This is a genomic window from Pseudomonas sp. QS1027, from assembly GCF_002814235.1.
Taxonomy (GTDB): domain Bacteria; phylum Pseudomonadota; class Gammaproteobacteria; order Pseudomonadales; family Pseudomonadaceae; genus Aquipseudomonas.
The window spans coordinates 1-115,343 of the sequence record NZ_PHSU01000023.1 but is presented as its reverse complement, the minus strand read 5'-3'; the positions used below and the strand labels follow the sequence as shown (position 1 = coordinate 115,343).

80 protein-coding genes and 8 pseudogenes (1 of these 88 running past the window's edge) are annotated in these 115,343 nt (G+C 60.2%); 44 read left to right on the top strand and 44 right to left on the bottom strand.

The features are described 5' to 3' along the window. From CWE01_RS21185 to CWE01_RS21155, 6 genes are all read left to right on the top strand, one after another. Window positions 1-5,605: the 3' portion of a non-ribosomal peptide synthetase gene (locus tag CWE01_RS21185; protein WP_256579395.1), read on the top strand. Its footprint begins 2,348 nt before the window's first position; 5,605 of the gene's 7,953 nt are visible here — the last part of the coding sequence; its start codon lies beyond the left edge, outside the window; the stop codon is at window positions 5,603-5,605. A 12-nt stretch (window positions 5,606-5,617) separates the two neighbouring features. Further along, window positions 5,618-12,202 (top strand): non-ribosomal peptide synthetase, encoded by a 6,585-nt coding sequence (locus tag CWE01_RS21175; RefSeq protein WP_100942494.1) that lies wholly within the window; start codon window positions 5,618-5,620, stop codon window positions 12,200-12,202. Between the two features lies 1 nt (window position 12,203). Beyond that, a complete protein-coding gene (locus CWE01_RS21170; RefSeq protein WP_100942493.1) occupies window positions 12,204-20,897 on the top strand; it encodes a non-ribosomal peptide synthetase in 8,694 nt (2,897 codons plus the stop codon). Between the two features lie 67 nt (window positions 20,898-20,964). Further along, the gene (locus tag CWE01_RS21165; protein ID WP_157815253.1) at window positions 20,965-21,291 is read left to right on the top strand and encodes a hypothetical protein; all 327 of its coding nucleotides are present in this window, start codon (window positions 20,965-20,967) and stop codon (window positions 21,289-21,291) included. Between the two features lie 3 nt (window positions 21,292-21,294). Continuing rightward, complete coding sequence (locus CWE01_RS21160) at window positions 21,295-23,406, top strand: YwqJ-related putative deaminase (protein WP_100942491.1); 2,112 nt, start codon at window positions 21,295-21,297, stop codon at window positions 23,404-23,406. After that, window positions 23,403-24,221, top strand: a complete 819-nt coding sequence (locus CWE01_RS21155) for a hypothetical protein (RefSeq protein WP_100942490.1) — start codon at window positions 23,403-23,405, stop codon at window positions 24,219-24,221. Before CWE01_RS21160 ends, CWE01_RS21155 begins: the two co-directional genes overlap by 4 nt. Window positions 24,222-24,267: 46 nt before the next feature. Here the strand turns inward: CWE01_RS21155 and CWE01_RS21150 are convergent, their stop codons facing one another. The 5 genes from CWE01_RS21150 to pvdM all read right to left on the bottom strand — a co-directional run bounded on the left by CWE01_RS21150 (window position 24,268) and on the right by pvdM (window position 32,328). Next, window positions 24,268-26,712 carry a TonB-dependent receptor gene (locus CWE01_RS21150; RefSeq protein ID WP_100942489.1) on the bottom strand — a complete coding sequence of 815 codons (2,445 nt, stop codon included), beginning with the start codon at window positions 26,710-26,712 and terminating at the stop codon, window positions 24,268-24,270. Between the two features lie 231 nt (window positions 26,713-26,943). Continuing rightward, window positions 26,944-28,623 (bottom strand): cyclic peptide export ABC transporter, encoded by a 1,680-nt coding sequence (locus CWE01_RS21145; RefSeq protein WP_100942488.1) that lies wholly within the window; start codon window positions 28,621-28,623, stop codon window positions 26,944-26,946. A gap of 83 nt (window positions 28,624-28,706) precedes the next feature. After that, window positions 28,707-29,606 (bottom strand): formylglycine-generating enzyme family protein, encoded by a 900-nt coding sequence (locus CWE01_RS21140; protein ID WP_100942487.1) that lies wholly within the window; start codon window positions 29,604-29,606, stop codon window positions 28,707-28,709. A 45-nt stretch (window positions 29,607-29,651) separates the two neighbouring features. Continuing rightward, the gene (locus CWE01_RS21135; protein ID WP_100942486.1) at window positions 29,652-30,953 is read right to left on the bottom strand and encodes an aminotransferase class V-fold PLP-dependent enzyme; all 1,302 of its coding nucleotides are present in this window, start codon (window positions 30,951-30,953) and stop codon (window positions 29,652-29,654) included. 7 nt (window positions 30,954-30,960) lie between these two features. After that, window positions 30,961-32,328 (bottom strand): pyoverdine-tailoring dipeptidase-like protein PvdM, encoded by a 1,368-nt coding sequence (gene pvdM / locus CWE01_RS21130; protein WP_100942485.1) that lies wholly within the window; start codon window positions 32,326-32,328, stop codon window positions 30,961-30,963. Between the two features lie 150 nt (window positions 32,329-32,478). Between pvdM and CWE01_RS21125 the strand changes: the two genes are divergently transcribed. Beyond that, the gene (locus CWE01_RS21125) at window positions 32,479-34,098 is read left to right on the top strand and encodes a PvdJ/PvdD/PvdP-like protein (protein WP_100942484.1); all 1,620 of its coding nucleotides are present in this window, start codon (window positions 32,479-32,481) and stop codon (window positions 34,096-34,098) included. A 162-nt stretch (window positions 34,099-34,260) separates the two neighbouring features. Here CWE01_RS21125 and CWE01_RS21120 read toward each other — a convergent pair whose 3' ends face one another. Genes CWE01_RS21120 through CWE01_RS21110 form a run of 3 tightly spaced genes read right to left on the bottom strand, consistent with a single transcriptional unit; the run spans window position 34,261 to window position 38,795 of the window. Further along, window positions 34,261-35,640, bottom strand: coding sequence for an efflux transporter outer membrane subunit (locus CWE01_RS21120; protein WP_100942483.1), 1,380 nt, complete (start codon window positions 35,638-35,640; stop codon window positions 34,261-34,263). A gap of 8 nt (window positions 35,641-35,648) precedes the next feature. Then, entirely contained in the window at window positions 35,649-37,622 is a 1,974-nt protein-coding gene (locus CWE01_RS21115; RefSeq protein ID WP_100942482.1) for a MacB family efflux pump subunit, read from the bottom strand. Beyond that, entirely contained in the window at window positions 37,623-38,795 is a 1,173-nt protein-coding gene (locus CWE01_RS21110; RefSeq protein WP_100942481.1) for an efflux RND transporter periplasmic adaptor subunit, read from the bottom strand. Between the two features lie 310 nt (window positions 38,796-39,105). On the opposite strand from CWE01_RS21110, the gene CWE01_RS21105 reads away from it, so the two are divergent. From CWE01_RS21105 to CWE01_RS21095, 3 genes are all read left to right on the top strand, one after another. Continuing rightward, entirely contained in the window at window positions 39,106-39,585 is a 480-nt protein-coding gene (locus CWE01_RS21105) for a sigma-70 family RNA polymerase sigma factor (RefSeq protein ID WP_218177064.1), read from the top strand. Between the two features lie 76 nt (window positions 39,586-39,661). After that, entirely contained in the window at window positions 39,662-40,378 is a 717-nt protein-coding gene (locus CWE01_RS21100) for an MgtC/SapB family protein (protein ID WP_100942479.1), read from the top strand. Window positions 40,379-40,689: 311 nt separating this feature from the next. Further along, entirely contained in the window at window positions 40,690-41,313 is a 624-nt protein-coding gene (locus CWE01_RS21095) for a response regulator transcription factor (protein ID WP_100942478.1), read from the top strand. A gap of 10 nt (window positions 41,314-41,323) precedes the next feature. Here CWE01_RS21095 and dkgB read toward each other — a convergent pair whose 3' ends face one another. The 3 genes from dkgB to CWE01_RS21080 all read right to left on the bottom strand — a co-directional run bounded on the left by dkgB (window position 41,324) and on the right by CWE01_RS21080 (window position 43,966). Further along, a complete protein-coding gene (dkgB, locus tag CWE01_RS21090; RefSeq protein WP_100942477.1) occupies window positions 41,324-42,127 on the bottom strand; it encodes a 2,5-didehydrogluconate reductase DkgB in 804 nt (267 codons plus the stop codon). Between the two features lie 120 nt (window positions 42,128-42,247). Next, window positions 42,248-43,384: a thiolase family protein gene (locus CWE01_RS21085; RefSeq protein ID WP_100942476.1), complete on the bottom strand. Its 1,137-nt coding sequence runs from the start codon at window positions 43,382-43,384 to the stop codon at window positions 42,248-42,250. A 42-nt stretch (window positions 43,385-43,426) separates the two neighbouring features. Beyond that, a complete protein-coding gene (locus CWE01_RS21080; RefSeq protein ID WP_100942475.1) occupies window positions 43,427-43,966 on the bottom strand; it encodes a PaaI family thioesterase in 540 nt (179 codons plus the stop codon). A 195-nt stretch (window positions 43,967-44,161) separates the two neighbouring features. On the opposite strand from CWE01_RS21080, the gene CWE01_RS21075 reads away from it, so the two are divergent. Together CWE01_RS21075 and CWE01_RS21070 are read left to right on the top strand one after the other, a co-directional pair. After that, window positions 44,162-45,028 carry a pirin family protein gene (locus tag CWE01_RS21075; RefSeq protein ID WP_100942474.1) on the top strand — a complete coding sequence of 289 codons (867 nt, stop codon included), beginning with the start codon at window positions 44,162-44,164 and terminating at the stop codon, window positions 45,026-45,028. 123 nt (window positions 45,029-45,151) lie between these two features. Continuing rightward, window positions 45,152-46,594 carry a mechanosensitive ion channel domain-containing protein gene (locus CWE01_RS21070; protein ID WP_100942473.1) on the top strand — a complete coding sequence of 481 codons (1,443 nt, stop codon included), beginning with the start codon at window positions 45,152-45,154 and terminating at the stop codon, window positions 46,592-46,594. Window positions 46,595-46,717: 123 nt separating this feature from the next. Here CWE01_RS21070 and CWE01_RS21065 read toward each other — a convergent pair. Continuing rightward, window positions 46,718-47,846, bottom strand: a pseudogene (locus tag CWE01_RS21065) (PLP-dependent aminotransferase family protein). 177 nt (window positions 47,847-48,023) lie between these two features. Here CWE01_RS21065 and CWE01_RS21060 point away from each other — a divergent pair. Next, window positions 48,024-48,464, top strand: a complete 441-nt coding sequence (locus tag CWE01_RS21060; RefSeq protein ID WP_100942472.1) for a carboxymuconolactone decarboxylase family protein — start codon at window positions 48,024-48,026, stop codon at window positions 48,462-48,464. A 35-nt stretch (window positions 48,465-48,499) separates the two neighbouring features. Here CWE01_RS21060 and CWE01_RS21055 read toward each other — a convergent pair whose 3' ends face one another. Genes CWE01_RS21055 through CWE01_RS21045 form a run of 3 tightly spaced genes read right to left on the bottom strand, consistent with a single transcriptional unit; the run spans window position 48,500 to window position 51,481 of the window. Further along, on the bottom strand, window positions 48,500-49,324 hold the full coding sequence (locus tag CWE01_RS21055; RefSeq protein WP_100942471.1) for a sulfite exporter TauE/SafE family protein: 825 nt from the start codon (window positions 49,322-49,324) through the stop codon (window positions 48,500-48,502). Next, a complete protein-coding gene (locus CWE01_RS21050; RefSeq protein WP_100942470.1) occupies window positions 49,321-50,580 on the bottom strand; it encodes an FAD/NAD(P)-binding oxidoreductase in 1,260 nt (419 codons plus the stop codon). Before CWE01_RS21050 ends, CWE01_RS21055 begins: the two co-directional genes overlap by 4 nt. Before the next feature lie 16 nt (window positions 50,581-50,596). Then, window positions 50,597-51,481 (bottom strand): MBL fold metallo-hydrolase, encoded by an 885-nt coding sequence (locus CWE01_RS21045; protein WP_100942469.1) that lies wholly within the window; start codon window positions 51,479-51,481, stop codon window positions 50,597-50,599. A gap of 354 nt (window positions 51,482-51,835) precedes the next feature. On the opposite strand from CWE01_RS21045, the gene CWE01_RS21035 reads away from it, so the two are divergent. Further along, window positions 51,836-53,155: a sigma-54-dependent Fis family transcriptional regulator gene (locus tag CWE01_RS21035; protein WP_100942467.1), complete on the top strand. Its 1,320-nt coding sequence runs from the start codon at window positions 51,836-51,838 to the stop codon at window positions 53,153-53,155. A 44-nt stretch (window positions 53,156-53,199) separates the two neighbouring features. On the opposite strand, the gene CWE01_RS21030 is transcribed toward CWE01_RS21035, so the two are convergent. Beyond that, entirely contained in the window at window positions 53,200-54,186 is a 987-nt protein-coding gene (locus CWE01_RS21030; protein WP_100942466.1) for a threonine/serine dehydratase, read from the bottom strand. A gap of 94 nt (window positions 54,187-54,280) precedes the next feature. Between CWE01_RS21030 and CWE01_RS21025 the strand changes: the two genes are divergently transcribed. Further along, the gene (locus CWE01_RS21025) at window positions 54,281-55,153 is read left to right on the top strand and encodes a LysR family transcriptional regulator (protein WP_100942465.1); all 873 of its coding nucleotides are present in this window, start codon (window positions 54,281-54,283) and stop codon (window positions 55,151-55,153) included. A 141-nt stretch (window positions 55,154-55,294) separates the two neighbouring features. Here CWE01_RS21025 and CWE01_RS21020 read toward each other — a convergent pair whose 3' ends face one another. Both CWE01_RS21020 and CWE01_RS21015 read right to left on the bottom strand, forming a co-directional pair. Beyond that, on the bottom strand, window positions 55,295-56,695 hold the full coding sequence (locus CWE01_RS21020; RefSeq protein ID WP_100942464.1) for a VOC family protein: 1,401 nt from the start codon (window positions 56,693-56,695) through the stop codon (window positions 55,295-55,297). 140 nt (window positions 56,696-56,835) lie between these two features. Beyond that, complete coding sequence (locus CWE01_RS21015) at window positions 56,836-57,600, bottom strand: helix-turn-helix domain-containing protein (protein ID WP_100942463.1); 765 nt, start codon at window positions 57,598-57,600, stop codon at window positions 56,836-56,838. A 139-nt stretch (window positions 57,601-57,739) separates the two neighbouring features. On the opposite strand from CWE01_RS21015, the gene CWE01_RS21010 reads away from it, so the two are divergent. The 4 genes and pseudogenes from CWE01_RS21010 (at window position 57,740) to CWE01_RS20995 (ending at window position 62,089) form a co-directional block, all read left to right on the top strand. After that, the gene (locus CWE01_RS21010) at window positions 57,740-59,878 is read left to right on the top strand and encodes a TonB-dependent siderophore receptor (protein WP_100942462.1); all 2,139 of its coding nucleotides are present in this window, start codon (window positions 57,740-57,742) and stop codon (window positions 59,876-59,878) included. A gap of 157 nt (window positions 59,879-60,035) precedes the next feature. Continuing rightward, on the top strand, window positions 60,036-60,467 hold the full coding sequence (locus tag CWE01_RS21005; RefSeq protein WP_100942461.1) for an organic hydroperoxide resistance protein: 432 nt from the start codon (window positions 60,036-60,038) through the stop codon (window positions 60,465-60,467). Window positions 60,468-60,470: 3 nt separating this feature from the next. Continuing rightward, a pseudogene (locus tag CWE01_RS21000) lies at window positions 60,471-61,112 on the top strand (thioredoxin family protein); the annotation flags it as partial. 77 nt (window positions 61,113-61,189) lie between these two features. Then, on the top strand, window positions 61,190-62,089 hold the full coding sequence (locus CWE01_RS20995; protein WP_100942459.1) for a LysR family transcriptional regulator: 900 nt from the start codon (window positions 61,190-61,192) through the stop codon (window positions 62,087-62,089). Between the two features lie 1,354 nt (window positions 62,090-63,443). Here CWE01_RS20995 and CWE01_RS33945 read toward each other — a convergent pair. Further along, complete coding sequence (locus tag CWE01_RS33945) at window positions 63,444-63,803, bottom strand: hypothetical protein (protein WP_100942457.1); 360 nt, start codon at window positions 63,801-63,803, stop codon at window positions 63,444-63,446. 117 nt (window positions 63,804-63,920) lie between these two features. On the opposite strand from CWE01_RS33945, the gene CWE01_RS20980 reads away from it, so the two are divergent. From CWE01_RS20980 to CWE01_RS20970, 3 genes are read left to right on the top strand one after another with little or no spacing between them, the layout of a single operon-like run. Beyond that, window positions 63,921-65,486 (top strand): recombinase family protein, encoded by a 1,566-nt coding sequence (locus tag CWE01_RS20980; protein WP_100942456.1) that lies wholly within the window; start codon window positions 63,921-63,923, stop codon window positions 65,484-65,486. Further along, complete coding sequence (locus CWE01_RS20975) at window positions 65,483-66,397, top strand: plasmid partitioning protein RepB C-terminal domain-containing protein (RefSeq protein ID WP_100942455.1); 915 nt, start codon at window positions 65,483-65,485, stop codon at window positions 66,395-66,397. The genes CWE01_RS20980 and CWE01_RS20975 overlap by 4 nt, the downstream gene beginning before the upstream one ends. A 2-nt stretch (window positions 66,398-66,399) precedes the next feature. After that, window positions 66,400-67,305, top strand: coding sequence for a plasmid partitioning protein RepB C-terminal domain-containing protein (locus tag CWE01_RS20970; RefSeq protein WP_100942454.1), 906 nt, complete (start codon window positions 66,400-66,402; stop codon window positions 67,303-67,305). 95 nt (window positions 67,306-67,400) lie between these two features. On the opposite strand, the gene CWE01_RS20965 is transcribed toward CWE01_RS20970, so the two are convergent. Beyond that, window positions 67,401-67,694 carry a hypothetical protein gene (locus tag CWE01_RS20965; protein WP_100942453.1) on the bottom strand — a complete coding sequence of 98 codons (294 nt, stop codon included), beginning with the start codon at window positions 67,692-67,694 and terminating at the stop codon, window positions 67,401-67,403. Window positions 67,695-67,879: 185 nt separating this feature from the next. Between CWE01_RS20965 and CWE01_RS33605 the strand changes: the two are divergent. Further along, window positions 67,880-67,996, top strand: a pseudogene (locus tag CWE01_RS33605) (transposase domain-containing protein); the annotation flags it as partial. 51 nt (window positions 67,997-68,047) lie between these two features. Here the strand turns inward: CWE01_RS33605 and CWE01_RS20960 are convergent. Together CWE01_RS20960 and CWE01_RS20955 are read right to left on the bottom strand one after the other, a co-directional pair. Beyond that, complete coding sequence (locus tag CWE01_RS20960; protein ID WP_100942452.1) at window positions 68,048-69,040, bottom strand: amidohydrolase family protein; 993 nt, start codon at window positions 69,038-69,040, stop codon at window positions 68,048-68,050. A 70-nt stretch (window positions 69,041-69,110) separates the two neighbouring features. After that, window positions 69,111-69,827, bottom strand: coding sequence for an SDR family oxidoreductase (locus tag CWE01_RS20955; protein WP_100942451.1), 717 nt, complete (start codon window positions 69,825-69,827; stop codon window positions 69,111-69,113). Window positions 69,828-69,960: 133 nt separating this feature from the next. Between CWE01_RS20955 and CWE01_RS20950 the strand changes: the two genes are divergently transcribed. Further along, the gene (locus CWE01_RS20950) at window positions 69,961-70,905 is read left to right on the top strand and encodes a LysR family transcriptional regulator (RefSeq protein ID WP_100942450.1); all 945 of its coding nucleotides are present in this window, start codon (window positions 69,961-69,963) and stop codon (window positions 70,903-70,905) included. Window positions 70,906-71,112: 207 nt separating this feature from the next. On the opposite strand, the pseudogene CWE01_RS20945 reads toward CWE01_RS20950, so the two are convergent. Then, window positions 71,113-72,486: pseudogene (locus CWE01_RS20945) on the bottom strand (transposase). Between the two features lie 170 nt (window positions 72,487-72,656). On the opposite strand from CWE01_RS20945, the pseudogene CWE01_RS20940 reads away from it, so the two are divergent. Together CWE01_RS20940 and CWE01_RS33335 are read left to right on the top strand one after the other, a co-directional pair. Continuing rightward, window positions 72,657-72,842, top strand: a pseudogene (locus tag CWE01_RS20940) (DUF4113 domain-containing protein); the annotation flags it as partial. A gap of 232 nt (window positions 72,843-73,074) precedes the next feature. After that, complete coding sequence (locus CWE01_RS33335; protein WP_157815251.1) at window positions 73,075-73,359, top strand: hypothetical protein; 285 nt, start codon at window positions 73,075-73,077, stop codon at window positions 73,357-73,359. Window positions 73,360-73,860: 501 nt separating this feature from the next. Here the strand turns inward: CWE01_RS33335 and CWE01_RS20930 are convergent. Beyond that, on the bottom strand, window positions 73,861-75,258 hold the full coding sequence (locus CWE01_RS20930) for an amino acid permease (protein WP_100942448.1): 1,398 nt from the start codon (window positions 75,256-75,258) through the stop codon (window positions 73,861-73,863). A gap of 281 nt (window positions 75,259-75,539) precedes the next feature. Further along, entirely contained in the window at window positions 75,540-76,445 is a 906-nt protein-coding gene (locus CWE01_RS20925) for a LysR family transcriptional regulator (protein ID WP_100942447.1), read from the bottom strand. A 105-nt stretch (window positions 76,446-76,550) separates the two neighbouring features. Here CWE01_RS20925 and epsC point away from each other — a divergent pair, with 105 nt between their 5' ends. The 8 genes from epsC (at window position 76,551) to CWE01_RS20885 (ending at window position 84,952) form a co-directional block, all read left to right on the top strand. Next, window positions 76,551-77,312 carry a serine O-acetyltransferase EpsC gene (gene epsC / locus CWE01_RS20920; RefSeq protein WP_100942446.1) on the top strand — a complete coding sequence of 254 codons (762 nt, stop codon included), beginning with the start codon at window positions 76,551-76,553 and terminating at the stop codon, window positions 77,310-77,312. A 24-nt stretch (window positions 77,313-77,336) separates the two neighbouring features. Then, window positions 77,337-78,227 carry a VOC family protein gene (locus CWE01_RS20915; RefSeq protein ID WP_100942445.1) on the top strand — a complete coding sequence of 297 codons (891 nt, stop codon included), beginning with the start codon at window positions 77,337-77,339 and terminating at the stop codon, window positions 78,225-78,227. Window positions 78,228-78,241: 14 nt separating this feature from the next. Continuing rightward, window positions 78,242-79,132 (top strand): NAD(P)-dependent oxidoreductase, encoded by an 891-nt coding sequence (locus CWE01_RS20910; RefSeq protein ID WP_100942444.1) that lies wholly within the window; start codon window positions 78,242-78,244, stop codon window positions 79,130-79,132. A 3-nt stretch (window positions 79,133-79,135) separates the two neighbouring features. After that, on the top strand, window positions 79,136-80,653 hold the full coding sequence (locus tag CWE01_RS20905; protein ID WP_100942443.1) for an aldehyde dehydrogenase family protein: 1,518 nt from the start codon (window positions 79,136-79,138) through the stop codon (window positions 80,651-80,653). A 5-nt stretch (window positions 80,654-80,658) separates the two neighbouring features. Further along, a complete protein-coding gene (locus CWE01_RS20900) occupies window positions 80,659-81,819 on the top strand; it encodes a M20 aminoacylase family protein (RefSeq protein ID WP_100942442.1) in 1,161 nt (386 codons plus the stop codon). Between the two features lie 216 nt (window positions 81,820-82,035). Further along, on the top strand, window positions 82,036-83,076 hold the full coding sequence (locus tag CWE01_RS20895) for an amino acid ABC transporter substrate-binding protein (protein ID WP_100942441.1): 1,041 nt from the start codon (window positions 82,036-82,038) through the stop codon (window positions 83,074-83,076). Between the two features lie 838 nt (window positions 83,077-83,914). After that, complete coding sequence (locus CWE01_RS20890; protein WP_371917153.1) at window positions 83,915-84,046, top strand: hypothetical protein; 132 nt, start codon at window positions 83,915-83,917, stop codon at window positions 84,044-84,046. Window positions 84,047-84,130: 84 nt separating this feature from the next. Next, entirely contained in the window at window positions 84,131-84,952 is an 822-nt protein-coding gene (locus CWE01_RS20885) for a DeoR/GlpR family DNA-binding transcription regulator (RefSeq protein WP_100942440.1), read from the top strand. Here the strand turns inward: CWE01_RS20885 and CWE01_RS20880 are convergent. The 9 genes from CWE01_RS20880 to CWE01_RS20840 form a co-directional block, all read right to left on the bottom strand. Then, a complete protein-coding gene (locus CWE01_RS20880; protein ID WP_100942439.1) occupies window positions 84,949-86,019 on the bottom strand; it encodes an alpha/beta fold hydrolase in 1,071 nt (356 codons plus the stop codon). The two genes, CWE01_RS20885 and CWE01_RS20880, sit on opposite strands and share 4 nt — an antisense overlap. A gap of 68 nt (window positions 86,020-86,087) precedes the next feature. Further along, entirely contained in the window at window positions 86,088-86,870 is a 783-nt protein-coding gene (gene otnI / locus CWE01_RS20875) for a 2-oxo-tetronate isomerase (protein WP_100942438.1), read from the bottom strand. Between the two features lie 22 nt (window positions 86,871-86,892). After that, a complete protein-coding gene (locus tag CWE01_RS20870; protein WP_100942437.1) occupies window positions 86,893-88,353 on the bottom strand; it encodes an SLC13 family permease in 1,461 nt (486 codons plus the stop codon). 184 nt (window positions 88,354-88,537) lie between these two features. Next, on the bottom strand, window positions 88,538-89,176 hold the full coding sequence (locus CWE01_RS20865) for an aldolase (protein ID WP_100942436.1): 639 nt from the start codon (window positions 89,174-89,176) through the stop codon (window positions 88,538-88,540). Continuing rightward, window positions 89,173-90,465 (bottom strand): 3-oxo-tetronate kinase, encoded by a 1,293-nt coding sequence (gene otnK, locus CWE01_RS20860; protein WP_100942435.1) that lies wholly within the window; start codon window positions 90,463-90,465, stop codon window positions 89,173-89,175. The genes CWE01_RS20865 and otnK overlap by 4 nt, the downstream gene beginning before the upstream one ends. A gap of 10 nt (window positions 90,466-90,475) precedes the next feature. Beyond that, window positions 90,476-91,489, bottom strand: coding sequence for an L-threonate dehydrogenase (gene ltnD, locus CWE01_RS20855; RefSeq protein WP_256579394.1), 1,014 nt, complete (start codon window positions 91,487-91,489; stop codon window positions 90,476-90,478). Window positions 91,490-91,794: 305 nt separating this feature from the next. Continuing rightward, on the bottom strand, window positions 91,795-92,454 hold the full coding sequence (locus CWE01_RS20850) for a pirin family protein (protein WP_256579393.1): 660 nt from the start codon (window positions 92,452-92,454) through the stop codon (window positions 91,795-91,797). Window positions 92,455-92,467: 13 nt separating this feature from the next. Further along, window positions 92,468-93,061, bottom strand: a complete 594-nt coding sequence (locus CWE01_RS20845; RefSeq protein ID WP_100942433.1) for an NADPH-dependent F420 reductase — start codon at window positions 93,059-93,061, stop codon at window positions 92,468-92,470. Between the two features lie 36 nt (window positions 93,062-93,097). Continuing rightward, window positions 93,098-93,706 carry an FMN-dependent NADH-azoreductase gene (locus CWE01_RS20840; RefSeq protein WP_100942432.1) on the bottom strand — a complete coding sequence of 203 codons (609 nt, stop codon included), beginning with the start codon at window positions 93,704-93,706 and terminating at the stop codon, window positions 93,098-93,100. A gap of 116 nt (window positions 93,707-93,822) precedes the next feature. Here CWE01_RS20840 and CWE01_RS20835 point away from each other — a divergent pair, with 116 nt between their 5' ends. Beyond that, window positions 93,823-94,722, top strand: a complete 900-nt coding sequence (locus CWE01_RS20835; protein WP_100942431.1) for a LysR family transcriptional regulator — start codon at window positions 93,823-93,825, stop codon at window positions 94,720-94,722. A gap of 316 nt (window positions 94,723-95,038) precedes the next feature. Here the strand turns inward: CWE01_RS20835 and CWE01_RS20830 are convergent. From CWE01_RS20830 to CWE01_RS20820, 3 pseudogenes are all read right to left on the bottom strand, one after another. Further along, window positions 95,039-95,302, bottom strand: a pseudogene (locus tag CWE01_RS20830) (transposase); the annotation flags it as partial. Between the two features lie 187 nt (window positions 95,303-95,489). Beyond that, window positions 95,490-96,029: pseudogene (locus CWE01_RS20825) on the bottom strand (IS21 family transposase); the annotation flags it as partial. A 325-nt stretch (window positions 96,030-96,354) separates the two neighbouring features. Next, window positions 96,355-96,714 (bottom strand): annotated as a pseudogene (locus CWE01_RS20820) (DDE-type integrase/transposase/recombinase); the annotation flags it as partial. Window positions 96,715-97,394: 680 nt separating this feature from the next. Here CWE01_RS20820 and CWE01_RS20810 point away from each other — a divergent pair. Further along, the gene (locus CWE01_RS20810; protein WP_100942429.1) at window positions 97,395-99,215 is read left to right on the top strand and encodes a hypothetical protein; all 1,821 of its coding nucleotides are present in this window, start codon (window positions 97,395-97,397) and stop codon (window positions 99,213-99,215) included. A gap of 279 nt (window positions 99,216-99,494) precedes the next feature. Here the strand turns inward: CWE01_RS20810 and CWE01_RS20805 are convergent, their stop codons facing one another. From CWE01_RS20805 to CWE01_RS20785, 5 genes are all read right to left on the bottom strand, one after another. Beyond that, on the bottom strand, window positions 99,495-99,704 hold the full coding sequence (locus tag CWE01_RS20805) for a hypothetical protein (RefSeq protein WP_100942428.1): 210 nt from the start codon (window positions 99,702-99,704) through the stop codon (window positions 99,495-99,497). A 130-nt stretch (window positions 99,705-99,834) separates the two neighbouring features. Next, window positions 99,835-100,296: a hypothetical protein gene (locus CWE01_RS20800; RefSeq protein ID WP_177410501.1), complete on the bottom strand. Its 462-nt coding sequence runs from the start codon at window positions 100,294-100,296 to the stop codon at window positions 99,835-99,837. A 61-nt stretch (window positions 100,297-100,357) separates the two neighbouring features. Further along, window positions 100,358-100,690, bottom strand: coding sequence for a hypothetical protein (locus CWE01_RS33700; protein ID WP_218274293.1), 333 nt, complete (start codon window positions 100,688-100,690; stop codon window positions 100,358-100,360). A 116-nt stretch (window positions 100,691-100,806) separates the two neighbouring features. Then, a complete protein-coding gene (locus tag CWE01_RS20790; protein WP_305884383.1) occupies window positions 100,807-101,682 on the bottom strand; it encodes a sigma 54-interacting transcriptional regulator in 876 nt (291 codons plus the stop codon). Window positions 101,683-102,610: 928 nt separating this feature from the next. Further along, window positions 102,611-103,273, bottom strand: a complete 663-nt coding sequence (locus CWE01_RS20785; RefSeq protein WP_100942426.1) for a TetR/AcrR family transcriptional regulator — start codon at window positions 103,271-103,273, stop codon at window positions 102,611-102,613. A gap of 272 nt (window positions 103,274-103,545) precedes the next feature. On the opposite strand from CWE01_RS20785, the gene CWE01_RS20780 reads away from it, so the two are divergent. From CWE01_RS20780 to CWE01_RS20760, 5 genes are all read left to right on the top strand, one after another. Continuing rightward, window positions 103,546-104,772, top strand: coding sequence for an MFS transporter (locus CWE01_RS20780; RefSeq protein ID WP_100942425.1), 1,227 nt, complete (start codon window positions 103,546-103,548; stop codon window positions 104,770-104,772). Beyond that, the gene (locus CWE01_RS20775) at window positions 104,769-105,752 is read left to right on the top strand and encodes a zinc-binding dehydrogenase (protein ID WP_100942424.1); all 984 of its coding nucleotides are present in this window, start codon (window positions 104,769-104,771) and stop codon (window positions 105,750-105,752) included. Before CWE01_RS20780 ends, CWE01_RS20775 begins: the two co-directional genes overlap by 4 nt. Before the next feature lie 45 nt (window positions 105,753-105,797). Next, entirely contained in the window at window positions 105,798-106,748 is a 951-nt protein-coding gene (locus tag CWE01_RS20770) for an alpha/beta fold hydrolase (RefSeq protein WP_100942423.1), read from the top strand. 669 nt (window positions 106,749-107,417) lie between these two features. Further along, window positions 107,418-108,059: a nuclear transport factor 2 family protein gene (locus tag CWE01_RS20765; RefSeq protein ID WP_256579392.1), complete on the top strand. Its 642-nt coding sequence runs from the start codon at window positions 107,418-107,420 to the stop codon at window positions 108,057-108,059. Window positions 108,060-108,568: 509 nt separating this feature from the next. Next, window positions 108,569-109,015, top strand: a complete 447-nt coding sequence (locus tag CWE01_RS20760; RefSeq protein WP_100942422.1) for a hypothetical protein — start codon at window positions 108,569-108,571, stop codon at window positions 109,013-109,015. A gap of 466 nt (window positions 109,016-109,481) precedes the next feature. Here CWE01_RS20760 and CWE01_RS33940 read toward each other — a convergent pair whose 3' ends face one another. Beyond that, complete coding sequence (locus CWE01_RS33940; RefSeq protein ID WP_256579391.1) at window positions 109,482-109,784, bottom strand: GNAT family N-acetyltransferase; 303 nt, start codon at window positions 109,782-109,784, stop codon at window positions 109,482-109,484. Window positions 109,785-110,467: 683 nt separating this feature from the next. Continuing rightward, on the bottom strand, window positions 110,468-111,370 hold the full coding sequence (locus CWE01_RS20750; protein ID WP_218274292.1) for a LysR family transcriptional regulator: 903 nt from the start codon (window positions 111,368-111,370) through the stop codon (window positions 110,468-110,470). A 246-nt stretch (window positions 111,371-111,616) separates the two neighbouring features. Between CWE01_RS20750 and CWE01_RS20745 the strand changes: the two genes are divergently transcribed. From CWE01_RS20745 to CWE01_RS20735, 3 genes are all read left to right on the top strand, one after another. Next, window positions 111,617-112,654: an NAD(P)-dependent alcohol dehydrogenase gene (locus CWE01_RS20745; RefSeq protein ID WP_100942421.1), complete on the top strand. Its 1,038-nt coding sequence runs from the start codon at window positions 111,617-111,619 to the stop codon at window positions 112,652-112,654. Window positions 112,655-112,931: 277 nt separating this feature from the next. Then, window positions 112,932-113,843, top strand: a complete 912-nt coding sequence (locus tag CWE01_RS20740) for a DMT family transporter (RefSeq protein WP_100942420.1) — start codon at window positions 112,932-112,934, stop codon at window positions 113,841-113,843. Window positions 113,844-114,498: 655 nt separating this feature from the next. Further along, window positions 114,499-115,343, top strand: an 845-nt coding sequence (locus tag CWE01_RS20735; RefSeq protein ID WP_256579396.1) for an ATPase domain-containing protein, incomplete at its 3' end; no start/stop codon positions are given.

Below are 115,343 nucleotides of genomic sequence, written 5' to 3'. Positions count from 1 at the left end.
GGACTGCCGTTTTATCAATCACTACGGTCCCAGCGAAACCACCGTGGGCGTGTTGGCGAATGAAGTCTCAGCGCTGCATCCGCATGCCCGGGGTGTCGCGGTGGGGCGCGCCTTGCCGGGTGCCCACGGCTATGTGCTGGACGATGTACTCAATAGCGTCGCCGAGCAGGTGCCGGGCGAGCTGTATATCGGTGGCGCCAGTGTCGCCCTGGGTTATCTCGGGCAACCGGGGCTGACCGCCGAACGTTTCCTGCCCGATCCTTTCGGTGCGCCGGGAGCGCGGGTCTATCGCAGCGGCGACCGCATGCGTCGCACGCGCCAGGGGCTGCTGGAATTTCTCGGGCGCAATGACGATCAGGTGAAGATCCGCGGTTACCGGGTGGAACCGGCGGAAGTCACGCGGGTGCTCCAGGGTCTCGACGGCGTGGCCCAGGCGGCGGTCCTGGCATTGCCGGTGGATGAGGACGCCGGGCGTCTGCAACTGGTTGCCTACTGTGTCACGACAGCGGCTGCGCAGTGCTCGGTGGATGACCTGCGCCGCCAGTTGCAGGCCTGCCTGGCCGATTACCTGGTGCCGGCGCAGATCGTGCTGCTGGAGCAATTGCCGCTGACCGCCAACGGCAAGCTGGACAAGCGTGCGCTGCCGCAGCCGGGGGCGGTGCAGCAGGGCTACGTTGCCCCGGTCGGCGAGATCGAAGAACAACTGGCGGCGGTCTGGGCCGATGTGCTCAAGCTGGAGCGGGTCGGCACCCGCGACAACTTCTTCGAACTGGGTGGCGACTCGATCCTCAGCCTGCAGATCATCGCCCGGGCCAAGCGCCTGGGCATCCGCCTCAGTCCCAAGCAACTGTTCGAGAAGCAGACCATCAGCCAATTGGCCACGGTGGCGAAGCGGATCGAGAAGAAGCCGGCGAGTGAGCTCGTGGTCCAGGCCAGCGGTCGGCAGTTGCTGCTGCCGATCCAGGCACGTTTTTTCGAGATGGAGATTGTTCAGCGTCAGCACTGGAACCAGTCGCTGATGCTCAAGCCCCGTGAAACCCTGGAGGCCGTGCCTCTGCAAGCGGCGCTCGCGGCGCTGGTGGCGCAGCACGATGCCTTGCGCCTGAGCTTCGACCGACAGGAGGGTCAATGGCAGGCGCACTACGCCTCGGCAGCGCCGGCCGATCTGCTGTGGGTCCGTGAACTCGCCGACCCGACGCAACTGACGGCGCTGGCCGATCAGGCCCAGCGCAGCCTGGACCTGAAGAACGGTCCGTTGTTGCGTGGGGTGCTGGTCAATCTGGCCGACGGCGAGCAGCGCCTGTTGCTGGTGATCCATCACCTGGCGGTGGACGGCGTGTCCTGGCGGATCCTGCTGGAAGACCTGCAGCAGGCTTATGTTGCACAAGTCTCCGGGCAGTCGCCGGTGGCGGCCGTGCGCAGCAGTTCGCTGCAGACCTGGGCCGAGCAGTTGCACGGCTATGCTCGCAGCGAACGCCTGCTGGCCGAGCGTGATTACTGGTTGGGTACCCTGGCGGGTGATCTCCAGGAGCTGCCGTTTGAATTTGCTCCCGGGCAGGTGCCTGTCGGCGAGGTCGGTCATGCCAGCTCACGCCTGGACAAGACGCTGACCCAGCAACTCCTGAAAGTCGCGCCGACGGCCTATCGCACCCAGGTCAACGACCTGCTGCTGACCGCCCTGGCGCGGGTGCTGTGCGATTGGAGCGGGCAACCGTCGGTATTGGTCCAGCTCGAAGGGCACGGTCGCGAAGACCTGTTCGACGACCTCGATCTGAGTCGCACGGTGGGCTGGTTCAGCAGCCTGTTTCCGCTGCGGCTCACACCCCAGGCGGAGCCGGGCGCTTCCCTGTGCGGCATCAAGGAGCAATTGCGGGCGGTGCCGAACAAAGGCATCGGCTATGGCGTGCTGCGTTACCTGGGCGATGCCGGTTTTGCCCGGCAACTGGCGGCCTTGCCCCAGGCGCGGGTGACCTTCAACTACCTGGGCCAGTTCGACGGCAGTTTCACCGAAGCCGACGGCGCGCTGTTCGTGCCCAGCGGCGAGTCCACCGGGCGCAACCAGCCCGAGGATGCACCGCCGGGCGACGGCCTGAGCCTCAACGGCCAGGTGTTCGACGGTGAGCTGCAACTGGATTGGGCGTTCAGTCGCCAGCAGTATCGGCCTGAAACCATCGAAGCCCTGGCCCGCGCCTATGAACAGGCACTGAGTGAGCTGATCGGGCATTGCTGCCAGGGCGGGCAACTGGGCGTGACCCCGTCGGACTTCCCGCTGGTGACTCTCAGTGCCGGGCAGCTGCGGCGCCTGCCGGTGGCGGCGGGGGAGATCGAGGATCTCTATCCGCTGTCGCCGATGCAGCAGGGGATCCTCTTCCATCATCTGGACGATCCGGAGGGTGCGGCCTATATCAACCAGCTGCGACTGAATGTGCGGCACCTGGACGTCGAGGGTTTCCGCCAGGCCTGGCAGCAAACCGTGCAGGCCCATGAAATGCTGCGCACGGTATTTGCCTGGCCCCAGGAACTGGCGGCGCCGGTGCAGATCGTCCTGCGCACGTTGCAGATGCCGATGCAGGTCCACGACTGGCGCACGCGCGGCGAGCATGAGGCGGCCTTCGAGCAGTTGGCGCAAGCCGACCTCGCCGCCGGTTTCGAGCCCCATCGCGGGCCTTTGCTGCGGGTGACGCTGGTGCGAACCGGCGAGACCGAATACCGGATGATCTACACCAGCCACCATCTCCTGATGGACGGCTGGAGCACCTCGCAGCTGTTCGGCGAAGTGCTGCAACGTTATGCCGGGGTGAGCATTGCCCGGGGCACAGGACGTTATCGCGACTATATCGAGTGGTTGGGCCAGCGCGATGCCCGCGCCAGCCAGGACTTCTGGAGCGCGGCCGTGGCCGGTCTGCAGGAGCCGACCCGCCTGGTCGGGACCTTGGGCAGCCATGAACGGGGGCAGGGCTATGGGGAACATCGGCATGTGTTCAATGAGGCGTTGACGACTGGGTTGAACCGTTTTGCCCGCGAACGCAAAGTCACCCTCAACACCCTGATGCAGGCCGCCTGGCTGCTGCTGTTGCAGCGTTATACCGGCCAGGATTGCGTGGCCTTCGGTGCCACCGTGGCCGGGCGTCCGACCGACCTGCCCGGGGTCGAGCAGCAGATCGGCCTGTTTATCAACACCCTGCCGGTGGTGGCGAGCCCTGATGCACAACTGACGGTGGGTGAGTGGTTGCAACAGGTGCAGGACCTCAACCTGGCATTGCGCGAGCATGAGCAGACGCCGCTGTACGAGATCCAGCGCTGGGCGGGTCTGGGCGCGGGCGGGTTGTTCGACAGCCTGCTGGTGTTCGAGAACTACCCGATGGCCGAAGCGCTGGGCCAGGCTTCGGAGGCGGGCCCTGAGTTCGCGGCGATCGAACGTTCGGAGCAGACCAACTATCCGCTGACCCTGGTGGCGGTGACCGGGCGCGAACTGATCGTGGATTGCGGTTACGACCGGGCCAGTTTCGACGCCTCGGGTGTGGCGCGACTGGGCCGGCAGCTGGAATACCTGATGAGCCAGTTCATGGTCGACGCGCGCCAGCCGTTGGGTACGCTGGAACTGCTCGACCCGGCCGAACGTCAGGTCGCCCTCGACTGGAGCCGGCGCTCTTCTGTAGGAGCGAGCTTGCTCGCGATGGACGTCAACGATAACGCGGGGTACCTGGAGAGTCACGGTGCCCTTGCGCTCATCGCGAGCAAGCTCGCTCCTACAGGGGCAGCGTTCAATCCGCGGATCCGGGGTCATGTGCTTGAGCATCTTGCGGATCAGGTCGCCGGTCAGCCCGCGGCCCCGGCGATCCTCTTCGCCGACTGGCAACTGGACTACCAGACCCTGGACCAGCGCGCCAATCGCCTGGCCCACCTCCTGCGCGAGCGCGGCATCGGCCCCGAAGTGCGGGTCGGCGTGTGCCTGCGCCGCACCCCGGACCTGATCGTTGCCCTGCTGGCAATCCTCAAGGCCGGCGGCGCCTATGTGCCGCTGGACCCCGAGTACCCGCGCGAGCGCTTGTTGCATATGCTCGATGACAGCCACGCGGGCCTGTTGCTGAGCGAGGCCATCCTCCTCGAACGCTTGCCGCAAGCGCTGCCCGCTCCGGTGCTGCTGATGGAGGCGGGCGATGACTGGCTGGCGAGCTACCCGAGCAGCGCGCCGTCCGTGGACACCTGCGGCCAGAACCTGGCCTATGTCATCTACACCTCCGGTTCCACCGGCAAGCCCAAGGGCGTGGCGATCACCCACGACAACCTCACGGCGTTGATCCACTGGTCGCTGCAGACCTACGACCGCGAGCAACTGCGCGGGGTGCTGGCCTCGACCTCGATCTGCTTCGACCTGTCGGTCTGGGAGATCTTCGTCACCCTGGCCGGCGGCGGTTGCCTGGTGCTGGCGGACAATGCCCTGGCCCTGGCGGAGCTGCCGGCCCGCGAGCGGGTCACGCTGATCAACACCGTGCCCTCGGCCATTGCCGCGCTGCTGCGGGCCGGGCAGATCCCGGCCTCGGTCGGCACCCTCAACCTGGCCGGCGAGCCACTCAAGCAGACGCTGGTGGATGCGCTCTACGCCGGCACCCGGGTGCGCCAGGTGTTCGACCTGTACGGTCCTTCGGAAGACACCACCTACTCGACCTTCACTCTGCGCACCGCCCAGGGCTCGGCGAATATCGGGCGTCCATTGGCGAACACCCAGGCCTATCTGCTCGATCCCGGTTTGCAACTGCTGCCCGCCGGGGTGGCGGCCGAGCTGTACCTGGGCGGTGCCGGGGTTTCCCGGGGCTACCTGGGCCGGCCCGGCCTGACCGCCGAGCGTTATGTACCGAATCCGTTCGCCGCTGACGGCGAGCGCCTGTACCGCAGCGGTGACCTGGTGCGCCAGGGCGAGGGCGAGCGGATCGAGTACATCGGTCGCGCCGACCATCAGGTGAAGATTCGCGGTTTCCGCGTCGAGTTGAGCGAAGTCGAAGCCTGTCTGCTCGAGCAGCCGTCGGTGCGCGAAGCGGTGGTGCTGGCCCAGGAGGATGCGGCGGGCAAGCACTTGCAGGGCTATGTGGTGACGCCAGCGGGGACTGTCGATGCCCAGGCGTTTGTCGCCGGTCTCAGGACGGCCCTGGCCGCGCGCTTGCCGGCACATATGGTGCCCGGCCAGTTGCACCTGGTCGAGGCCTTGCCGCTGACCCCCAATGGCAAGCTCGACCGCAAGGCCCTGATCGCCCTGGGCAGCGGCCCTCGGCAGCAGCACTACGAGGCGCCGCGCAGCGAGTTGCAGGTTCAGGTCGCGGCGCTCTGGCAGGAGGTGCTGGGGATCGAGCAGGTGGGCCTGGGCGACAACTTCTTCCAGCTGGGCGGCCATTCGTTGCTGGCGACCCTGGTGGTGAGTCGGATCGGCGAACGCCTGGGCGACAAGATCCCCCTCAAGGAACTGTTCCAGGCCGACAGCTTGCTGGCGTTCTGCGAACGGATCGAAGCGTTGCGCAGCGCTTCGTCGCCCGTTCAGGATGAATTGGCTAAATCCCTGGAGGCCCTCAAACGTCTATCCCTCGAAGATCTGGAAAAACTGATTTCTTGAGGGGAAGCACGAGTGCAAGGGTTAATCGAGTCGGTGGGGCAACTCTCGTCCAAGCAGCGCAAAGGCTTGGCGGCGCTGCTCAAGCAGAAGGGCATCAATCTGTTCGAGGTCGCGCCGGTGTTTCGCCGCGCGGCCGAGGAGCCCCTGCTGCTGTCCTACGCCCAACAGCGCCAGTGGTTCCTCTGGCAATGGGCGCCGCAGAGTTCCGCCTACAACATTGCCACGGCCTTGCGGGTGCACGGTCAGCTCGATGTAAACGCCTTGCAGGGCAGCTTCCAGGCCCTGGTGGAGCGGCACGAAAGCCTGCGCACGGTGTTCACCCAGACCGACGGGCAGCCGCTGCAGGTGGTGTTGCCCGCCGCTCGCTTCAGCCTGGATCTGCACACCCTCGACCCGGCCTCTGCGGCGAAGCATGAGGCGCAGGTCCAGGGCTTTGTCCAGGCGCAGAGCCAGCAGCCTTTCGATCTGGCCAGCGGCCCGCTGTTGCGGGCGGCCTTGTTGCAGGTAACGGCCGATGAACAGGTGCTGGTGCTGACTCAGCACCATATCGTGTCGGACGGCTGGTCCTTGCAGGTGATGACCGAGGAGCTGTTGGTGCTGTATGCCGACCTGAGCCAGGGCCGTACGCCGCAGTTGCCGGCGCTGCCGATCCAGTACGCCGACTATGCGTTGTGGCAGCGGCACTGGATGGAAGCCGGTGAGCAGGAGCGGCAACTGGAATATTGGCTGGGCAAACTCGCTGGCGAGCAGCCGGTGCTGGAGTTGCCGGTCGATCATCCGCGTCCGTTGTCCCCCAGTTTTGCCGGTGCCAGTCAGGCCCTGGTGCTCGACCCCGGGTTGAGCGAAGGGCTCAAGGCCTTGGCCCGGCAACAGGGAGTCAGTCTGTTTGCCTTGCTGTTGGCGTCGTTCCAGGCGCTGCTGCATCGCTACAGCGGGCAGGGCGATATCCGCGTCGGCGTGCCGGTGGCCAACCGCGAGCGGGCCGAGGTGGAGCGGCTGATCGGCTTCTTCGTCAACACCCAGGTGCTCAAGGCCGAGGTGGACGGGCAGGACACTTTTGTCGAGCTGCTGCGCCAGGTCTGGCAGACGGCACAAGAGGCCCAGGCCCATCAGGACCTGCCGTTCGAACAACTGGTCGAGGCGCTGGAGCCGGGGCGCAGTCTGAGCCACAGCCCGTTGTTCCAGGTGATGTTCAATCACCAGGCGCAGGCTCCGGCCAGCCCTGTAAGTCCAGTCTCGCCGTCCCAGGCATTGCGCCTCGAACCGCTGCACTGGCAAAGCCGGACGGCACAGTTCGACCTGGTGCTCAATACCACCGACCAACCCCAGGGTATCGAGGCCGTCTTCAAGTACGCCACCGACCTGTTCGACGCGAGCACCATCGAGCGCTTGGCCCGACACTGGCTGAACCTGCTGCGTTCGATCAGCGCCAATCCCCAGCAACGCATCGCCGATATCGCCCTGTTGGAGCCAAGCGAGCAGCGACAAATCCTGTCCCAGTACAACCCGGCATCCCGCCAATACCCGCTCGACGCTTGTCTGCAACAGCGGATTGAAGCCCAGGCCGCGTTGCGTCCGGACGCGGTGGCGGTGGTGTTCGCCGACCAGCAGCTGACCTACGGCGAACTCAACGCCCGCGCCAACCAGTGGGCCCATCACCTGATCGCCCAGGGCGTCGGCGCGGATGTGCTGGTGGGCGTATCTTGCGAACGTTCGCTGGAGATGCTCGTGGCGATTGTCGCCGTACTCAAGGCCGGGGGCGCCTACGTCCCGCTGGACCCCGGCTACCCGGACGAGCGCCTGCGCTACATGATCGAGGACAGCGGCCTCAAGCTGCTCCTGGCACAAGGGCACCTGCTGGGACGCCTGCCAGTACCGGCGGACGTCGAATGCCTCGATCTGGATCAGCCACCCCAAGACAGCTTGCGAGACAATCCGCCCTGCGTCACCGGCGTCGATCATCTCGCCTATGTCATCTACACCTCGGGCTCCACCGGCAAGCCCAAGGGCGCGCTGTTGCCCCACGGCAATGTGCTGCGTCTGTTCAGTGCCACCGAGGGCGAATTCGGCTTCGGCGCCGACGATATCTGGACGCTTTTTCACTCCTACGCCTTCGATTTCTCGGTCTGGGAAATCTTTGGTGCCTTGCTCCATGGTGGCAAGCTGGTGGTGGTGCCCCAGGAGGTCAGTCGTTCGCCCCGGGACTTCCATCGCCTGCTCTGCGATGAGCGGGTGACGGTCCTGAACCAGACGCCATCGGCGTTCAAGTCACTGTTGTCGGTGGCCGTCGAGTCACCGCGCGGGCTGGCGCTGCGTTACGTCGTGTTCGGCGGCGAGGCCCTGGAAGTGCAAGGCCTGCGGCCCTGGTTCGAGCGCTTCGGCGATCAGGCCCCGCAGCTGGTCAATATGTACGGCATCACCGAAACCACCGTGCACGTGACCTACCGGCCGCTGTCCCTGGCCGACCTTGAGCAGGCCGCCGGCAGCCCCATCGGCGAGCCGATCAGCGACCTGTCCCTGTACCTGCTGGACGATGCGCTGAACCTGGTGCCAGCGGGCTGCGTCGGCGAGCTGTATGTCGCCGGTGCCGGGCTGGCGCGGGGTTACCTGAAGCGGCCGGACCTGACGGCCACGCGTTTTGTCCCCGATCCTTTCGATCCCCAGGGCAGCCGACGCCTCTACCGCAGCGGCGACCTGGCGCGCCTGCGTGCCGACGGCACGATCGAATACATCGGTCGGCGCGACCAGCAGGTGAAGATTCGTGGCTTCCGCATCGAACTGGGGGAAATCGAAGCGCGCCTGCAAGGCCATGCGCGGGTGACCGAAGCTGCCGTACTGGCGGTGGACGGCGTGACCGGCACCCAGTTGGTGGCCTACCTGGTCCCGGCCGACCCGGCGCTGCTGCAGGATGAATCCCGGGCAACGGCCCTGCAGGGCGAACTGCGGGACTACCTCAAGGCCCATCTGGCCGACTACATGGTGCCGACACACCTGGTGCTGCTCGACACACTGCCGCTGACCGCCAACGGCAAGCTCGACCGCAAGGCCTTGCCCGCGCCGGACAGCCATGTGCTGCAGCAGGCTTACGTCGCTCCGCAGCGGGAAATCGAACAGCAACTGGCGGCGATCTGGGCCCAGGTGCTGAAGGTCGAACAGGTCGGCCTGCGGGACAACTTCTTCGAACTGGGCGGCCACTCGCTGCTGGCGACCCAGGTGATCGCCCGGGCCCGCCAGGAGCTGGGCCTGGAGCTGTCCCTGCGCAGTCTGTTCGAAACCGCGGACCTGGGCGGCTTTGCCGCCAGTGCCGAAACGGATCAGGCCCGGAATGCACCGGCCTTCAGCCTGGCCGACCGTGGCCAGCCGCTGCGTCTTTCCTATGCCCAGCAACGCCAGTGGCTGCTCTGGCAACTGGAGCCGGACAACAGCGCCTATCACATCCCGGCCGCCCTGCAACTGGACGGCGCCCTGGATCGCGAAGCCTTGCGGCGCAGTTTCGAAGCCTTGATCGCTCGTCACGAGAGCCTGCGCACCACCTTCGGCCAGTTGGACGGGCAGGGCGTGCAGCAGGTGCAAGCGGCGACGGTCTTTGCCCTGGCGCTGGATGAGTTCAATCCGGGTGCGGGCCTTGATCCCGAGTCGTGGGTCAAGGCCCTGGTGGCGCGGGAGGTAGAGGCGCCGTTCGACCTGCAACAGGGACCGTTGCTGCGGGCCCGCTTGCTGAGCCTTGGCCAGACCCGCCATGTGCTGGTGGTGACCCTGCACCATATCGTCTCGGATGGCTGGTCGATGCCGATCATGGTCGACGAACTGATCGAGTACTACGCCGCCTTCAGCCAGGGACATGCGCCCGTGCTCAAGGACTTGCCGTTCCAGTACGCCGACTATGCCCACTGGCAGCGCGACTGGATGGCGGCGGGCGAGGACGCCCGGCAACTGGACTACTGGCGCGGTCAGCTGGGCGACCAGCAACCCGTGCTGGAATTGCCCACCGACCGGCCGCGCCCGGCGTTGCAGAGCAGTGCCGGTGCGCGCCTCGAGGTCGCGTTCGAGCCGGCCTTGCTGGTACCGCTCAAGGCGATTGCCCGGGAACAGGGCGTGACCCTGTTCATGTTATTGCTGGCCTCGTTCCAGACCCTGCTGCATCGTTACTCGGGCCAGGCCGATATCCGCGTCGGTGTGCCGATCGCCAACCGCACCCGCGTGGAAACCGAGGGCCTGATCGGCTTCTTCGTCAACACCCAGGTGCTCAAGGCCGAGTTCGAACTGCACAGCACCTTTGGCCAGTTGCTGGCCCAGGTCAAGCAGGCGGCGCTGGGCGCCCAGGCGCATCAGGACCTGCCGTTCGAGCATCTGGTGCAGGCCCTGCAACCCGAGCGCAGCCTCAGCCACAGCCCATTGTTCCAGGTGCTCTACAACCACCAGACCGAACGCAAGGGCGCGGTGCGCCAGCTACCGGGCTTGCACATCGAAGGACTGGACAGCGGTGGCCATAGCGCCCAGTTCGACCTGGCGCTGGACACCTTTGAAGGTGAAGATGGCCTGCGGGCTGCCCTGACCTATGCCACGGCACTGTTCGATGCCGCTACCGTCGGGCGCATGGCCGAGCACTGGCGCAATCTGCTGCGGGCTGTCGCCGAGCAGGGCGTGACACAACGCATTGCCGAGCTGCCGCTGCTGGACGACGAAGAGCGCCAGTGCATCCTGCAACGCTGGAGCCGTATCGACGGTGTCTACCCGGACGCGCCCTGTGTCCATGAGCGGATCGCCGCCCAGGCCCGGGCGACCCCCGAGGCCACGGCGCTGATCTTCGGCGCCGAGCAGTTGACCTATGCCGAGCTGGAGCGCCGGGCCAACCGCCTGGCCCACACGCTGCGGGCACTGGGCGTCGGCCCGGAAGTGCCGGTGGGCATCGCGGTGGATCGTGGGTTGGAGATGGTGGTCGGCTTGCTGGCGATCCTCAAGGCCGGCGGCGCCTATGTGCCGCTGGACCCGGAATTCCCCCGCGAGCGCCTGGACTACATGATGCGGGACAGCGGCATCGAGCTGTTGCTCTGCCACGCTCATCTGCTGGCGCAATTGCCGGTAGCGGCGTCGTTGCGCACGCTGTGCCTGGACCGGCTCGAAGCGCCATTGCCGGGGTCTGGCGACGAAGCGCCGAGCAGCCTCGTGCAGCCGCACAACCTGGCCTACATCATCTATACCTCCGGCTCCACCGGCCAGCCCAAGGGCGTGGCCATCGAGCATGCCGCCCTGAGCGCCCATAGCCACGTCGCCATCGAGTATTTCCGCCTGCAACCCGAGGACCGCGTGCTGCTGTTCTCCACCCTCAATTTCGATGGTTTCGTCGAACAGCTGTTCCCGGCCCTGTGCCACGGCGCGGCGGTGGTGGTACGCGGCAACGAGGTCTGGGACAGCAACACCTTCCACCAGGAAGTGCTGCGTTCGGGCATCACCGTGGCGGATTTGAGCACGGCCTACTGGTATCTGCTGGTGCAGGAATTCAGTCGCCAGGCGCCCAGGGATTTCGGTCCGCTGCGCCAGGTCAGCGCCACCGGCGAGGCCATGCCCCCGGAAGGCCTCGAACTGTGGAAACAGGCGGGGCTGGGCCATGTGCGCCTGCTCAATACCTACGGCCCGACGGAAACCACCATCACTGCCAGCTACCTCGAGTGTGACGCTTATGTTCGCGGCGAACTGCCCAAGCCGTCGTCGATGCCGATCGGTCGGCCGCTGGGGGGGCGGCGCATGTATATCCTCGACAGCGATTTCACCCCGGCGGTCCAGGGCGCCACTGGCGAACTGCTGATCGGCGGCGCCTTGCTGGCCCGGGGTTATCACGGCCGTGCGGCGCTGACGGCCGAGCGTTTTATCCCCGATCCGTTCGACGGGCAGGGCGGCGGTCGGCTGTACCGTACCGGCGACCTGACCCGCTACCGCGACGCGGGGCTGATCGAATACGCCGGGCGCCTCGACCATCAGGTCAAGATCCGTGGTTTCCGTATCGAACTGGGCGAGATCGAAGCGCGCCTGCAACAGCATCCGCAGGTGCGCGAAGCGCTGGTGGTGGCCATCGACGGCCCGTCCGGCAAGCAACTGGCGGCCTATCTGGTGCCCGCCGATCCGGCCGCCACCCCACAGCTTTTGCGCGATGCCCTGCGCGACGATCTCAAGGCCAACCTGCCGGACTATATGGTCCCGGCGCACTGGGTGGTGCTCGACGCCCTGCCGATGACCCCCGGCGGCAAGCTCGACCGCAAGGCCCTGCCCAAGCCCGACCCGAGTGCCTGGCAGCAGGCCTATGTGGCTCCGCGTAGCGAACGCGAGCAGCAACTGGCGGCGATCTGGGCGCAGGTGCTGCAGGTCGAGCGGGTCGGCCTGGATGACAACTTCTTCGAACTGGGCGGGCACTCGTTGCTGGCCGCCCAGGTGATCTCCCGGATTCATTCGGGCCTGGGGATCGACATACCGCTTCGGATGATTTTCGAGAAACCTCAATTGAACGAGTTTGCACAGGCACTTGAAGGCACTGGCCTTTCCCTGACCGATGACGGGCTGTCCGACATTGAACGCATGATGAACGACATGGCGGAGGCTTGAGATGGATACCACCACGGCACAACGGATTGCCCGGCGCTTCGTCGGCCTGCCCCTGGACCAGCGCCGCCAGATCCTGGAGAAGATGCAGGCCACCGGGCAGAGCTTCAGGCTGCTGCCGATCGCCGTCACCCGTCATGAGGTCCCGCGCATTCCGCTGTCCTATGCCCAGCAGCAGATGCTGATTCTCTGGCAACTGGAACCGGCTAACAGCGCCTATAACGTACCGATGGCCGTGCGCTTGAGCGGCAGCCTGGATGAAGCGGCGCTGGGTCGGGCCCTGGAACAGCTGGTGCGGCGGCATGAAAGCCTGCGCACGCGCTTTGTCTCGGATGAGGGCGCGTTTCATCAGGAGATTCTTGAGCAGTCCGCGGTGAGCCTGGTGCGGGTCGACGTCCTGGCGACTGCCGCCGACAGCGCCGAGGAGCACCTCAAGGGTTTGGTCGCCGCCGAGTTGAGCGCGCCGTTCGACCTGCTGGAAGGACCGCTGCTGCGGGTCAGGCTGTTCCGCCTGGGCGAAGCCGAACACGTGCTGACCCTGTGCATGCACCACATCATCTCCGACGGTTGGTCGGGGGAGGTGTTGGTCCGTGAATTCATCCGCTTCTACCTCGGCGAACTCGAAAGCGCCGCCAACCCTGTGGGGGGCGGCTTGCCGGCACTGCCGATCCAGTACGCCGACTTCGCCATCTGGCAACGGGCCTGGCTCGAAGCCGGCGAGGGCGAGCGCCAGTTGGCCTATTGGAAAGAACAACTGGGCGACGAACATCCGTTGCTGGAGCTGCCCCTGGACCGCGAGCGTCCGGCGCAACCGAGTTACCGCGGCGCCATCGTCCACAGCGACCTGACGCCCGCTCTCTCGGCGCAACTCAAGAACCTGGCCCGGCAGAACGGCCAGACTCTCTTCATGCTCAGTCTGGCGGCGCTGGCCGTGGTGCTTTCGCGCTACAGCGGCCAGGCCGATATCCGCATCGGCGCGCCGAATGCCGGACGCAGCCGCGAGGAACTGGAAGGCCTGATCGGCTTCTTTATCAACACCCAGGTCCTGCGGGTGCAGGTGGACGAACGCGCCAGCTTCGAGCAACTACTGGAACAGGTGAAACAGGTGGTGACCGGCGCCCAGTCCCATCAGGAGCTGCCTTTCGAACAACTGGTGGAAGCCCTGGCCCCGGAGCGCCACCTTGGTCACAACCCGCTGTTCCAGGTCAAGATCAACCAGAACGTGCTGGCCGCTGCCGGCGCTGGAGACAAGGCCCAGGACCTGAGCGTCGAAGCCTTTGCCATCGATGTCGCCGACGCCCGTTTCGACCTGGCCCTGGATTTCACCGACACTCCACAGGGCGTCGAGGCCAGCTTCACCTATGCCACGGACCTGTTCGAGGCCGCGACCATCGAGCGCATGGCCGCGTCCTGGCGTCAGGTGCTGGAGCAACTGGCGCACGCCGTTGAGCAACCGCTGCTGGAACAACCCGGCAATGCCGCCCAGCCCATCGAGCACCAGGCCGCGCCATGGCCCTTTACGGATTTCCTCGCCCTCTGGGAACAGGGGCGGCGGATCGGGCAGGGTCAGGCGGCATTACATGCCACGGGGCAATCGATCGACTACGACGAACTGGAGCGTCGCTCCAACCGACTGGCGCATTACCTGCGCGCCCAGGGCATTGGTCGCGGGGACGTGATTGCCCTGTGCCAGGAGCGTTCCTTCGAGTGGGTGATCGGGCTGCTCGCCGTGCTGAAAACCGGCGCGGTCTACCTGCCGCTGGATACGGCGCAGCCGAGGGAACGTTTGCAGCAACTGCTCAAGGACAGTGCCGCCACGCTGCTGATGCATGCGCCGGGCGATGACAAGTCCGCCGGCCTGGGTGTTTGCCCGGTGCTGGCCCATGACCCGGGACAATGGGCCGAGTGCAGCGCCGAATCCCTGGCGATCCAGGTCCTGCCGGAACAGCCGGCCTATATCATCTACACCTCCGGTTCCACCGGGCAGCCCAAGGGCGTGCTGATCAGCCATCAGGCCCTGGCGAACTATGTGCAGGCGTTGTTGCAACGCCTGGACCTGGCGCCCGGGGCGAGCATGGCGCTGGTCTCGACCATTGCCGCCGACCTCGGTCATACCCAGCTGTTCGGCGCCCTGGCATCCGGGCGCCCACTGCACCTGATGGCCGCCGAACATGCCTTCGACCCCGACGGTTTCGCCGCCTATATGGCCGAGCACCGGGTGGATGTGCTGAAAATCGTCCCGAGCCATTTGCAGGGCCTGCTGCAGGCCGCGCGGCCGGCGGACGTGCTGCCCCGGCAGTTGCTGGTCCTCGGTGGCGAAGCCAGCCCCTGGGCGCTGATCGAGCAGATCCGGCGCCTGGCGCCGGAGTGCCGCATCGTCAATCACTACGGGCCGACGGAAACCACCGTGGGCATCCTGACCCACGAAGTCCGGGAGCGCCTGGCGGGTTGTCGCACGGTGCCGGTGGGGCGACCCCTGGCCAACGATCAGGCGCGGGTGCTGGACGCCTGGCTCAATCCGGTGGCGGAACGCGTCGCCGGCGAGCTGTACCTCGGTGGTGCCGGCCTGGCCCAGGGTTATCTGGGACGGGCGGCAATGACCGCCGAACGTTTTGTACCCGATCCCGAGTCCCGGCACGGCGAGCGTCTGTACCGCGCTGGCGACCGTGCGCGGGCGATTGACGGCCGGGTGGAATACCTCGGTCGGGCCGACGACCAGGTGAAGATTCGTGGCTACCGGGTCGAGCCCGGCGAAGTCGCGCAGGTGCTGCAAGGCCTGGACGGTGTGCGTGAGGCGGTGGTCCTGGCCTTGCCGCTGGAAAGCGATGCCTCGCGCCTGCAACTGGTCGCCTATTGTGTGCCTGTCTCCGGAACCGAACTGGCAGTCGAGACCTTGCGCCAGTCCTTGTTGGCCGAACTGCCGGAGTATCTGGTGCCGGCGCATATCGTCGCCCTCGAACGCCTGCCGTTGACCGCCAACGGCAAGCTCGACAAGCGTGCGCTGCCCAAACCTGGCGTCGCCGGCAAGCGTTACACCGCGCCGGTCGGCGAGATCGAAGAGAAGCTCGCGGCGGTCTGGGCCGATGTGCTCAAGCTGGAGCGGGTCGGCAGCACCGATAACTTCTTCGAGCTGGGCGGCGACTCGATCCTCAGCTTGCAGATCATCGCCCGGGCCAAGCGCCAGGGCATCAAGTTGATCCCCCGGCAGTTGTTCGAGAAGCAGACCATCGGCCAACTGGCGACGGTGGCCCGGTTGATCGAGAAGAAGGCCGAGGTGGTCGAGATGGTGCAGGGCAGCCTGCCGCTGCTGCCGATCCAGGCGCGCTTTTTCGAGCTGGAAATCCCCCAGCGTCAGCACTGGAACCAGGCGCTGATGCTGGAACCGTCGACAACCCTGGACCCGGCGCATCTGCGCAATGCCCTGCACATGCTGATCGAACGGCACGAGGCCCTGCGCCTGAGCTTCGATCTGAGGGACGGCGTCTGGCAGGCGAGCTTCCGCGCGGGCCCCGCGATGGATCCGTTGTGGGTGCACACACTCGACGATCCGGCACGCCTGACCGAGTTGGCCGACGAAGCCCAGCGTAGCCTCGATTTGAAACAGGGGCCGTTGCTGCGGGCAGTGCTGGTCAACCTGCCGCAAGGGCAACAGCGTTTGCTGCTGGTGATTCACCATCTGGCGGTGGACGGGGTGTCCTGGCGTGTGTTGTTTGAGGACCTGCAACAGGCCTATACCGCCCTGGCAGCGGGACGTTCGCCGGTCCTGGCAGCCCGCAGCAGTTCGCTCAAGGCCTGGGCCGAGCACCTGCAAGGTTATGCCCATGGCCCGCTGCTCAAGGCTGAGCGCGACTACTGGTTGCAGAGCCTCGGGCACATGGAAGGCGAGTTGCCCCGGGACAATCCGCTGGGGACCAATACCCGGCGCCAGGTTCGTTATGCCCGTTCGTGCCTGAGCCAAGACCTTACCCAACAGCTGTTGAAAGTCGCCCCGGCGGCCTATCGTACCCAGGTCAACGACCTGCTGCTGACTGCCCTGGCCCAGGTGTTGTGCACCTGGAGCGGGCAGGCCTCGGCACTGATCCAGCTGGAAGGCCACGGTCGCGAGGACCTGTTCGAGGACCTCGACCTGAGCCGCACCGTGGGTTGGTTCAGCAGCCTGTTTCCGCTGCGGCTCACGCCCGAGGGCGAGCCGGGTGCGAGTATCCGCAGCATCAAGGAACAATTGCGCGCGGTGCCGAACAAGGGCATCGGCTACGGCATCCTGCGTTACCTCGGCGATGCCGAGACCGTCGCGGCCTTGCAGGCGTTGCCCGAAGCCCGGGTGACCTTCAACTACCTGGGGCAGTTCGATACCGACGCCGCTCCTGGCGAGCGCGCGCTGTTGACCCCGAGCGCCGATGACAGCGGTGTGAGCCAGAGTGAAGAGGCACCGCTGGGTAACTGGCTGAGCCTCAATGGCCAGGTCTACAACGGCCAGTTGCAACTGGACTGGAGTTTCAGTGGCGAGGTCTATCGCGGCGAAACCATCGAGGGCCTGGCGGCGGCGTACGAGCAGGCGTTGGCCGAGGTGATCGCGCACTGTGTCCGCGAGGAGCACCACGGCGTGACCCCCTCGGACTTCCCGCTGGCGGGCCTGAACCAGGCCCAGCTGGATCGTCTGCCGGTGGCGGCGCGGGACATCGAGGATGTCTATCCGTTGTCGCCGATGCAGCAGGGCATGCTGTTCCACAGCCTGTCGGCACCGGCCTCGGGCAACTACCTGAACCAGATGCGGGTCGATGTGACGGGGCTCGATGTGCCGCGTTTCCGCGCCGCCTGGCAGGCCGCCATCGATCGTCACGAGGCGCTGCGGGCGCGTTTTGCCGACGGCAGCGGACAGCCGGTGCAGGTGATTCGCAAAACCGAGGCCCTGGCGTTTGTCGAGCAGGATCTGCGTGGCCGCGATGGCCTTGAAGCGTTGTTGGCCGAGCTGGCCGACGCGGATCTGCAACGCGGCTTCGACCTGGCTGGTGACCCGCTGTTGCGCCTGACGGTATTGCGCACCGCCGAACAGCGTCACCACCTGATCTACACCAACCACCATATCCTGCTGGACGGCTGGAGCAGTGCGCGGCTGTTGGGCGAGGTGCTGGAACATTACAACGGGCAAGGGGTGACGCCGCCCGGCAGTCGCCTGCGCGATTACATCCAGTGGCTGCAACGCCAGGACAGCGGCGCCGATCAGCGTTTCTGGACCGAGCAGATGGCCGCTTTCGCCGAACCGACCCGCCTGGTGCAGGCGTTCAAGGCCGGTGGCGTGGTCGACGCCCGTGGTTATGGCGAATATCGCCAGACCCTCGACGCGGCGCGGACCCTGCACCTGGGCGAGTTCGCCCGCGAGCAGCGGGTGACCCTCAACACCCTGGTGCAGGCGGCCTGGCTGTTGCTGCTGCAACGCTACACCGGCCAGCGCAGTGTCACTTTCGGCGCCACGGTGTCCGGGCGTCCGGCGGACCTGCCTGGTGTCGAGGAACAACTGGGCCTGTTTATCAACACCCTGCCGGTGCTGGGCAGCCCGGGACCGGAGCTACAGGTCGGCGACTGGGTGCAGCAGGTGCAGGCACGCAACCTGGCCTTGCGTGAACACGAGCACACCCCGCTGTACGACATCCAGCGCTGGGCCGGCTGGAGCGGCGAAGCGCTGTTCGACACCCTGCTGGTGTTCGAGAACTATCCGACTTCGCAGGTCCTGGCGCAGGGCGCTGACAACGGGCTGGCCTTCAGTGGCTTGCAGAGCCGGGAGCAGACCCACTATCCGCTGACCCTGGTGGTGGAGGTGGGCGAGGTCATGTCGGTGGACTACCGTTACGCCCGGCAACAGCTCTCGGACGCGGCGGTGGTGCAATTGGCCGGGCATTTCGAGCACCTGCTGCTGGCCCTGGCCGAGTCGGCCGGGCAACGCCTGGGCGAGCTGCCGATGCTTGCTGAGGCCGAGGCGCGGCAGACGCTGGAACAGTGGAACCAGACCCATGCCGACTATCCGGGTCCCTGGTGCCTGCACAGCCTGATCGAGGCCCAGGTGCAGCGCTCGCCGGACGCACCGGCGTTGCTGTTCGACGGACAGCAGTTGAGTTATCGCCAGCTCAATAGCCGGGCCAACCAACTGGCTCACCGCCTGCGCGAGCGCGGAGTGGGCCCGGATGTGCTGGTGGGCATCGCCGCCGAGCGCAGCCTGGAGATGGTGGTCGGCCTGGTGGCGATCCTCAAGGCCGGTGGCGCCTATGTGCCGCTGGACCCCGAGTATCCCCGCGAACGTCTGGCCTACATGATCGAAGACAGCGGCATCGACCTGCTGCTGACCCAGCGTCATCTGCTGGAGACCCTGCCGATCCCGGCCCACGTGCGCAGCCTGTGCCTGGATGTTCCCGAGGCGGTTGCCGCCAGCGAGGAGAACCCACGCAACCTGACCTTGCCGGACCATCTGGCCTATGTGATCTACACCTCCGGTTCCACCGGGCGACCGAAGGGTGCCGGCAACAGTCATCGGGCGCTGTACAACCGTCTGGCCTGGATGCAGAAGGCCTATGGCCTGAAGGCCGATGACACGGTCCTGCAAAAGACTCCGTTCAGCTTCGACGTGTCGGTCTGGGAATTTTTCTGGCCGCTGCTGACCGGCGCCCGCCTGGCCATCGCCAAGCCGGGCGAGCACCGCGATCCGCAACAGTTGATGGAAAGCATCGAGCGTTATCAGGTCAGCACCCTGCATTTCGTGCCGTCCATGTTGCAGGTGTTCATGGTCGGGGTTGATGGGCAGCGCTGCCGCAGCATCCGACGCCTGGTGTGCAGTGGCGAGGCGCTGCCGGCCGAGTTGTCCCAGGAGGTGCTGAAGCGTCTGCCCGAGACGGCGCTGTACAACCTCTATGGTCCGACCGAAGCCGCCATCGACGTCACCCACTGGACCTGCACGATCGACGACAAGCTGAGCGTGCCGATTGGTCGACCGATCGACAACCTCAAGGGCCATGTGCTGGACAACGGCCTGCTGCCGGCCGCGTTCAGTGCCGCTGGCGAGTTGTACCTCGGTGGTGTCGGCCTGGCGCGCGGTTATCACCGGCGTCCGGCGCTGACCGCCGAGCGATTTGTCCCGGACCCGTTCGACGAGCACGGTGGCCGCCTGTATCGCACCGGCGACCTGGCCCGTTATCGCGACGAGGGAGTGATCGAATACGCCGGGCGCCTCGACCATCAGATCAAGATTCGCGGCTTGCGCGTGGAACTGGGTGAGATCGAGGCGCGGTTGCAGGAGCATCCGGGGGTGCGCGAAGCCAATGTCATCGATATCGACGGGCCTTTGGGCAAGCAGTTGGTGGCGTACCTGGTGCCGGTCGAACGTGACCTGGTTGACGCCGGACCGGTGGCGCAAGCCCCGTTGCGTGACGCGCTCAAGGCCCATCTCAAGGCGCAATTACCGGAGCATATGGTGCCGGCTCATCTGGTGCTGCTGGAAGGCATGCCGCTGAGCCCGAACGGCAAGCTGGATCGCCGCGGGTTGCCGGCGCCGGATGTGAATGCCTCGGGGCCGGTCTACCGGGCTCCGCGTACCGAACTGGAGCAACGCCTGGCGGCTATCTGGACGCAGGTGCTGGAGGTCGAGCGGGTCGGGCTGGATGACAATTTCTTCGAGCGTGGCGGTCACTCGCTGCTGGTGATTGCCCTGGTCGGGCGCCTGCGTGAAGCATTTGATGTGACGATCAAGCTGCATGACTTCCTGTTGCTGCCGAACCTGGAGGCGCTGGCGGATTTCCTGCGGGAAGGGGAGGCGCGGGTCAAGTCGCCGGTGATCGCCATGAATGCCTGCCGCAATGACCGCAGCCCACTGTTCTGCCTGCCGCCGGGCGGCGGCGGGGCCTACGCCTACTATCCGTTGGCCGGGACCCTGGGCAACCAGCGTCGGGTCTATGGGCTGGTCAACAAGAGTTATGTGGTGCCGGGCTGGTTCGACGAGTCCTGGGACGGCATGGTCGCTTACTACCTGGAGCAGATCCGCGCCACCCAGCCACACGGGCCTTACAACCTGTTGGGCTGGTCATTGGGTGGGGCGTTGGCCATCGAGGTCGCCCATCGTCTTGAGCAGGCGGGTGAGCGGGTGAGTTTTGTCGGGCTGGTGGATTCGCTGATGCCCCGGGGTGTCGAGGAGCGTGCCGCCGAGCCTGGAGCGGACGTTGATCCACAAGTCGAGGAGCCCGGGTTGTATGGCCCGTTGTTGAGCAGCCTGCTGGCCTTTGTGCCGGGGCTCGATGAAGCGACGGTGCTGGGCTTCCTGGAGCAGGCGCGTGCCAGCTTGAGTGACGAGCAGGCGGTGGTCGAGCGGGTGATCGAACAGGTGGCCGAGGCAGGTGGAGTGAGTGTCGAACGCCTGCGCGAGATCCACCGCGATATCGCGCTGCAGGATGAGATCGAGACCGGGTATCGCCTGTTGCATGCCAATGCTCTGTTGAGCGAGGCTTTCAGCCTGAAACCCTTGTCGGTGAAGGTCGATTGCTGGTGGGCGACGGGCAGCCGCAGTGCCGCGCAGATTCACGAGGCCGAGGCACGGTTGCAGGGTGAGTGTTCGGTCAACGGCCTGGCGGGATCCAGGGTGCTGGAGGAAAGCCATGACAGTGTCATCCTCAGTCCTGCGTTGTTGAATGCAGTGCTGGAGTGCCTGGCCGAGCAATAGCACGATCCATGAAGGGATGCCGCTGCCCTTGACTTCCCCGTCGGGGGGCAGCGACACTCGAAAAATCATGATCGTTATCCGACAAGCTCAACTCGATTCATTTACACGGGCCGAATGGCAGCGATTTCTCGATTCGATCGCGGCTGAAGTGCGGGCGATACTGGCCTTGCGCAACGATCCGCGCGTGGTCGAGCCTCTTGATCGTGTCGTTCATGATGCCGTCAAGCTGGCGCAGGATTACGGCCTGCGGACGCGGCCTGAGTTGCTGCGCTTCGCCCGCGCCGTTGTCGTCGCGGGCTCGGGCTGGCAGCCGCCGGCCGAATCCCTTCTCAGTGATGAAGACTTACCGCCGGAGGACCTGCTGGCGTTCGTCGAGGCGAATGCGAGAGTCTGATCCATGGCGTACAGCAGATACTTTCTTGGCACTGTCGATCCGATCGAGGCTTGTCCTCAACCGCGCTACTACCTGACGGTTTGTCCAGTGCACAAGGCCTCGACGAACAAGGGGCCGTTGCTGGGCATCCAGTTTTCCGTGACAGTCGACGGTCTGGCAATCAGCCCCGTGACACTGCCCGCGGAGCTGTGCTTCACCCTGGTGTTCGATGATCAGGAGACGCACGCTGTCAGCGTGACGCATACGTCGACCGGTTTCACCGGCACAAACAGCGCCAAGCCCGTCGCCAAGGGGACCAGGACGACTGTCTCCCTGGCCAAACCTTGGGAACTGATCGTACAGGTCAATGAGCAATGGCCCGGTGAGGTGGTAAAGCCGTTGGCCAAGGCCAAAGTCAGCATTGCCGGTGTTGTCACGGCAGCCAGTCCCGAGGGGCTTATCGCGCGGGCTGCTCGTGCCTTGGGCGATCCATGCAGGCTGGAGCTGGGCGTGCAGGGGCTGCCGGCCGACTTGTGCCGGGTGACGACCAGCACGGTGTTCCCCAGAAGCGCCGATGGATTCCTGGTCGACAAGGATGTTGAAACGACAGAAGTCGCCGACAAAGCGATCAACGTTCGGGCCAATCGCGCTGGAACGATCACCACCGTAACCTTTGTCATGACCGTGGCGGTCATAAAACCTGAAATGACGTGCGATCCCATCGTCTTGCTTGATCGCGGGTACAAGGACTTCAACACCACGGCTTCGAAACTGACGTTGAAAGCGACAAGTACAGCGCTGCCGAAGGCAGCCGAGTTGGCCGATCTCAAGGCGGTATTGACCTATGATGGGAAGATCAAGTGCCTCAAGGGCGCAGAGGCTTATGGTTCCGGTACCGAAATGGAGTTCGCAAAGCCACCCGTCGAGCTATGGGTCAAAGGGCTGGCGGCAGGCACTTCGAAGCCCGTCTTCAAACTCTCCAGCGCGCGGGAGGAAGTGGACCGCTACTGGCGGTTCGAGTCGGCTGAAATAGAAGGGGAACTCCTGGTCGAGCCATTGGAGTTTGTCCTGTGGCAGTATCGTGAAGGTCAGGACAGCGACGCCCTGGCCCCCGGCCCCAAGCCACTGACACGGCAGCTTCACAACCAGAACGGGAGCGGCTCATTTACCTCGGCGCGACTGGACATCAAGGCGCCGAGCGAGGAATTCTGGACGAAAGGGGGAGTGTTGACACTGACGCCTTCCGCCAAGATGAGCGTATTCAAGGACGATACGCTCACTACCGCTGTCGCTGAGCTCAAGAAGGAGGACTTCATTGCCGCCAGTTTGCGAGTCTGGGTCAAGGGCGGCGGTGTTGCCGGCTTGGGAGCGGTACCGGCTTTCGACTGGACGAACTGGACGTCCGAGCCGGAGAAGGTTCTCGACAAGACCCAGAGCGTCACTTGTGGTGCAAGGATCGCGGGTGGGAAGCTTCTGCTCAATGGGGACGCAGTGAAGCTGGAGACGTTCTCATTGGACGACTATCTGGATCGCAAGACCCGCAACGATTGCCGGAAACCGATCGCGGCCTGCTTCGATGGCAAAGATCTTGTTGACGAGCCCACATACGAGCGTTTGCGCGATACCGATGTCGCCGTGGCCTATGCCGCCGCGCACAAGTACTACACGAAGGAAAGCCAGCGTCGGGTCAACTTGAACTACAGCGCCAACGGCCGTGCCATTTTCAAACCCTTCCTGAAGGCGATCCGTAAAGACAAGAATGCGGGGGCGAACCTGGCGAATCAGTCCGTCACGGGGGCGAATTGGGTGGCGACGCATTTGTCGACCCAGCATCAGATCGCTCTGCACGCGGCCACCAAGGAGATGATCCGTGAATATATCGAGCGGGTGTTGACGAGGGGAGATGCCGTTGACTTGGGATTTGACCTCACGCGTGGTGTACCGGGTGTACATGCCGAAGTGCTGGCAGTCAACGATATTTTCAACGGTGTCGTCGGTATCGAACCGAAAGACATTACGGTGGCTACCTACAAGCTTCAGGAGGCAGGCGAGCAGGGCAATCGTTTCGTCGCCTGCATCAACTGCCGTGGCATTCTGCTGGGCGGAGCGAGAAAAGTCAGGGTGATCACGGGATGACATTTCGAATAAGAGCGGATTTTCTGACCCGGGACGAGGCTGGCAAATTTCTCTTTGAAGGGACGGCGTTTTCGGGCCTGGCCTACCGGGTCGGCGAGGACAGCGTTCTGACGGAGATCGTCAGCGTGGATGCCGGCCTGGTGGAAGGTCCATCCGCTGACTGGCTGACCCTTCCCGCAGGCGGCAAGCGGGTCGAGAGAAGGTCACTGAAAATGGACGAGGACTACGGTCCTGAGCTTTATCAGGGCCTGGCGTTCACAGGCATCGCGTATTCGTTCACCGCGAGCGGCCGCTGCTTTGCCGAACTCGAATACCTGAATGGCTTCGTTTCCGACGAAAACCGCCGGGAGTGGTACGCGTCGGGTGAACCGAAGGCGCTCGCTGCAGGTGACGAGACGACGACCTGGTTCGAGAATGGACGCTTGATGAGCAAGCAGATCGGAGACGATGAAACCTACGGCGTGCGGATCGGGCGTGATGGCTGTTGGTGGGGATTGGTGCTGCTCGACGGGGCGCTTCTCGATCTGGACCAGTTGGGTGGACTGACCTCTGCTGAAGAGATGCTGTTAGCGGGAGCGGCGATCACTTCGCAGGTTCTTGTGAAGCTCAAGGCCCTGACCACGATCAGTACCTGCCGCCGCTTGCGATTGTTCGAGACGGGGATCGATGCCACTGCTGTCGACGTGCTGGTTTCGTTCGGACAGTTGGAGGAGATCTGGCTGGACCGCAACCCGGGCCTGGGACCGGAAGCCGCGCGGCAGCTCGAATTGCGCAAGCCCGGGTGCGTGGTGCATGTCGAGGTTGATCCCGAGTAACTGCCGACGTGGGAGGCGACCGCCGTGCAGGCGGTCGCTGTGAGCGTCAGAAGTCCGTGCGGATGGTCAGCATGTAGGTACGTGGATCGCCGTAGTAGTTACCACGTCCCAGTTCACCCACGGATTTGTAGTAGACCTTGTCGAAGACGTTCTTCACGTCCAGGCCGACTTTCCAGTTCTTGTCGATCTTGTACGACGCCAGGGCATCCCAGACGGCCCGCCCGCCGTTGGATACGTTTGGCCCATAGACATTCGTCGAATAACCGCTCTGTGCCGAGACCCCGCCGCCCACGGTCAGGCGGTTCCAGTCGCCTTGCAGGTTGTAGGTGGTCGAGGCCCGCAACATATGCTTGGGCGTCTGGTAGTCGGTCGGGCCACCGGTGCTCGAGTCGGTGACGTTGAAGGTGTAACCGCCAGCCACTTGCCAACCCGGCAGCACCTCGCCGCTGGCTTCCAGCTCGTAGCCCTTGCTGCGCTGAACGGTGCCACCGATGTAGCAGGTCTGGCTGAAGCTGCTTGGGCAAGTGATGTCTTGAGCATTCGGATCCTGCACCGCAACGTTTTTCTGCTTGATGTAGAACACCGCCGCCGAGACGTTCAGACGACCGTCGTACAGCTCGCCCTTGACGCCGGTTTCATAGTTGGTACCGATGGCCGGGTCCAGCAGGCTGCCGCTGACGGTACGGTACTGGCTTTGCGGTAGGAAAATATCCGCGTAGCTGGCGTACCAGGACCATTTATCGTTGAAGTCATAGATCAAGCCGGCAAAGGGGGTGAACTGATTCTTCTGGTTGTTCGATTGTATTCCGCCGTGAAGCGCGTCCTTGGTCTGGTACTCGTACCAGGACAGCCGGCCACCCAACACCAGGCTCAGATCTTGCGTCAGATGCAGGCGGGTGTTGCCATAGACGCCGTAGCGCCGGGTGTCGTCATCGGTGATCTGGTCCCAGCCGGTGCGCAATGGCTCGGCAACGGCATTGTGGTCGGGGTCGAATACATCGATCGGGGTGTCCAGATCGATGTCGGTTTCCTTGGTGCGCAGCTTTTGATCCGACCAGTTGGCGCCGATCATCACCGAGTGCTCCAGGCCAAAGGCGTTGAAGTTGCCGGTGACGTTGGTATCCAGACCGGTGCTGACTACGGAGTCTTGGCGAAACAGCGCGTCGATCAGATTTGATCCGGTGCCTGTGACCGGATTGATACTACCGCGTGGCAACGCCGCCTGTTGATCGAAGGAGCCCTGGCTGCGGGTCACCGAGGTCTTGCTCTTCCAGTCTTCGTTGAAGCGGTGTTCCAGCTCGGCGAAGACTTCGGTCTGCTGGTTTTCATGGCGGTTCCAGTTCTGCGCCAGCGAGGTGGCGCGGGAGATCCCCAGGGCCTGGCCATTGCTGTAGCGCGGCAAACCGAAGATCGAGTAACCGTTGGTCACGCTGGTCTGGTTGCGCAGGCCCACGGACAGGGTGTTGTCATCGTTCAGGTCGGCTTCGACGATGCCATAGAACACCGGTTTGCGACTGCTGGCGGCGTCATAGAAGTAGTGCCGGTCTTCGTAGGCGACCACCATGCGCCCGCGCACCGAACCCGAGTCGTTGAGGCGACCGGTGGCGTCGAGGTCCGTGCGGTAGAAGTCGTTGGAGCCGATGCGGGTGGTGATGGAGTAGTGCGGGTCGGCGCTCGGCCGTTTGCGCACCAGGTTCACCGCGCCGCCGGGGTTGCCGTTGCCCACCAGCAGGCCGGCGGCGCCACGGAGGATTTCCACGCGGTCGAACACCGCGGTGTCCGGAGTGATCCAGCCGGTAGGGCTGTAGCTCAGGCCGGGGACACCATCGATCATGTAGGAGTCGGCACCCAGCTCGAAGCCGCGGGAGTTGTACTGGTTGTCGCCGAAGTTGCGACTCGACAAGGTGATGCCGGTGGCCTGGTCCATCACCTGGTCGAGGGAGGTGAGGTTCTTGTCGTCCATCTGCTGGCGGGTGATCACGGTGACCGACTGCGGGGTTTCACGCAGGCTCTGGGCCGTCTTGCCGATGGTCACCGCGCCGGTGGTGTAGGAACCGGTGCCGTCGGTATTGGTACCCAGGGCCTGGCCGCTGACGTTGGTGGCAGCCAGGGTCAGGCCCGCGCCCTTGGCGGCGGCCGTGTCGCTCAGGGTCAGGGTGTCGCCCTGCAGGTTGTAGTCGACGCCGGTGTTTTTCAGCAACTCACTGGCGGCCTGGCCGGGGGTGAACACGCCTTTGACCGGTGCACCGTGAAGGCCCTGGACCCGCTCCGGGTTGTACAGAATCTGGATATTGCCCTGGCGACCCAGTTCCTGCAGGGCGGCGCCCAACGGCTGGGCGCCGATGTTGAATTCAAACTCCTGGGCCTGGACCTGTGCCGCCAGAGGCAGTGCCAGCGCCATCCCCATGACGGCCAGCGACGGTGGCGAGCAGAACAGCTGGCGAACCAGCAACGCTTTGCTCAGGGGCGTGAGTCGGTGTTGTTTTGGCATTGTGTCTGCTCTTATCAAAATTGCTGGGGAAGCGAGTGAGAATTTTTTGCATTTGAAATAAAGACGTATGAGGTCGACAAAGACGGAAAAGAAAAGTGAAAAAAGTTGCGACGGGAGGATGCTGCGGTCTCTATGTGTAGGAGCCGGCTTGCCGGCGATTGGCCCTCAAGCCTTACATCGCTCTCAAGGTCGCCATCGCCGGCAAGCCGGCTCCTACACGGGATGTTGGTGTTACGAGAAGGCGTTTTCAGCGAAGGCGTGCTGTTCTTCGCGGCGCTCGACCTTGATCTGTCCGGCCTGCATCCGCACCAACTGGTCGGCCACCGGGAAATAACGGTCGTCGTGGGAAATCACGATGATCGTCTTGCCCTGCTGGCGCAGCTCGGGCAGCAGTTCGGTGTAGAACACCCGGCGGAAGGCCGGGTCCTGGTCGGCGGCCCATTCGTCGAACACCAGCACCGGGCGCTGGTCCAGCCAGGCATTGATCAGCGCCAGGCGCTTGCGCTGGCCGGTGGACAGGTCGGTGGTGGTGAAGCGGCCGTCGCGGATGCTGACCTTGTGGGCGATGTCCAGGCGCTCCAGGTACTTGATCGATTCCGGGGGCAGCAGGTCGTCGCCCTGGAGCACTTCGTCGAACAGGTAGTAGTCGGCGAAGATGGTGGTGAACAACTGCCGGTAATCATCCAGGCCCTCGGCGGTCACTGCCTTGCCGTTGAGGCGCACTTCGCCCTGTTGCGGGCTGTAGAGCCCCAGCAGCAGCTTGATCAGGGTGGTCTTGCCGCAGCCGTTCTCGCCGACGATAAAGAGGATCTCGCCCTGCTTGATGGTCAGGTTCACCGGCCCCAGGTGGAAGGCCTGGCTGCCTTCGACCTGCGGGTAGTCATAACGCAGTTGGTGCAGCTCGATACTTTGCAGCGGCGCCGGGACGGCCTGGCGGTCCTGGATCAGCAGGTGCGGTTCCGGCGAGGAGAATTGCCAGGACAGTTCGGCGATCCGGCGCAAGGCGATTTCCGCGCGGCTGATGATCGGCAGGGTGTTGATCAGGCGTTCCAGCGGGCCTTTCATGTACAGCATGACCAGCACGAAACCACCGAGCACGGTGCGGTCGGTGCCGGGCCAGAGGGCCTGGAAGGTGATGGCGATACCGATCACGGCGAAAAACAGCATCGAGCCGAAAGTCTCCGCGCTGACGAAGATATTCGCCGCACGGATGTTGGCGCGGCAGATCCGTTCGGTGGTGCCGTGGATCTGTTCGTCGTGCATGTGCTGGCGACGCTTGCGCTGGATTCGCAGTTCCTTGGCCCCGGCCGAGATTGCCTGGTAGTGCTTCTGCAATTCGTCTTCGCCGTCGCGGGCGCTGAGGATGCTGCGCATGCCGTAGCGGTGGGCCAGCCATTGGGCGCCGGAGCCGATGACCACGGTGACCACGGTCAGCAGCAGGATCTGCCAGGAGAGCATCGCCAGGTAGGACAGGCAGCCCAGGGTCACGGTAAAGGCGATCACCATCGGCGCCACCGAGAGGGCGAAGGTACTCAGGGTGCTGACGTCGCCGAGCAGTACCGGAATCAGGCGGTGGGCGCGGTAGCGTTCGAGTTGCTCGATGGGTGCCACCAGCACCTGGGCGGCCAGTTCGCGGCGCAGGCGTGCAACCACCTGTTGACCGACATAGTTGGTCAGTAGGTTGGACACGGTGGAGCAGGCCAGGGTCAGCAGGCACAGGCCGCCGAACAGCAGGGCGGTGTGGCTGTCGGGCCCGGCGGCGGCGTTCATGGCGTTGTTGACGGTGGCCAGCAGGCCGGTGACGCTGAGGCCGCTGACGATCCCCAATACGGCCGAAAGTACGACCAGCAGCCAGAACGGCTTGAGGATCCTGAAGGTTTCCCGGGCGAGACTTGGGGCTGGGACAGGCATGGGGGCTACTCGTGAAGGGGCTGTAGAAGCGGGCGCCCCGGAAGGCGCCTTGAACTCTGTAGACGAGTCGATGGGGTCGGGATTTAGAGCTCGCGGGCGACCCGCAAGCCCAGCCAGTCGCCACGGGTGATGGCGCTGCGTTCATTGCGATTGCCCGAACGTGAGAACACCGGGGCTTCGGTCCAGTCATTGCCGCGAATCACCCGGCGGTCCTCGCATTCCTTGCTGTCCAGGCGCGGGCTGCCGTCGGCGGGTGCGCCGACATAGCTGTCGACATAGCAATCGGCGGTCCATTCGTAGACATTGCCGTGGCCGTCATACACGCCATAGGCGTTCGGCGGGAAGCTGCCGCCCGGCGAGGTGTAGCTGAAGCCGTCGGCCGGGCCGTAGGTGTTGGCGTGTTCGGCGATGCTGTAGCCCTTGTCCTTGTCGAACGGGAAGGGGAACGGCCCGCTGGTGCCGCCACGCACGGCGTATTCGCGTTGCGACTCGCTGAGCAGGTGATATTTTTTCCCGGTCTTTTTCGACAGCCAGTCGGCATAGGCCTGGGCCTCGTGGGCGTCCATGCACACCGCCGGTTGCCGGTCACCCTGGGGGTAGCGCGGCTGGCCGGCCAGGCATTCGCGTCCGGGACGGGTATCGCCGTCCGGCATCTTGTAGCCGGTGTCATGGATGTAGGCCTTCCACTCACCGCTGAGCACCTGGAAGCGGCTGACGGCGAAGGCCTTCTTGAAGGTCACCGGGTGCATCGGACCTTCATCCGCTTCGCGTCCGACTTCGTCCTCGGGGGTGCCCATGGTGAAGGTGCCGGCGGGCAGCACGACCATTTCCGGGCAATCCTTGCAGTCCTTGAACACCTTGCCCGGCAGCGGCGGCGAAGCGGCCAGGGCGACGCCGGGCAGCCAGGCGCCGAGCAGGGCGCTGAGGATCAGGGCGGGCCAGAGGCCGACGCGAGACCGGGAAGCAAACAGGTGGAATTTCATGAAGTTTCTCGCAGGCAAGGAATGGAAATCAGAAAGCGTTGGCGGTCACAACTGTTTACCCAGCAGGGCCATGAAACGGTCGATCTCGGCTTCGTTGTTGAGCAGGCCCGGCGCTGTCCGTACCACCGGACCGACATCGCGATCCACCGCATCGACCACCACCTTGTTGCGCATCAGGTAGGCGGCGACCTTGTCGCTGTCCTGGCCCTTGACCCGGAAGAAGCTGAAGCCGGCGGACAGTTCGGGGTTGATCGGCGTGACCAGTTCGATCCGTGGGTCGGCCCGCAGGCGTTGCTTGATCAGGCTGTTCAACTGCTGGATACGCGCCTGGACCTCGGCCTTGCCCAGTTGCAGGTGCAGTTCGAAGGCCTTGTCCAGCGCCCAGCGATGCTCGAAGGCGTGGTAGCCGCCGGGGCTCATGGAGGTGGCGAAGTTGGTGTCTTCGGAAAAGGTCGGCAGCAGCGGGCTGACGTCCCTGACCTGTTGCGAACGGGCGCAGACGATGCCGGTGCCGCGGGGGCCGAACATCCACTTGTGGGTGCCGGCGATAAAGAAGTCGCAGTGCATGTCCGGGAAATCGAGGTTGTCCACGCCAAAGCCATGCACGCCGTCGACGACATAGAGGATCCGGTCCTTGTCGTCGCGCTGTTGATTGTGTTCGGCGACCAACTGGCCGATCTGGCCGATCGGCAGTTTCACCCCGCTGCCCGATTGCACCCAGGTCATGCCGAGCACCCGGGTTTCGGGTTTGATCGCCCGGTCGATATTGCCGATCACCTCGTCGGCGGAAACCAGCGCCGGGTCCTTGAACAGGCTGATCTTGCGCACCCGGGTGCCTTCGCGCTCGCTGCGCAGGCGCAAGAGATTGCGGGTCGAATAATGTTCGTGTTCGGTGGTGAGGATTTCCTGGTCGGGGCGCACATGGATGCCGCCGTAGATCATCGCCAGGCCCTCGGTGGTGCTGCCGGTCAGGGCGATCTGCCCGGGCTCGGCCTTGAGGTAGCGCCCGGCCCACAGGCGGACCTGGGCTTCGCGTTTCCAGGTTTCCTCCAGGTCCCAGTCCATGGCCAGGCCCGGGTTGCGGTCGATGGCGGCGCGGTGCTGCTCGATGGCTTCACGCACGGGCCTGGGGTGAGAGGTCACCAGGAAGTTGGAGAAGTGCAGGTAGTCGGGGTCCTGGTCGAACAACTGGCGCAACCCGGTCCACTTGTCCGTGGACAACGCCGGGTTCGCGGCCGTGGCGGGAGTCGTGACCGGGCTGGCGGCCAGGGCGTCCAGGATGGCACCCAGGGGCAGGCCGGCGGCAAGTACGCCGGCCTGCTTGAGGAAGGTTCTGCGATCGGTCATGGGCAATTCACTGGCGCGAGAGCGTGGCGGTGGGTGGCGGGGTGCCGGGGCGGGCGGCTTTCTGCACCTGGTCCCAGACCCGCAGGAAGTTGCCGCCCCAGAGCTTGGCGATATCGGCTTCGGAGTAGCCACGCTCAAGCAGTTCGGCGGTGACGTTGCGCGCCTCGCTGACATCCTTGAAACCGTCGATGCCGCCGCCGTCGTTGAAGTCGGAACTGATGCCGACGTGATCGATGCCGATCTTCTTCACCGCATAGTCGATGGCGTTGCCGAAGTCCTTGAGGTCGGCCTTGGGCTCCTCGTCGAGAATCCCGTAGAGGGCGCTGGCGTATTGGCCGAAGCGTTGTTCCGGCCAGACGGTGATGATCGGGTCGCCGGGCATCAGGGCCATGGCCAGGTTGGGCAGCGGCGGCAGGTCGAAACGTTTGCGCAGGGTGTTGAGCTTGTCCTGGGTGTGCTGGCTCAACGGCCGCAGATAGGCCGGGAACGCGACGATCTGGACCACGCCGCCGCTGTTCTTGATCAGCTGCATTTCCTTGTCGCTGAGGTTGCGCGGGATATCCACCAGGGCGCGGGGCGCCGAGTGCGAGGCGACCATCGGCGTGCGGCTCAGCTGGCTGACCTGCTCCAGGGCCTTGGTCGACATCTGCGAGACGTCGATGATCACCCCCAGGTCGTTGAGGCGGTGCACGGCCTGCTTGCCGATCTCGGAGAGGCCGTCGAGGGCATCCGGCGTGTCGTTGAGGAACGGTAACGGGCGCGAGGAGTCGGCCCAGTCGTTGTTGCCCACGTAGCTGAAGCCGAACATGCGCATGCCGCGCGCGGCCCACAGGTCCAGGCGATCGAGGTCGTGGCCCAGGGGGTAGGCGTTGAGCATGCTGATGAAGATCGCGAACTTGCCTTCGCCATGCAGGCGGCGCATATCGTCGGGGCTGTAGGCGATGCCGACGCGGTTGGGGAAATCACGGGCCAGGCCGCTGATGATCTGGTAGCGCACTTCCTGCTGTTTGCGTGCTTCCTCGACAAAGCCGGCGGTGGGGCGGTGCGGGGCGTTCGGCCCGTTCCAGATTTCCGGCCAGCCGAACACCGTCAGCGCGGCGGCGGAAAGCCGTCCGCGGCCGGTCTTGGCCAGGTCGAACTGGCCGCTGCCATCCTTGTCGGCTTCGCGGCCTTCGGTGCCGAAGGTCAGGGGCACGGTGATATGGCTGTCGAAGCTGATGATCCGGTCCTGAAGCTCGTCGGCCTGCTTCATGATCTTCAGCGAGTAACCGGGGTTGGGCCACAGGTCCCAGGTCAGCCAGGCTGCGGCGGCGCAGAGCCCCAGGGCCAGCGGCAGGCCGATGTAGAGAGCCTTTTTCGAACGCGGTTTTATCATTGCCATCTCATTGTGGTTTGCCGATGTTGCTATCTGGGAAGAACGGATGGCGTACGTTCTAATTTAGGCGCCGCGCCCGGCTAAATTTCCTACGCAGTGCAACGTTCTAGCTTGGATAAAGCCTGCTTCAGGGCTGACACAGGTAGGGCGATGACGATTTCTCGACGAGGCTTCATGGCGGGCCTGGCGCTCACGGGCGTGGCTGTTCCCGCGGCTTATTACGCGCACCGCGAACTGACCCGGGACAAGGAGCCCGTCACGCCGGGCGAGGCCACGGTCGATCTGCTCGACACGGCCGGCCAGCGCCTGGCCAACAACCTGCGCGGGATCTGGAGCCTGCGTTTTGAAGGGCGCGACGCGGGCCTGGAAGGCCTGCCGCTGGACGGCCTGGAACTGTTCATCGATATCGCCCCACGGGGGCGTGGCCTGCGCGGTTTCATTGATACCGCCCAGGCACTGCGGGCCGATGCCGAACCCCGTTGGCGGCTGGTCGGCGATCTTGCCGCGAGCGACGGTGCCCGTTTGTTCTGGCGTCTGAGCCAGGGCGACGCCGGGATGCCGCTGTATGAATTGAGTCTGGTCCTGGACGAAGTCTGGGACACCTTCGGCAACGCCGGCAGTGGCACCTTGAGCGGTCATGTCGAGCGCCTGGACCGGCCGCTGGCCCTGGCGCAACTGGATAACCGCTTTGTCGCGGTCAAGCAGGTGTTTCCCGAGGCCCGTGAGCGTATCGGCCTGGACGCCTCCCTGCTGGCCAGGTTGGTGTCGCCCGAGCATCGTTTGTTCCACCAGCTCTGGCATGCCTCCCGGGACAAATGGCACACCCTCTCCGAAGACAAGCGCAACGGTTTGCGCGGTATCGGCTGGCAGCCCGGCCCCCGGGACAAGGAGCGTGATGCCCGTGGGCCGCGCAAGGATCGCAACGGTTCGGGCATCGACTTTTTCTTCATGCACCGGCATATGTTGCAAATGGCCCGCTCGATGCAGCCCTTGCCGTCCTGGCGCCGGTTCCCGTTGCCGCAGCCGGAGCTGGAACGTGATCGCCAGGGCTTTGCCCGTTATTTCGATAACCAGGATGGCTGCGCCGTGCCGCCGACCTGGCTGGCCAGCAGTGACGACGACTACAGCCAATGGGTCAGCGATATCAAGAGTGCCGAGACCTGGCACAGCAACTTCCAGGCCTGGGAATCGCGCTACAGCGATCCGCGTTATCTGTCCCGCCTGACCCTGGGCCAGTTCGGTTCCGAGGTCGAGTTGGGGCTGCATGACTGGTTGCATATGCGCTGGGCTTCGGTGGCGCGCGATCCTTCCAACGGTGCGCCGGTGCCCATGGCGCGGGAGTTCACCGACTTTGCCCCACGCTGGTTTACGCCACAGAACGACTTTCTCGGCGACCCGTTTTCCTCCCATGTGAACCCGGTGTTCTGGATGTTCCATGGCTGGATCGATGATCGGCTGGAGGACTGGTTCCGCGCGCACGAGCGTTTTCACCCGGGGGCGGTCACGCGCCTGGAGGTCAATGGCGTGCCCTGGTTTGCCCCGGGGCGTTGGGTGGAAGTGGACGATCCCTGGCTCGGGCCGACCACCCATGGTTGCAGCACCACGCCGGGATTGAACATGGGCAAGACGGTGGAGATGGACCCGGAGACCATGAAGCTGGCCTTGCGGATTACCTTTACCCCCGAGAAGGACCTGGCCAGTTTGTTGCGCCGGGTACCGCGTCGGCCGTGGTATGCGCGGCATCTGTCGATCAAGGATCGGTTGCTGTAGGTGTGTCTTTGAAGGTGATGGTGGATTGAATGACGCCATCGCCAGCAAGCCGGCTCCTACAAGGGCCGGGCGATCATTTATGTTGAAATACGGACCTGTAGGAGCCGGCTTGCTGGCGATGGCGATAGCCGGCTCACCGTTGTCAAACGGTTTGCCAGGCCGTCACTGTGCCTGCCAGCCGCCACCAAGGGCCTTGTACAGCGCAATACTGGCCTGTACCCGCGACAGCCGCAGTTGCACATTCTGGTCCTGGGCCGCATACAGCGTGCGCTGGGTTTCCAGCACCGTGAGCAGATCCTCCGCCCCGGCCTGATAACGGCTCTGGGCAATCTCGAAGGCCCGTTGCGCCTGCTTCAGCTCTTCATCCTGCCAACGTCGTTGCTGATCAAGGCCGCTGATACTGTTAAGGGCCTTCTCGACATCGGCGAAACCGTTGACGATCGCGCCCCGATAGCTTTCCAGCAACTCTTCCTGGCGCGCCGTGGCCCGGTCGCGCTCGGCCCGCAGGCGGCCGTTGTTGAAGACCGGTGCGAGCAGGCCGGCACTCAGGGTGTAGAAGGGGGTGCGCAGGGCATCGGCGGCCTGGGTGGATTCCGAGCCGAGGCCGACACCCAGGGTCAGCTTCGGCAACAAGGCCGCTCGCGCCACCTCGACATCCGCCTGCGCCGCCGCCAGTTGCGCTTCGGCCCGGGCAATGTCCGGACGTCGGCGCAGCAGTTCACTCGGCACGCCGGCATCAATCGACGGCCAGCTCAGGCTGCTGAACGGCTGGGCACCGATGCGCAAGCTCTGGACCGGCTGGCCGAGCAATGCCGCGAGGGTAATCAGCGACTCCCCGGCCTGCTGGCGCACCAGCGGCAATTGTCGTTCCTGGCTGGCCACCAGGCTCTTTTGCTGGGCCAGTTCCAGCGCCGTGGCCGAGCCCGAGTCATAGCGGGTCTGGACCAGCGCCAATACCCGCCGGGCGTTGCTCAGGTTCAGGCCGGCGATGGCTTCCTGCTCGCGGGCGGACAGGGTGCGGGCATATTGGTCGGCAACGCCGCCGAGCAGCGTCAGTTCCACCGTCGCCCGGTCATATTCACTGGCCCGCAGGCTCTGCACGGCGCTGTCGCGGGCGGCGGCCACGCCACCCCAGAAGTCCACCTCGTAGCTGGCGCTGAGGTTGGCGCCATAACTTTTGCTGTCGTTGTCACTGTCGGCGTTGTCCCGGTTGTTCAGCAACTGGCTGCGACTGCCATTCAGGCCCAGGGTCACTTGCGGCAGCAGCGGGGCGCCGGCGATCACCGCCGTGGCCCGGGCCTGGCGCACCCGGGCGAGGGCGGCGGCGAGGTCATGGCTGTCGACGCGGGCCTGTTCGATCAATCGATCCAGCTCCGCACTGCCAAAGCGTTGCCACCAGAGGACGCTGGTCTGTTGGGCGCTGTATTGTGTTTCGAACTGCCAGTGGGCCGGCGCTGGCGTTGCGTTGTCGGAACGCGGTGCGGGCCCGCCGCAGGCATTGAGCAGCAGGCAAATCGTCAACAGGGAAAAGCGCGGTTTCATGGATTCGATCATTCACTGGTAAGCGCTGTGACCGGGTCGAGCCGGGCAGCTTTGCGGGCCGGCATGAAGCCGAAGAGAACGCCGGTGACCAGCGCGCAGGCAAAGGCGCCGATCACGGCGCTCAGGGAAAACGCGACGGCGACCTTGGCCAGCAGCAGGACGCCGCCGACCGCCAGGGCCAGGACCACGCCGGTCAGGCCGCCGACCACCGAAAGCATCACCGCCTCGGTGAGAAACTGGCGCAGGATGTCGCGCTGGCGGGCCCCGGTGGCCATGCGGATGCCGATTTCCCGGGTGCGTTCGCGCACGGTCATGAGCATGATGTTCATCACGCCGATGCCCCCCACCAGCAGGGAGATGGCGGCAATCGAGCCGAGCATCAGCGACAGGGTGTTCTGGGTGCGGGCCTCGGCCTGGATCATCGCGGCGTTGTTGGTCAGGCGAAAGTCCCGGCGGCCGTCGTGCATGCGCAGCATCACCTGGTCGATGGCCTTCTCGGCGTCGCGGACATTGCGCCCGTCGCTGGTGGCGATGGCGACATATTCCGGATTGTGCGTACCGAACAGCCGGACACTGGCGGCCGAGTAGGGGATCGCCACGCGGTCGTCGCTGTCGGTCTCGCCGGAGGTGGCGCCTTTTTCCTGGAGCACGCCGACCACCTGGAAGGGCACGTTTTCGATCAGGACGTACTGGCCGATGGGGTCGGCCACGTCCTTGAGCAGTTTGTCGCGAATCTTGTGGCCGATCACCGCCACGGCGGCCCCGGCGTCGGCATCGGCCTGGGTGAAGTAACTGCCCTCGACCACCGGCCAGTTGAAGATCGCCGGAAACTGCGTGTCGTTGCCGCCGACATAGGCGGTGTGGTCGAGGTTGCCGAAGCGCACCACGGCGTCGGCACCGTTGACCGGCATGATCATTTTCACCTGGGGCAGCTCCGCCAGCGCCGCCACGTCATCGAGGCTGATGATCCCCAGCGGAGCCCGCGGCGCGGCCGGCGCGCCGCTCAGGTAGATAATGTTCGAGCCGAAGGCGCCCATCTGTGCGATCACCTGGCGCTTGCTGCCTTCGCCGACCGCGAGCATCACCACCACCGAGGCGACCCCGATGACGATGCCAAGCAAGGTCAGGGCGGTACGAAAGCGGTTGATCCACATCACCCGCCAGGCCGCCTGCACAGCGTCCACCAGCTCGCTTTTCCAGGCGCCGCGGTAGGCGCTGCCGTCACTCAGGCGTTGCCGCAGGTCGATCGCCTGGAGGGCGACGGGGTCGTTGCCGCGTTGCAGCCCGGGGGTGTCGCGGGCACTGTCGCTGATGATCAGGCCGTCGCGGATTTCGATGACCCGTTTGGCCCGGGCGGCGACTTCACGGTCGTGGGTGATAAGGATGATCACATGGCCCTGGCTGGCCAGTTCGTCGAGCAGGGCCATGACTTCGGCGCCGCTGTGGCTGTCGAGGGCGCCGGTGGGTTCGTCGGCGAGAATGATATGGCCGCCGTTCATCAGTGCCCGGGCAATCGATACCCGTTGTTGCTGGCCGCCGGACAACTGGTGCGGGCGGTTGCCGCTGCGAGTGGCCAGGCCCAGGCGATCGAGCAGGGCGCTGGCGCGGGCCTGGCGCTCGGCGGCCGGGGTGCCGGCGTAGATCGCCGGCATTTCGACGTTTTCCCGGGCCGAGCCGGAAGGAATCAGGTGATAGCCCTGGAACACGAAGCCGAAGGCCTCTCGGCGTAGCCAGGCGAGGGCATCGCTGTCGAGTTCGGCGACGTTTTCACCGGCGAACAGGTAGCGCCCGGAGGTCGGCCGGTCGAGGCAGCCGAGGATATTCATCAGGGTCGATTTACCCGAGCCGGAGGCACCGACGATGGCGACGAATTCGCCGGCATGGATCCTCAGGTCGATACCGCGCAGCACCTGCACTTCGGGACTGTCGCCGCCGCCGTAGGCCTTGCGGATGTCCTGCAGGTCGATCAGTGGCGTTTGCATTCAACCTCCACTGCCGGTCGCGGGACCGATCAGCAGATGGTCGCCCTCGGCCAGCCCGTCGAGGATCTGCACCCGTAGCCGGTCACTCATGCCGGTGCGTACCTGACGTGTCTGGATCTCGCCGTTGCTGCTGACCACCCGGGCGGTCTGCAACTGTGCCCGCGAGTCGCCTTGCAGGGCGGCGATCGGCGCGGTGAGGACGTTCTGCGCCTGGCCGGCGACGAAGAACACCTGGGTGGTCATGTCCGCCATCAGCGCCTGGTCGGCGTTGTCGACATCCAGCAGCACGGTATAGAGCACCACCCGCGAGCTGCCGCTTTTGCTACTGCTGCTGGCACTGCCGCTGCTCTGGCTCCCGGCTTCCAGGGGCTTGGGCGGTACCGGGAGAATCTGCCGGACCGTGCTGGTCCAGCGCCGGCTGCCACCGCTCAAGGTGGTGAAATAGGCGTGCATGCCGGCTTTGACGTGGCCGATATCGGCTTCCGAGACTTCCGCCCAGACCGTCATCGGTGACAGCCGGGCGATGCGCAGGATCAGCGGCGTCTGTTGCTGGGCGTTGAGGGTCTGGCCTTCACGGGCATCGAGGGCGACCACGGTACCGCTCATGGGTGCATAGATGCGCGTATAGCCCAGCTCCGCTTCGTCGCTGCGCAGGCTGGCCTGGGCCTGGAGAATCTGCGCGCGGAACATGTCGATACGCGCCTGGGTGGTGCGCAGCTCGGCCTCGGCCGCCTGCACATCCTCGCTGCGGGTGGCACCGCCGGCGCTGAGTTGCTGCTGGCGCTGGTACTTCTGCCGCGCCAGGTCGTGGAGCGCGCGTTGTTCCTGCAACTGGGCCTTGAGGTTTTCAATCGAGTAGCGCCCGGCATCGAGCTTGGCCTGCTGGGTGGACGGATCGATCTCCACCAGCAACTGGCCTTCCTTGACCTGGTCGCCGATTTCGACGTGGATCTTGTGGATCTGCCCGGAGGCCTGGGCCCCGACGTCGACGTAACGACGCGGATGCAGGGTGCCGAGGGCGGTGACGCTGCTTTCGATGTCGCCGCGGGTGACCGTGACCGTGGCGAAGCGATCAAGCCCCGGTGGCAGGATCTGCCAGGCGGCCAGGGCGACGACGGGGATCAGGCAAAGCGTGACAAGCAGGGCGCGGCGGGTGCGTCGGGGACGGTTCATGCAGGGTTCCAGCCGATGGAAAGTCGATCCGTGACGACGCGGCGGGCACAGGGGGGCGCCGCGGCGCTCGTTGTCGCCGGGCGACAAACACGGGAGCTGCAAGATAGACGAGAGGTCGGCGCGCGAATTTAAGTCCGGACCGTGGACTTTTCGAGGTATTTGCGTCGGGTGGCTAATGGAGGATTGGAATCTATATGAGAATTATTATAAATTACGCCTGCTTCAAACAGCCATTATCATGAGGTCCCGAGCCGGACGCTGCCGATCATGCTCAAGGACAGTCCCGCCGGGTGTGCGGACAGGAGTCAGGTTGGAAAGCTACTACCGCGAGCTGGTGTGTTTCCTCAATGCCCGGCTGGGCAATCGCCAGGCGGCCGAAGACGTTGTGCACGATGCCTACCTGCGGGTGCTCGAGCGTTCGAGCGAGACCCCGATAGGGCAGCCGCGAGCCTTCCTCTATCGCACGGCGATGAACCTGGTGATCGATGAGCACCGGCGCAATACCGTACGCCAGAACGAATCCCTGGACGTGCTCGACAACGATGAGCGGTTTTTCAGCCCGTCGCCGCAAATCTCCCTGGACCATGGCCTGCGCCTGGACATGTTGCAGCGGGCCCTGGCGGAGCTGCCGGAGCCGTGTCGCGACAGCTTCACCTTGCGCAAGATCGAGGGCCTGTCCCACCCGGAGATCGCCGAACGCCTGGGAATCTCCCGCAGCCTGGTGGAAAAGCACATCGTCAATGCGATGAAGCACTGCCGCGTGCGGATGCGTCAGTGGGAAGCGAGCTGAGGCCTGCGCGCTGACATCATTCCGTTCGCCTGGATGTGCTATGCCTGCGCCACCCCGTGCAGACACGAGAGCTTTCATGCAAGCCCTGAACAACATCAATCTCGATTCCCTGGTCGATACCTTCGTCAGCCTCAGCGCCGCCTTTATCCTCGGTGGCCTGATCGGTTTTGAACGCCAGTACCGCCAACGCACCGCCGGCTTGCGCACCAACGTACTGGTGGCGGTGGGGGCGGCGATCTTTGTCGATATGGCCAACCGCCTGGGGGGCGCCGAAGGGGCGGTGCGGGTGGTCGCCTACGTGGTCTCCGGCATCGGTTTTCTCGGCGCCGGGGTGATCATGCGCGAGGAGGGCAATGTCCGTGGCCTGAACACCGCCGCGACCCTCTGGGCCTCGGCGGCGGTCGGCGCCTGCGCCGGTGCCGACCTGATCCTCGAAGCCCTGCTGGGGACCTTGTTCGTCCTCGCGGCGAACACCTTGCTGCGGCCGATCGTCAACTATATCAACCGCCAGCCGCTGGACGTGGTCTCGGCGGAGGTCACTTATATCCTCTACCTGATTGTCCGGCGGGCCCAGCAGAAGACCGTCCTGTCGTTGCTGGAAAAGGAACTGGAGCGCAGCAACTACCCGGCTAGCGACGTCGAGGTAAGGCCTTTCGGCGACGAAGAAGTGGAAATCGAAGCGACCCTGGCAATCACCTCGGTGGACGGCGACGAACTCGATGCGCTGGTGGCGCGGCTGTCGACCTCAAGCATGGTCCAGCAGGCGTTCTGGAGCCCGAGTACCACCGACTGAGAACCTCCTCGCGGGCAGCGCCCAGTCGCTGCCTGCCGCGGCCGGATCCGTGCAAGCTTCCTGGAAGTGACGGGTATCTTGGGATTTTCCCTACAGATGCTCCCGAGACCTCTCGCTAAAGTGGCCGACCTTGTTCAGCCCTCATGTTCTGAACCTGACATCCATGGGCCGGAATGGCCGCACCTGCATCTTTCAGCCACAGCAAAAATTGAGATTTTTCCTATACTGTATTTCGCTATTTCCCTGTCTTTTTTCGATACAAGCACGTTCCCGTCTCAAGCAGTGGCTGGCGTACTTCTTGAGGATTTGTAATGCGCACAGCCCTGATAGTTGACGATCACCCGTTCATTCGCATGGCCATCAAGGTCTTGCTGGAAAAGGAGGGGTTCAAGGTCGTCGCCGAGGCCGATAACGGCGTCGATGCGGTGCAGTTGGCGCGGGAGCTGTCGCCGGACCTGATTGTGATGGACCTCAATATCCCCCGGCTCGATGGCCTGGAAGCGATCAAGCGGCTGACCGACCTGCACCTGCCGAGCAAGCTGGTGGTGCTCACCGAACAGGCGCCGGAGTTCTATTCCGAGCGCTGCATGCGGGCCGGGGCCATGGGTTATATCTCCAAGACCGCCGAATTGATCGAGCTGCGCCTGGCGATCCAGGCGGTGATGCTCAACAAGAGCTTCTTTCCGCGCCTGGAAGGGCACACCCAAGGGCAAGGCGCCAGCGTGTCGGAGCCGGTGCTGATCGACAGCCTGAGCAACCGCGAGCTGAGTATCCTGCGCTACCTCGCCCGGGGGATGAAGAACAAGGACATCAGCGAACTGATGCTGCTCAGCGACAAGACGGTCAGCACCTACAAGACCCGTTTGATCGACAAGCTCAATCTGAAGTCGGTGGTGGCGCTGGCAGAGTTCGCCAAACGCAACCAGTTGATCTAGTGATTTGCCGTCAATCCCACTGCGGCGCCAGGCCCGCCGGGCTGGTCAGGCGGTGGGCGCGTTCGAGTCCGGCGATCTTCGCCATCTCTTCATCACTCAAACGCAGGTCCCGGGCCTTGAGGTTGCTCGCCAGGTTCTCGCGCCTGGTCGACGACGGAATCACCGCATAACCCAACTGCATGGCCCAGGCCAGGGTCACCTGTGCCGGGGTCGCCTGATGCTGCTCGGCGATCTGGCGGATGACCGGGTCCTTCAACACTTCCCCATAGGCCAGGGTCATGTAGGAAGTGATCTGGATGCCCTGGTCCTGGGCCGCTGCCACCACCTTGCGGTTCTGCAGGTAAGGGTGCAATTCGATCTGGTGGGTGGCGATCTGATCGGCGCCGACGGCGGCAATCGCCTGCTGCATCAGCTCGACGGTGAAGTTGGACACGCCGATCTCACGGGTCAGGCCCAGTTGCTTGGCCTCCAGCAACGCGCCCATGAATTCGGCGACCGGTACCTGGTCTTCTGGTGATGGCCAGTGGATCAGGGTCAGGTCCAGGTAGTCGGTCTGCAGTTTGCGCAGGCTTTCCTTGAGGCTGGGGATCAAGGCGTCCTTGCCGAGGTTGGCGATCCAGATCTTGCTGGTAATGAACAGCTCGTCACGGGGGATGCCGCTGGCGGCAATGGCCTGGCCGACCTCGGCCTCGTTTTCGTAGATCTGCGCGGTATCGACGGCCCGGTAGCCCAGCTCGAGGCCAGTGCTGACCGAGTCGATGACAACCTGGCCTTGCAGGCGGAAGGTACCAAGGCCGAAGGCGGGAACAGACATGGGTGACTCCTGAAGTGACAGTGGGAATGAGCAGGAGTATCCCCATCCCGATCTTTGAGAAAAAGTAGGGGTGGGGAAAAGGACTCTTTACCAATGCGCACGAATGGGCGGAGTGTCAGGTCAGTCCTCGATGGCCTCCAGCAACGTCGCGATGCCCTGGCCGCCAGCGATGCATTGCGTGGCAATGGCGTAGCGCCCGCCGGTGCGTTGCAGCAGGGCGGCGGCCTTGCCGGTGATGCGCGCGCCGGTGGCTCCCAGGGGATGACCGATGGCCAGGGCGCCGCCGTCGAGGTTGATCCGGCCGCGATCCAGGTCAAGTTCCCGCAGGCAGGCCAGGGACTGGCTGGCAAAGGCTTCGTTGATTTCCACCAGGTCGATATCGCCGATCTGCAAACCGGCTCGTTGCAGCACCTTGCGGGTCGCGTGGACCGGGCCCATGCCCATGATTTCCGGCGGGCAGCCGGCCACCGCGACTGCCCTGATTCGCGCCAGGATCGACAAGCCGCGCTCGCGGGCGAAGGTTTCGCTGCACACCAGCACGGCGGCGCTACCGTCGGTCAGGGGCGAGGCGGTGCCGGCGGTGACGCTGCCGTCGAACGCCGGTTTCAACCCGCCCAGACCTTCCAGGCTGGTGCCCGGGCGAATGCAACCATCCTCCCTGACCCAGCCGTTCTCGGTCTGGATGGCAATGATTTCGTCTGCCAGGCGCCCCAGCTCGCGAGCCTTGCTGGCCTTGGCATGGGACTCGACGGCCAGGCTTTCCTGCTCGGCACGACCGATATCGTAGCGCCGTGCGACTTCTTCGGCGGTGTAGCCCATGGGCATGTACACCTCGGGGTGGTCGCGCATCAGCGTCGGGTTCGGCGAGATATTGAAACCGCCCATGGGCACCCGGGTCATGGATTCCACCCCGGCGCAGAGGAAGGCGTCGCCGGCCCCCAGGAGGATCTGCCCGGCGGCGTAGTGCACGGCGCTCATGGACGAGCCGCAGAAGCGGTTGATCGTCGCGCCGCCGAGGCTGTTGGGGAAACCGGCGCGGAAACTGGCGATGCGGGCGATATTCATGCCTTGCTCGGCTTCCGGGTAGGCGCAGCCCATGACCAGGTCTTCGAGTTCGGCGGGATCGAGGCCGAGCTTGTCCACCAGGCCGCGCAGCACCTGGGCGGCGAGGTCGTCGGGACGGATATCGATCAGCGCGCCTTTTTTCGCGAAATGAAAGGGGGAACGGGCGTAACCGGCGATCACGATGGAGGTCATGGCGAAACTCCTGGGGCTGGGAACAAGGGACGCGGCGGTTGCTCAGCCGCGGGGTTGGAGAATCATGCAAGTGGTGGAACCGGTGGCATAAAGCCGGCCGTCGACGTCATAGATCCGCCCTTCGGCCAGGGCAGTGGAGCGCCCGAGGTGGACGATCTTGCCCTCGGCACGGATCGGCCCGCTGCTGCCGGTCAGGGCGCGTACATAGCTGATGCGCAGGTCCAGGGTGGTGTAGCCCTGGCCCTTTTGCAGGCGGGTGTGAATGGCGCAGCCCATGCACGAGTCGAGCAGGGTCGCGGCATAACCGCCATGGACGCTGCCCAGCGGGTTGTAATGACGGGTGTCCGGGGTGCCCTGGAACACGAAGTGGCCCTCGGACCATTCGATGGGAATAAAGTCCAGCAAGCTGCCGATGGGGGGCGAGGGCAGTTCGCCGTTGCCGATGCCATTGAAGAATTCGGCCGGCGTCAGTTGGCTGACCTCGGCCAGGGTCAGGCTGCCGGGGCCTTGCAGGCGTTCGCGCATGGCCTGTTCCTCGGCGATCCATTGGGCGAGCGTGACGTCGCGGTTCGGGGTCTGCATGGGCGGCTCCTGATCAATACAAAAAATTACGTGTGTAATATTTTGTTCCATATTATGTCCGAAATATAAATTAATCCAGCACCCTCCGACCCCGTGAATGATCGTTCCAATGGTGGAACGATGAAGCTGTTTTTTACCGTCTAGCGCCAAAAAACAGTTGAATCTAAGCTGTGCCCCATATTGATGGAGGTACCCATGAAAAAGATTCTTGGTCTCTACACCAGCCCCAGGGGCCATTGGGTCGGCGACGGCTTCCCGGTGCGCACGCTGTTTTCCTATGACAACCTGGGCCAGCACATCAGCCCGTTCCTGATGCTGGACCACGCCGGCCCTGCCGATTTCACCCCGACCACCCAGCGTCGCGGCGTCGGCCAGCATCCCCATCGCGGTTTTGAAACCGTGACCATCGTCTATGACGGTGAAGTGGAGCACCGCGACTCCACCGGTGCCGGCGGCGTGATCGGCCCGGGCGACGTGCAATGGATGACCGCCGCCGCGGGGATCATCCACGAGGAGTTTCATTCCGAAGCCTTCGCCAAACGTGGCGGCCGGCTGGAAATGGTCCAGCTGTGGGTCAACCTGCCGGCCCGGGACAAGTCGGCTCCGGCCGGTTACCAGGGCATTCTCGACAGCGATATTCCGAGGATTGCCCTCAAGGACCAGGCCGGCAGCCTGCGCCTGATCGCCGGTGAGTTCGATGGCCAGCGCGGGCCGGCGCGGACCTTCACGCCGATGGATGTCTGGGATATCCGCCTGAACGGCGGGAAAACCCTGGCGCTGGACCTGCATGAAGGTCGCAGCACGGTGCTGGTGGTCCTGCGTGGCAGCGTGCAGGTCAATGGCGAGCAACTGGCGCAACCGGGGCAGTTGGTGATCTTCGAGCGGGCCGGTCGCGAAGTGTCGTTGCACGCCGATAGCGGTGCCGTGGTGCTGTTGCTCAGCGGCGAGCCGATCGACGAGCCGATTGTCGGCCACGGCCCCTTTGTGATGAACAGCGAAGCCGAGATCCACCAGGCCTTTGCCGACTTCCAGGCCGGGCGCTTCGGGCAGATGCACGACTGACGACGCCAGGCGGTCCTCGTTCGCCGAGGGCCGCCCGCCACCGCGAATATAAAGCTATAACTCCATGAAGCCGTTCTGTGCGATCTTCGCGTCGCCGACGGTTTCTTTTCATGGAGTGGCTCGATGCTTGACCTGTTGTCTGAACATCCCCTGTCCTGCGCTTTTCTGCTGATCGTGATCGATCTGGTGTTGTGGCACCTGATGGGCAGCAAGAGCGATACCTGGAAACTGGCGGTGCGCTTGACGGTGTTCTCGCTGTTCAGCCTGCTGCTGTTCAACGAAGGCATGAACCCGTTGCAGACCGCGCCCTGGCCGGATGACATTCCCCGGCACCTGGCGGCCACCGGCCTGCAGATCGGCTGGTGGCTGTTCGGCGCGCGGACCCTGACGGTGCTGCTCGGCACGGTGATGATGCAGCGGGTCGGGCATGCCGGACGGCTGGTCCAGGATGTGCTCGGGGCGATCATTTTCCTGATCGCCATTGTCGCGGCGGCGGCCTATGTCCTCGACCTGCCGGTCAAGGGCGTGCTGGCGACGTCCGGGGCCCTGGCGATCATTGTCGGCCTGGCCTTGCAGAGCACCCTCAGCGACGTGTTTTCCGGGATTGTCCTGAACGCCACCAAGCCTTATCAGGTCGACGACTGGGTGGCCATCGACGGTACCGAAGGCCGGGTCGTCGATATCGACTGGCGTGCCACGCGCTTGCAGACCTCCCAGGGCAGCATGGCGGTGGTGCCCAACTCCCTGGCGGCCAGGGCCAAGATCGTCAACTTCAGCCGGCCCAGCGATATGCATGGCCTGTCCATCAGTGTCCAGGTCAGCCCGCATTCCCGGCCCCAGGTGGTGATCGATGCCCTGGAGCGCGCGATGCTCGGCTGTCGCGCCTTGCTGGCGACCCCGGCGCCCTGCGTGACGTTGAAAAGCTCCAGCGCCGAGGGCGCCGAATACGAAATCAACGGTTTTGTGGTGTCCATGGGCGAGAAGCGCGAGGTGCGCAATCAGCTCTACGACCTGGCGTTCCGACACTTGCGCGCTTCGGGGGTGAGCCTGCTGTCGAGTGGCGAGAGTGCCGCGCCGGTGAATTTATCGCGGCCGCGAAGGTTGTTGGAAAGCTCTTCGATTTTCTCCACCTTGCGTTCGGAGGAGAAGGACACGTTCAGCGAGAACATGCAGGCGCAGATGTTCCGTGCCGGCAGCGAGATCATGGCCCGCGGCGAGGTCAGCGATCACCTGTTCATCATCGAGTCCGGTGTGGTCTCGGTGACGCTGTTGCGCGGCGGGGTGCCGCTGGAGGCCGGGCGCATGGGGCCGGGCGAGGTGATCGGCGAGGCCGGGGTGCTGGCCGACATGGCGGTGGTGGCGGACTTCACCGCCAAGACCGACTGCGTGCTGTATCGCATTGAAAACGAGTACCTCAAGCCGTGCCTGGAAGCCCGGCACGATATCGGCGAGGCGATGAAAAGCCTGCTCGACCGACGCTTGAGCGCGGTGCAGAACTTCACCCGCGAAGTGCCCAAACCGGCGGAGAAGCGCGGGTTTATGCAGTGGTTGCGTAGTCGGACTTGAGGGGGTGATCAGTCGCGGAGTTTGAGGTGTCCTTCAGGATGCCTTCGCGGCGATCCGACAAGCCCTGCTCCTACAGGTTTGTGTCGTAGGCAAAATATATGGCGCGAGCCCGGGCCGGTCGGTTCAGGCCATCTGTTTGAGCAGTTCCCGTAGCCGGTCCAGCGATGGCTGGATATCCAGGGTCTCGATGCAGCCGTAGCCCATCAGCAGGCCGTTGCGGGGCGCGGCGGTGTAGTAGAAGGGGGCCAGCGGGTACAGGCCGATTTCGGCCTGTTTCGCCAGTTCGATCAGCAGCGGGATGTCCTGCGGGCCCTTGGCGAGGATCGCCAGATGGAAGCCGGCGGTCGAGACTTTGCAGGCAGTCGGTGGGACGGCCTTCGTAGCGGAACTCGCAGTCGTCCTCGATGATGATCGCCCCGAGTTCCCGCGCCCGTTCCAGCAGGGCCAGGCGGCGCGCCGGGCTCATGGGCATGCCGAGGGGGAACTGGTGCGCCGGGGTGACATAGATCAGTCGTGTGCCTTCGGGAATCAGGTCCACCCGCAGGCCCTGGTCGTCCACCGCAACCCCCACCACCCGTGCGCCCTGGGCGGCAAACAGCAGGCGCGCCGGCGGGTAGCCGGGGTCTTCCACCACCACCGTGCAACCCGGTTCCACCAGCACCCGGGCGACCAGGTCGAGGGCCTGTTGCGCGCCATTGGTCACCAGCAGGTCGTCACTGTTGCAGCGCACGCCACGGGAGAAACCGATATGCCGGGCAATGGCTTCACGGAGCATCGGCAAGCCTTCCGGCTGGCCGTACAAACCTCGGGACTGCGCGCCCTGGCGCAAGGCGAACAGCATGCAGCGGCGCCATTCTTCCTCGGGAAACTGATGCTTGCCGGTGGCTCCGCCGAGGTAGTCGTAGCGCAGGGTATGGGTCGGGTGATGCATCGGCATGGCTGCGTCGCGCCAATGCTGGATCACCGCGGCCCCGGCCAGTTCATTGGCCTGGATCGGCTGTGTGGCGTGGGGCACGTGGCGGTTGACGAAGGTGCCGGCGCCGACCCGTCCGACCAGCAGGTTGTCGTAGGTGAGGTGGCTGTAGGCATCGGCGACGGTCTTGCGCGACACCCCCAGCTGTTCGGCGAGCAGCCGGGTCGGCGGCAGGCGTGTGCCGGCGGCCAGGGTGCCCAGGGTAATGGCCTCGCGCAGTTGTTCGGTGATCTGTTTGGCCAGATCGCGGCTGCCGCTGAGGGTGATGTGCAATTCCATGTCGCGGCTCGGCTGGAGAGGGCGGGGCGGATTCGCGCCGATGGGCGCAGTCTAGCCTGCCGGCGGGGGCTTCGACACGTCGGGATTGGCATCCCGATCTTTGCCGGAATTGGCTATTTGTCCTGCGGCCGACGGGGCTTACCTTAGCGTCATTCCCCACTTGCCAGGAGCAACACCATGCAACCTCGTGTCGATTTCTACAGCGCTTCGCCCGATGCCATCAAAGCCATGCTGGCCCTTGAAAGCGCGGTGAGCAAACTGCCTTTGGAGCCGTCGCTGGTCGAACTGGTCAAACTGCGTTCTTCGCAGATCAATGGCTGTGCCTTTTGCGTCGACATGCACACCACCGATGCGCGCAAGCTGGGTGAGACCGAACGGCGCTTGCACTGTCTGTCGGTCTGGCGTGAAACGCCGTTCTTCACCGCGCGTGAACGGGCTGCGATCGCCTGGACCGAGGCGCTGACGCAGATTTCCCAGACCCATGCGCCGGATGAGGATTATGCGTTGCTGAGCGCCGAGTTCAGTCCGAAGGAAATGGTCGATTTGACCCTGGCGATCAACACTATCAACAGCTGGAACCGTTTGGCGGTGGGGTTCCGCAAGTTGCCGGCGGAATAAAAATACCGTTTGTGTTGACCCTGGAGGTTGTCTGCTCAGAACGAAAGACCCAGTGCCCCCACTGCCAGCAGCGCCGCCGCGATCACCCCGACCAGCGCGAACAGTTGCTGCAATCGGGGTCCGGCCAGATGCCCGGCAACCTGGCGCCCCAGCACCAACCCGAGCACCGCCCCCGCCGCAAACGGTCCGCCCAGCGACCAGTGCATTACCCCGGACAACGTGGCCGTGACCACACTGCCCAGCGACACCAGCGCAATCACCGCCAGGGACGTGGCGACGATGCTCTTGCTGTCCAGATTGGTATAACGGGTCAACGCCGGAATGATGACAAAACCGCCACCGACCCCGAGCAGCCCCGACAGCAATCCCGAGAGCATCCCGGTAACGGTCAGCGCCCGGGCGCAGGGCAGGGTCCAGCGTAACCGGCCTTGCAACGGATTCAGCACGCACGGCTGGAAGCCCGGTCGCGGCGCCGGATGCCCGTGCTGCAATTCCTTGCGCGCCTTGAGAAAGATCCGCCCGCAGGCATAGACCATCACCACGGCAAACCCCAGTGCCAGCGGCTCGTTGGGCAGATGATGGGCGAGCCACAAGCCCAGGGGCGTCAGCAGCACGCCGACTCCGGCGATATAGGCCGCTGCCCGATAACGCACGATACCCTGGCGCAAACCGAGCAAGGCACCGACGCCCGCCGCCAGACCCACTGCGAGCAAGCCGATGGGCGCTGCCTCGACCATCGACAAACCCAGCCCGAATACCAGCAACGGCACCGCGAGAATGCCGCCGCCGGCCCCGGTCAGGGCCAGGATCGCGCCAATCAGCGTACCCAGTCCCGCCCCCAGAAAAAGATGTTCGTTCATGGTTGGGTTTTGGCCGCCATCAATGTCGGCCGCGCCAGCCATTCACGGCCCTTGAGCATGCCGCGCCAGTACAGCGGCGGCAGGATCCGCTCCTTCAGCCACCAGGCCAGCCGCGTCGGTTTGCGCCCATCGAGCAACCAGGGCGCGAAGGTCGGCGCCAGCTTGCCGCCGTAGGTGAATTCGGCAAGAACGATCTTGCCGCGCTCCACCGTCAGCGGGCACGAACCATAACCGTCGTAGCTGGCCTGCCGGGTCAGTCGGCCGAGGGCCACCAGCACGTTGTTGGCCACCACCGGCGCCTGCTTGCGCGCGGCGGCGGCGGTCTTGGCATTGCTGGTATTGGTCACGTCGCCCAGGCCGTGGATATTGGCGAACTGGCGGTGTTGCAGGGTGGCCGGATCGACATCGACCCAACCGGCGGCATCGGCCAAGGGGCTTGAGCGGATAAAGTCCGGGGCCACTTGCGGCGGCACCACATGCAGCATGTCGAACGAGCGGACCAGGGTTTCCCGAGTGCCATCGGCCAGGGTGCGGGCAAAGGTCGCCTGCTTCGCCGGGCCGTTGACCGCCACCAGGCTGTGGCCGAATTGCAGGTCAATGGCGTACTTGTGGATGTATTCCATCAGCGCCGGCACATAGTCGGCCACGCCGAACAGCACGGCGCCGGCGTTGAAGAAGCGGGCGTTGATTCGCTCCAGTTGTCCGCTCTTGAGCCAGTGATCGCAGGACAGGTACAGGGCCTTCTGCGGCGCGCCGGCACATTTGATCGGCATCGGCGGCTGGCTGAACAGGGCTTCACCCTCGTTGAGTTCCTGCACCAGTTTCCAGGTGTAGGGCGCGAGGTCGTAGCGATAGTTGGAGGTCACGCCATTGCGCCCGAGGGTCTCTTCGAGCCCGTCGATGGCCGCCCAGTCGAGTTTCAGGCCGGGGCAGACGATCAACTGTTCGTAGCCGACCCGGCTCTGGTCGGTGAGCACCACTTCGTGGCCGTGGGGGCCGAAGGCGCTGACCGCCGCCTTGATCCAGCGTACGCCACGGGGAATCAGCGAGGCCATGGGCCGGGCGGTCGACTCGGGACGAAACACCCCGGCGCCGACCAGGGTCCAGCCGGGTTGGTAATAGTGGGTGTCGGCCGGGTCGATGATCGCGATATCCAGGTCCGGCGCCCGGGCCAGCAGGCTGGCGGCCACGGCAATGCCGGCCGCGCCGGCGCCGACGATCAGGATCTGGTGATGGGAAACGGCAGTCGAAGACATGGTGTCGGGTCCTGGTTCAGAGGGCATTGAGCGGGATCTTCAGGTAGCGCACGCCGTTGGCTTCCGGCTCGGGCAGTTGGCCGCTGCGCATGTTCACCTGCACCGCCGGCAGCATCAGCACCGGCATGTCGAGGGTGGCGTCGCGGGCCTCGCGCATACTGACGAAAGCGTCCTCGTCGATGCCCTCATGGATATGGATATTGTTCGCGCGCTGTTCGGCGACGGTGGTCATGTAGCGCAGTTCGCGGCCGCCCGGCAGGTAGTCGTGGCACATGAACAGCCGGGTCTGCGGTGGCAGCGCCAGCAGTTGGCGGATCGAGCGATAGAGGGTGCGCGCATCGGCGCCGGGGAAGTCGCAGCGGGCGGTGCCGTAGTCGGGCATGAACAGGGTGTCGCCGATAAAGGCGACGAGTTCGCCGCCGGATTCGATCAGGTAACTCATGCACGCCGGGGTATGTCCCGGGGTGTGCAGGGCGCGAGCTTTCAGGGTGCCGATGCTGAATTCGGCGTTGTCCCCCAGCAGCACGTCGAACTGGCTGCCGTCGCGCTGGAAGTCGCTGCCGGCGTGGAAGAGTTCGCCGAACACCTGCTGGACCACGGTGATATGACTGCCGATGGCGACCTTGGCGCCGAGTTGTTCCTTCAGGTAGGCCGCCGCCGAGAGGTGGTCGGCGTGCACGTGGGTTTCCAGGATCCACTCCACCCGGGCATCCAGTTCCTGGACCCTGGCGACCAGGCGGTCGGCCGACGCGGTGCGGGTCCGTCCGGACTTGGGGTCGTAGTCGAGCACGCTGTCGATCAGCGCGCAGCGGCGGGTGCTGGTGTCCAGCACCAGGTAGCTGATGGTCCAGGTGTCAGGGTCGAAAAAGGCTTCTACGGCTAGCTTGTCGCCAAAGGTCATTGCGTACTCCGGATGTCGTCGGCGGGTATGGGGTTCACGCGGTCCCTGCAGGAGCAGAGCTTGCTCGCGAAGGGGTCCTTGAGAACGCCAAAAGCTTCGCGGGCAAGCCCTGCTCCTACAGGTTAGGCGGTGTCTTCAATATCCCGGTCCTGTCTGTCAGAGAGTTCAATAAGCATGCCAAGCTTGATTTTTGATTTTAGGCCGTGACTACTGATTTATATCAACTCGTTCGCCGACGTTTTCTGATTTACAGGGCACTGCCAGATAAAATGGCAGTCATTTTGGCAGTCGGTGGCAGCGAATGGCAGAAAGCCCGGGCATGCATTAAGCTCCTGCCTCCACCCGGGAGTTGCCATGACCATCCTTGCCACCGACCTTGCCCGACCCGATATGCGAGCCCTGGTGTCCTACCTGGAGCACGACCTCCAGCCCACCATCGTCCTCGACACCGACTACAACATCGTCGCGGCCAACACCGCCTACCAGCGCCAGTTCGGGGTAGAGGGGCGTCCCCATGTCGGCGCGAAATGCTTTCGGGTCTCCCATCAGTTCGCGGTGCCCTGCGACCAGGCCGGCGAACACTGCCCCATGCGCAAGGCCCACGAAAGCCGCTTGCCCGAGCGGGTCCTGCATATTCACCACACGCCACGTGGCCCCGAGCACGTCGATGTGGAACTGCGCCCCTTGCTGGACGAGCAGGGCGAGGTGGTCGGTTATGTCGAACGCTTGAATACCGTCACCGTGGCGTCGGCCCAGCCGCAGCACCAGGGCCTGGTGGGGCGCTCGGCACCGTTCAAGGAGGCCTTGAGTGCCTTGCAACGGGCGGCGCCGTCGCCGATTCCGGTGTTGCTGCAAGGTGAGTCGGGCACCGGCAAGGAACTCTTTGCCCGCGCCCTGCACGAGGGCAGTCCACGGGCCGGCGGGCCGCTGGTGGTGGTCGACTGCACCGGCCTGACCGAAACCCTGCTGGAGAGCGAACTCTTCGGTTACGAAAAGGGCGCCTTCACCGGCGCCTTGCAGCGCAAGATCGGCCTGGCCGAGGCGGCCCATGGCGGCACGTTGTTTCTCGACGAGATCGGCGAGGTGCCGCTGGCCATGCAGGTCAAGCTGCTGCGCCTGATCGAGTCCGGCAGCTTTCGGCCGGTGGGCAGCCTGCGCACCGTGCACTCGGACTTCCGCCTGGTGTGCGCGACCCACAAGCCGCTCAAGGACATGGTCAGCGCCGGGAGTTTTCGCCAGGACCTGTTCTACCGCATCAGCGCCTTTCCGATTCGCCTGCCGGCCCTGCGCGAACGCAGCGACGACCTGCCGTTGCTGATCGACAGCCTGTTGCAACGCCTGGCCCCGACGGCGGTGCCGCGTATCGATCCGCTGGCGATGAAGGCCCTGGGGCTGCATGACTGGCCGGGCAATATCCGCGAACTGCGCAATGTGCTGGAGCGGGCCCGACTGTTTACCGACGATGGAGTGATCCGGGTGGTCGACCTGCCCGCCGAGCTGCGTCGTGAAACGGCGGCGGCGACACCACAGCGGCGGCGTGGGCGCAACGAGTTGGAGCAATTGGCCCACGCCCTGGCGATGTTCGACGGCTCGCGCAGCGAACTGGCGAAAACCCTGGGGATGAGCGAACGCACGCTGTACCGGCGCTTGCAGGCACTGGAAGGGAAGGCCTGACGAATCCCGTCGGGTGCAGAAGCGTCACTTCTGCACCGCGTCGCTCAATCGTTCGTCAGCAGTGCGTTGGCGAACAGTGCCGGGTCGGCATTGCCCCCGGACAAGACGATCACTGCGCAACGGCCCTCCAGCGCGATACGTCCGGCCAGCAACGCCGCGAGGCCGACCACGCCCCCCGGTTCGACCACCAGCTTGAGGTTCTCGAATGCCCATCTCAGGGCGAAGCGGACCTCGGCATCGGTCACCGTCAGCGCGCCGCGCAGCAACTGGCGATTGATCTCGAAGGTCAATTCGCCAGGCGCCGGGGTCAGGATCGCATCGCAGATCGAATGGCCGCCCGGCGCGATACTTTGCCGGCTGCCCGCCACCAGGGAGCGCCCGGTGTCATCGAAGCCCTCCGGCTCCACCGCATACAGCGCGATCTCGGGAAACTGACTGTGCAGGGCCACGCTCACCCCGGCAATCAGGCCGCCACCGCCGCAGGGCACCAGGGCCATGTCGGGACGCAGGCCCAGCGCCTCGGCCTGGCGGGCGATCTCCAGTCCGAGGGTGCCCTGGCCGGCCATGACCCGCGGATCGTCGTAGGGCTTGACCAGCACCGCGCCGCTTTCGGCGGTCAGCGTCGCGGCGATGGCCTCGCGGTCTTCGGTCTCGCGATCGAACAGCACCACCTGGGCGCCATATTCGCGGGTGCGGCGGATCTTCAGTGCAGGGGCATCCTTGGGCATCAGGATCGTCGCCCGGATACCCAACAGCTTGGCCGCGCAGGCCACGCCCTGGGCGTGATTGCCGGAGGAGAAGGCCAGCACGCCACGGGCGCGTTCCTCGGGACTGAGGCTGGCCAGGGTGTTGTAGGCGCCGCGGAACTTGAACGAGCCGGTTCTTTGCAGCACTTCCGGCTTGACCAGCACCCGGCCCTGGCAGTGTTCATTCAGGCTGTGGAATTCCAGCAGTGGCGTTTCCACGGCGTGCCCCTGGATACGCAGGGCGGCCTGTTCGATATCGGCCAGTTGAAGGGGGTGTGAGGTCATGTCGCGCTCCTGAGTGTGCAAAGGGCTAATCTGCGGTTTTTCACGACCCTTGAAAAGCGCTTGTTCGCGCGATTGAACAACGTAAAATCCGTGGATGGACACACTATTTCTCGAAACCTTCCTGGCGGTGATCGACTGCGGCTCCATCGCCGCGGCGGCGCGTCAGCTGGACCTGGCGCCGACCACCGTGGCCCAGCAGATCAAGGCCCTGGAAAAACAGCTCGACAATGCCTTGCTCAGACGCAGCGGGCATACCGTGAAACCGACCGCGGCGGCCCATCGGATTATCGAGCGGGCGCGGCTGATTGTCCGCGAAGCCCGCGACCTGCGGGCCAGTGCCTCCAGCGGCGTGCTGCCGGTCGGGCCCTTGCGGCTGGGGGCGACCCAATATGCCTTGATGCAATTGCTGCCGCCGGCGCTGCATGAGTGGCGTCGGCGTTATCCCGAGATCGAAATCTATATCGAGCCCGGCAACTCCCAGGAGTTGATGGAGCAGGTCGTGAGTGGCGACCTGGATGCGGCGTTGATCGTGCATCCGTTGTTCGCCTTGCCCAAGAGCTGCGAGTGGATCGCGCTGGTGGAGGAGCCGCTGGTGCTGATTACCCCGACGGCGATGCTGGTCGAGGATGTGCTGGCGACCATTGTTGAAGAGCCGTTTATCCGCTTCAGCCGCAAGGTGGTCGGCGGCAAGTTGGTGGAGGCTTATCTGCAGGGGCATGGCCTCAAGCCCAAGTCCCAGTTCGAGCTGGATGGCATCGACATCATCGTCAAGTTCGTCGCCGAGGGACTGGGGGTGGCGCTGGTGCCGGATCGGCCGGAAGCCAATCACGAGGCGCAGGGCGTGCGCCGTTGGGAAGTGCCGGGCCCGAGGTTGTTTCGGACCCTGGGGATTGTCTGGCAACGGGCGTCGGTGCGGGCGCCGTTGGTGGTGGCGTTGAATGAGTTGATGGCCGAGCAGGCGATATAGCGGGCCACGGCCCGAACGCGGTCCCTGTAGGAGTCGGCTTGCTGGCGATGCGATCTGGTAGCCGACATCGCCGGTGCCTGGAAAATCGCTATCGCCAGCAAGCCGGCTCCTACAGGGTTATGTAGCGTTCACACGTATGGATCAGACCAACGGCGCGATATTCAGCCGGGTCGAACACGCCAGCAGCGAACGCCGCTGCGTCGCGGCATACAGCTGCAACTCATCGATGGTTTCGCGCCCCAGTGCCTGGTGGAACTGCTCGCGGTTGGAGCTGCCGGTGTAATGCGCCTGCGCGTCATCCCCCAGGTTCGACTGGAAGATCCCGGCCGCACTGACCGGCAAAAAGTCCTCATACACCAGCGGCTCGAAACTCACCTGGCCGGCTTCGATCAGCGCTTCCAGCTCCCGCAGCGGCAGCTCGCTGCTGCGCGCGGCGATGCCTTTCTCGGTCGGGAAGTAACGGAAGTACGCCAACCCCTGCCTGCGCATCTCGCTGTAGTTGTCGGGGAAGGCCTTGAAGGCGTTCGCCATGATCTGGTCATAACGCGCGGCATTGGCCTCGCTGGGGAAATCACCGAGTTCCTCCCGTGCGGCGTTCAGCAAGCGGTCGTAGAGCAGGCGGCCCTTGGGCGTCAGCGCTGCGCCGCGTTGTTCGATTTCGCCGAAACGCGCCGAGTGGCTGCCGGTTTCGCTGGCGTCCTGGCCGATAAAGGTGATGGCCTCCTCCAGCGCCTTGAAGCTGGTCTGGCGCAACAGGATCGGGCACTCGCGGCGCGGCGGGCCTTCGATCACCGCCTTGGGGGTGATGCCCTTGGCCGGCATGGCCACCTGCACCGCATCGATGTCCAGGGTGCGCGGGGTCAGGTGGTTGATATGCGGGCCCTTGAACGCCACCACGTCGGCGATCAGCCGATGCTGGGCATTGAGCTTGCGGTACTCGTCCAGGGACACCGTGGCGCTGTTGTGCCAGCGGAAGGTTTCCAGCGCCTGCTGGACGAACTCGGCGGCATCGGCGCTATCGAGGCCGCCATTCATCTCGGCCTTTTCGATCAGCTCGATGGTGCGTGGGGTGAAGATATTCCGCCGGCTGAGGATCCACTCGGCGAACTCCCGCAGCCCGTCTTCCTCGATCAGTTCCAGGCGCAGCAGCGAAGTGAAGACGCGGAACGGGCTGACCTGCAAGGCCGTTTCATGCACCGCGCGAAAGGCCGTGGAATGCACCGGCACGCCGGCCGGGGTGAGGTCGTAATAACCCACCGGTTCCATGCCCATCACCGCGAACAGTCGAGCCAGGGTCGCCAGTTCCGCCGCCGTGCCGACGCGAATGGCGCCGTGGCGCTCCATGTCCAGGCGACGGATCTCGCCGGTCTGGCGCAGGCTCTCGGCGACCTGGGCATTCTCGCCCAGCACCTGCTCATTGATTTGTCCGACCAACTCCAACAGCGCGCCGTAGAGCGGCACTTCGGTCTTGTACATCTGCGACATGGCACGGGAAAAATTCGCGCGGATTTCGTCGGGGTGGGCGAAGACAGCGGTGCTCATGGGATGGGTACTCCGCAAAATCGGGATGACTGGACTTGGGCTGAATTCTGCGGGTGGTGGGGGGAGGGTTCAAACGAATTAAGGTCCAGGGATCATTCCAAAAAGGACTGACCTGGGCTCAAACGGCCGGCGCAGTGCACTTAACCCTTCACATAACGGCTCGGGACTTCCCCCAGTACCCGCTTGAACATGGCGCCGAAGGCATTGCCATTGGCGTAACCCAGCTCGCGGGCGATCTGCCCCAGCGGATGGCCCTGGGCCAACTGACACACCGCTTCGGCAATGCGCAGTTGCTGGCGCCACTGGTTGAAGCTCAAGCCGGTTTCATCACGAAAGCGTCGGCGCAAGGTGCGCACACTGGCACCGATGCGTTCGCTCCAGTCCTCGAGGGTGGCGGGGTTGGCCGGGTTGTCGAGCAGCAACTCACAGACCTTGAGCAGGCGTTTGTCGCGAGGCAGCGGCAGGCTGCAACCTTCGGTGGGCGGGGCCAGGGTCAGGCGTTGCAGCAGCAGGGGCGTGACCAGCGCGGTATCGGCCTCGGGCTCGAGCAGCACCAGGATCAGTTCGCGCAGCAACGGCTCGACCTTGATCAGGCGGCAGCTCAGCCAACTGGCGGGCAGTTGGTCACTCTCGACATACAAGGCGCGCATGGCGACAGCGCCGACCATATGCAATTCGTGATCGACCCCCGGCGCAATCCAGAAACCGTAGCCAGGCGGGACGGTCCAGGCCCCCAGGCGGGTGAGGACGCGGATAACCCCGGCGGTCGCGTGCACCAGCTGCCCGTATTCATGGCTGTGCCAGATCTCCCGCGCGCCGTGCACATAGTCATAGGCCCTGGCCTGCAGCGGCTCGGTGAAACGACCGTGCTGCGCGGCAAAGCGTTTGCGCCAGATATTGTCCATTACCAATGGATTTCCTGAAAAATGGCTTGAACGGCCACTAGTTGACCCCTTTGCACAGAAGAATGACCGACTGGCGAATGAGATTCAATATTAAATAAGACGCATTATCAAAAGTAATGCTTCTGCAAAGGAATCAGTCATGCCGCTCGCTTTGTCTTCGTCCGGGTTCTGCCTCTCTGGATTGGCCTCGGTCCTGCTGCTGTTGAATACCCCGGCCTGGGCCGCCGAGGGGCCGCTGACCCTGGGCACCACGGCGGTCACCGCCAGCGAAGATGAACCGGCGGACGGCCCGGTGCAGGGTTATGTGGCGCGCAAGACCGTGGTCGGGACCAAGACCGCGGCCACCTTGCTGGAAACCCCGCAGTCGATCTCGGTGGTGACCCGCCAGCAGATGGATGACCAGGCCGCGCAGACCCTCGACCAGGCCCTGCGCTACACCCCGGGGGTGTATTCCCAGGACAACGACCTGCGCTTCGATCAGCTGTCGATTCGTGGGTTCGATGCCGATTCCTATCTGGACGGGCTCAAGCTCAACCGCACCACCTGGTTCGCCAACCCACGCATCGACCCCTGGTTCCTCGAGCGCGTCGATGTCCTGCGCGGACCGGCTTCGGTGCTCTACGGGCAAAGCGGGCCGGGCGGGCTGGTGGACATGCAGAGCAAGCAGCCGACCGACACGCCGTTGCACGTGATCCAGGTCGGGGTCGGCAATGACGATCGTTACCAGGCCGGCTTCGATTTCGGCGGGCCGCTGGATGACCAGGGCAAGTTCAGCTATCGCCTGACGGGCCTGGGGCGGATGGCCGATACCCAGACCGATCATATCCAGGAGCAACGTTTTGCCATTGCCCCGGCGGTGAGCTGGCAGATCGACGACGACACCCGCCTGACGGTCCTGGCCAACTATCAATACGACCCGCAAGGCGGTCTGTTCAACCCGGTGCCGGTGTACGGCAGCGTGTTGCGCAATCCCAACGGCAACCTGCACCCGAACGACTACCTGGGCGACCCGGATCGCGACCGCTTCAAGCGCACCCAGTTTTCCCTCGGCTACCAGTTCAGCCACCGCTTCAACGACACCTGGACCTTCCGCCAGAACACCCGCTATCTGCATGACGATGTCGACTACTACCAGACCTCGCTGACCGGTCCCCTGGATGCCGATCTGCAGACCGCGCCGTTGTGGGCCAACGTCAACGACGAGCACCTGGGCCAGTTCGCCATGGATAACCAGTTGCAGGCCGATTTCGCCACGGGGGCGATCAAGCACTCGGTGCTGATGGGCGCCGACCTCCAGCGCCTGCAGCAGCAGATCAACCGCGGCGGCCAGTATTTCCCGAACGCGATCAATATCTACAACCCGAATTTCAGTGCCTTGCCGACGGTGCCGGTGACCACCTCGCAATACACCACCCAGAGCCAGTTCGGCGCCTATGTGCAGGATCAGCTCAGCCTCGACCACTGGCGCTGGCTGATCGGCGCCCGCCAGGACTGGGCGAGCACCTATGACAACCAGGACGCCAAGCTGACCGGGGCGAACCTGAGCAACACGCGCCAGCGCGACAGCAAGCTCACCTGGCGCTCGGGCCTGAGCTATGTCTTCGACAATGGCCTGGCACCCTATGCCAGCTACAGCGAGTCGTTCCAGCCGCAGGTCGGCACGGATCGCGAGGGCAAGACCTTTGTGCCGACCACCGGCAAGCAGTATGAAGTCGGTATCAAGTACCAGCCGGTCGGGTCGCGCAGCCTCTACAGCGCGGCGGTGTTCGACCTGCGCCAGCAGAACGTCCTGACCACCGATGACGTGGACCCGAACTACGAGACCCAGAAAGGTGAAATCCGCTCCCGCGGCCTCGAGCTGGAAGCCCATGGCGAACTGACCGACAACCTCAGCCTGATCGGTTTCTACACCTGGATGGACCAGCGCATCGTGCATTCCAACGACGGCGACCAGGGTGAGCACCCCACCGGCATTCCTGGCGAAAGCGCGTCGTTGTGGGCCGACTACACCTTCCATGACGGGGCCCTCAAGGGGATCGGCTTCGGGGGCGGCGCGCGTTACTTCGGAGCGAGCTACGGCAGTTCCGACAACCAGCTGAAGGTCCCGGCGCGCACCTTGTTCGATGCTTCGGCGCACTACGACGTCGAACATTGGCGCCTGGCCCTGAATGCCAGCAACCTGTTCAACAAGGAATACCTGGCCTATTGCAGCAACGGTTTCCTCTGCTACTGGGGCGCGACCCGTACGCTACAGGCCAGCGCGACCTATAAGTGGTAAGCCTGGCGGGACGCCGAGGGGAGCGGTTTGTATCGCACTGTGTAGGGACCGCCCCTGGAAACACTGGCTTAACGTCGAGGGCAATCGGGACACAGAGGCGATACAGGCTGGCGTTTAACTACGTCCAGTCGATTCCCTCAACACCCAGGAGCAGCCCATGTCCCTCGAAAGCGTTTTTTATGCAGGCCAGACTTCCGTGACCGGCGGCCGTGAAGGTCGCGCCCTCTCTACCGATGGCGCGCTGGATCTGCCGTTGTCCACGCCCCGCGAGTTGGGTGGTGCCGGCGGCCCCGGGACCAACCCCGAGCAACTGTTCGCCGCCGGCCACTCGGCCTGCTTCCTGGGGGCCATGAAGCTGGCGGCGGCCCAGGACAAGGGGGTCTTGCCGGCCACCACCCGGGTCACCAGCAAGGTCGGCCTGGGCAAGGACGCCGCCGGCAACTATGGCCTTGAGGTCGAGTTGCGTATCGCCATCCCGGGTTTCTCCCGCGAGCAGGTACAGAGCCTGGTGGATCGCGCCCACCAGACGTGCCCGTACTCACGGGCCATTCGCGGCAATGTCGATGTCACGCTGATCGTCGAGGATTGACGGATGGCCGGGTGGCGACGCGTGGCGGGTGCTACCGCCGTATTGGCGGCGGTGCTGATTGCCGGGGGTATCAGCTGCACTTCCCCGGCAGGCGGCCAGATCCAGCAAGGGGTTCTGCGAACGGTCTCGGTGGTGACCGACTACATCGTTGCCAGGGTCAGCGCGCAATCCGCCAGCGAGCGCCCGATGCCGTCCCTCGCCGGGGCGGTCGAATGGCTCAATTCCGAACCCCTGAGCCGCGAGTCACTGCGCGGCAAGGTGGTGCTGGTGGACTTCTGGACTTACGAGTGCATCAACTGCCTGCACACGCTGCCTTATGTGAATCAATGGGCGAAAAAGTATGCCAAGGACGGGCTGGTGGTGATCGGGGTGCACACCCCCGAATATGCCGAGGAAAAAATCCCGGCCAATGTCCGCCAGCAGGTCAGGCGACTCGGCATCGGCTACCCGGTGGCCGTCGACAGCGACTACAGGATCTGGCACGCCTTCGATAATCAGTTCTGGCCGGCGCATTACCTGATCGACGCCAAGGGCCAGGTGCGCTACAGCCATTTTGGCGAAGGCGCTTATGCCGAGCAGGAAAGGCTGATCCAGGCCTTGCTGGAGGAGGCGAAGGGGACTGAACCGGTCGGCAACCCGGGTTGAACGGCTGAGGCAGGTCGCGACGCCTTGGGGCTGATGTATTAATCTGGCTGCCTTCATTGGCAAGCAGTACAAACCGGATGAATATCAACAGTACCGATCTCAACCTGCTCAAGGTCTTCGAAGCCCTGCATGACGAAGGCAGCGCCAGTCGCGCGGCGTTGCAGCTCGGGCTGACCCAGTCCGCGGTCAGCGCCGCCTTGAACCGCCTGCGCGCGATGTACGGCGATCAGCTCTTTGTCCGCACCGGCCGGGGCTTGTCGCCGACCCTGATCGCCAACCAGCTCAAGCCGGTGATCTCCGATGCCTTGAACAAATGTCGCCAGAGCTTTTCCCTGGTCCAGCCGTCCCTGGCCGGTTATGAAGGGCGCTCGGTGACCATCGGCCTGTCCGACGACTTTGAAATTGCCCTCGGTCGCCAGTTGATCGAAACCGTGGCGCAACGGGCGAAAAACCTGCGGCTGATTTTTCGCCAGACCCACAGCCAGATCGCGGTCGATGCCCTGATGGAGCGCCAGTTCGATCTGACCATCACCGCCGGCGGCATCCCCAATCGGCTGCTGGGTCGGCATCTGCTCGGGGAGGGCGGTTATGCCTGCCTGGTGGATCGCGCCAGCCTGGGGGACAGGACCGCCCTCGATCTGCAGGACTATGTGACCCGCGAGCACATCCTGATCTCCTCGGGAGGTTTTATCGGTATCGTCGACGAGGGGCTGGCGGCCAGGGGCTTGAGCCGCAAGGTCGTCACCGCCACCACGCATTTCGCGGCCTTGCCCTTCCTGCTGAAGGGCTCGTCGGCGGTGGCGACCTTGCCCACCCATGCCGCCCGGGCAATCGCCGGGTTATGCGATATCCAGATGCTCCCCTGTCCCATCGACCTGCCGCACTATCCCATCGAGCTGGGCTGGCGCACCCATGCGCAGACGGATGGCGCGGTGCTGCTGGTCAAGCAGGCGATTATCGACAGCTTCGCTCTTTGACGTGTACGGGCGCGTCGGTGTAACCAGGGGACAGTGTAGGTTCACAAAATAGATGATTCGGAAGCCCCAGCAAACACAGGCGAAAAATCATTTTTTTTGTGAGGCCGCCGGTTGGGACTCACAAAAAAGATGAGAAAAGCCTACTGGATTCACAGAATAGATGCATCACCCTCACCAGCAGCGCTCCGGGCCCCTCCGTTCATCAACGAGGATTGTGCATATAAAGGAAGGGATCGTAAAATCCGGCAGTGGAGCGCGCATGCCGGTGATGCCGTAAAGGTGAGTGCCCATGCCGCCAAGCTTTCGAGCTTGGTTCCGCCAAAACCTTTGGTGGCGGAATAGGGTCGCTAAGACCCAAGAGGCCCGGCCTATTCCTGAGTTTTGGGCTTTCACAAAGCCCAAACTTTAAACCCTTCTTTTATATAGATCCCATCGGCCTGAGGCGGCACCTATTGTTGCCACCGACGCGGAATTGACCCAGTTGCCGGGTCAGTGGAATTTCGGTAACGGGGTCAATTCCGCGCTGATGACAACACCTGCCAGCTTGGCCGATGAATTCGCTGTCAGGGCCAGCTCTGAACGGGGGCAGAGGAATGATCGGGGGTGAATCTAGGTGATCCAAGAGGTGACAGCATGATTGACCTAGTGATAATGGATTGACTACTATTCATCTGCGCCTAGGCGTGAATCACAGGGTGGTTACAGGGATCTTCGGATCGCACCCCGCTTCTGATGAAAGTCAGATGGCCCAGTGCCAAGTAACAGCGTCCTGCCCCGTCGAACGCATGCAATCGACGGCTGAGAATCCTGCCTAGAGCGGGATTCGCCGTTTCTGGCCCTTCACTTTTGCGGCTTCGGCCGATTCCGTACTTCCTTGGGGCATTGGCCCTTGGGCTTTCTTTGCGTATCTAACAGCATCGGCATCCCGGATTCCTGATTACGCGGCTCAATGGCTGGCCCATCGGTTTCCCCTGTCAACGCTTCACCCTGCACCTCACGGTGCAACATGCATGACTCGGGGTCTGGTTGATTCGCCATTTCTTACCAGTATCGAACTTTCATCGACTATCCTCCGCCAGCTTTAACTGGCGCACTAAGCGTCCGGCCAACTCACCTTGCGTAAATCCAGCCCTATGGCAGACACCGCCCGCGTTAATGATCTTTGTCGAAACGGGCTTACCTGAAAGGAGGCTGCTGAGTCAGCTTGAGCAACGCTAATACTCTTTGAGCGGTCTCATCTGCGATATCGGGAACGACGACTGAAATACCCAAATAGTGCTCAAGGTTCAGGGTAATGACGTGCTCGGAGAACTTAGATGAGCCGGCCTCCATCAGAGTTCAGAACAGTATCACTTCAATCCGGCTCCGCTCCGCTCGCCACGGACAAACAACAGTCAATGGCATCCACCGCTCGCATCAAATCCGTCCTCAATGATGGAAGCGTCGCGCGCATTACAACGCTGTTGCGCTCGGCCATCTCGAGGAAGCTTGCCAAGACGGCGTCGGAGTGTTGAATAAGACGAGCCAAATGTTCTCCACGAGGGCCACAGGTCCCTTTTAACCAGTTCTTGGCAGTCCGTTCGTTTGCATTTGTCCACCTCATCAGCGTCTTCACGGCTTGGTGCGTCGAGCCCAATTCACCTCGTAACGCCATGGCCAACCCCGATGCGTACTCCTGTCTGTTCGGAAAAGTATTGCCCTTTTTAGGAAACATTTTTCCCCCTTTGATCCTCTATCGTTGGTAAGACACACCGCTCGCTTGAGTAGCCAGCAGAATGGGTACGCCCCAACGGCGCACATCCAGTGTGGATGCACGCAGGGGCTATTGCGTATGCGCAGTCGTAGAAGTGCTCAATCAGAAGACACTCGCCAAGACCCATATTTGGCAGCTGCCTACGTCCGGATGTCCACAGAGCATCAGCAGTACTCGACTGAAAACCAGCTCGACACAATCAAGCTCTACGCGGCGGCGCACTCCCTCGAAATCGTCAAAATTTATACGGACGCCGGTAAAAGTGGTCTTCGCTTGGAAGGGCGTGATGCTTTGATTCAACTGTTCACCGACGTTGAGGGTGGCCAAGTCCGTTTCTCCACCATTCTCGTATACGACGTCAGCCGCTGGGGCCGATTCCAAGATCCTGATTTGGCCGCCAGCTTCGAGGTACGGTGCCGGCAGGCAGGTGTTTCAGTTCACTATTGCGCAGAGCAATTTGCGAATGATGGCTCTCCACTTTCGAACGTCGTCAAGAATCTGAAACGAATGATGGCCGGTGAATACAGCCGTGAATTATCGGTGAAAGTCTTTGCAGGGCAGGCACGTCTGATCCAAATGGGCTACCGACAAGGGGGGATGGCAGGCTATGGGCTTAGACGGCAACTCGTGGATGCATCCGGCGCCCCAAAAGCTGAACTGGTCTTAGGTCAACACAAGAGTATCCAGACCGACCGTATCAAGCTGATTCCTGGGCCGCTGGAGGAGGTCGCGACGGTCCAATGGATCTATGAGCAATTTGTTGAGGCGGGCTACACCGAAAATGAGATTGCCGAGCAGTTAAATAATCGCGGGCTCCAAAGCGACTTGGCCAGGCCATGGACCAAGGGTGCAGTCCACCAGGTGCTGACCAATGAAAAATACATAGGAAATAATGTCTGGAACCGCTCATCTTTCAAGCTCAAAGATGAACACGTGCGTAACCCTCCGGACCAATGGATTCGGGCAGACGGTGCATTTCCGGCTTTAGTCGACCCGGTACTGTTCGCCGCAGCCAGGGAGATCATCCAATCACGCAGCTATCGCATGCCCGATGCCGAAATGCTGGAGAGACTCAAAAAGCTCTATGAGAAAGCGGGCTATCTGTCTGGCCTGATCATCAATGAATCTGACAGTTGTCCCTCCAGTACAGCCTATCAGTATCGATTCGGCAGCCTCCTGCGTACGTACTCACTGATCGGCTACACGCCTGTACGCGATTACGACTACGTCGCGGCCAACCACCAACTTCGGATGATGCATCCGCTTCTGCTGGCCAGGACCGTGGAAAATATTCAGCAAGTCGGTGGCAGAGTGGCTATTGACCCTATCAGCGACCTGCTGCAAGTGAACGAAGAATTGTTGATTTCCCTGGTCCTTTGCCGCTGCCAGGCCAGAGGCTCAGGGGGCGCTCGCTGGAAAATACGCTTCGATCTTGGCTTGTCACCGGATATCACCGTCGCCGTACGGATGGAGCCCGGCGAAGAGATCGCCCGCGATTACTACATCCTGCCGACACTTGATATTCAACAGCCCAACATCCGTCTGAGTGAGTCCAACGCATCCAATTTGGAAATCTATCGCTACGACAGCCTCGAAGCACTCGCGCAACTTTCTCGTCGCACTGTCGTTGGGAGAGCCGCATGAATATGCCGCAACACCCTCGAAGCCCGCACCATGTCGGGGAAGCCACTACGATCCAAATGGTGAGCCTGGATCGTATCCGCGTCCTCAATCCCCGAGCCCGCAATAAACAGGTGTTCGCCAAGCTGGTCGAGAACATTTCGAACTTGGGTTTAAAGCGACCGATTACGGTCACTCCCAGCAGTGACCAGGAGAGCAAAGGCTCATTCGAATTGGTCTGCGGGCAAGGCCGATACGAAGCCTTTTGTGCGCTCGGTGAACGAGAAATACCGTGTGTAGTCGTCAGTGCCAGTGAAGCCGACCGGTTTCTCATCAGCCTGGTAGAAAACCTTGCCCGCCGTAAACACTCAAACAAGGACTTGCTCTACTCCATTCAAATTCTGTCCGAGCGCGGCTACACAACCAAACAGATCAGCATCAAAACCAGCCTGGATCCCACCTACATCAACGCCATCCTCGTGCTGTTACGTCAAGGAGAGGAACGGCTCATCGCCGCTGTCGAGAAGGGCTGGTTACCCATTACCGTCGCAACCGAGGTGGCTAGATCCAGTGATACCGAAGTGCAAGTGGCCATGGTGAAGGCCTACGAGACAGGTGTCTTAAAAGGCGAGCAATTGATTAAAGTCAGACGCTTGATCGATAGACGCCGGGCCTTGGGAAAACACTACGGTCAACGGCGATTAGCCGCCGAACATCTCACGACGCCTCAAAAGCTCCTCAGTGCCTACCAGACCGAGGTCAGACGCCAGCGAGTCATGATTAAAAAATCAGACATCAATGAGCAACGTCTACTGATCATGGTAACCGCCATGCGTCGACTGCTGGCCGACGACTACTTCTGTACGCTGCTTCGCAGCGAAAAAATCCAGGACATGCCTAAGTCGTTGGCAGACCGTATCCAAGGCGAGGGGTGATCATGGGCCAGGTTAAACAAGCTTTTGAGCGGCAGATCATCCCGGTTCCACTCGACCGAATTCTGCCCACCCGAACCCTGGATAAGGATATCGAGCAGAGCAAAAAATACGCCACGATCCTGACATCCATTCGGGAACTGGGTGTCATTGAGCCGCTCGCGGTCCATCGACAACAAACCAATGTGGAGGGTGCAGCAGCATTCGTGTTGCTCGACGGCCATCTTCGCTTACACGCACTTAAAGCACTGGGTGCCAGTGAGGCGCTCTGCCTGCTATCGACCGATGACGAAGGGTTCACCTACAACCGGCAGATCAACCGCCTGACGCCCGTGCAAGAGCACAAGATGATTCTCACCGCCATCCATAAGGGCATTTCTCCTACCCTGATTGCGAAGGTATTGGGTATCAATGTGGAGCGCATCCATGAGCGGCAACACTTACTCGATGGCATAGCGCCCGAAGTAGTGGAAATGCTCAAAGTCAAAATGGTCAGCCAAGACGTGTTCCGAACGTTAAGAAAAATGAAACCCATGCGCCAGATTGAAGCGGTGGAGCTGATGGTTTCCGCCAACTGCTTTACCCAGACCTATGCAAGCATGGTGCTCGCCGCTACGCGTCCGGAAATGTTGATCGAAAAAAAATCCAAGCTCTCCGTCGAGGTCAGCGTCGAAGAAATTGCAAGGATGGAACGCGAGATGGAGAAGCTGTATCACGATTACAAAGTCGTTGAAGACACGCTGGGGGAGACGATGCTGATCCTGGTAGTCGCGAAGGGTTATCTCGCCCGACTGCTACGTAATGAAACCATATCGGGCTACTTAACCCGCTGCCACGGCGAACTCCTGGATGAGCTGACCGCGATCATGGAGGCGGTCAGCTCCGACGCGAGGAAACCTGAACGGGAGTAACCTATTTAGGAGGGTATCGAATCGTTTTTACTGACTCTCAGGTTGTTCCTCCCGAGACGAACATGACCAGTCCAACCTGTAAGCCCTAAATACGCTTAGGTCAAGCCGGCCAATCGTTGAAGTCTTTCAACATCTGCTTCGGGTTCGCCATTGTTTATGGCAGCGGCAAGACGCATGACCACTTGTTCACGGCGAACGTGCATGGGAGGCAACGCATAAATAGCGCCTATCAATTCACGTAGAACCATTGGCAGACCCCAGCATGCTTTCAAGCGAACGGCAAAAGGCGCTGCAAAATCGCGCACTGCGTGCAAGAGCGTTTCTTCGTCCACGCTATTGCCCTGGTTCTCCCATTTCTGAGTTTGGAACAGCACGCAGAGTTCGCCCATGCGGTGCAACAGGGTGGCACTTTGCAGCGGAGCGGGATCCAGACCACATTGTTGAGCTAGAAGAACTGCACCTCACGATGCAACATGCATGACTCGGGGTCAGATCAAAATACGCGGACACCATCGCCCTTAATGCTGGAGTTCGGTAGGTGACTTGGCCGGACGGTTACGTTTGATCTACTCATGCGCGCATGAACGGGCATGATCCGTATGCTTGTCAGAAGGACGTGCTGACTCGTTTTCCCACACAGCAGGCCAGTGAAATCGGGCAACGGCTACCAGCGATGGGGTGGCCTGATTAACCACTCTACATCCTCTGGGTCGCTGTGCCCTTCAGCAAAATCAACAGCAACTCAATCATTGCTGTCTGGGGTACTGCCAGTGAGTCTTGTCCAATTGCCATGAGCAAATTTTGCCTGGGCGCTGTCAGTGAGTCCGCAATTTTCCAGGAAACGTCTGGCATCGCCGCCAGGGCGGTACTGATATGGAAAGTCTGTTGAAAACAACAAACGATCCTCTCCAACAACCTCGCGGGCCCGCGCCAAGTAATTCGGAAGAAACATGCCACTGGCGGTCAGGTATAAATTTCTTCGCAAGTAAGTGGACATCGAATGAGCCAATCCACTAACGCCATCCATAGCCGCCAGTCGCTCTGCATAGAACACCACCAACTCACCCCAGTGCCCCAGAATCACCTGAAGGTCAGGTAACCGATCAAATAAACCAGAGAGAACAAGCCTGATAAATTGTATCCCTGCATCATAGTGCCAACCCAGCCCATAAGTCGCAAAGGCGGCATTGACTCGAGGTTCGAACCCCGAATAGTAAGCATCTCTGACGGCCACTGCCGGGACACGAGGGTGAAGCAGGATCGGCACCCTCAGCGTATGCGCGCATTCAAAGATAGGCATAAGATCTGGATGGTCAAGGTTGCGAGTCCCAACCCTACCGCACAGCATCGTACCCTTGAAACCCAGCGTCCTGACACACCGATCCAACTCCTGCGCCGCTTCCTCCGGCATAGCGACAGGGAGGGTCGCTAATGCTTGAAACCGCGTGGGATGTCGTGCGACGGTTTCGGCCAATAGATCATTTGCGCGTCGTGCAATCGCGACGCTGTCAGCGCCGAAATCATGTAGCCCAGGCGTAGTCAGCGACAAAACTTGAACGTCCAGGCCGGTTTCGTCCATCAGCACGAGGCGCTTTTCAGCTAAATCCAAGAGGCGGCCCTCGATTGCCCCTGAATGAAACGCCACGCTCGGATCGAGGGCCTCCAGCTGGAGTGAATTCCAGGCATCGCGTATTTCGACAGTCAGGAAGTGCTCTTCTATTCCAATCAGCTTCATTGAATATCTCGCTTGGCACTCATGCGTTTGCGCTGCTTAAGGCGCGAGTGCGAGGCGCTGTGATAAGTGATCACCATGGGACGGTTTTACCTTCACGGTCGATATACCGCAGACCTTGCTTGCCTTGCTGTGAGAGCAGTGTGCTGACGATTTTCGGGACGGTTTCCTCCAGGCCGAATGGCGCGTTTGGCCCTCCGAGTGCTGTACGGATCCAGCCTGGCGCCAATAACACCAAGGCTCGAGGGTCTTCGGCGTGCCGTGCAGCATAACTGCGCACATACATGTTCAGTGCTGCCTTGCTCCCGCGATAAACCTCGTGGCCTCCTTTCTCGTTATTACTCACGCTACCTTGTCCCGACGACATGACGCCGATCAGCCCGCTTGCAGCTACCAAAGATTGCAGGCCTTCGATCACACGCATTGGACTCAGCGCATTGGTAATCATGACGCGAACAAAATCGTCCGTTGCCACTTCTGCAATCGTTTCATCCTGGTTGTGATTGGCAGTGCCCGCATTGACGAAGAGCATATCGAAGCTTCTTGTGGCAAGACGTCCCCTTAGCGCTTCGATTTCGTCGGGTTGGGTGATGTCCAGAGACTCGATCTCGACACGGCCTTTGTGTTCAGCAGCCAAGTCATGCAACTGCGTTTCGGCAGTACCTCGGGTCGTCCCGACGACGTTCCAGCCTCTCTTCAGGAACTCGGCAGCCATGGCATGGCCAATGCCGCGTGATGCGCCGATGATGAGGAGTGTACGAGGCGGGGTGGTAAATTCATTTGTGGACATGATTCATGTCTCCAGTATTCGTTGCGTTCACCTTGACTATAGGAGGGAGATACAAAAAGCGGTAGACGCAAGAAAATCACAATATAGTTGCATCTAACGCCTCATCTGACATGCCTATCAAAGCGGGACTTCCATGAGCGACACTGATCTGAATCTTCTGCTGGCCCTTGATATGTTGCTTGCCGAATGCAGCGTAACCCTTGCTGCACAACGGTTGAATCTCAGTACCTCGGCCATGAGTCGCACGCTTACGCGCTTACGTGCGGTAACCGGCGACCCTCTACTCGTGCGTGCCGGACGAGGATTGGTTCCTACGCCTCGCGCCATAGAAATGCGTGATCGGGTTCACGAGTTGACCCGTGATGCCAGGGCCATTCTGCGACCGCAGGTCAGTGACGTTGACATGGCATCGGTCGAGGGTACGTTCACCATTCGTGCCAGCCAGTCATTCATGGAATGGCTTTCTGGCCCGGTGGTGAAGGCCGTTCTTGAAGTGGCTCCACGCATCTGTCTACGTTTCGAGGCGAAACCCAACAAAGACGCGCAACCGCTTCGTGACGGTTCAGTCGACTTGGAGATCGGTCGGATCGGAACTTCCGCCCCCGAGATTCGCACCCGAGCCCTTTTCCAAGATCACTATGTCGGCGTGGCGCGGATCGGGCATCCGATTCTGGAAAACAAGCAGGTCACCCTTGAGCAGTTTGCCGCTTGCAATCACGTCGTCGCGTTGCAGGAAGGGAGCGCGATCAGGTCGCTCACTGGCGCACTGGAGCGCATCGATTTGAAGCGAAACGTCACGGTCGTGGTACCCGGATATCCAGACGCGATGAGGATTGCACGCCAATCAGAGCTGATCGCTATCGTGCCTGGATCCTGCCTGGCTGATCCTGCTTCAGCGAATGGCTGTTCGACCCTGGGCAACTTCAATCTTCCGTCGCCTGTTGCGACCTTCAAGATATCGGCACTTTGGCATCCCCGCATGGACGCTGACCCTGTCCACCGCAGGCTAAGGGATATCATCATTTCGACGTGCCATGCGGTGTATTCACATGGGCCTCTATCAAAGCCTGAATACTGAGTTTAGTGCAGGCCCCTGACGGAGCGGGGCGAATGGCCGCTGAGGGTCGATTCTGTTGAAAAAGTCGGATTTTCAGCTCGCCTGAACTCAGGCACGCCAACCACCGGAGAACCGACTCACCACATTGAGTGGTTTCTCGGCTCTTCGTTGACCTTTGCTGCTCTGTTATCGGGTTAGTTTGAGGTTTTTTGCTGAGTGCAGGCGCACCTATCCCGTAGCAGGTGGCCCTTGAGATGTAAATTTAGCCAGCCGTCTCAGGTTCTGCACCGCAGCGGCCAGCGTGAATTCATCCGTCGCGCCACTCATGCCACGTAGTCGCAAGCGATCCAATTTCAGGATGCGCTTGAGGTGGGCAAACAACATTTCGACCTTTTTACGTTCGTGGCGAGAGCGCACGTACGCAGGTGTCGTTGAGATTCGCCGAGCCACATCGCGCGCGGCTTCATGAACGCTGCGGGCGATCTTGCGGAACGCAGTGTTCGGGCAGCACTTGGCTTTCATCGGACAGGCAACACAGTCGGTCTACCTGGATCGGAAGATGATGGTGTTGGCTTTGGTGACGTGCGAACGCTCGTTCTTGAAGGCTCGCCATTCGCTACGTAATGCATTGCCAGCCGGGCAGCAGTATTCCTCAGTCTCTTCATTCCAGCGGAAATCGTTGCTCGAAAAACTGTCGTTCTTGCGTTCGGTTTTGTCCCACACCGGCACATGTGGCTCGATGTTCTTTTCCTCCACCATCCAGGCCAGCATCGGTGCGGTACCATAAGCGGTGTCGCCAATCAGCCGTTCCGGCTTGATGTCGAACTGCGCTTCGACCCGATCGATCATCGTCTTGGTGCTCTCGACTTCTGCGGTTCGATGAGCCGGTGTGGGTTCCACATCCATGATCACGCCGTGCTCGGTATCGATCAGATAATTCGTGGAGTAAGCGTAGAACGCTGGGCCACCTGGAGCTGCGGTCCAGCGGGCTTGAGGATCAGTCAGCGATAGGCGCTTCGGTAGCGTTTCGGCCAGAGCCTCTTCATCGAGGGCTTCAAGGTACTCGCGCACAGCGCGAGTGCTCAGGCCTGGATCGCTCCAGTTGACCTGTTCATCACCCGGTACACCGCGCTGCCGGCTGGCATCCGCCTTGATGATGCTGGCGTCCACGGCAAAGCCTTCGCCCTTGACCAGGCCGGCGTCCATGCAGCGACGCAGCACTTCATTGAACAACCAGCGAAACAGCTCGCTGTCCCGGAAACGTCCGTGTCTATTCTTGGAAAAGGTTGAGTGATTAGGGACTTCATCTTCAAGACTCAACCGGCAGAACCAACGATACGCCAGGTTCAAATGGGCCTCTTCGCACAACCGCCGCTCTGAGCGAATGCCGTAGCAATAACCCACGATCAGCATGCGAGTCATCAGTTCGGGATCAATCGACGGACGCCCAATCGGGCTTTAAAAGTCGGCGAGGTAATGGCGCAAGTCGCTCAGATCGAGGCACTGATCAATGCTGCGCAGAAGGTGATTGGCTGGGATGTGATCTTCAAGGTTGAACGAGTAAAACAGCCGCTCCTGCCCACTCGATAACTGTCCCATCATGCTGCGTGCTTCCCTGCTGGCCAATGCAGAGATTTTGCCGCAGGCCAGACAGGGGAGCTACTTTTTCAACAGAATCGGTCGATTGCTGCCCGTCATTCACATCTGGTACAGGGTAAGGATGTCCAGTCAGCGCCTCAAGCACAGTGCTCATGCTTTACAGATACGGTATATCAAGCGGGCGAGTGATGAATGTTTTGGATGAGATAAATGCCAAGTGGGGGCGAGGTACATTGCGGGCTGCCAGCGTCCCTGTATCACCTGAATGGGGTATGAGGAGAGAGCTTAAGAGCCCTAGTTATACAACCAGGTTGGATGAGCTTTGGACTGTTGGATCGGGCTCATCTTGGTCACGCTAGCTTTCCTCGCCACAAAATTCGCGTATTTGCCATGGACACCACGTGATCCATTTCGGTGAAAAATTCGTGTGGTCTATGGACATCGGACACCTGATCTAAACCCTGACAAATATGCATTCAAACCGATGTCCATGGGTTGACATCTTTCCTTTACATCGATGAAGCACCACATGGAATGGATGACGTGGGGACGCGTTTCGCGCATGACAATGCTATCCCCGGAACCCGAGCGTTGAATAACAATCTGGCGCTTCTGGTGAGGGTTCGTTACAAGGACAAGTTCCAAGACCTGCACGAACGCTTCTTCGATGTAACCTTCGAGCAGAAAGAGATTGATGATGATCTGGGGCAAGCGCTCTTCGCTAACCGTGAAAAGCTACTTGAGGCAGGCTTTGTGGTTGATGTGCGAGGGATTACGGTGTCACGACTGGCAGAGGTCTGGTCAAGTCTTCGCCACCTTGAGACTACGCAGCAGGCTCTCTGGCAACGCTTGGAAAGGCTTCGCTGGGAGGCCTGAGTTCAACTTTACAAGCCACGCCCGCGAGAATAATTGCACAGGGGATCTCACTCGGTTGCTCATGCGCATGAGCAAGCCGCGTTTCGACATCAACTGCGAAGCGAATACTCGCAGTTGATCGGGGAGCATTTGGTCGAGGTTGGGTGAGGAAGTCATGCCTTGGATTTTACCAAAGCAGATTGCTTACGACAGAAGTGAGGGAGAGTGTGGCGTCAGCGCACACCTGCCGTATTACGGTCTCCAGTTGGCGCAGTACCAGGCTGCATTGAGTGGTACCTCAATGTTGATAGCTGTTTTGTAAAAAAAGCTTCCAGATTGCTCTGGAAGCAAACAGCTGAACCCGCAAACGAGGGTGACCAAACCGCACGAGTGGCGACGGCTTTTTGCGTATCGCCAGATTCATGCATGCGAGTTCAAACTGAGGGGAACGCACGGTTCAAGTTATTTCTGGATATCACTTGGAGGCACCTCCAAAAAATTAGTCCGGGAGCAGGTAATAGATCAGTCAATGGAGGGGTAACTTACGGAGTTGACCAATACACCTTTTTTCTTTCGATACACGGTCCAGTAAACACCGGTTAAGTAAATGAGCCACAAGGCCCCGGCGATGACTCCTAATCGGGTATCTTCCATGTAAGCCATGATGCCTAGCACGAACAGCATAAAGGCCAGCGCTGCATAACTTGTGAGCGGCCAACCTGGCATTCTGAAATCGCAGGTATCGACCTCGATTTGGATGAGTCCTCGTCGGAAGCGGATTTGCGCGAGCAGAATCAGAATCCAGGTCGTGATGTTGCCAGTGGCAGCGACCGCGGTCAGCCAGATAAATACCTTGGCTGGCGCCATGTAGTTGAGCAGTACGCCGATAAACAACATGACCAACGTCAGCATCAACGCGCGGCGAGGTACACCGTGCACCGTGGTTTTGCCGAAAAACCGGGGTGCCTGCTGCTGATCCGTCAGATTCATCAGCATGCGACCCGTGCTGTAGATGCCTCCGTTACAGGACGACAGCGCTGCGGTGATTACCACGAAATTGATCAGGCCTGCGGCTGATTTGATCCCGAGTGCTTCGAAAGTACTGACGAAGGGGCTGCCTTGACCTTCGGCATTCCAAGGGTAAATCGACAGAATGACAAAGATCGCGCCGACGTAGAACAGCAGGATTCTCCAGGGCACTGAGCGAATGGCTTGAGGAATCGTGGTTTTTGGATGCTTGGCTTCTCCTGCTGTCAGGCCGATGATTTCGATGCCCCCATAGGCAAACGTCACCATTTGAAATGCCATCATTACGCCGAACACGCCGTGTGGCATGAAACCACCGTGGCTCCATAGGTTGGATATGCCCATGGGGTGACCGTTGTTGCCGATACCAAAGATGATCAGGCCAAGCCCAGTGATGATTAGCCCTAGAATGGTCACGACCTTAATCAAGGAGAACCAGAATTCGAACTCTCCAAACACCTTCACTGAGAGCAGGTTGATCGCGACCATCAGCATTAATGAGGTCATGGCCCATATCCACGGCGCAACGCTTGGGAACCAGACGCCCATGTAGATGGCAACGGCCGTGACCTCTGCCAGGCACGTGACGATCCACAGGAACCAATAGTTCCAACCACTGACAAATCCGGCCATGGGGCCCAGATAGTCATGGGCATACCGGCTGAAAGAACCTGCGACGGGATTGTGGACGCACATTTCACCCAGCGCCCGCATCACCACGTAGATGAATAAACCGGCAATCAAATATGCCAGCATCACCGCAGGTCCGGCCAGTTTTATGGCCGCCGAAGAGCCCAGAAACAGGCCGACACCGATGCAGGTTCCCAGGCCAATGAGGCGTATGTGACGCTCCTTGAGATCCCGGTGAAGCCCGTTTTTTCTTAACTCATCCATTTCCAACCCCTGTTATTTGATTTGTAGGCCGGTTGTCCGGGAAGCCACTGAGGGGGGGTCTACTTTTTATGTTTGAAGCGCGGTTTCCTGGCTTGTCGAATGACCGCGCCAGTTGCCGTTCAGTGGCCATTGGTCCCGGAGAAGTTGGGTCGCAGTATGGGAGCTTGAGAAAAGGCGGAACAATGATGCCAAGTTCGTTTTATGTTGCGATGATCGCAACACTTAGGCGTTCCGGGCCGTAGCACGGGCGATGGGGCCGTGTTCAAGCATTGGGTATCGCATCATTCTCTGAAGGCGCTCATGTCCTGGAGCAGCATGCTCATCAGGCGATTGGCCCCGACACTGAGCTGTCGGCCCAGCCGCGTAATCAGCTGGGCCTCAGGGCTACTGAAAACCTCGTGATGCAAAGGCAATGCAAGCAGTTGCCCATTTTTCAACTCTTCCTCCACCACAAAGGCGGGCAGGAGCGTGACGCCTCCCTGCATCGCATAGCGCTTGAGCATTGATAAGTTGTTGCAGGTGAGTGTCGGCACCAGGTCGATGCCGAGCTGTTGCTCTGCCAAGGTCAGAATTTGCCGGATGCCGAAGGAAACGCCCGGCAGTGCAAGGCGATGGCGATCCAGACCTCTCAGGGTGATAGGGCCTTTCTCCTCCGCCAATGGATGGTCTTGTGTAACGATCACCCGTACCGGTTGCCGCCGCCTGACATGAGCGCGAATCTTCGGATCGCCAGCAGGGTTGAATACCAGGCCGATATGCGAGTCGTCCTCCACCACCTGCCTGATGACGTCGTTGCTTCCGCCAATATTTACCTGCAAGTCAACCTTGGGGTAGAGGGTGGAGAAACGAGTCAGCGATGCCGTCAGGCCCTCAATGAATCCTTCACCTACCGAAAGAACAACCGAGCCGCTTTGAAGGCCACGCAGCGACTGCAGTGAATCAAGGAGCACTTCCTGCTGTGCCATTCGCTGGCGGTAATACTCCAGTACCCGCTCACCGGCCTCCGTCGGTTTCACACCCCGGCGGTGCCTCTCCATAAGTGGGGCATTGAGCTCCTGCTCCAACTGTGCGACATGTCGGCTCACCGCCGAAGGGGCGACGTCGAGCGAATCGGCGGCCGCTCGGACACTGCCAAGGCGCACGGCCTCGAAGAAATAGAGGATGCGTCGGTCTTGTACCAGGCTCATAAGCTTCCTGTGTTGCGATAATCGCAACGAAATTTAGATTTTTGGATTATTGATGCTCTGCTATCACGGTGTCCATACTCGTGTCATCAGGAACAGGAGCTCACAATGAATTCTCTATGGCTGAGGTTATGCGACCAAGCCCGGCAACTTGGCGCACGCAACCCGGTGCTTGGCACTTATGCGGACATCCATGTGCTGTCGCATAAATCGTTTGAGGCCGCCCTGGCGGCCAACCTCGCTCACGCCCTTGCGGACAAGGGCGGACCCAACCTGGCGCAATGGTTCGGCTCTTTGATTCAAGCCTCTGAGTCGATTGCCCAGAGCGCTGCGGCGGACATTGAGTACCTGGTGAAGGTCAACCCGGCATGTCCCGATCACCTCACGGCGTTTTTGACGTTTCGTGGCATCCAGGCGGTGCAGGCTTATCGCATTGCCCATGCGTTGTGGAACGAGGGCGACATTCAAAGCGCCGTTCTCTTGCAGAACTGGGCGGCCAATACCTGGAGCATCGATATTCATCCCGCAGCAAAGCTGGGCAAGTCACTGTTCGTGGATCATGGCATTGGCCTGGTGATTGGCGAGACTGCCGTGGTCGAGGATGAAGTCAGCTTATGGCATGGGGTCACGCTGGGTAGCACGCTCAATGAAGTCGGTGATCGCCATCCAAAAATCAGGCGTGGTGCACTCATTTGTGCCGGAGCGAGTGTGCTCGGAAACATCGAAGTAGGGGAGCGTGCCATCGTTGCTGCCAACTCTGTCGTTCTCAAGTCGGTCGTTTCCGGGACCGTAGTTGCAGGGACACCCGCTAAACAGGTCGGTATGGCTCCATCCACGCTTGCCACCCTGTCCTCGAAAACCAACGGCTGACTCATCAACACTGGAGTTATTTTTATGACCGCTGTCGCGCAATTTCCTCAAGGTATCGACCACCCACTGGTCACTGTACGTGACCACGCCGTGGCACTGGAGCAGTATCGCAAGATGGGGTTTTCACCCTCTCCGGTCAGCTACCACCCCTGGGGCAGCGTGACCTCCCTGATGATGTTTCCCAGCAACTTCATCGAGCTCATCGGCGTCGATGACCCTTCGAAGTTCGGCACAAACTCAGTCAATGGATTTTGCTTTGGTCGCCAACTGGGTCAGTTCCTTGACCGCGGAGAGGAAGGCGTATCGCTGGTTGCCCTGCACAGCAAAAATGCTGATGACGACCATGCCCGTTTAGTTGAGTCCGGCTTGGCGAGTCAGGGTCGAATCGACTTCCGCCGTCGGATGATGTTGCCGGATGGGCGCCACGATGAGGCTGTGGTTTCCCTGGCTCTGTTCATTGATCCAGCGCTTCCGGATGCCTCCAATTTCATCTGTCACCAGCACCGTCCCGAACTGATCTGGGTCAAGGGATGGCAGCACCATCCTAACGGCGCAAACGGCATTTTGGCGGTCACCTACCTGGCTGACCCCGCCGCCATGGAAGCCCGCTGGAGGGCTATTTATGGCGATGCCGTGCGCTATGAAGGCGACGTGCTTGAAGCCGACACCCGATGCGGTGTGCTCCGGGCAATGGATGCAGCGACTGCGGCCGGGGAATACCCCGGTATTGAGTTGCCGCAGATAGTCGAAGAGCGACCTCACGCGATTGCCATCAAGCTCAATACCACGAGCCTCTGCGATGTTCGTTCAATCCTGGCACACAACGCCGTACCTCATGTCCAGGTCCCAGGGCGGGTGATGGTCGCACCCCGAGCTGCGGGCAACGTCATCCTTGAATTTGTTCAAACTATCTAAGCGAGACTCAGCACATGTCCTTGAAAGTAGGTGTGATCGGCCTCGGCAACATGGGGGGCGGGATGGCCGCTACCCTGGCTGGCAAAGGTTTCGATGTCAGCGGCTTTGACTTGTCGCAAGCGGCGCTGAATCAAGCGCAGAGCAAAGGCGTCAAACCGGTTACTGACCGCAATCAGCTGATCAAACAGTCCGAAGTGCTCATTCTCTCCCTGCCCAAGGCTGAACACGTTGAAGCGGTATGCCTGGGCAAGGGCGGTATTGTCGAATTTGGCAGCGCGGGCCTGATCGTGATCGATACGACCACCTCCACTCCCGAAGCCAGCCGCACAGTTGCCGCGGCCCTTCGCAAACTGGATATAGCCTTTATTGATGCTCCGGTGTCGGGCGGCCCCAGAGGGGCGGCCACGGGCACCATGTCGATGGTGATCGGTGCCGAGGACGACGATCTGGTACGGGCAATGCCTGTACTGGAGGGCATGAGCGCAGTGCGTGTCCATGTTGGCAAGTCTGGCGCGGGCAACGTTGCCAAGATCGCCAATAACATGCTCTGTGCCGCTCACCTCATCACTACTGCCGAAGCTGTCGCCATGGCGGCTAAAGCAGGTGTCGCGCCGGAAAAACTTCTGGAAGGACTGAATGCGGGCTCAGGTCGCAGCGCTGCTTCACAGGCGATGTTCCCTGCCTGGGTTCTCAACAAGGCGTATGACTCCGGTTTCACAATGGGCCTGATGCGCAAGGACGTCGGGCTGGCCCGCGACCTAGCGCTGAGCCTTGACCTTGATTTGCCCCTCTCTCGCATGGTCGCACAGCTCTGGCAGGCGAGCAGTGAGACGCTTCCCGACAACGAAGACTTCTGCGCAATCGTGCAGCGTACCGATAGCAAACTTTACGGCCGTGGAGAGTGACTGATGAGCGTTCAAAAACTTGTAGAGCTGATGCGGCCATACTGGGGCGACCGCACTGTCGTCGCCAGCTATGTGGGTGGAGAGTTTGTGGAGGGGCATGGCGCGCCGGTCGAAGTTCGTAACGCTCATGACGATAGCGTGATGTTGACGTTTCCGGATGCCGACGAGTCCTTGGTCGGTTTGGCCGACATGGCCGCCAAGCAAGCTCAGGCTACGTGGTGGGCACTGACTGGACAGGCGCGTGGGCGAATCATGTATCAGGTTGGCGCATTGGTCCGCGAAGAAGCCGATAACCTGGCGCAAATAGAATCGATCACGGCGAACAAACCGATCCGCGACGCTAAAGTCGAAGTGGCGAAAGTCGCCGAGATGTTTGAATACTATGCCGGCTGGGCGGACAAGCTTCACGGCGAAGTCATCCCTGTCCCGACCTCCCACCTGAACTACGTGACTTACGAGCCGCTGGGCACCGTTTTTCAGATTACACCGTGGAATGCTCCTATATTCACGGCAGGCTGGCAGATCGCACCGGCTATCACCGCCGGTAACGCGGTCATTCTTAAACCGTCGGAACTCACTGCGCTGACGTCGTTGGTCTTGGGGGTGCTGGTTGAGCGTGCAGGTGCGCCTAAAGGTCTGGTCAACGTGGTCGCCGGTTTTGGCCACACCATCGGCCAGAGCATTATCGCCAAGGCTGATATCCGTAAGGTGGTTTTTGTCGGCTCGCCTGCCACCGGCAAGCATGTGGCCGTGGCGGCGGCTCAGCGCTGTATTCCCGCAGTGCTTGAGCTGGGCGGCAAGTCGGCCAACATTGTGTTTGACGATGCTGATCTTGACGTCGCATTGCGCGGTGCCCAGGCCGCGATTTTCTCGGGGGCGGGCCAGAGTTGTGTTTCCGGGTCGCGCTTGCTGGTTCAAGAATCGATCTTCGAAAAATTCACCCATGCACTGGCTAGCGCGGCGGAGAACTTCAAGGTGGGCGACCCAAGTGATCCTGAGACCCAGATCGGCCCGATCAATAACGCCAAGCAATATGCCCATGTGAAAAATATGCTCGAAGGGGCTGTAAAGGACGGTGCCAAGGTCCTGGGCGTTGACGCGGGTCTCATTCCGAGCAAAGGCGGTTACTACGTAAATCCCACGGTCCTGGTCGGCAGCAACCATCTGCACTGTGCTCAGGAAGAAATCTTCGGCCCGGTCGTTGTTGCCATTCCTTTCAAGGATGAAGAGGACGCCATTCGCATCGCCAACGATAGCCGCTTTGGTCTTGCCGGTGCAATTTGGACACGTGATGTAGGCCGCGCGCACCGAGTTGCCAAGCGGGTTCGTGCCGGTACTTTCTGGATTAATGGCTACAAGACGATCCATGTGAGCTCACCTTTCGGTGGTTACGGCGAAAGTGGTTATGGCCGTTCCTCCGGGCTCGATGCGTTGCGTGAGTACAGCGAGGTGAAAAGCGTCTGGGTAGAGACAGCCTCCCGTCCGGCAGCGAGTTTCGGTTACGGTGCGAGCCTGGAGTAAGGGATATGGCGATCTCGAAGTCTTTGATTGACGAGGCTACGGTCTGGCGTCGTGCCTTGCACGCCGCGCCGGAGCTTGGCTACGAGGAGTTGCAGACCTCCAACAAGGTGGCAAGTCTGTTGAAAGACTTCGGCATCGAAGTCCATCGCGGGCTGGGCGGTACGGGGGTGGTAGGTACTCTTCGAAATGGCCGGGGCCCTACGATTGGTATTCGGGCGGACATGGATGCATTGCCCATCCAGGAGTTGGGTCATGCATGCCACAAGTCGGCTCGCCCAGGTTGCATGCATGCCTGTGGTCATGATGGTCATACTGCCATCCTGCTGGCGACCGCACGCCATTTGGCCGACACCCGCCGCTTCAGCGGTACGGTGCACTTTGTCTTCCAGCCGGCCGAAGAGGGGCTGGCGGGGGCAAAGAGGATGATTGACGACGGGCTTTTCGACCTGTTTCCCATGGAGGCTATCTATGGGTTGCACAATTGGCCCGGCCTGGCCGCCGGAAGGGTGGCTATCAATCCCGGGCCGATGATGGCCTCTATGGATACCTTTGAAATCCACCTTATTGGCAAAGGGTGTCATGCGGCCATGCCCGAGAAAGGAAATGATCCTGTTGTCGCGGGTGCTGAGCTCGTCCTGGCTCTGCAAACCATTGTGGCAAGGCGACTTTCGCCACTGGATTCGGCAGTGATCAGTGTGACCCAGTTCAACGCGGGTGAAGCAATCAACGTCATTCCAGAGCGCGCGATCTTGAAGGGCACCGTCCGGTGTTTGCAGTCCGGGGTCAGGGACAAGGTCGAGGCGTTCATCCGAGAATTCGTAGAGCAGCTCCCTGTGGTTTTTGGCGTGCGAGGTGAAATGACCTACCACGTCGGCTACCCCGTCACGGAGAACAATCCTGACGCCGCAGCGGTTGTTCGAAAAGCCGCTATCGCGGTGGTGGGAGAGCAGCAGGTGATCTGGGGGGGCAAACCTTCGATGGCCTCCGAAGACTTTTCTTATCTGCTCAAGGCTTGTCCTGGCGCCTACATATGGCTCGGAGTTGACGGTGAAAAACCATCGGCTGCGCTGCACAACCCGTACTACGACTTCAACGATCAGGTCATCGAGCCCGGCGTTGCCATTTGGACATCACTGGTAGAGCAATCCTTGCCAGTCACCTGCTGACCCGACGCCCACCCGACCCGTTGGGTCAGGTCTGACAACAATAAAATAATAAGAAGGCCAAGATGCCAACGTTTAAACACTTCCTCAGGGTGCGATGTTGTCGCCCCTTTTGATTCTGCCCTCCGTTTTTTGTTGAAAAGTCGCATTTCGCCGGAAAAGCGTTGCATTCGTGCGCGCTGGATTTAGCACTTTTACGCCAACCTAGAGAGCATTCAAATGAAACGAGAAAGAAGCTTTTCGAACATCACCTCCGTGCTGGCAGCTTTGGCGGTGACCGCTGCCTTCGCGGGTAATGCTTGTGCTGGCGCTACGCAGGACAATGTGAAAAAGAAAGGTTACGTGCAGTGTGGCATTAGCGATGGACTTCCCGGTTTCTCTTACCCGGATGCCAAAGGGGAGTTCCATGGGTTTGACGTTGACGTCTGTCGTGCCGTTGCCGCCGCCGTCTTGGGGGATGCCAAAAAAGTACGCTATGTACAACTCACTGCCAAAGAGCGATTCACGGCGTTGCAATCGGGGGAAGTGGATATGCTCTCGCGCAGTACCACCTGGACGTCCTCGCGGGACGGAGCCATGGGCATCCTGTTCGCCAACGTAGCCTACTACGATGGACAAGGTTTCCTGGTCAATAAAAAGTTGGGCGTTAAAAGTGCGAAAGAGCTTAACGGTGCCACCTTCTGTATTCAGGCCGGCACTGTGACTGAACTGAACCTGGCGGACTACTTTCGTGCCAATGGCATGACCTACACCCCCATTTCCTTCGACACCTCTGATGAGTCGTTCAAGGCACTGGAGTCAGGTCGTTGTGACGTGCTGACGACAGATCAATCTCAGCTCTACGGTCAGCGCTTGAAGTTGGCCAATCCCGACGATTATGAAGTGCTGCCCGACGTTATCTCCAAGGAGCCGCTGACGCCGGCGGTACGACGCGGCGACGAAGACTGGTTCACTGTTGTGCGCTGGACCCAGAGCGCCATGCTTAATGCCGAGGAGATGGGGGTTACCTCCAAGAACGTCGCAGAGCTGGTCAAGACAACCAAGAACCCGGATATCGCACGTCTGTTGGGCAACGAGGGTTCCCTGGGCAAGGATCTTAATTTGCCCAACAATTGGGCTGTACAGATCATTTCGCAGGTTGGTAACTATGGTGAGTCCTTCGATCGCAACTTGGGGGAGGGGAGTGATATGAAGATCAAGCGTGGCCTGAATGCGCTATGGACTCATGGCGGGCTGCAATACGGCCCTCCCGTGCGTTAAAACTGACTAGCCCAACTTATTTTATTAGGCCAACTTGGTGAAATTAGGGCCTGCCTGGCGGCAGGCCGTTACCAGCCCTCACATAAAATTTGATGTTTAACTTCGCTATACCAACCCGGCTGCACCTCCATGTGAAATTTCGAAGCTACCTTTAGCGAATGTCTTGCCTTAGAGGCATAAGTTGTTTACCTCCTTGGGCATGTGGAACGTCACTTCTCGCCGATCTCCCGCATACCTGCGTGGCCGAAGATCTGGCCTCAACGCCAGCTCTCTGGCCGAGATCGGTTCCCATATCCCGGCACTCAGATCCAGCGTGCACCACGTTATGATTCACGACCTTAACTTGGGGGCATACAGCCATTATTACTAATCATTTCGGCGTGGAGCAGGACTTGATGGGACCTCGCAGGTGACGGTAATTATCAAAGGCGGCCAACTCGACCACTCTCGCCATTACGCTCTCGCTCAGCACCGTTTCGAGCAGAGCATAGACCAAAGGCTGGAGCTGCACGCCTAACTGCGCCAGCGTCGAGCGGTGATCATCAGGCTGGTGCGGCTAACTTGCTCTCTCAATTGGCCGGTCTGGACCTCACATCATCAGAGCGCTTTACCCCATGATCTTGGCTGATTTGAATGAGTCGCGGCTAGCGAGTTGACATAGAATCATCAATAGCAAGTGAAACGCGTGTTTCGCAGTTTGAAAACGGAATAGATAGCGACAGTTGGCCGCTGGTCTAAGAAGCGTACCGAGACATCGGCCATTACCTAATGCATCGATAATTGGATTCGGCCACATCAATTCAAGGCAAGACTAACGCCAGCTAAGGCCGAGAAAAACTTGACGCCAGGCAAGGCCGCGTTGGCCAATCCGGACTGGCTGCAACGCTCGCTTGAATCGCGTGCGCTGCAAGCCTTCGACCCGTCGCTCCTCGCGCCGATTGCGCATATCAAGGACAGCGAGTTGAAATAGCCGCAGCGAGTTACAGATCGGCGGGTGGATTCGCTACTATGTAGGTCAACCACCACCACTTGACTCAAGCCTTTGGAGCACCGAATGCCAAGCCAGAAGGACGTGGCCGCCGAAAGCGGCGCGCCGATGATTCCTGAACAACGTCGTGAGTTGATCTTGCGCCAGTTGCGTAAACATCAGGTGCTGAGTGTTCATCAGTTGATGGAGATGTTCGAGTGCTCACACATGACGGTGCGCCGCGATATCGCCTTGCTTGAGCAGGAGGGCCGGGCGTATTCGGTGACGGGCGGTGTACGCATCGCCAGCCAGCTGCACAGTGAGCCCAGCCACCAGCTCAAGGCCGTGGTCGAGTTGCCGCAGAAACAAGCCATGGCCAAGCTCGCCGCGCGCCTGTTGCGTGCGGACATGACCCTCTACCTGGACGCGGGCACCAGCACGCTGGAGATCGTGCCCTACATCAAATCGCTCAGTGGCATGACGGTGGTGACCAACGACTTCGGGGTGGTGCAGGCGTTGATGGATGAGCCACAGGTGACGGTGATCCATACCGGTGGGCAACTGGACCATTCCAATCATTCCTGTGTCGGCGTGCTGGCGGTGGCGACGCTGTGTCAGGTGGTGACGGACATCGCCTTTATCTCGACCAGTTCCTGGGACCTGAGGCGTGGGATCACCACGCCGTCGGCCCTCAAGGTGGAAGTCAAGCAGGTGGCCATGCAGTCGGCGTCCCAGGTGGTGCTGGTGGCCAGCAGCTCCAAGTACGGCACGTTCAGCATGTACAAAATTGCCGGCCTGGAGCAGTTCGACGTGATCATCAGTGACGATGCGCTGGCGCACGCGGCAGCGGAAGGGATTCGCAAGCAAGGGGTCGAACTGATGTTGCCGTCCGACCCGCAGCCCGTCTAGCGCGGCTTTTCAGTCTCCTGCATGAATTGCCCCAGCGCCTCGCTGTAGAACTTCGCCATGCTGGTGGTGCCGTGGCCACGGGTGTCGGCGCTAGCCGGGATGAGCAGCAGCCGGGCATGCTTGAGGGCTTTCATCGACGCCTCCAGCCGACCGGTTTCGGGTGGGTTGCGCTCATCGTCCGCCGAGTTGATGACCAGCATCGGTGCCTGGATTTTACTCAACCCCTCGGCGGCGTTGTAATCAGCCGACGATTGCCACTGGTAGATGAAGTCGTTGGCGTCGGCGGTTTGCGGCGCGCTGAGACGCTCATCCACCAGCTTGTCGGCCTGGGCCCGGGTCGGTGCTGCCGCCTGATAAGCCAGGGTGCCGCCGCTGGTGCCAACGCTGAACATCGCGTTGGCCAGGCGCAGCGACGGTGGCTGCGCGCTGTAGTTGCCGTTGTTCCAGGCCGGGTCTTGCTTGATCGATTCCACTAACAAGCGGCGCATCATCCAATTGCGTGACGACATTTCAGTCGGTTGCGACGCCATGGGCACCAGCGCGTCCATCATCTGCGGCCAGGTCTGGCCCCACATCCAGGTCTGCATGCCGCCCATGGAGTTGCCGATGATCAGCCGCAGGTGCTTGACCCCCAGGCCTTCGGTTACCAGCCGATACTGGGCTTGCACCAGGTCCGTGTAGTTGTACGCGGGGAACTGAGTGCGCAAGCCATCCGAGGGTTTGCTGGATTGGCCCACGCCGATGCCGTCGGTGGAAATGATGTAGTACTTGCTGGCGTCCAGCGGTTGGCCCGGGCCGAACAGTTCACCGCCAAAATCCTTGCTCAGCACATCGCTGCCAGGTCGGTAAGTGCCGTGCAGGTAGAGGATGGCGGGGTTCTTCGGGTCGCCCAGGGTGATGTAGTGCAGTTTCAGGTTGGCGAGTTTTTCACCGGTATGGAAGGTGAATTGCGGCGCGATCCAGTCGCCTTCGGTCGCGGCCGGCAGCGGCGCGGCGCTGACGGCGCCGACGCTAAACGACAGCGATAACAATAGCCCGAGTGCAGGTCGGGAAGTGAAATGTCGCATGGGACGTATCCTGTTATTTTTGTTTTAGGAACCCCTGTGCCAATGGCGAGCAGGGGATTAGCGGTAACCTAGCGTGCCTTCCAATCCCGCAACCATTGCAGCCCGACCGAGGTGGTGTTTTTAGGGCGGTATTCGCAACCGACCCAGCCGTCGTAGCCCAACTCGTCAATTAGCTCAAACAGGTAGGGGTAGTTCAGTTCCCCGAGGTTCGGCTCGTGGCGATCGGGTACGCCTGCAATCTGGATATGGCCGATGCCGTCGATGTCACGAAGCAGCTTGACCGCCAAATCGCCTTCGACGATCTGGCAGTGATAACAGTCGAACTGCACCTTCACATTGTTCGCACCGACCTCCTTGCAGATGGCGTGTGCCTGGTCCTGCCGGTTGAGGAAAAAACCCGGCATGTCGCGGGTGTTGATGGGCTCCAGCAGCACCGTGACGCCGGTAAGACTGGCCTGGTGGGTCGCGTAGGACAGGTTCTCCAGGTACACCGCGTGATGCCGTTCGCGGTCATGTTCACTGGGCAGCAAGCCGGCCATCACGTGGATGCGGGTGTTGCCCAGCACCGCGGCGTATTCCAGCGCACGGTCGAAGCCTGCGCGAAATTCGGCTTCGCGCCCCGGCAAGGTTGCAATGCCGCGCTCGCCTGCCGCCCAATCTCCGGGCGGTGCGTTGAACAGGGCTTGTACCAGGCCGCTGTCGCTCAGGTGCTGTTTGAGTTCCTGCGGGCTGTACTCGTAGGGAAACAGGTACTCCACGGCGTCGAAACCATCGGCAGCCGCAGCAGAGAAACGCTCCAGAAACGGATATTCGGGGTAGAGCATACTCAGGTTGGCAGCAAAGCGAGGCATGTGAACTCCTGGTCAAATACGATCAGACAAAAGGCCAGATCAACAGGGTGATAAGGAAGCCGAGCGTGCCGAGGAGGGTGGTGATCACCGTCCAGGTGCGCAGGCCGTCAGCCACGTTGAGGCCCGCCAACTTGGTGAAAATCCAGTAACCGGCGTCGTTGATGTGCGACATCGCCAGGCCGCCACCGCCCATGGCCAGGCACAGCAGTGCCATGTGGTTGGGCGTCAGGTTGAGCGTGGCGATCAGAGGGCTGATGATGCCTGCGGTGGTGACCAGCGCCACCGTGGTGGAGCCTTGCACTGCGCGCAGCAGCATGGTCAGCAAAAATCCCAGTGCCAGCACCGGCAAACCTGTGGTACGTAGCAGGTCGGAGACCACCGCACCGATCCCGGTGTCCACCAGTACCTTGCCGAACACGCCACCGGCACCGGCAATCAGAATCACCATGGCCACACCCGGCAGCGCCGAGCCGATCACATCGGAGACCTGGGTACGGCTCCAGCCGCGACGGGAGCCGAGCAGCCAGGCGCACAGCAAGGTGTCGATCAGCAGTGCCACGAGCGGCGCGCCGAGTACGGTCATGATGCCCCGCAGGGTCGATTCGACCGGCAGCAGCGAGGTCGCCAGAGTGCCCAGCAGGATCAGCACGATGGGCAGCAGGATCAGGCTGACGATCAAGCCGAAACCCGGCGCCGGGGCCAGCGGCAGCTTGGCCACGATGCTGCTGGTGGACTCCTCCAGGCCCATGTGCGAAACGGCGTCTGCGCGTTGTTCCACATTCTGGGTGGTGCCGTCCTGCCAGGCGCGCAGATCGTCGTTGGTGACGTGCGGGCCGTAGACTTCGGCGCGGATATCATCGGACATCGGGTAGAAGCGGCGTGTCATGCGTCCCGCCACGCGGTAGCCGACGTAGCACAAGAGCGCCGTCAGCGGCAGCCCGAGCATCAGCACCCGGCCCAGGTCGGCACCCAGTTGACTGGCTGCAGCGACGGCGCCGGGATGAGGGGGCAGAAACGCGTGCACGGTGAGCAAGGCGGCGCACATAGGCAAGGCAAACATCAGCAGCGGCTTGCGGGCGCGACGGGCAACGCCGTAGGCCAGCGGCATGAGGATAATCACCCCCACTTCGAAGAACACCGGCACGCCGATAATGAAACCGGCAATCGTCAAGGCCAGGGGCGTGCGTCGATTGCCGAAGCGCTCGATCAGGGTTTTGGCCAGGGCCTCGGCACCGCCCGACAGCTCGATGATGCGCCCGATCATGGCGCCCAGCGCGATGATGATTGCGATGTGGCCAAGGGTCTTGCCCATGCCGCCTTCAATCGTGGCGACCAGGTCGGTAGGTTTGACCCCGGCGACCAGGGCCACCAGGATGCTGACCAGCATCAGCGCCACAAACGGCTGGAACTTGTATTTGAGTACCAGGAACAGCAGCAGTGCTATGCCCAGTCCGGCGGTTGCCATCAGGATAAGCGGGCTCATGACCGCGACCCTCCAAGGCAAAGGCATGATGGTTTTTTGTGGCTGCAAACATCAACAGTGAAGGTGGGTGTGGTCATGCTGGAAGGTCCTGTTGTTTTTATTGTTCTGGCACCTTTTCGCGACAGTCTGGCTGCCTGGCGTCGCGAAGATGTGCGTCAAGGGTGTTGCGGTTGTAAGTCGGTGCCTACCAGTGGGCGCCAAAAACAGTCCGGAGTTCGTCCAGCGCTGCCGCGTCCAAGGGGGTCGGGCGTGGGTTGCTCATCAGCCACAGCCGGGCGGTTTCTTCGAGTTCTTCAAGGGCATAGCTGGCCTTGGATACTGAGCTTTCCCAGACCACCGGGCCCAGGCGTTCGAGCATCACGCCACGCACACGGTTGGCGAGGAGCGCGACCTGTTCGGCCACATCAGGCGCGCCGGGACGTTGATAATTGATCAGCGGGATATGCCCCACCTTCATCACCTGATACGGCGTCAGCGGCGGCAGGATGTCATCCTGGTGCCAGACGCCGGCCAGTGTCATGGCCACCAGGTGCGTGGAATGGGTATGCACCACGCCACCGACGCCAGGGTTACGATCGTAGACCTGCCGATGCAGGGCCAGAGTTTTTGACGGTTTGTCGCCAGAGACCCATTGACCGCTCAGGTCGACCTTGGCGATCAACGCCGGGTCAAGCCGCCCCAGGCACGCGTCCGTGGGGGTGATCAGCCAGCCATCCTCCAGGCGTGCGCTGATGTTGCCGGCGCTGCCCACGGTATACCCGCGCTGATAAAGGCTGTGGCCGACGGTACAGATCTCTTCGCGCAAGGCGTTTTCGTGACTCATTGCGCGTCCCCCGCCAGGTGTTTGAGGGCCTTGTCGAAAAAGTCGCGGCCGCCGAAGTTGCCAGATTTGAGCGCCAGTGCCAGCGGTTCGGCGGTGTTGCTCACCGTCGCAGGAACGCCGGGATCAATCTGCGCGCCAATCTGCAAAAGACGGACGCCAAGGGCGGTGACCACGGCCCCGGACGTTTCACCGCCGGCGACCACGAAACGCCTTACGCCGTTGAGGCGCAGCGTTTGGGCGATCTCTCCCAAGGCGGTTTCCACCAATTCGCCGGCACGCTCGACGCCCAGTTGCTGTTGCACCGCCTTGACGTCGTCCGGGGTGCTGGTTGCGTAGATCAACACGGTGTGTGGTTGGTTAAGTGCGAAGGAAACGGCATGGGCCACGACCGGCTCACCGGCCGCCAGCGCCATTGGGTCGATGCGCAACGCCGGTCGCCCCGCGTCGATCCACGCAGCAACCTGGGCGTTGGTGGCGATAGACGCACTGCCCGCCAATACCACTTCGCCACCGTGCACGGTGGGCAACGAAGCCGGGTCGAAGTCACGAAGTTTGCCGGCACGGCGGAAGTTGTCGGGCAGCCCCAGGGCCAGGCCCGAGCCACCGGTCAACAGGGGAAAGTCGCTGCAGGCGGTGCCGAGGGTATACAGGTCTTGATCGCTGAGGGCATCTGCAATCGCCATCCCCACGCCTTGGGCGCGCAGCGCGGCAATCTGCTCGCGGACCTTCGGCATCCCCTGGGCGATGCTGTCGTAACGCAGCAGGCCAACCTTTTGCGAGGTTTGCGATTGCAGCACGCGGACCAGGTTGGCGTCGGTCATGGCGGTCAGCGGATGGTGCTGCATGCCTGACTCATTGAGCAGTTGGTCTTGCACGAACAAATGCCCGCGGAAAACCGTCCGGCCGTTTTCCGGAAACGCCGGGCAGGCCAGGGTGAAATCACTGCCGAGAGCCTTAAGCAGGGCCTCGCTGACCTGGCCGATATTGCCGGCGGCCGTCGAGTCGAAGGTGGAGCAGTACTTGAAGAAAATCTGTTCGCAGCCTTGTACGCGCAGCCACTCAAGCGCCTTCAGGGAATCGGCCACCGCCTGTTCCGCGGGGACGGTGCGCGACTTCAGCGCAATCACGATCGCATCGGCATCCAATTCGGTGGCGACGTCGTCGCTGGGAATACCGATGCTCTGGACGGTGCGCATTCCGCCGCGCACCAGCATGTTGGCCAGGTCCGTGGCACCGGTGAAGTCGTCGGCGATGCAGCCCAGCAGGGGGCGTGCTGAAGGTAGGCTCATGGGGGTGTCCTTATACGGGGTCAGTCTTGGCAGCCGGCAGTTCGATACCCGGGAAAATCTTTATCACCGCCGAGTCGTCCTCTCGTCCGAACCCGGCACTGGAGGCTTGCATGAACATCTGATGGGCGGTCGCCGATAGCGGCAGCGGAAACTTGCTGGCTCGCGCGGTATCCAGCACCAGGCCCAGGTCCTTGACGAAAATATCGACGGCCGACAGGGGCGTGTAATCCGCCTTGAGAATGTGCGGCACGCGGTTTTCGAACATCCACGAGTTGCCTGCGCTATGTGTAATCACTTCATACAGGGCGTCGGCCTCGACCCCTTCGCGCAGGCCTAGGGCCATGGCTTCTGCGGCGGCGGCAATGTGCACGCCGGCCAGCAGTTGGTTGATGATCTTCACCTTGGAGCCCAGGCCATGTGCGTCACCCAGGCGGTAGACCTTGCCGGCCATGCCGGCGAGCACGTCGTCAGCCTTTGCATAAGCCTCAGACGGGCCGGACGTCATCATGGTCATCTCACCGGCGGCCGCCTTGGCCGCACCACCGGAGATCGGTGCATCCAGATACAACAGTGCGGCATTCATCAGGCGCTGGCCAAGGTCTACCGCGTAGGTCGGGGCCACCGTGGCGCACCCGATCACCAGGCTGCCGGGGCGCAATGAGGCGACCGCAGCATGCTCCCCGAACAACACCGTCTCGGTTTGTTCGGCATTGACCACCACGGTGATGATCACATCGCACGCGGCCGCCATCTGCGCAGGAGAGTGGCAGGCAACGCCGCCTTCGCTGGCGAACTGCTGCGTTACGGTTTCGCGCACGTCACAGGCATGTACGTTGAAGCCGCTGCGCAACAGCGACCGAGCAATACCGAGGCCCATCGCGCCTAAACCGATAACACCAACATTCTTATTATTCATGGAGGCTCCGTAAAACGGCAGCAGGTACGTGAACACCACAGCGGTGCGGACCGTTATCCAGGTACAAGTAAGGGGGAGGAGGTGCCAGCGTGTTCGCCGGCAGGGCATTCGGGGAGTGATCGATCATCGTTGCCATCCTGTTTTGTTTTTTGTCAGGGCGTCATGCGTGTTGGAGAGATAATCCTCCAGTGATCGGATTATGTGAAGTTATTTTTATTGTTAACATTATTTAACATCGCGACCGCTGTCATTGACAGGCATGGGCATTGCCGCGACGCACCGTCCAGCAGTGGCGTGTTGAAAAATGGGCAGCAAAAAAAGTGAGCACGGCCTTTGGCGGTGCTCACTGGGGTGGTCTGGTGGAGGGGACGTTGTGGTGTCAGCGCTCTAGCGCGAGTAGGTGACTTCCGCCGTCAGTGCAGCAGTGCCGTGAACTGCGTACCCTTTTTCCTTCGGGCTGCTTCACTTACACCTTCAAGTCCCATCGACGCGCAACTGATCTGGCTCAGCGTCCGGGGCGCTCCGCGCTCAATTCGCACATCCAGCATTATGATTGGAACATGATTGAGAGTGGACGAGCTTACGCTCCCGGACTGACCCGAGAAGACTCGAACCTCGACCCCCGGCTCTCGCCTGACGGGCATCGTGCTGCCCGCTAGATCCTGATAACGTGGCTCGGACATCTTCAGTGCCGCTGGCAAATTCACCCATAGTTGCAACGTATGGGCCGTCGTTCCTGGAAGCGTATTTTCTTCGTGGTATACCCCCCGGCCCGCTGTCATCCATTGAGCACCGTCCGCGTTGATCATGCCGGCATTCCCAGCGCTGTCGCGGTGCTCGACAGCCCCATCAATCACAAAGGTCACAGTCTCCATGCCTCGGTGTGGATGACGAGGAAATGCTCCACGGGGCATCCAGTCTTCGGCCATCACTACGAAGGGATCGGAAAATGCTGGATCGCCATCTATTAGTCGGCGAGCCCGATGCCCGGCCATACGTCCAGCTGAGGTGCCAGGGTTAGCAACAAGAGCTACCTCACGAACGAACATCGGCTCGTCAGTCGTCATGCTCATCGCACTCATCGCCTCATTTGAGTGGATGCTCGATCAAGTTGTGGAGCACCAGTGGGCCAGGGATGTGAAGAAGGCGGCCACCTTCATCGATTCGGCCAACAAGGATTGGCGAGAACCCGAGTCGCTCTGCTAAGGCTTTGACGGTGGAGGCAGCTTTTTCGTCGTTGCTAGAGACGAATACGACACGCCGTCCGCCTTCCTGAGAGGGATCTCGGGCCAGTACGCCAGCCGGAAGTTGGTTGAAAGCTTTGACGACCGAAGCGCCTGGCAGCGCTTGGGCAACAATGTCAGAAGAGAGCCGTCCCGCAAGTGTTTCCGGTGCTACACCATAGGCGTTGGTCTGATCGATGATGATCTTGCCAGCCCAGTCAGATCGACTACGAGCTAGAGCCTCCACTGCGATGAATGGAAGTGCCAGGAATAGAACGTCGGCAGAGAGCGCCTCTTCCAAAGAGGTGGCTGTGACCACCTCTCCCAACTCTGCTGTGAGGGGAAGAATCGTTTCCGGCCCTCTTGTGTTCGCAATAGATACTGGAATCGCGACACGGGCAAATTGGCGAGCAATGGCGGTTCCGACGTTACCGGAACCAATAATGGCGTATTTCATTTTTTAACTCCTGAAGAAAAATGAAAGTAGATTTGATCAGGCGCCAATCGTGGCGATTTCTTGAAGAGCCCTATTTATCGCCTCATCCTTGTCCTCGGGACTTACAGCCAAGCCTTCCGCGCGCACGACGCGTGTATCGATGACGCCCAGGAATCCCAATAGCCCGATCAAGTAACTCTCTTGATGTTCTAGAGCTGCCGCTGGACTACCAGGCGAATACACACCGCCCCGTGACGAGGCGATGTAAGCCTGCTTTCCTTTCAAGAGGCCTTCTGGGCCAGTGGCGGTGTATTGGAAGGATTTGCCTGCTATCGCGACCCGGTCAATCCAAGCCTTGAGTGTGCTCGGGATAGTGAGGTTGTACATAGGCGTGCCGATTACCACGATCTGCGAATCAAGGAGTTCTTGCAGATAGGCATCTCCCTTGAAAAGGTCGTTCACCAACATGGGGTCTTTGGCCACAGTGCCCTGCCAGGCTGACAGATGCTCCATGGAAAGGTGTAGTGCAGGATCTTGGCCAAGATCTCGGTAAATCACCTTGCTGCCCGGGTGGAGCGTAGCGAGTTGCGCGACGATCTGCGAAGACAGGGTGCGGCTGACAGATGCGGCGCCTAGGATGCTGGCGTCAAGATGGAGGATTTGCATTTCAGTCACCTAGCTTACGGTTTAATGGGCAGGTGAAAGATGAGCTGTTCTTGAGGATCTGAAAAGACGGTATATTGAGATGCTATGTATCGTTAATTGAGATTGATGGGGGCGAGATGCTCGACGGTGTATCGCTTGATCAGCTAAGAACTTTTGTCGCTGCCGTAGATGAAGGCAGTTTTTCTGCGGCCGCAAGGAAACTCAACAGAGTGCAATCGGCAGTGAGCGGCTGGGTGAGCGGCTTGGAAGATCAGATTGGGGTAACGCTTTTTGACCGTTCAGGTCGTTTCCCCAAATTGACACCCCAAGGTGCTCTGCTGCTGACGGATGCGCGCAACATCATTTCGGCCGTCGACACTCTGAAGGCCCGAGCCAAGCTCATGACGTCAGGGTTGGAACCTGAATTATCCGTGGTAGTCGACGTATTCTTTCCGACGTCCGCCGTTACTGCCGTAGTCAAAGAATTCGCCGAGCGCTTCCCGCATACTGGCCTGAAGATTTTCGTCGAAGGCCTTGGTGCGGGCTATCAGCCGATACTCGATGGTCGGTGCAGCCTTGGCATTCTGGCGTCACTGCCAGTTTCATTTCCCACCCTATCAATCGAACGAATTGGCGAATTCTCTTTGGTGGTGGTGGCATCAGTTGATCATCCGCTATCCAGACTGAGTGGGAAAATTTCTCGGCGGGAATTGGCCAAGCACGTTCAACTGGTGCTGACGGATCGATCAGAACTGCTGGCGGGGAAGGACTTTGGCGTGCTGTCGCCTTCGACCTGGCGTCTGGCTGATCTATCGACGAAGTACGCGTTCCTCAAGGATGGTGTTGGATGGGGCAGCATGCCTTGGCACATGGTGGAACAGGACTTAGCTGCTGGCGTTCTGGCTACGCTCGATGTGGAAGGTTCGCCGCAGGAGGGAGTTAAAATAGATATCTGCGCAGTTCACGCGACAGACTCACTGCCGGGGCCAGCTGGACAATGGCTGATTGATCGCCTCAGTTGCTCCCCAAACTATTGACCACGATGCTCGAAATTTCTGGGCCGTGGTCGCGGAGATCTTCGTGTTGACTGAAGACTGCCGATGGAACGGGGGTAGTGTTGCGGGGGGAGTTTGTATCAGGAGAGGCGCCGGTCAGTTTCACAAGGTGTGTTTGGTGTTCGCTTACCGTGAACTGCGCAGATATCTATTTTAACTCCCTCCTGCGGCGAACCTTCCACATCGAGCGTAGCCAGAGCGCCAGCAGCTAAGTCCTGTTCGACCATGTGCCAAGGCATGCTGCCCCATATTGGATCACCCTGCGGACTCTAGTCGTTATCAAGCGTCAGCCTGGGACCTTCGAAGTCGGCATGAGTATCTGCACCGGTGTTTCATCGGCGTGGATTACCTGCCGCCCGAGCACTACATCGCGCAGTGCATCGACCAGTGGCTGCAACCGCATGCCACGGACGCCAACCGATTGAGCCAAAGTCAAACACGGGATGGCCAAGCCTGCGCGACCAAAAATCGATTCCTGGCGGTAAAGAGGCAAATGGGCGGCATACTTCACGATGATGAAGTGAGCCAGCAGCCCAGCGGTCGGGATGCCCTTGTCAGTGACCGGCGTGCCTGATTGCATCGATCTGACCAGATGATGGCATGGGTTTGACCACGACCTGCTAGCGATAGGTTTCTCGGGTTGAGAGTAACAGATAGTCGATATCTTACAGGCAGGCGTTGTGGCGCAGTCAGGCGCACATCTTCACGCTCGGTTAGCTCGGGGTCGGCCACCAGGCCGAGGCGTTCGTTGAGCCCAGCCAGTCGGACAGCTTCTGCGACCAGGTGGCCTCGGCGAAGGTGTACTTGGACGGCAACGAAGATCTGGGCCTGGCGGATCTCTCCGGTTCGTCAGTCAATGACCGGCACGGTTTGGCCTGCGTAATCGACTAACATCTTTTCGCCGGCACGATGTTCCTGGCGTATGACCGCATCTATCTTCGCGGCCCAGAGGCGGTAGTGCTCGCAGTACCAGCTGTATTGAAAACCTTGCGGGTTAGCAAGCCGGTACTCTTGCCAAAGCAGGGCCAGAGTTACGGCGGGGCGGCACAATTCGGCGTTAACATGAGTCCAGTCCGGCCTTGGCCGTTGATCGCTGGGAACGTCGGGCGGCGGTGGAAAAAGATGCTGTCGCAACTCGGCGTCAGTCAATGCAGAGGGCCAGGTCAGGCCCTGGTAGCAAAGCGATTGAGGTACTCGCCGACGCTGGCTCGACCTACTTGCGGGGCAGATAGGCCGACGTCAAATTTTACGCATAGATAACCGCTCCACGACGACCTCTCTGCTTCGATAAAAGAGGTCTATGGTAGTGAATTAATCCTGCGTTGCTGCCTGCCTTAAGGGGGGCCGGATGAGCGTGGAACGGGTGGTCGGATGGCTGTGGAGTCCGAAGACCTGCTTCCCGTGACCGTGAATCGGGCCTAAACTATTTACTCAAGAACGCGGCGCAGGACATAGCTATGAAAAACACATTTATCGCAGAGTTTCTCCGCAGCGCCAAGCAGGCACCACGTTTGTATTTCGCGCCGTTAGTGGGAGCGATAAAGGAGGTCCGAGCTGAGTTCCGCAAGGTATCGAAGCGCTCGGATACCTCTGAATGAGCATTACTTGTAGTGGTCAACAATTCCCGGACACAGAATTGAGTTTTTCTTCCGCAACAGCCAGCGGTACGAAACCGTTGTGCTGATGGAGCCTTGTCCAGTTGTACCGCTGCATGATGTAGTGGCCGATGTCCTGCTCAGCCAACGCTGTCGTCATGTAACCCACCGTTGGCACCCACCCCGTTTTCAAGCTACGAAATAGCCGTCCCATCGGCGCGTTGTCGTAGCAGTTTCCCTGTCGACTCATGCTTTGGGTCATCCGATAGCGCCATAGCCGCTGGCGGAAACTACGGCTGCCATATTGGCTCCCCTGGTCGCTATGAAACAGGACACCATAGGGCCTGCCACGCATCTCGTAAGCCCTGTCGAGCGCCTTTGTAGGCTCTCAAAAAACATGATTATTTGTGGCCTCTAAAATCAATGGTTTGTGCATATTTTTTGACAGAGATGCTTTAGGTTCTTGTCAGTTTTGTTGATAAAAACCATGCGAATATTCGAAATAAATGAATCTTCTGGAGGGGCGTGTGAATATCCAAAAATTTGCATTGCGACCTAAGACAGTTCTTCGCATCGAAAGATACGGAGAGCTTTTCGTTATGCTGACATCCATCGGGAGCTGCGCAGTCCACTTGACCTCGTTGGAGGGGGGGCAGCCGAAGTGTCATTTGACTGAGGCCATCTACCTGGACGCTTGATATTAACCGTTGAGAAAAGGCAAATCTCATTGCCGTGCGCGAAGAGGTCTAGGCTCAACGTCAAAATTTGACTAGACCCATCCGTGGTAATAAGCTCGTCTGGCTCGCTCTGAGAGTCGTGGGTGAAAACCTCCACTCGGAGACACTTGAAAGGAAAGCCCATCATCTGATGGGCTTTTTTATGACCACGAAAGCACTAAAGGCGCCCGGCCAACAAACATCATCGAGCTATGATGGAATCGAAGGGAGGATGGATACGTGGGTCTGAAACCGACTCAATATTGATTATAGCGTCTGCTATCTAGAAATATTCTATGTGGCTCAAGTAATACCAAAACTATAACTTAACAAGGACGAGCCGATGATGGATCAGTATGAAGAAAATATACCAGCATCCTATAGTTCTGCTGATGAAGCAATAAGCGAAATTCTCAAAAAGGACTCGCCAAGTTTTTACTCTTCTTCACATGTGAACTGGGATGCGGCTGCGATCGCTATTAAATCAGCTAAAACGATTTCTTTTGATGCCAAGACATTTTTAGCGCTTGTGAAGAGAGCAACACCTTTTAGTGCTCGCGCGTTTTATGAGTTCTTGGAGCAGTGGGGATTTAATAACTGGGCCGTTGTGAGAGACGTGTTTATTCAAGAGGCGGTAAAAAACTTCGCTGCAAAATATGGTGATAACTTTGTTCCTTTTGTTAAGCAGTGGTCCCGTCTAAAAGGAGATGCATTACTACTAAATTCTCTTATTGTACATATGCGAAATAACCTCGGTGAGCTTAATACCTACTTACCGAGATTGGTCGGTTTACAGCACGGTAGAGCGGAGGCTCAGCGCGTGATGGCAGTAGTCATGGACGCCCCCTATTCAGTAACGAATAGGGATGAATTGGCGGAGGTCATAGAACTGTGGGCAGGTGATAGCCGTTGGGGGAGGCTACATGTGCTGCTCTGGAAGACATCGCAGAAAAGTGACAGCCAATTCGTACCTGTGAGTGGCGTAGAGAGGGTTTCTCGCTTGCTCAAAGAGTTTGGAATTTTATCGTCGCCGAGCAATTACAGACTTTCTGAGCTTTCAGCCGAGTCTAGAGCCTCTTGGCGCCGTGAGTTGAAGGTTGCTGTTGAAAGTGACAGCGATCTTCTAGAGGCAACAGCCGAAACTCTCCTTGGGCTAGGATCTCCTGCTGACGATCGGGGCGTACTGTTCGCTGTTTTGGAGTTATATGACGATAGTATTGAGAGTGGTTTTTCTTCCTTTCTAAGTCACCCAAATGAGTTGGTGCGACGTCGAGCGCGGGCCGCGATTGATATGTTTCGTTTTGAGCCAGATATATCCGCGTTGCCTCCGCTTGTCGCTGCGTCAGCGGGCTACAGAAATTCTGGCGTCCTGCGTAGCATGCGTAAGCCTCGAACCTGGATCGGTGATGCACGGATCGAAACATTGATCGAAGACGTTCTGGAGGATGCTGCGAAGAGTGCGGGCGATCAGATCGTGAAGAACCTGCACAGTGGTGAGGAAACTCATGTAATGGTCTTGTTAGGTGAGCTGAAAATTGCCTTTCGCTACATCACAACGTTACTGGAAGATTTAGCTGCTGAAGGTGATTCGAAAAAACGGCTTAGCTTCGAACTAGACATCGATTACAGGGTAGTTGGAAAAAAGGAGGAGGGGGGCAAAGGGGTAGGCACGACGAAAAGCTTCTCAACGGATGTGTGCTTGCTCATAGAACTCCGTGACGGAGGGAAGCAATTTTCCCGCCGTGTATCGCTCCTTCAAGCCAAGCGAATGTTTTCTCCCGACAAAAAACGCCCTTACTTCCCTATTAAGCAGAAGCAGCTCGAAAATCTGTCGGCGCAGACTATGGCTAGCTTCCTGATGCTTCTGGGGCCTGAATGCGATGGAGTGAATATCCCGATCATTCCTGCCCGGCTGATGGTCGATCTCATTGCGCGGGGCGAGCGTTCCACCCAGTTAGCTCCCACACGAGCATCTGAATTGGGTAAGGGTATAGGAACCTGGTTTGTAGAAGACGTAATTGGCTTATGGACCGGGGATTGGGAAAAAAATATCGTCGCACGTGCAGAGGGGGGGAAGTACCGAGAACCGTTAATAGTCGCGAGACTCATTGTGGATCAAATACCCAAAGGGCCGGATGGTTGGTCCAAGGGACGCCGGCTCTAATAATTAATCTATGAGAGTTTGTTCAGCTCGACCGCGAGGGGGAGGCCTGTTCAAACCTAGCGACGGTGCATGAGCTAGATGATATGAGTCCGCTGAGTTGCAGCTATCGTGTGTCAGCGCTTTATGAGGTTGGCCTGTCGAAAAAGCCTAATTTTTGGCAAGCAGATTCTTCAGACTCTCCCCACGAACTCTGATTAGGGATGGAGAAAGGTATATAAGCTTTCCGGTTGTTATGTCGACGGGTCCATCATTGCGACTGCTGACTACGATACCCGACGATTAGTCATGCGCCATGAGGACGGCGAGGGTCAGCTTGATGAACTCTTCGTTCTCGTCAATGGTATTAAGAGCGCCGCGCACATTTTCAGCCACATCGGCAGAACCGCGCTGCTCCACCCAGTTCGATAGCTCCATGATGGAGGCTTCGAGGGCCAGTTGGTTTTCGTAAAGTTTAGAGAGTAGGGAAGGGAGCAGATCTGAGTTGGGCATTGGTGTTCCTCTCGTTGAGAGAACAGCGTAGCAGTTGGGTCTTGGGAGTCCGCTCCGAAGTTTCAAAACTCCGCTCTCAGGCAATTACGGACATTTTGGCGTGCTAATGAACTTCGTTTGCCGACCAAGCCTATCGCAGCTGCTTGATACGCTCCTGGAGAGCCAGGGCGGCAGGTATGTTCATGGCTGCAAGTACTGCTGCTATCTCGATAAGCGCCTGCCGCGCCTGAGCATTTTGTGACAGGACCAGGGCGTCGGAACCCAATGTCGTCGCCACCAGATCCACTAATGCGTCGGTCGTATCCCCGCGGTACCAGCGACCGGAAGGGGCACGCTCCTTCAGCATGGCGGCGAGCCAGGTAAGCCCGTCAAGGCGAAGTGGGGCGCCAAACATTGTTGTCAGGAAGTGGCAGAAACGGGTGACGCATTCTTCGTTGCGAGTTAGGTGCGTAAGCTCATCGACCAATTGGCGCAGCTCCTTCTCACTGGCGCTGCCACTGGACGTTTCACTCCAATTCGGAACGATAGTGCCCATTGTGAGTTGCAAATCAATGGCGGCAGACCTTCCCGCAGCCGCACCCGAAACGCTCATAGCGTAACCTCCGCTCAATGAGAGGCCCCAACATGTGAAGGGGCCCTGGGACTACTAGTATTTAGTACTGAATCGCCTTACCCGCTGTAATCTCAGCGTTCTGAGCCTTAGTAGCCGTGTCCATTACGCCGGAGTTGATCGCGTTCTGGGTGTCAGCACCCATTTTCTGAATTTCGAATTGGCTTTGTTCCTGGGTGAATTTATCGGTCGCGTCAGCCAACGCCTGAGTCGAATCGTTTGTTTCGTCCAGGCCATTGGTGGAAGCCTTTGGAACGCCACCGTTACTGACGTTGCTCAAACTGTTAAGAAAATTCGAGCCCTGGCCGACCAGGCTGCTCACAGTGTTCACCGCGTGGTTGGCGCCATTCATAAAACTGCTGGTTTTTGGCCACATCTGCATCACCTCTGATAATTACGCCTGCACCATGCAAGCCATCAGTGAGTGGGAAGCTTTGCCATCAGGTTCCCGTTATTTTTAACGAATGATGGAACGCCACCGCCAAGAACTGATTAGAGATCAAGAAGCTTCATGCGGTGATAGAGCGTGCGGCGCGGAATCTCTAACTCCTGGCACACCGCCTCGACACTCTTGTTATGCCGCTTGAGCGACTGCTGGATCAGGGTCTTTTCGATCTCCAGCAATTGCGTCTTCAGTCCGCTCGAAGCCCAGTTGGGCCTGGCTGCCAGCTCATCGGCAAATATCGGTACACCGAGCACGAAACGCTTGGCGGCTGACTTCAGCTCGCGCAGGTTGCCCGGCCACGAATGGCTCAACAGTGAGTGCAGGAGGTTGCAACAAAGATGGGGTATCGGGCGCTGAAACTGCTCGGCGGCAGCCCTGGCAAACTCGTCAAACATTGGCACAATTTGCTCGCGCCGATCGCGTAAGGCGGGAAGTTGAACAGTGAGCACATTCAGGCGAAAATACAGGTCTCGGCGAAACAGGCCCCGGTCGACCAGATCGTCGAGGTTTTTCTGCGCCGAGGCGATGACACGAAAGTTCACCGGAATGAACTGCGTGGACCCCAGCCGCTCAACCCCGCGCGTTTCAAGCAGGCGCAGGAACTTTGCTTGTAATGTCAACGGCATGCTGCAGATTTCGTCTAGGTACAGGGTGCCGCCCTGCGCGGCTTCGATGTAGCCCATGCGTGAGCGACTGGCCCCGGTGTACGCACCATTGACCACGCCAAACAGCTCGCTTTCGGCCAGCGCCTCAGGAATCGCTGCACAGTTAGTGCCGATAAAGGCGCCGGTGCGCTGGGACAAGTCATGGATTTTGCGCGCCAACGTGTCCTTGCCGGTTCCTGTCTCACCGCACAGTAACAAGTCGATATCAAGCTGGGCGGTACTAGATGCGATGTGATCGACATCCAGCGCATTTCCCAACGATGCTATACAGCCCAAGCGCTCAGCTGACTCTTCCAAAGACGTTTACCCTAGAATGCGATCCGCAAAATAAACAGCGCTCCGGCGCCCATGGAAAGAAGATTTCCAAGTGACCACCTGCGAATGCAGCTCCTTATATTGAGACTCGATGTATATTAAACGCACACACTCTATAACCCAGGCGCATAGTCGCCCGATGCCATGATTCAAGGACACACTCTTATGTAACCGATCCAAGGCTTATAGCTAATAAGAGCCAGCCTTATATTGTCTGTGTCAGTGCCCCCAACTATGCGAACTAAAGACCGCGCATACTTTCCAACCGCCTCTGCTTGTGCACTTCGGTCAGTGGAGCGTTATGTCAAGGCAATACCAGTTCACACCGTTTAGTACAGCGGCGTCAGCCCTTAGGACACCCTCAGAGGAGGCCGCGGGTGCTGTCAGACATCCGACAACTAAAGCTTTCTTATCAAAAACTGAACCTATTCATCAAAGCACCAGCCCCCACAGTCGTACCACGAATAAGCCATTTAGTGTAACTAAGTTTCAAGAGCAGCATGAATTTTAAGTCGGCGTTATGTAACATGAAATTTTATTTAATATTCATATAGGATATTTTATAGGTGCGATCCAATTACGCAAATTTCAAACTAGCGTTCCATTCGCGTCACCTTCTTTGAATATAGAGTTCTCACACTAAAAAATGACATTGCAATGTTAAGTACATAGGCCCAGCCATCTGCGCGACTGGATCATTGTTATTTCGAACTGACCGAAGTTATTGGATTATAATCGTCTGCTGTCCGGGGCGCGGCGGCGACCGTTGCTAATCGCCGCAGGAAAATCTACCGGTATTGCTATGGGCCGAATGCGACGAGTTGACATCCCTCTCGCGGATGCCTGGCCACACCTCCGTTGCTCAGCCACCTCAAGCGCGTCCGGAATTTGAACCGCAAGATGCATTACGTTGTTCAATTGCAATGTTGGTGGAATAGGCATCCCATGTCGACATTATATGAGTGATAGCTGTACTCATTTCGCTATAGGGAATACCGTCTCTGGCTAGGGTGGAAAGCCCTAGCAGGAATGAGTCAAAAACCGTAGCTAAAGCCCGAATATTGGTTTCAAGACGCAGCTCACCACTCTCAACTCCGCGCTCTACACAGAAAATCATCCCCGCTCGTGTTTGCGCACGTGAGCGAGCTAAAGATGACGTTTCAGTGCGGTCATCTGCCGGTACGCCGATTACGCCCAAGCCGACCATGCATCCCTTTGGATGACCATCATCGCATTGCATTTTTGCCGAGTTGCGAAGTGTGGTTTCTATGGCCTTACGAGGGGGGAGGTCTTCGTTCCACAAAGATGCCGTTACCTGAGCAAAGGTCGCGAGGTAACGTTGTACGCACTCCTGAAATAATGCTTCCTTGGACCCAAATGCCGCATAGAAGCTGGGTGCGGAAATACCCTTGCCGATACCTGCTTTCAAGAGGCTTAGCGAGGTGGATTCGTACCCATTTTGCCAGAACATGTACATGGCTTGCTCGACTGCTTTGTCCCGGTCAAAGGCTCGGGGTCGCCCCAATATCGCCATATCGATCTCCCAAATACGTCTAATACAAATATACTAATCGATACAAAATGTGTTGACAATGGAAATTTTGGCGAGTAACGTACTGATCAGTATATAAGTCGATTTTAAGGTTCCCAGCGATTTGAGCTTGGCAGTCAGAAATTTCTGTTGCTGGCCACGGCGTACGAATCAGGGGGCTTTTAGGCTTAAATCTGTATCGATCAGTAAGAAAATTGAGCTCGGCCTCCATAGGAGGAGTCTCAGGTGGGCATTTCTTCATAGAGAAACTTCAAATGACGACCTTTACAGCACCGTTGATAAAGACGCAAAAAGACCGGATACCTTGGGCTGCACTCTTGGCGTTTGCCATGACAGGCTTCATATGCGTCATCACCGAAACGTTGCCAGCCGGACTGATGCCGCAGATGGCTGCAGGCCTGAGTATTTCTACTGCGTTTGCAGGCCAAATGGTCACTGCCTATGCACTGGGTTCATTGCTGGCTGCTATCCCGCTCACTATCGCGACAAAGGGCTGGCGCCGCCGTAAGGTGCTGCTGGCGACGATCATAGGCTTCCTCGTTTTCAATACAGTCACGGCGCTGTCATCGAATTATTGGTTAACAATGACGGCCCGTTTTTTCGCCGGTGTATCGGCGGGGCTAGCGTGGAGTCTAATCGCTAGCTATGCCCGTCGAATGGTTCCGGTCGATCTGCAGGGAAAGGCATTGGCAGTGGCAATGGTAGGAACTCCGATTGCGCTATCGCTGGGCGTACCTCTTGGAACATTGCTTGGAGTCGCAATGGGGTGGCGCAGCGCTTTTATTGTCATGTCAGTATTGACCTCGGGCCTCATTGTTTGGGTATTGGCAAAGGTGCCGGATTATCCCGGTCAGGCCAATCACGAGCGGCTTGCGTTACGCAAAGTATTCAAGACACCTGGAGTCCGGCCAGTACTTAGCGTGGTGGTCACTTGGATGCTGGCGCAAAACATCCTCTACACCTACATCGCACCCTTCGTCGCTCAAGCGGGACTCACTTCCCACGTGGACATAGTGCTGTTGACCTTCGGTGTCGCTGCGCTTGCCGCCATCGGAGTTACCGGCCGCCTGGTCGATCACCATTTGCGTGTAGCCGTATTGGCTAGCCTGGCGGTTTTTGCCGGTGTAGCCCTTCTGTTTGCCTGGAATTCAACGTCACCGGCAGTCGTTTACATCGGCGTTGCAGTTTGGGGGCTGACTTTCGGAGGCGCGGCAACCCTGCTGCAAACCGCACTTGCTGATACGGCAGGCAATGGTGCTGACGTAGCGCTGTCGATGAATGTGGTGGCCTGGAATGGCGCGATTGCAGGGGGTGGCTTATTAGGTGGCGTCCTATTGGAGACGCGGGGTGTGTCTTCCTTCGCGCCGGTTCTGGTGCTTTTGTTGGCCATTGGTTTTGCTATCGCATGGATGGCGAAGAGGCATGGTTTCAAACCGGGTTCCCGTCAAGGCCACTCATTCAATAACGGGACCGGACTATGAAAGCCTACATTGTCAAAAGCGCCGGCGGGCCCGAAGTGTTGAGGCTCGAAGAGGTTCCGAATCCGGTGGCGGGTGAGGGGGAAGTACGAATTGCGGTCAAGGCAATTGGCATCAATCGTCTTGATCTCTATGTGCGCAGTGGGGCTTGGGGGCGGATCGACCAGCCGCGTCAGTTAGGTATCGAAGCTGTAGGAGAGGTCATTGAGGACAAGACCGGTACCTTTGCTCCAGGTACGCGCGTAGCCACAATGATGGGCGGATTGATGCTTGAACGCCCTGGTACGTATGCCGAACAGATTGTCGTGAGCGCTAGTCACGTTGTGCGCCTGGGAGACGCCGCGCTGGGCTGGGAAACGTTGGGTTCGCTGCCTGAGGCTTTCCTGACTGTATGGGCGGGTTTTCATAAGGCTATTCGTCCGAAGGCAGGCGAGGAAATCTTGATCCGCGGAGCAGCATCTTCGGTCGGCTTGGCCGCGACCGTCTATGCCAAGTGGTTGGGCTTGCGCGTGATTGCGACAACCCGCAATGCGCAAAAGCGCCAGCTGCTGCTGGAAAAAGGAGCTGATGAATGCTTGATCGATGATGGACGGCTACGGGATCTGCTTGTGAGCCCACTGCGCCCCGGGGTTGATGCGGCATTGGAGATTATCGGGGCATCGACGCTACGTGACACGATTCAGTCAGTAAAACACTTCGGGAGCCTGGCAATACTCGGCCTTCTAGGTGGGCGCGAGATAGAGCGTTTCGACGTCTACGCGGACCTGCAAAACGGTGTCTCCGTTTCCTATGTGTCCAGCGAACACATTGGTAGCCCGTATTTGCCCATCAAAGACTTCCCACTGGCGCACATCGCTCAAGCGATTGCCGATGAAAAGATGCCGTCGATTCTGGACAAGGTATTCACGTTCGATGCGCTTGCGCACGCTCATGAGTACGCAGAATCAAACCAGTCGTTTGGCAAGATCGTAGTTGTCTTATAAACGCTAACCCACGCTGATTTACCTAAGTTATTTGAGGATACTCACATGTTAAAGAAATGGGTTTCGACACTGGTTTTATCGTCAGCAGCGCTACTCTCTACATTGACATTCGCCGCTGATGAATTCCCGGTTCCTGCGAATTTTTCCAGTCAATATAAAACCATCGACGGAGTGCGCCTTCACTATGTCAAGGGGGGAAGTGGCCCTCTAGTTTACCTTGTTCATGGATTTGGGCAGACGTGGTACGAGTGGCATCAATTAATGCCTGAGTTAGCGAAGAATCACACTGTCGTTGCGGTCGACTTACCTGGCCTCGGTCAGTCTGCTGTGCCGAAGTCATACCGTGCTATTGACGTGGCACCGCTTCTGTATCAGTTGGCAAAAAATATCAGCGGTGGCCAAAGGTTTGATCTGGTTGCGCATGACATCGGTATTTGGAATACCTATCCAATGTTGGTCAATCACCAGGCCGACATCCGCCGTGCGGTGTACATGGAAGCCCCCATTCCAGATGACAGTATTTACAAGTTTGCGGCCTTCTCTCCTAAAGGTGAATCGCTGGTTTGGCACTTTAGCTTCTTCAGCGCCGACAACCAATTGGCAGAAACCTTGATCAAAGGCAAAGAGCGCTACTTCTTCGAACACTTCATAAAAGTACATGCCACCAATACATCCGTCTTCACCCCGCAACTTTTGGACCTCTATGGAAAGTCCTACGCGAAGCCGCATACGTTGCACGCCGCGTTTGAGTATTATCGTGTACTGAACCAGGGTGTAATCGACAACAAAGTGCTTGCTCAGACAAAAATCAGTATTCCTATGTTGGCGATAGGTGGCGGTGGTAATGGTGGCATGGGGGAGTATGAGTCGCAGGTGGTGAGCCACTATGCTGATAATGTCACCGCCAAGGTGCTTCCTGATTGCGGTCACTGGTTACCTGAAGAATGCGCCGCTCCACTTAATGATGCGGTTATCGGTTTCTTGTCCTCACCGTGAATTGAGTCCTTAACGCATCACGTTGGCTGAGATGTACATGGAGCCAAATAGGGGCGCCTCTGAGTCTGAATAGGGCATCATTAGTATTATTACTCCTGGCTTCCGCTAAGGCGAGGGCGTATTCCACGCTCACCTAAAAACGATTGAATGATTGGCACGATTGGCAGTAATTATTGTGGTCTGATTATTGTCCTTGCGGTGGCATTCGACACATTTGCAAAAAGCAGGGGTCCATCATGAGGCAAGAATAAAATTCCAGTGTCGGCATGCGATTGTCGACATCCGTGTATCCCACAGTTCTCTGTGGGGCGGTCGATGACGTCCTGGAGATAGCCGAAAAAACTGAGGTTTGATCATGTATAGCGACGGACGAAATCAGGTCGTCTCGAACCGTTCAGAATCGATCTCGTACCTCTTAAAGACATGCGAGACGATTCACAGTATTGACAGAGTGAAATCGAGGTCCTAAAAATCGAAAAGAAAGTACTTGACAAGGAAAGCTACCATGGAATATATATGTACCGTTCGGTACTTATATGCGAGCGTGCTGCGGTTTTATTGATCCGCGCTCGTTCTTGAACGATTGGCGTCGCGCGCTTGGTTGTGGTGCGGCCGCTATATCCGGCGAGTTTTGATGGCGCTTCAATTTTTGTTCGTTTAGGAGTGCATATGGAACCTAATCATAGCGTTAAGCGACTATTGCCCGGAACGCACTACCGGCACATAGTTGCTGTGGCCGCAATCTTTGCGACTGTACTGGGCATCACGCTGCTACCCCAAAATCCAGCACTTGCCGCCACAACATCAGTGCAAGAAGCGCCTGATGCCGATACCGCGAAGTCTATAGCAGTGCTCCAGGAGTTTCTGGGAAACACATCGCCGGACAAAGTGGTCGCTGCGGCTCAGCGCCTGGTCGCCGACGACGCTACATTCATTTCATTGAACTTCAATGACACCGAACTGAAGAATATCGAGCCTTGGGCCGGGACTGGCAATGGCCCTAAAGCGTTCAGTAGTACTTTCATTGGCGTCGCAAAGTATTGGAAAGTTGAGAGTTTTTCGGTGACCGATATGTTTGGCTCCGGCCAAGATGTCGCAGTATTTGGCGCGTTTGAGCTTCGGTCAAAGGGGCTGGGAAAATTAGTAAAATCGCCGTTCTCTATTCATGCAAAAGTTAAGGACGGCAAAATTGTATACTTCCAATTCATGGAAGATACTTATGCGTCTGCAAGTTCGTTCCGCCAATCAGGTAGCTGGATCATAAAGAATGATCCTTTATCGCCAAGCCACGAGGTTGGGCAAGGTAAATGATGCGCACCAGTTTTGCGCAAACGGTCAGGTATTTAAGTAGGATCCTGGAGTGGCAATGTAGCAGGCGTGCGCCTCTTATATTCTTCTTTGGGTCCTTGTTTGCGATTTTCCGAAATAATGGAATCGACCCTAAAAATTTTAAGAAGTCTCACGCGCTCGCCGGATTTACTCGAAATATTCGTTAACTTTGCATTTCAGTCGGAAGGGGTTGAGTGGGAATTTAGAGCGACTTATTTTTAGGTCAGAAGCTTAAGTCGTGAGTGCTCGTCAACCAAAGTTCGTCGCTAGTCCAGGTTTCTCAAACTTCAACGCGGCCGTTCTATCTCCGTCGTAAATCCAATCGACGTGTGAGAGCCTATGAAGCGCCTGAAGTAAAACCGCTCTATTTTAAAAAAATGGATGGATGGTAAGGAAGCATGAAACAGAAGGCGTAGAGGGTTATACCCACTCTAAAGTCGGAAGCCTGAAATAATACCATAAATGCTAGTTCCTAAATTTTGGATGAAAAAATGAAGAAAACTCTGATTGCACTAGTCCCGTACCTGTTTCTGATGGCAAACGTTAGTCATGCAGCAACGACCGACACAAAGCGCACTCCCTTTACCGGAGTTGATATCAGTGGCACTTATTCCTGTATAGGAAATGATATTCATGATGGTGACTTTAAAAGCGTCATGACACTTACGCTAGACAGCCAGTACAGCTCTGGAAAGTCCGGGTCGTTCAAAGCAAAAGTTGAAGCTGATCAAGTGCTTATATACACGGGATCGATCGTGTCAAACGGTAAGGCATTGGCCATGGATTTTGCGAATGTCGACGCGTCCAAAAAGGATTTCGGCGTTGCATTGGCGACAGTCAGCGAGCCAAAAAAGGGTAAATTTAAAATTGATAAATTTTATTATGAGCCTGACTACATGGGGGGCAGCAATGGCTTTGAGTCATGTACTTTGAAGTGAGTTGAACGGGCGTGCGCGACCCCGCGCCGCCCACTTCGCTAAGTTAGTCAGACGATACATTTTGCTTGCCGACGTTCGGTTTAGAAAGACGATAGCCAGGCCTATGATTTGACCCCAAGCCTGATCGTGACCACAGTACCTGAAGGAATCGTCGGGAACAGAGTATTCGGCTTCATGCCCGAGCGCCAACGCAACAAGGTTCCAAGTATTGGTGAGTGACCCACCTTTCACCCCCGCGGCGTCTGCCATTGAGCGCGCGTTAGTCCGTAACACTTCGCCAAGGCAGGCGCAGCTTTTTTTATTTCGGCATAATACAATAGCACCGCACCCGATTTCAGCGTGGCCGTTTGCGAACGAACGTTTGTAGGCGCTATGTGGAAATAGACGATATCGTAAGCCGTGAATGCATGTTCCAGCATCAACTGCTTAAGCTCGCGGTTAAAATTGCCGCCCCACTTCGCACGCATCAGAAACGTAAAACCGATGGCAATGCTGTTCGGTAGATCTGGGGCGTGTAGTAGCTTGATGTGCCAACGATGTCCTGCGAGGCAGTATCAATGACAGCGAGCGCCTTTTTAGTGGCGAGTAGAGAAGCGAAGTACGCCTCGAACACCTCGCGTTGATAGCGACCCCTGGCGGGATGGCTGGCCCATATTTCTGGATCAGCGGCTGCCTGAAACATACCTTCAAAATCACTGTCTGCCAGAGGTTTAAGCATCAGGGTGCTGCCGCACAGAACGGGTTGGCACTCTAAGTCTAGGGCGGACACGGGGCTCTTTCCTATTGACCAGGTGGGCGGAGCCAGTCTAGAACGGAAGTTTGATAAAGAAAGATCCAATAAGAGGGGTATTGATGGAGCCATCGCAGCAGAGTAGGGAGCAAATTTATTTTCCGGTTTGAAAGCCCCCAAGTTCATGGCCCGCCTTGCAATGCACGATATCTCATGCCCACCTGAGCCTCACTTTCTCTGGACTATCAATGGCACCAACACCTTGATCGTCAAAAAGCCCCCCAGTAAAGCGCTGGTTGCCACATTCGACAGAATAAATAGGTACTTTTGACCGGGTTTGCTCGTATGAACTTCGTTCCAGCGTAAGCGGAGCAACACCTTTTTTCTCGGCGACATCCAAAATCTCTTCTTATCTTGGACATGCGCGAGCCGCAGTTCTAAGCATGTGTGGGGTGACACTGTGACTCACTCTCGATATATCATCCAGACAACCGTCGACTGGTGTTTGACCAGGCAATCTTCTCGATTGAATTGCCCCATCTGCTGGAAAATGGCGTGTCGCCGTCGCCCTGGCCAAATTTTGGTTTGTTCTTAGCATGGGTACGTGTTTCGATCCGGATTTGGCATCGCCGGTCACCCTTTGTCCCCACCTTGCTTTTAGACCGACCATAATGCCGCTCAGGAGGCGGAGGTCTGGAGTTTGCGCTGTGAAGAGGCGACCTCTACCTGGGAGATGCAGGTCCGTCGCTAACGAAATAGTCAATGAAAGCCCTTATTTTTCGTGCGATATACCGCCCTGGTGTATACACAAACTGCACAGATCCGACGTAAGGCTCGGACAAATTCCACTCGGATAATATGCGCACAACCCGGCCATCCTTCATTGCGGACTGCGCCGCAAATTCCGGAACCAGGCCTATTGAACCACCCTCGGCCACTGCGGCGACCAGCGCTGCGCTGTTGTTTATGATCAGGCGGCCAGTCACACTCACCGAAACGGAACGGGTCCCGTCGGTCAAGGTCCAGTCATGACCAAACTGGCCATACCCGAGGTAGCTGCAGCGGTGTTTGGAGAGTTCTTCAGGCGACGCTGGTGTCCCATGCCGGAGCAGATAATCGGGCGACGCGATCAGCAGATACTTGAATGTGCAGAGTGGCCGCGTTATCAAGCCCGGTGCAATTGTATCGCCGATCCGGATTGCAAGGTCCACACCATCGTTCACCAAGTCGACAGGGCGGTCGATCAACGTCAACGTCACATTGACGTTGGGAAACGCTTCCAGAAAGCCTGGCAACTTCGGCGCCAACCAGTTTTGACCAAATACCACAGGCGCGCTGAGACGTAGTGTACCGGTGGGGCTGACCCCGTAACTGCCGGCCAGTGCATGGACTTCGCGCGCGTTTCCCAACATCCGTTCGCAGGAAGCGTAAACCTGCTGGCCCAGCTCGGTGAGCGACAGCGCGCGGGTGGTGCGAAGCAGTAATCTTCCGCCGAGATGTTTTTCCAGGCGTCCGACATGACGGCTCACGGCGGAAGTCGTAAGTGCGAGTTTGCGCGCAGCGGCCGAAAAACTGCCACTGTCAACGACTTGTGAAAATACCGCCATTTCATTAAGCATTTTCATTCAATTGACTTCTTTCATCACAGCAAAGTTGGCGTACATAAGCCGAGTCCAGCCCTGCCAAGGAAACTGAACCGATTAAAGATAGGATGCACCTTTTCAGTCAGATCGGCGGAAGCTGGTCGCACCGCTTTGGTGCATTGGCACGTCATATTTGCGCTAGCGTCAACAGTCCTTTGCAGCAGACCGATATTGTTTAACACGTCCTGCCCATGGATATTGCGGGTTAACGAGTAAAAGGAAAAAATCATGAGTTATTTTGAATATCGCACAAAGGATGGAGCAGTCAAACAGCAGTTGCGGTCCCACACACTGCATCCCTTGGCGCCGACCGAAGTGCGCCTGCGAGTACTGGCGGCGGGGCTTAATTTTCGCGACCTTTATTTTATTCGGGGCAATCATACGCGTGCTCCGGTCAGCGATCGTATTCCATTGACAGACGCGGTTGGCATTGTCGAGTCAGTGGGCAAACACGTCACTCGCTTTCGTGTCGGCGACCGGGTTTGCAGCACCGTTTTGCCGAACTGGATCGACGGTCCGCTCACGGCGCACGGCCTGAGCGGTTCGTTGGGCAGCCAGGAGCGCGATGGCGTGATGGCGGAACACCTCACGATGGACGAGCAGGAATTGGTTGCTGCGCCGGCGCACTTAACCGATAGCGAGGCGGCCACGCTGACCGTTGCCGCCTTGACGGCGTGGCACGCGGTAGTGGAGCTGGGGGCGCTCCGACCGGGCGATACAGTTGTTATTCAGACGACTGGCGGAGTGGCGGTATTCGCCATTCAATTTGCCGTCGCTCTGGGGGCGAGCGTTATCGTAGTCTCCCGTTCCGAGGATAAGTTGCGAATGGCCCAAGGCTTAGGCGCACACAGTGTGATCAATTCCAACGACGTCCCCTCGTGGGAAGAGCAGGTTATGCTTGAGACGGCGGACGTCGGTGCGCAACTGGTGCTTGACATGGGCTTGTCCGACTCGTTGCGGCGATCGGCGCGCGCTGCCGCGTTTGAAGGGACGGTGGCGATTATCGGTGTGGTGCAGACGGTCAGCAATCCGCTCGACATTTTTCCGGTGATGAACAAGAACCTGCGTGTACGCGGCGTTGAAACGGGCTCCCGAGCTATGTTCGAACGAATGAATAAATTTATCGAGGCTCATCAGATTCGGCCGGTCGTCGTGGCTGAGTTCAATGCAGAGCAAATAGATCGGGCGCTGGACTGCCTTGCAAACGGTCCGTTCGGAAAAGTGGTTGTTCGCCTTGTGCCGCCGCCGGCAATTAGCGTTAGTTAGGATGCGCCGCGCGCGCCGTGCAACTGCCGTGTTCAGCGCGAACGTCGCGTCGGTAGTTCATACCGATGGCGACAATCTTATGGAAATGGAACTGGACGTCGGTCTTTGGTGGCAAGTGAGAATGTTGTGATCGGATACTGCTTTTAACGTAATGCGAAAAACAAGGGTTCGTCCGATGCCCAAGCTGCTTCTTTTTATGGCCTAGGCGTCAATCGCCTAGATAATTGGATATCGACGATTCGCTTTTGCAACGCATTATTCTGAAGGGAGTTTTTCTGTGCCAACAATAGTTTTATTTATAGGAGCTGCCCTTATCTGGGGATCCACCTATTTTGCCATCACGTTTCAGCTTGGGCAGGTAGATCCTACGGTGTCGGTGGTGTACCGCTTTGCCATCGCCTCGAGCAGCCTGTTTCTATGGTGTGCACTACGTGGTGATCGCCTATGGCTTAACTGGACGACACAGCGGTGGTTGATATTTCAAGGGGTCACCACTTTCGGTATCACATATGTTGGCGTATACCATGCCGAGCGTTATTTACTGTCGGGGCTCATGAGTGTTCTTTTCGTTCTGGTAGTTTTTTGGAGCCCTGTTTTTGAACGCATCGTGTTCGGCAAACCATTGACATGGCACATATGTAGTGCGGCTGCTGTTGCTGGCTGCGGAGTTATCATGATGTGTTCGCAGACCGTAGGACTTACCTGGGTGAGTATATCAAGTGGCAAGGGCGGCGCATTTTTTATCGGACTCGGACTGGCTCTATCGGCTACGCTGACATTCGCTATGGGGGGTGTTTCGGCAGTAAAAATACGCCAATCCTCAAGCAATTCGATGTTGACGTTGGCATGGGCCATGTTCTGGGGGGCGCTTTCGGTCGCGCTTTGGGTCGCGCTTACCGGAACAGAGTGGCGCTTGCCGACCGAAACTAGCTACTGGATATCGCTATGCTATCTATCACTCTTTGGTTCGGTATTAACGTTTAGTGCGCTCTTTACATTGATCCACCGGATTGGTGCACAAAAGGCGATGTATATTGAAGTCGTGACACCGGCAATCGCCGTGTTGCTCTCGATGCGATGGGAGCAGTACCGCCCTGCTACCATTGAGTGGTGCGGTATCGCATTGACGCTGTGCAGCGTGGCTTGGGCACTAGCGCCGAGGTCGACCAAACTCCATGTGATCGACTGATCTTTTCTCGCCTTATACGAAATTTATATTTGCTGATGACGACAACCAGGCAGCATTGGGTAATCTCCTGCCCAGAGTCGGCTAACTGGAATGCTTTCGCGCGATCTTATAGTTGTGACCGAAGATCCTCGGCCCCAGCAACTTAATGAGGGAGCTTTCAGCCTCCAAGGTTTAGTTTCGTTGCTTACCCTGCACGATAGATGCCTCACTGAGCCTCTACGACCATATTGACGAGCGGTGGTATTGCGCGCGACAACTGCTCAGCTAACAACCGTCGGCGCTAGACGCCGACAGTACACCAGCAACTTTTTACACGCTCTAGGCCAGAAGCGGTCGCTCACTGTCTTAGAACTACGGGGCGTACTCACTGCTTTCAAGAAGCAGCTCCCACCAAGGTTTCCGCCCTACATGTTGTATGCAAACGCTCAGGGTTAGTTACTGCAATTGAATCACTTAAAGAGTATAGGGTTATTTGCTAGCAAGGTTGATTTCACAACGACTTTAGAGGGAAGAAGCCAGTTAAAGGCGGCTGGAATGGGGGATCTAACTCTCTTGGGCACCCATGCTTCAGGCGAGAATTTACCCAGAGCGAAAATGGCGTTAGCATTCCGCCTCAATCGGCTTAAACGGCCTGTTTTTTTCAGATCAGGGTCGCATTGTGGAAAAGTTAAAACGCCTCGAAAGTGGAATCGAAGGGCTCGACGCTCTGCTCAAGGGAGGGCTGGTCGCAGGCGCCTCATACATAATCCAAGGACGCCCGGGGTCTGGAAAAACGATCCTCGCTAACCAACTTGCGTTCCATCATGCGAACAATGGAGGCCGAGTTCTGGTCGCCACGCTACTGGCCGAGTCACATGACCGTCTTTTTCAGTTTCTTTCTACTTTGAGCTTTTTCGACTCTTCCAAAGTCGGCGCCGAAATTCAATTTGTCAGTGCTTTTGACACCCTGGAGAACGAAGGTCTGGATGAGGTAGTAAAGCTGCTTCGGCGCGAGATAAGCCGCCAAAAAGCTACGGTGATGGTGGTAGACGGCTTACTCAATGCGCGCTCAAAAGCCGATTCGCACATCGACACCAAGAAATTCATTTCAGAGCTGCAAGGGCATGCTGCTTTCGCGGGCTGCACCGTACTGTTTCTGACCAGTTCCCGACTCGATGACGGCAGCCCTGAGCATACGATGGTAGATGGCGTGATTGAGATGGGTGAAGAGCTATATGGCACTCGCTCGGTTCGTCGTATTCAACTGCGTAAAACTCGCGGCAGTGGGGCAATGACAGGCCTTCACGAATGTGAGATTAACGACAACGGATTGGTGGTTTACCCTCGACTCGAAAGTCTTTACAGCCACCCGTCCGCCCCAGACAGCGCCGACATGACGCGCATTGCGAGTGGCATTGGCTCACTGGACGGCATATTGGGCGGAGGCGTTTACAGTTCCAGTGTGTCTCTGGTTATTGGCCCATCCGGGATTGGAAAAACGTATGCGTCCGGACATCCCGT

Bases quoted from the DNA above. Each gene is read 5' to 3' on its own strand.
- CWE01_RS21055 (WP_100942471.1), bottom strand. From the start codon at position 49,324: ATGAACGAACATCTTTTTCTGGGGGCGGGACTGGGTACGCTGATTGGC.
- CWE01_RS20810 (WP_100942429.1), top strand. From the start codon at position 97,395: ATGATGGATCAGTATGAAGAAAATATACCAGCATCCTATAGTTCTGCT.
- CWE01_RS21150 (WP_100942489.1), bottom strand. From the start codon at position 26,712: ATGCCAAAACAACACCGACTCACGCCCCTGAGCAAAGCGTTGCTGGTT.
- CWE01_RS20845 (WP_100942433.1), bottom strand. From the start codon at position 93,061: ATGAAATACGCCATTATTGGTTCCGGTAACGTCGGAACCGCCATTGCT.
- CWE01_RS21145 (WP_100942488.1), bottom strand. From the start codon at position 28,623: ATGCCTGTCCCAGCCCCAAGTCTCGCCCGGGAAACCTTCAGGATCCTC.
- CWE01_RS21160 (WP_100942491.1), top strand. From the start codon at position 21,295: ATGGCGTACAGCAGATACTTTCTTGGCACTGTCGATCCGATCGAGGCT.
- CWE01_RS20905 (WP_100942443.1), top strand. From the start codon at position 79,136: ATGAGCGTTCAAAAACTTGTAGAGCTGATGCGGCCATACTGGGGCGAC.
- CWE01_RS21165 (WP_157815253.1), top strand. From the start codon at position 20,965: ATGATCGTTATCCGACAAGCTCAACTCGATTCATTTACACGGGCCGAA.
- CWE01_RS20915 (WP_100942445.1), top strand. From the start codon at position 77,337: ATGACCGCTGTCGCGCAATTTCCTCAAGGTATCGACCACCCACTGGTC.
- CWE01_RS20765 (WP_256579392.1), top strand. From the start codon at position 107,418: ATGGAACCTAATCATAGCGTTAAGCGACTATTGCCCGGAACGCACTAC.
- CWE01_RS20910 (WP_100942444.1), top strand. From the start codon at position 78,242: ATGTCCTTGAAAGTAGGTGTGATCGGCCTCGGCAACATGGGGGGCGGG.
- CWE01_RS20835 (WP_100942431.1), top strand. From the start codon at position 93,823: ATGCTCGACGGTGTATCGCTTGATCAGCTAAGAACTTTTGTCGCTGCC.
- dkgB (WP_100942477.1), bottom strand. From the start codon at position 42,127: ATGTCTGTTCCCGCCTTCGGCCTTGGTACCTTCCGCCTGCAAGGCCAG.
- CWE01_RS21135 (WP_100942486.1), bottom strand. From the start codon at position 30,953: ATGACCGATCGCAGAACCTTCCTCAAGCAGGCCGGCGTACTTGCCGCC.
- CWE01_RS21015 (WP_100942463.1), bottom strand. From the start codon at position 57,600: ATGGACAATATCTGGCGCAAACGCTTTGCCGCGCAGCACGGTCGTTTC.
- CWE01_RS21125 (WP_100942484.1), top strand. From the start codon at position 32,479: ATGACGATTTCTCGACGAGGCTTCATGGCGGGCCTGGCGCTCACGGGC.
- CWE01_RS20950 (WP_100942450.1), top strand. From the start codon at position 69,961: ATGAGCGACACTGATCTGAATCTTCTGCTGGCCCTTGATATGTTGCTT.
- CWE01_RS21060 (WP_100942472.1), top strand. From the start codon at position 48,024: ATGCAACCTCGTGTCGATTTCTACAGCGCTTCGCCCGATGCCATCAAA.
- CWE01_RS20885 (WP_100942440.1), top strand. From the start codon at position 84,131: ATGCCAAGCCAGAAGGACGTGGCCGCCGAAAGCGGCGCGCCGATGATT.
- CWE01_RS21070 (WP_100942473.1), top strand. From the start codon at position 45,152: ATGCTTGACCTGTTGTCTGAACATCCCCTGTCCTGCGCTTTTCTGCTG.
- CWE01_RS20925 (WP_100942447.1), bottom strand. From the start codon at position 76,445: ATGAGCCTGGTACAAGACCGACGCATCCTCTATTTCTTCGAGGCCGTG.
- CWE01_RS20840 (WP_100942432.1), bottom strand. From the start codon at position 93,706: ATGCAAATCCTCCATCTTGACGCCAGCATCCTAGGCGCCGCATCTGTC.
- CWE01_RS21030 (WP_100942466.1), bottom strand. From the start codon at position 54,186: ATGACCTCACACCCCCTTCAACTGGCCGATATCGAACAGGCCGCCCTG.
- otnI (WP_100942438.1), bottom strand. From the start codon at position 86,870: ATGCCTCGCTTTGCTGCCAACCTGAGTATGCTCTACCCCGAATATCCG.
- CWE01_RS21085 (WP_100942476.1), bottom strand. From the start codon at position 43,384: ATGACCTCCATCGTGATCGCCGGTTACGCCCGTTCCCCCTTTCATTTC.
- CWE01_RS20930 (WP_100942448.1), bottom strand. From the start codon at position 75,258: ATGGATGAGTTAAGAAAAAACGGGCTTCACCGGGATCTCAAGGAGCGT.
- CWE01_RS21050 (WP_100942470.1), bottom strand. From the start codon at position 50,580: ATGTCTTCGACTGCCGTTTCCCATCACCAGATCCTGATCGTCGGCGCC.
- CWE01_RS20900 (WP_100942442.1), top strand. From the start codon at position 80,659: ATGGCGATCTCGAAGTCTTTGATTGACGAGGCTACGGTCTGGCGTCGT.
- CWE01_RS33700 (WP_218274293.1), bottom strand. From the start codon at position 100,690: ATGTGGCCAAAAACCAGCAGTTTTATGAATGGCGCCAACCACGCGGTG.
- CWE01_RS21035 (WP_100942467.1), top strand. From the start codon at position 51,836: ATGACCATCCTTGCCACCGACCTTGCCCGACCCGATATGCGAGCCCTG.
- CWE01_RS21005 (WP_100942461.1), top strand. From the start codon at position 60,036: ATGTCCCTCGAAAGCGTTTTTTATGCAGGCCAGACTTCCGTGACCGGC.
- pvdM (WP_100942485.1), bottom strand. From the start codon at position 32,328: ATGATAAAACCGCGTTCGAAAAAGGCTCTCTACATCGGCCTGCCGCTG.
- CWE01_RS20850 (WP_256579393.1), bottom strand. From the start codon at position 92,454: ATGAGCATGACGACTGACGAGCCGATGTTCGTTCGTGAGGTAGCTCTT.
- CWE01_RS20760 (WP_100942422.1), top strand. From the start codon at position 108,569: ATGAAGAAAACTCTGATTGCACTAGTCCCGTACCTGTTTCTGATGGCA.
- CWE01_RS21020 (WP_100942464.1), bottom strand. From the start codon at position 56,695: ATGAGCACCGCTGTCTTCGCCCACCCCGACGAAATCCGCGCGAATTTT.
- CWE01_RS20780 (WP_100942425.1), top strand. From the start codon at position 103,546: ATGACGACCTTTACAGCACCGTTGATAAAGACGCAAAAAGACCGGATA.
- CWE01_RS20750 (WP_218274292.1), bottom strand. From the start codon at position 111,370: ATGAAAATGCTTAATGAAATGGCGGTATTTTCACAAGTCGTTGACAGT.
- CWE01_RS21110 (WP_100942481.1), bottom strand. From the start codon at position 38,795: ATGAACCGTCCCCGACGCACCCGCCGCGCCCTGCTTGTCACGCTTTGC.
- CWE01_RS20805 (WP_100942428.1), bottom strand. From the start codon at position 99,704: ATGCCCAACTCAGATCTGCTCCCTTCCCTACTCTCTAAACTTTACGAA.
- CWE01_RS21155 (WP_100942490.1), top strand. From the start codon at position 23,403: ATGACATTTCGAATAAGAGCGGATTTTCTGACCCGGGACGAGGCTGGC.
- CWE01_RS20865 (WP_100942436.1), bottom strand. From the start codon at position 89,176: ATGAGTCACGAAAACGCCTTGCGCGAAGAGATCTGTACCGTCGGCCAC.
- CWE01_RS20980 (WP_100942456.1), top strand. From the start codon at position 63,921: ATGCGCAGTCGTAGAAGTGCTCAATCAGAAGACACTCGCCAAGACCCA.
- CWE01_RS20895 (WP_100942441.1), top strand. From the start codon at position 82,036: ATGAAACGAGAAAGAAGCTTTTCGAACATCACCTCCGTGCTGGCAGCT.
- CWE01_RS21115 (WP_100942482.1), bottom strand. From the start codon at position 37,622: ATGCAAACGCCACTGATCGACCTGCAGGACATCCGCAAGGCCTACGGC.
- CWE01_RS20800 (WP_177410501.1), bottom strand. From the start codon at position 100,296: ATGAGCGTTTCGGGTGCGGCTGCGGGAAGGTCTGCCGCCATTGATTTG.
- CWE01_RS20960 (WP_100942452.1), bottom strand. From the start codon at position 69,040: ATGAAGCTGATTGGAATAGAAGAGCACTTCCTGACTGTCGAAATACGC.
- CWE01_RS20775 (WP_100942424.1), top strand. From the start codon at position 104,769: ATGAAAGCCTACATTGTCAAAAGCGCCGGCGGGCCCGAAGTGTTGAGG.
- CWE01_RS21045 (WP_100942469.1), bottom strand. From the start codon at position 51,481: ATGACCTTTGGCGACAAGCTAGCCGTAGAAGCCTTTTTCGACCCTGAC.
- CWE01_RS20970 (WP_100942454.1), top strand. From the start codon at position 66,400: ATGGGCCAGGTTAAACAAGCTTTTGAGCGGCAGATCATCCCGGTTCCA.
- CWE01_RS20955 (WP_100942451.1), bottom strand. From the start codon at position 69,827: ATGTCCACAAATGAATTTACCACCCCGCCTCGTACACTCCTCATCATC.
- CWE01_RS21080 (WP_100942475.1), bottom strand. From the start codon at position 43,966: ATGCAGACCCCGAACCGCGACGTCACGCTCGCCCAATGGATCGCCGAG.
- CWE01_RS21010 (WP_100942462.1), top strand. From the start codon at position 57,740: ATGCCGCTCGCTTTGTCTTCGTCCGGGTTCTGCCTCTCTGGATTGGCC.
- CWE01_RS20745 (WP_100942421.1), top strand. From the start codon at position 111,617: ATGAGTTATTTTGAATATCGCACAAAGGATGGAGCAGTCAAACAGCAG.
- CWE01_RS20770 (WP_100942423.1), top strand. From the start codon at position 105,798: ATGTTAAAGAAATGGGTTTCGACACTGGTTTTATCGTCAGCAGCGCTA.
- CWE01_RS20975 (WP_100942455.1), top strand. From the start codon at position 65,483: ATGAATATGCCGCAACACCCTCGAAGCCCGCACCATGTCGGGGAAGCC.
- CWE01_RS21170 (WP_100942493.1), top strand. From the start codon at position 12,204: ATGGATACCACCACGGCACAACGGATTGCCCGGCGCTTCGTCGGCCTG.
- CWE01_RS21025 (WP_100942465.1), top strand. From the start codon at position 54,281: ATGGACACACTATTTCTCGAAACCTTCCTGGCGGTGATCGACTGCGGC.
- epsC (WP_100942446.1), top strand. From the start codon at position 76,551: ATGAATTCTCTATGGCTGAGGTTATGCGACCAAGCCCGGCAACTTGGC.
- CWE01_RS20995 (WP_100942459.1), top strand. From the start codon at position 61,190: ATGAATATCAACAGTACCGATCTCAACCTGCTCAAGGTCTTCGAAGCC.
- CWE01_RS20785 (WP_100942426.1), bottom strand. From the start codon at position 103,273: ATGGCGATATTGGGGCGACCCCGAGCCTTTGACCGGGACAAAGCAGTC.
- CWE01_RS21120 (WP_100942483.1), bottom strand. From the start codon at position 35,640: ATGAAACCGCGCTTTTCCCTGTTGACGATTTGCCTGCTGCTCAATGCC.
- ltnD (WP_256579394.1), bottom strand. From the start codon at position 91,489: ATGCCCTGCCGGCGAACACGCTGGCACCTCCTCCCCCTTACTTGTACC.
- CWE01_RS20965 (WP_100942453.1), bottom strand. From the start codon at position 67,694: ATGGGCGAACTCTGCGTGCTGTTCCAAACTCAGAAATGGGAGAACCAG.
- CWE01_RS20880 (WP_100942439.1), bottom strand. From the start codon at position 86,019: ATGCGACATTTCACTTCCCGACCTGCACTCGGGCTATTGTTATCGCTG.
- CWE01_RS20870 (WP_100942437.1), bottom strand. From the start codon at position 88,353: ATGAGCCCGCTTATCCTGATGGCAACCGCCGGACTGGGCATAGCACTG.
- otnK (WP_100942435.1), bottom strand. From the start codon at position 90,465: ATGAGCCTACCTTCAGCACGCCCCCTGCTGGGCTGCATCGCCGACGAC.
- CWE01_RS33945 (WP_100942457.1), bottom strand. From the start codon at position 63,803: ATGTTTCCTAAAAAGGGCAATACTTTTCCGAACAGACAGGAGTACGCA.
- CWE01_RS21095 (WP_100942478.1), top strand. From the start codon at position 40,690: ATGCGCACAGCCCTGATAGTTGACGATCACCCGTTCATTCGCATGGCC.
- CWE01_RS21100 (WP_100942479.1), top strand. From the start codon at position 39,662: ATGCAAGCCCTGAACAACATCAATCTCGATTCCCTGGTCGATACCTTC.
- CWE01_RS21075 (WP_100942474.1), top strand. From the start codon at position 44,162: ATGAAAAAGATTCTTGGTCTCTACACCAGCCCCAGGGGCCATTGGGTC.
- CWE01_RS21140 (WP_100942487.1), bottom strand. From the start codon at position 29,606: ATGAAATTCCACCTGTTTGCTTCCCGGTCTCGCGTCGGCCTCTGGCCC.